114 protein-coding genes, 1 tRNA gene, 1 other RNA gene and 2 pseudogenes (2 of these 118 running past the window's edge) are annotated in these 111969 nt (G+C 62.5%); 38 read left to right on the top strand and 80 right to left on the bottom strand.

Annotated features, from left to right (window positions below; genetic code table 11):
* The 12 genes from LXM96_RS05650 to LXM96_RS05595 all read right to left on the bottom strand — a co-directional run.
* A protein-coding gene (locus LXM96_RS05650) for a hypothetical protein (protein ID WP_239997414.1) crosses the window boundary here: on the bottom strand, positions 1-801 show its beginning. 1338 nt of this gene lie to the left of the window's left edge; 801 of the gene's 2139 nt are visible here — the first part of the coding sequence; the start codon lies at positions 799-801; its stop codon lies beyond the left edge, outside the window.
* A 3-nt stretch (positions 802-804) separates the two neighbouring features.
* Positions 805-1458 carry a hypothetical protein gene (locus LXM96_RS05645; RefSeq protein WP_239997413.1) on the bottom strand — a complete coding sequence of 218 codons (654 nt, stop codon included), beginning with the start codon at positions 1456-1458 and terminating at the stop codon, positions 805-807.
* Between the two features lie 82 nt (positions 1459-1540).
* Positions 1541-1819, bottom strand: coding sequence for a hypothetical protein (locus tag LXM96_RS05640; RefSeq protein WP_239997412.1), 279 nt, complete (start codon positions 1817-1819; stop codon positions 1541-1543).
* A 69-nt stretch (positions 1820-1888) separates the two neighbouring features.
* Complete coding sequence (locus tag LXM96_RS05635) at positions 1889-2824, bottom strand: phage capsid protein (protein ID WP_239997411.1); 936 nt, start codon at positions 2822-2824, stop codon at positions 1889-1891.
* Positions 2825-2979: 155 nt separating this feature from the next.
* Complete coding sequence (locus tag LXM96_RS05630) at positions 2980-3954, bottom strand: hypothetical protein (RefSeq protein ID WP_239997410.1); 975 nt, start codon at positions 3952-3954, stop codon at positions 2980-2982.
* Positions 3955-3973: 19 nt separating this feature from the next.
* On the bottom strand, positions 3974-4342 hold the full coding sequence (locus LXM96_RS05625; RefSeq protein ID WP_239997409.1) for a hypothetical protein: 369 nt from the start codon (positions 4340-4342) through the stop codon (positions 3974-3976).
* The gene (locus LXM96_RS05620; protein WP_239997408.1) at positions 4343-5962 is read right to left on the bottom strand and encodes a portal protein; all 1620 of its coding nucleotides are present in this window, start codon (positions 5960-5962) and stop codon (positions 4343-4345) included.
* Positions 5962-6174, bottom strand: coding sequence for a hypothetical protein (locus LXM96_RS05615; protein WP_239997407.1), 213 nt, complete (start codon positions 6172-6174; stop codon positions 5962-5964). Before LXM96_RS05615 ends, LXM96_RS05620 begins: the two co-directional genes overlap by 1 nt.
* Positions 6175-6552: 378 nt before the next feature.
* Complete coding sequence (locus tag LXM96_RS05610; protein WP_239997406.1) at positions 6553-8022, bottom strand: hypothetical protein; 1470 nt, start codon at positions 8020-8022, stop codon at positions 6553-6555.
* A 496-nt stretch (positions 8023-8518) separates the two neighbouring features.
* Positions 8519-9223 carry a hypothetical protein gene (locus tag LXM96_RS05605; protein ID WP_239997405.1) on the bottom strand — a complete coding sequence of 235 codons (705 nt, stop codon included), beginning with the start codon at positions 9221-9223 and terminating at the stop codon, positions 8519-8521.
* 538 nt (positions 9224-9761) lie between these two features.
* Positions 9762-9935 (bottom strand): hypothetical protein, encoded by a 174-nt coding sequence (locus LXM96_RS05600; protein WP_239997404.1) that lies wholly within the window; start codon positions 9933-9935, stop codon positions 9762-9764.
* 5 nt (positions 9936-9940) lie between these two features.
* Positions 9941-10216: a hypothetical protein gene (locus LXM96_RS05595; protein ID WP_239997403.1), complete on the bottom strand. Its 276-nt coding sequence runs from the start codon at positions 10214-10216 to the stop codon at positions 9941-9943.
* 149 nt (positions 10217-10365) lie between these two features.
* Here LXM96_RS05595 and LXM96_RS05590 point away from each other — a divergent pair, with 149 nt between their 5' ends.
* Positions 10366-11148: a hypothetical protein gene (locus LXM96_RS05590; RefSeq protein WP_239997402.1), complete on the top strand. Its 783-nt coding sequence runs from the start codon at positions 10366-10368 to the stop codon at positions 11146-11148.
* On the opposite strand, the gene LXM96_RS05585 is transcribed toward LXM96_RS05590, so the two are convergent.
* The 7 genes from LXM96_RS05585 to LXM96_RS05555 form a co-directional block, all read right to left on the bottom strand.
* Positions 11075-11365, bottom strand: coding sequence for a hypothetical protein (locus tag LXM96_RS05585; protein WP_239997401.1), 291 nt, complete (start codon positions 11363-11365; stop codon positions 11075-11077). The two genes, LXM96_RS05590 and LXM96_RS05585, sit on opposite strands and share 74 nt — an antisense overlap.
* A 129-nt stretch (positions 11366-11494) precedes the next feature.
* A complete protein-coding gene (locus LXM96_RS05580; protein WP_239997400.1) occupies positions 11495-13429 on the bottom strand; it encodes a hypothetical protein in 1935 nt (644 codons plus the stop codon).
* Between the two features lie 54 nt (positions 13430-13483).
* On the bottom strand, positions 13484-13753 hold the full coding sequence (locus tag LXM96_RS05575; RefSeq protein WP_239997399.1) for a DUF2158 domain-containing protein: 270 nt from the start codon (positions 13751-13753) through the stop codon (positions 13484-13486).
* Positions 13753-14076, bottom strand: a complete 324-nt coding sequence (locus LXM96_RS05570) for a hypothetical protein (RefSeq protein WP_239997398.1) — start codon at positions 14074-14076, stop codon at positions 13753-13755. The genes LXM96_RS05575 and LXM96_RS05570 overlap by 1 nt, the downstream gene beginning before the upstream one ends.
* A gap of 89 nt (positions 14077-14165) precedes the next feature.
* Positions 14166-14558: a hypothetical protein gene (locus tag LXM96_RS05565; RefSeq protein WP_239997397.1), complete on the bottom strand. Its 393-nt coding sequence runs from the start codon at positions 14556-14558 to the stop codon at positions 14166-14168.
* A gap of 3 nt (positions 14559-14561) precedes the next feature.
* Positions 14562-14741, bottom strand: coding sequence for a hypothetical protein (locus LXM96_RS05560; RefSeq protein ID WP_239997396.1), 180 nt, complete (start codon positions 14739-14741; stop codon positions 14562-14564).
* Between the two features lie 46 nt (positions 14742-14787).
* Entirely contained in the window at positions 14788-15063 is a 276-nt protein-coding gene (locus LXM96_RS05555; RefSeq protein WP_239997782.1) for a DUF2312 domain-containing protein, read from the bottom strand.
* Positions 15064-15201: 138 nt separating this feature from the next.
* Between LXM96_RS05555 and LXM96_RS05550 the strand changes: the two genes are divergently transcribed.
* Positions 15202-15642, top strand: coding sequence for a hypothetical protein (locus LXM96_RS05550; protein ID WP_239997395.1), 441 nt, complete (start codon positions 15202-15204; stop codon positions 15640-15642).
* Between the two features lie 107 nt (positions 15643-15749).
* On the opposite strand, the gene LXM96_RS05545 is transcribed toward LXM96_RS05550, so the two are convergent.
* Positions 15750-16862: a DUF7146 domain-containing protein gene (locus LXM96_RS05545; RefSeq protein ID WP_239997394.1), complete on the bottom strand. Its 1113-nt coding sequence runs from the start codon at positions 16860-16862 to the stop codon at positions 15750-15752.
* A gap of 41 nt (positions 16863-16903) precedes the next feature.
* On the opposite strand from LXM96_RS05545, the gene LXM96_RS05540 reads away from it, so the two are divergent.
* A complete protein-coding gene (locus LXM96_RS05540; RefSeq protein WP_239997393.1) occupies positions 16904-17605 on the top strand; it encodes a hypothetical protein in 702 nt (233 codons plus the stop codon).
* An 11-nt stretch (positions 17606-17616) separates the two neighbouring features.
* Here the strand turns inward: LXM96_RS05540 and LXM96_RS05535 are convergent, their stop codons facing one another.
* Genes LXM96_RS05535 through LXM96_RS05510 form a run of 6 tightly spaced genes read right to left on the bottom strand, consistent with a single transcriptional unit; the run spans position 17617 to position 20135 of the window.
* Entirely contained in the window at positions 17617-18168 is a 552-nt protein-coding gene (locus LXM96_RS05535; RefSeq protein ID WP_239997392.1) for a hypothetical protein, read from the bottom strand.
* A 57-nt stretch (positions 18169-18225) separates the two neighbouring features.
* Complete coding sequence (locus LXM96_RS05530) at positions 18226-18543, bottom strand: hypothetical protein (RefSeq protein ID WP_239997391.1); 318 nt, start codon at positions 18541-18543, stop codon at positions 18226-18228.
* Positions 18540-19385, bottom strand: a complete 846-nt coding sequence (locus LXM96_RS05525; RefSeq protein WP_239997390.1) for an HNH endonuclease signature motif containing protein — start codon at positions 19383-19385, stop codon at positions 18540-18542. Before LXM96_RS05525 ends, LXM96_RS05530 begins: the two co-directional genes overlap by 4 nt.
* Positions 19382-19642, bottom strand: a complete 261-nt coding sequence (locus LXM96_RS05520) for a hypothetical protein (protein ID WP_239997389.1) — start codon at positions 19640-19642, stop codon at positions 19382-19384. The genes LXM96_RS05525 and LXM96_RS05520 overlap by 4 nt, the downstream gene beginning before the upstream one ends.
* Positions 19642-19926: a hypothetical protein gene (locus LXM96_RS05515; RefSeq protein ID WP_239997388.1), complete on the bottom strand. Its 285-nt coding sequence runs from the start codon at positions 19924-19926 to the stop codon at positions 19642-19644. The genes LXM96_RS05520 and LXM96_RS05515 overlap by 1 nt, the downstream gene beginning before the upstream one ends.
* Positions 19923-20135, bottom strand: a complete 213-nt coding sequence (locus tag LXM96_RS05510; RefSeq protein WP_239997387.1) for a helix-turn-helix domain-containing protein — start codon at positions 20133-20135, stop codon at positions 19923-19925. Before LXM96_RS05510 ends, LXM96_RS05515 begins: the two co-directional genes overlap by 4 nt.
* Before the next feature lie 71 nt (positions 20136-20206).
* Between LXM96_RS05510 and LXM96_RS05505 the strand changes: the two genes are divergently transcribed.
* The 8 genes from LXM96_RS05505 (at position 20207) to LXM96_RS05470 (ending at position 24875) form a co-directional block, all read left to right on the top strand.
* Entirely contained in the window at positions 20207-20857 is a 651-nt protein-coding gene (locus LXM96_RS05505) for a LexA family transcriptional regulator (RefSeq protein ID WP_239997386.1), read from the top strand.
* 409 nt (positions 20858-21266) lie between these two features.
* The gene (locus LXM96_RS05500) at positions 21267-21566 is read left to right on the top strand and encodes a helix-turn-helix transcriptional regulator (protein WP_239997385.1); all 300 of its coding nucleotides are present in this window, start codon (positions 21267-21269) and stop codon (positions 21564-21566) included.
* Complete coding sequence (locus tag LXM96_RS05495; protein WP_239997384.1) at positions 21563-21835, top strand: hypothetical protein; 273 nt, start codon at positions 21563-21565, stop codon at positions 21833-21835. The genes LXM96_RS05500 and LXM96_RS05495 overlap by 4 nt, the downstream gene beginning before the upstream one ends.
* Positions 21832-22098, top strand: a complete 267-nt coding sequence (locus LXM96_RS05490; protein WP_239997383.1) for a hypothetical protein — start codon at positions 21832-21834, stop codon at positions 22096-22098. The genes LXM96_RS05495 and LXM96_RS05490 overlap by 4 nt, the downstream gene beginning before the upstream one ends.
* On the top strand, positions 22095-22355 hold the full coding sequence (locus LXM96_RS05485) for a hypothetical protein (RefSeq protein WP_239997382.1): 261 nt from the start codon (positions 22095-22097) through the stop codon (positions 22353-22355). The genes LXM96_RS05490 and LXM96_RS05485 overlap by 4 nt, the downstream gene beginning before the upstream one ends.
* Positions 22352-22549, top strand: a complete 198-nt coding sequence (locus tag LXM96_RS05480) for a hypothetical protein (RefSeq protein ID WP_239997381.1) — start codon at positions 22352-22354, stop codon at positions 22547-22549. The genes LXM96_RS05485 and LXM96_RS05480 overlap by 4 nt, the downstream gene beginning before the upstream one ends.
* Positions 22550-22696: 147 nt before the next feature.
* Positions 22697-23977 (top strand): hypothetical protein, encoded by a 1281-nt coding sequence (locus tag LXM96_RS05475; protein ID WP_239997380.1) that lies wholly within the window; start codon positions 22697-22699, stop codon positions 23975-23977.
* Positions 23978-24176: 199 nt separating this feature from the next.
* On the top strand, positions 24177-24875 hold the full coding sequence (locus tag LXM96_RS05470) for a hypothetical protein (protein WP_239997379.1): 699 nt from the start codon (positions 24177-24179) through the stop codon (positions 24873-24875).
* 234 nt (positions 24876-25109) lie between these two features.
* Here the strand turns inward: LXM96_RS05470 and LXM96_RS21840 are convergent, their stop codons facing one another.
* From LXM96_RS21840 to LXM96_RS05425, 10 genes are all read right to left on the bottom strand, one after another.
* Positions 25110-25229, bottom strand: coding sequence for a DUF6471 domain-containing protein (locus LXM96_RS21840; protein ID WP_394801905.1), 120 nt, complete (start codon positions 25227-25229; stop codon positions 25110-25112).
* A 398-nt stretch (positions 25230-25627) separates the two neighbouring features.
* Positions 25628-25703: transfer RNA gene (locus tag LXM96_RS05465), tRNA-Lys, on the bottom strand.
* A gap of 137 nt (positions 25704-25840) precedes the next feature.
* A complete protein-coding gene (locus LXM96_RS05460; protein WP_239997378.1) occupies positions 25841-26755 on the bottom strand; it encodes a PhzF family phenazine biosynthesis protein in 915 nt (304 codons plus the stop codon).
* A 103-nt stretch (positions 26756-26858) separates the two neighbouring features.
* Complete coding sequence (locus LXM96_RS05455) at positions 26859-27965, bottom strand: endonuclease/exonuclease/phosphatase family protein (protein WP_239997377.1); 1107 nt, start codon at positions 27963-27965, stop codon at positions 26859-26861.
* Positions 27966-28011: 46 nt separating this feature from the next.
* Complete coding sequence (locus LXM96_RS05450) at positions 28012-29040, bottom strand: ABC transporter ATP-binding protein (protein WP_239997376.1); 1029 nt, start codon at positions 29038-29040, stop codon at positions 28012-28014.
* A complete protein-coding gene (locus LXM96_RS05445) occupies positions 29028-30722 on the bottom strand; it encodes an ABC transporter permease (protein ID WP_239997375.1) in 1695 nt (564 codons plus the stop codon). The genes LXM96_RS05450 and LXM96_RS05445 overlap by 13 nt, the downstream gene beginning before the upstream one ends.
* A gap of 14 nt (positions 30723-30736) precedes the next feature.
* Positions 30737-31720: an ABC transporter substrate-binding protein gene (locus LXM96_RS05440; RefSeq protein WP_239997374.1), complete on the bottom strand. Its 984-nt coding sequence runs from the start codon at positions 31718-31720 to the stop codon at positions 30737-30739.
* Positions 31721-31840: 120 nt separating this feature from the next.
* Entirely contained in the window at positions 31841-33067 is a 1227-nt protein-coding gene (locus LXM96_RS05435) for an aminotransferase-like domain-containing protein (RefSeq protein WP_239997373.1), read from the bottom strand.
* A gap of 207 nt (positions 33068-33274) precedes the next feature.
* On the bottom strand, positions 33275-34294 hold the full coding sequence (ilvC, locus tag LXM96_RS05430; protein WP_239997372.1) for a ketol-acid reductoisomerase: 1020 nt from the start codon (positions 34292-34294) through the stop codon (positions 33275-33277).
* 42 nt (positions 34295-34336) lie between these two features.
* Complete coding sequence (locus LXM96_RS05425; protein ID WP_239997781.1) at positions 34337-34975, bottom strand: TetR/AcrR family transcriptional regulator; 639 nt, start codon at positions 34973-34975, stop codon at positions 34337-34339.
* Positions 34976-35171: 196 nt separating this feature from the next.
* Here LXM96_RS05425 and LXM96_RS05420 point away from each other — a divergent pair, with 196 nt between their 5' ends.
* Both LXM96_RS05420 and LXM96_RS05415 read left to right on the top strand, forming a co-directional pair.
* Complete coding sequence (locus LXM96_RS05420; protein ID WP_239997371.1) at positions 35172-35546, top strand: DUF4087 domain-containing protein; 375 nt, start codon at positions 35172-35174, stop codon at positions 35544-35546.
* A 129-nt stretch (positions 35547-35675) separates the two neighbouring features.
* Positions 35676-36723, top strand: a pseudogene (locus LXM96_RS05415) (NAD(P)-dependent alcohol dehydrogenase).
* Between the two features lie 57 nt (positions 36724-36780).
* Here the strand turns inward: LXM96_RS05415 and LXM96_RS05410 are convergent.
* Positions 36781-37191, bottom strand: coding sequence for a winged helix-turn-helix transcriptional regulator (locus tag LXM96_RS05410; RefSeq protein ID WP_239997370.1), 411 nt, complete (start codon positions 37189-37191; stop codon positions 36781-36783).
* Between the two features lie 131 nt (positions 37192-37322).
* Here LXM96_RS05410 and LXM96_RS05405 point away from each other — a divergent pair, with 131 nt between their 5' ends.
* A complete protein-coding gene (locus LXM96_RS05405; protein ID WP_239997369.1) occupies positions 37323-38204 on the top strand; it encodes an SDR family oxidoreductase in 882 nt (293 codons plus the stop codon).
* 35 nt (positions 38205-38239) lie between these two features.
* Here LXM96_RS05405 and LXM96_RS05400 read toward each other — a convergent pair whose 3' ends face one another.
* Entirely contained in the window at positions 38240-38704 is a 465-nt protein-coding gene (locus LXM96_RS05400; RefSeq protein WP_239997368.1) for an Lrp/AsnC family transcriptional regulator, read from the bottom strand.
* A 151-nt stretch (positions 38705-38855) separates the two neighbouring features.
* On the opposite strand from LXM96_RS05400, the gene LXM96_RS05395 reads away from it, so the two are divergent.
* A complete protein-coding gene (locus LXM96_RS05395; RefSeq protein WP_239997367.1) occupies positions 38856-39572 on the top strand; it encodes an aspartate/glutamate racemase family protein in 717 nt (238 codons plus the stop codon).
* 55 nt (positions 39573-39627) lie between these two features.
* On the top strand, positions 39628-40578 hold the full coding sequence (locus LXM96_RS05390) for a bifunctional helix-turn-helix transcriptional regulator/GNAT family N-acetyltransferase (RefSeq protein ID WP_394801904.1): 951 nt from the start codon (positions 39628-39630) through the stop codon (positions 40576-40578).
* On the opposite strand, the gene LXM96_RS05385 is transcribed toward LXM96_RS05390, so the two are convergent.
* The 6 genes from LXM96_RS05385 to LXM96_RS05360 all read right to left on the bottom strand — a co-directional run bounded on the left by LXM96_RS05385 (position 40575) and on the right by LXM96_RS05360 (position 44888).
* Entirely contained in the window at positions 40575-41327 is a 753-nt protein-coding gene (locus tag LXM96_RS05385) for a pyridoxine 5'-phosphate synthase (protein WP_239997365.1), read from the bottom strand. The genes LXM96_RS05390 and LXM96_RS05385 overlap by 4 nt on opposite strands.
* A gap of 99 nt (positions 41328-41426) precedes the next feature.
* On the bottom strand, positions 41427-42554 hold the full coding sequence (locus LXM96_RS05380; protein WP_239997364.1) for an ATP-dependent DNA helicase: 1128 nt from the start codon (positions 42552-42554) through the stop codon (positions 41427-41429).
* A gap of 76 nt (positions 42555-42630) precedes the next feature.
* Entirely contained in the window at positions 42631-43002 is a 372-nt protein-coding gene (locus LXM96_RS05375) for a nitrile hydratase accessory protein (RefSeq protein ID WP_239997363.1), read from the bottom strand.
* Positions 42989-43648 carry a nitrile hydratase subunit beta gene (gene nthB, locus LXM96_RS05370; RefSeq protein ID WP_239997362.1) on the bottom strand — a complete coding sequence of 220 codons (660 nt, stop codon included), beginning with the start codon at positions 43646-43648 and terminating at the stop codon, positions 42989-42991. Before nthB ends, LXM96_RS05375 begins: the two co-directional genes overlap by 14 nt.
* The gene (gene nthA, locus LXM96_RS05365; RefSeq protein WP_239997361.1) at positions 43645-44283 is read right to left on the bottom strand and encodes a nitrile hydratase subunit alpha; all 639 of its coding nucleotides are present in this window, start codon (positions 44281-44283) and stop codon (positions 43645-43647) included. The genes nthB and nthA overlap by 4 nt, the downstream gene beginning before the upstream one ends.
* Before the next feature lie 11 nt (positions 44284-44294).
* Positions 44295-44888 (bottom strand): LysE family translocator, encoded by a 594-nt coding sequence (locus LXM96_RS05360; RefSeq protein WP_239997360.1) that lies wholly within the window; start codon positions 44886-44888, stop codon positions 44295-44297.
* Positions 44889-45045: 157 nt separating this feature from the next.
* Here LXM96_RS05360 and LXM96_RS05355 point away from each other — a divergent pair, with 157 nt between their 5' ends.
* Positions 45046-45894 carry an aldo/keto reductase gene (locus LXM96_RS05355; RefSeq protein WP_239997359.1) on the top strand — a complete coding sequence of 283 codons (849 nt, stop codon included), beginning with the start codon at positions 45046-45048 and terminating at the stop codon, positions 45892-45894.
* Here LXM96_RS05355 and ilvN read toward each other — a convergent pair whose 3' ends face one another.
* The gene (gene ilvN / locus LXM96_RS05350) at positions 45895-46467 is read right to left on the bottom strand and encodes an acetolactate synthase small subunit (protein ID WP_239997358.1); all 573 of its coding nucleotides are present in this window, start codon (positions 46465-46467) and stop codon (positions 45895-45897) included. It lies immediately after the preceding gene.
* 42 nt (positions 46468-46509) lie between these two features.
* Positions 46510-48288: an acetolactate synthase 3 large subunit gene (locus LXM96_RS05345; protein WP_262913520.1), complete on the bottom strand. Its 1779-nt coding sequence runs from the start codon at positions 48286-48288 to the stop codon at positions 46510-46512.
* 369 nt (positions 48289-48657) lie between these two features.
* Here LXM96_RS05345 and LXM96_RS05340 point away from each other — a divergent pair, with 369 nt between their 5' ends.
* Positions 48658-50733 carry an ATP-binding protein gene (locus tag LXM96_RS05340; protein WP_239997357.1) on the top strand — a complete coding sequence of 692 codons (2076 nt, stop codon included), beginning with the start codon at positions 48658-48660 and terminating at the stop codon, positions 50731-50733.
* Here LXM96_RS05340 and miaA read toward each other — a convergent pair.
* Positions 50718-51632 carry a tRNA (adenosine(37)-N6)-dimethylallyltransferase MiaA gene (gene miaA, locus LXM96_RS05335; RefSeq protein WP_239997356.1) on the bottom strand — a complete coding sequence of 305 codons (915 nt, stop codon included), beginning with the start codon at positions 51630-51632 and terminating at the stop codon, positions 50718-50720. The genes LXM96_RS05340 and miaA overlap by 16 nt on opposite strands.
* Between miaA and serB the strand changes: the two genes are divergently transcribed.
* Positions 51633-52523 carry a phosphoserine phosphatase SerB gene (gene serB, locus LXM96_RS05330; RefSeq protein ID WP_239997355.1) on the top strand — a complete coding sequence of 297 codons (891 nt, stop codon included), beginning with the start codon at positions 51633-51635 and terminating at the stop codon, positions 52521-52523.
* Complete coding sequence (locus LXM96_RS05325) at positions 52520-53098, top strand: GNAT family N-acetyltransferase (protein WP_239997354.1); 579 nt, start codon at positions 52520-52522, stop codon at positions 53096-53098. The genes serB and LXM96_RS05325 overlap by 4 nt, the downstream gene beginning before the upstream one ends.
* Here LXM96_RS05325 and LXM96_RS05320 read toward each other — a convergent pair whose 3' ends face one another.
* From LXM96_RS05320 to LXM96_RS05300, 5 genes are all read right to left on the bottom strand, one after another.
* Positions 53099-54805: a Do family serine endopeptidase gene (locus tag LXM96_RS05320; protein WP_239997353.1), complete on the bottom strand. Its 1707-nt coding sequence runs from the start codon at positions 54803-54805 to the stop codon at positions 53099-53101.
* A gap of 158 nt (positions 54806-54963) precedes the next feature.
* Complete coding sequence (gene hflC, locus LXM96_RS05315; protein WP_239997349.1) at positions 54964-55980, bottom strand: protease modulator HflC; 1017 nt, start codon at positions 55978-55980, stop codon at positions 54964-54966.
* Entirely contained in the window at positions 55977-57086 is a 1110-nt protein-coding gene (gene hflK / locus LXM96_RS05310; protein ID WP_239997347.1) for an FtsH protease activity modulator HflK, read from the bottom strand. Before hflK ends, hflC begins: the two co-directional genes overlap by 4 nt.
* A gap of 135 nt (positions 57087-57221) precedes the next feature.
* A complete protein-coding gene (locus tag LXM96_RS05305; RefSeq protein ID WP_239997345.1) occupies positions 57222-57752 on the bottom strand; it encodes a dihydrofolate reductase in 531 nt (176 codons plus the stop codon).
* Positions 57749-58543 carry a thymidylate synthase gene (locus LXM96_RS05300; protein ID WP_239997344.1) on the bottom strand — a complete coding sequence of 265 codons (795 nt, stop codon included), beginning with the start codon at positions 58541-58543 and terminating at the stop codon, positions 57749-57751. Before LXM96_RS05300 ends, LXM96_RS05305 begins: the two co-directional genes overlap by 4 nt.
* Positions 58544-58684: 141 nt before the next feature.
* Here LXM96_RS05300 and ssrA point away from each other — a divergent pair.
* From ssrA to LXM96_RS05280, 4 genes are all read left to right on the top strand, one after another.
* Positions 58685-59052: a transfer-messenger RNA gene (gene ssrA / locus LXM96_RS05295) on the top strand.
* Between the two features lie 112 nt (positions 59053-59164).
* Positions 59165-59671, top strand: coding sequence for an SspB family protein (locus LXM96_RS05290; protein ID WP_239997342.1), 507 nt, complete (start codon positions 59165-59167; stop codon positions 59669-59671).
* A 12-nt stretch (positions 59672-59683) separates the two neighbouring features.
* On the top strand, positions 59684-59878 hold the full coding sequence (locus LXM96_RS05285) for a DUF4169 family protein (RefSeq protein WP_239997337.1): 195 nt from the start codon (positions 59684-59686) through the stop codon (positions 59876-59878).
* Positions 59879-59936: 58 nt separating this feature from the next.
* Positions 59937-60170, top strand: a complete 234-nt coding sequence (locus LXM96_RS05280; RefSeq protein WP_239997336.1) for a ribbon-helix-helix domain-containing protein — start codon at positions 59937-59939, stop codon at positions 60168-60170.
* Here LXM96_RS05280 and LXM96_RS05275 read toward each other — a convergent pair.
* Positions 60167-63892 carry an AsmA family protein gene (locus LXM96_RS05275; protein WP_239997335.1) on the bottom strand — a complete coding sequence of 1242 codons (3726 nt, stop codon included), beginning with the start codon at positions 63890-63892 and terminating at the stop codon, positions 60167-60169. The two genes, LXM96_RS05280 and LXM96_RS05275, sit on opposite strands and share 4 nt — an antisense overlap.
* Positions 63893-63947: 55 nt before the next feature.
* Entirely contained in the window at positions 63948-65378 is a 1431-nt protein-coding gene (locus tag LXM96_RS05270; RefSeq protein ID WP_239997333.1) for an FAD-binding oxidoreductase, read from the bottom strand.
* Positions 65379-66204: 826 nt separating this feature from the next.
* Between LXM96_RS05270 and LXM96_RS05265 the strand changes: the two genes are divergently transcribed.
* Entirely contained in the window at positions 66205-67086 is an 882-nt protein-coding gene (locus LXM96_RS05265) for a DUF2243 domain-containing protein (RefSeq protein ID WP_239997332.1), read from the top strand.
* Between the two features lie 195 nt (positions 67087-67281).
* Here the strand turns inward: LXM96_RS05265 and LXM96_RS05260 are convergent, their stop codons facing one another.
* The 3 genes from LXM96_RS05260 to LXM96_RS05250 form a co-directional block, all read right to left on the bottom strand.
* Positions 67282-67806, bottom strand: coding sequence for a nuclear transport factor 2 family protein (locus tag LXM96_RS05260; protein WP_239997330.1), 525 nt, complete (start codon positions 67804-67806; stop codon positions 67282-67284).
* 80 nt (positions 67807-67886) lie between these two features.
* The gene (locus LXM96_RS05255) at positions 67887-71045 is read right to left on the bottom strand and encodes an efflux RND transporter permease subunit (RefSeq protein ID WP_239997329.1); all 3159 of its coding nucleotides are present in this window, start codon (positions 71043-71045) and stop codon (positions 67887-67889) included.
* Positions 71042-72232: an efflux RND transporter periplasmic adaptor subunit gene (locus tag LXM96_RS05250; RefSeq protein WP_239997328.1), complete on the bottom strand. Its 1191-nt coding sequence runs from the start codon at positions 72230-72232 to the stop codon at positions 71042-71044. Before LXM96_RS05250 ends, LXM96_RS05255 begins: the two co-directional genes overlap by 4 nt.
* Before the next feature lie 266 nt (positions 72233-72498).
* Here LXM96_RS05250 and LXM96_RS05245 point away from each other — a divergent pair, with 266 nt between their 5' ends.
* The 3 genes and pseudogenes from LXM96_RS05245 (at position 72499) to LXM96_RS05230 (ending at position 76825) form a co-directional block, all read left to right on the top strand.
* Positions 72499-74985 carry an ATP-dependent helicase gene (locus tag LXM96_RS05245; RefSeq protein WP_239997327.1) on the top strand — a complete coding sequence of 829 codons (2487 nt, stop codon included), beginning with the start codon at positions 72499-72501 and terminating at the stop codon, positions 74983-74985.
* Between the two features lie 1158 nt (positions 74986-76143).
* Positions 76144-76407: a type II toxin-antitoxin system Phd/YefM family antitoxin gene (locus LXM96_RS05235; RefSeq protein WP_239997326.1), complete on the top strand. Its 264-nt coding sequence runs from the start codon at positions 76144-76146 to the stop codon at positions 76405-76407.
* A pseudogene (locus LXM96_RS05230) lies at positions 76404-76825 on the top strand (PIN domain-containing protein). Before LXM96_RS05235 ends, LXM96_RS05230 begins: the two are co-directional and overlap by 4 nt.
* A 22-nt stretch (positions 76826-76847) precedes the next feature.
* On the opposite strand, the gene LXM96_RS05225 reads toward LXM96_RS05230, so the two are convergent.
* A complete protein-coding gene (locus LXM96_RS05225; protein WP_239997325.1) occupies positions 76848-77264 on the bottom strand; it encodes a winged helix-turn-helix transcriptional regulator in 417 nt (138 codons plus the stop codon).
* Positions 77265-77368: 104 nt separating this feature from the next.
* Here LXM96_RS05225 and LXM96_RS05220 point away from each other — a divergent pair, with 104 nt between their 5' ends.
* From LXM96_RS05220 to LXM96_RS05210, 3 genes are all read left to right on the top strand, one after another.
* Entirely contained in the window at positions 77369-78127 is a 759-nt protein-coding gene (locus tag LXM96_RS05220) for an SDR family oxidoreductase (protein ID WP_239997324.1), read from the top strand.
* Between the two features lie 98 nt (positions 78128-78225).
* Positions 78226-79227 (top strand): zinc-dependent alcohol dehydrogenase family protein, encoded by a 1002-nt coding sequence (locus tag LXM96_RS05215; protein WP_239997323.1) that lies wholly within the window; start codon positions 78226-78228, stop codon positions 79225-79227.
* A 67-nt stretch (positions 79228-79294) separates the two neighbouring features.
* Positions 79295-80440 carry an amidohydrolase gene (locus tag LXM96_RS05210; RefSeq protein ID WP_239997322.1) on the top strand — a complete coding sequence of 382 codons (1146 nt, stop codon included), beginning with the start codon at positions 79295-79297 and terminating at the stop codon, positions 80438-80440.
* On the opposite strand, the gene LXM96_RS05205 is transcribed toward LXM96_RS05210, so the two are convergent.
* The 3 genes from LXM96_RS05205 to LXM96_RS05195 form a co-directional block, all read right to left on the bottom strand.
* A complete protein-coding gene (locus tag LXM96_RS05205; RefSeq protein ID WP_239997321.1) occupies positions 80437-81771 on the bottom strand; it encodes a DUF2778 domain-containing protein in 1335 nt (444 codons plus the stop codon). The genes LXM96_RS05210 and LXM96_RS05205 overlap by 4 nt on opposite strands.
* A 274-nt stretch (positions 81772-82045) precedes the next feature.
* Positions 82046-83269 carry a YeeE/YedE family protein gene (locus tag LXM96_RS05200; RefSeq protein WP_239997319.1) on the bottom strand — a complete coding sequence of 408 codons (1224 nt, stop codon included), beginning with the start codon at positions 83267-83269 and terminating at the stop codon, positions 82046-82048.
* 158 nt (positions 83270-83427) lie between these two features.
* A complete protein-coding gene (locus tag LXM96_RS05195) occupies positions 83428-84834 on the bottom strand; it encodes a DUF2254 domain-containing protein (RefSeq protein WP_262913518.1) in 1407 nt (468 codons plus the stop codon).
* Between the two features lie 208 nt (positions 84835-85042).
* Between LXM96_RS05195 and pncA the strand changes: the two genes are divergently transcribed.
* The 3 genes from pncA (at position 85043) to LXM96_RS05180 (ending at position 86813) form a co-directional block, all read left to right on the top strand.
* A complete protein-coding gene (gene pncA, locus LXM96_RS05190; RefSeq protein WP_239997317.1) occupies positions 85043-85669 on the top strand; it encodes a bifunctional nicotinamidase/pyrazinamidase in 627 nt (208 codons plus the stop codon).
* Positions 85670-85776: 107 nt separating this feature from the next.
* Entirely contained in the window at positions 85777-86499 is a 723-nt protein-coding gene (locus LXM96_RS05185) for an AzlC family ABC transporter permease (protein WP_239997316.1), read from the top strand.
* Positions 86499-86813 carry an AzlD family protein gene (locus LXM96_RS05180; protein ID WP_239997779.1) on the top strand — a complete coding sequence of 105 codons (315 nt, stop codon included), beginning with the start codon at positions 86499-86501 and terminating at the stop codon, positions 86811-86813. Before LXM96_RS05185 ends, LXM96_RS05180 begins: the two co-directional genes overlap by 1 nt.
* A 6-nt stretch (positions 86814-86819) precedes the next feature.
* Here LXM96_RS05180 and LXM96_RS05175 read toward each other — a convergent pair whose 3' ends face one another.
* Positions 86820-88649, bottom strand: a complete 1830-nt coding sequence (locus tag LXM96_RS05175) for an aminopeptidase P family protein (RefSeq protein WP_239997315.1) — start codon at positions 88647-88649, stop codon at positions 86820-86822.
* Positions 88650-88903: 254 nt separating this feature from the next.
* On the opposite strand from LXM96_RS05175, the gene LXM96_RS05170 reads away from it, so the two are divergent.
* Positions 88904-89077 carry a hypothetical protein gene (locus LXM96_RS05170; protein WP_239997314.1) on the top strand — a complete coding sequence of 58 codons (174 nt, stop codon included), beginning with the start codon at positions 88904-88906 and terminating at the stop codon, positions 89075-89077.
* Between the two features lie 216 nt (positions 89078-89293).
* Here the strand turns inward: LXM96_RS05170 and LXM96_RS05165 are convergent, their stop codons facing one another.
* From LXM96_RS05165 to LXM96_RS05155, 3 genes are all read right to left on the bottom strand, one after another.
* Positions 89294-90172 carry a 50S ribosomal protein L11 methyltransferase gene (locus LXM96_RS05165; protein ID WP_239997313.1) on the bottom strand — a complete coding sequence of 293 codons (879 nt, stop codon included), beginning with the start codon at positions 90170-90172 and terminating at the stop codon, positions 89294-89296.
* 76 nt (positions 90173-90248) lie between these two features.
* Positions 90249-90848, bottom strand: a complete 600-nt coding sequence (locus tag LXM96_RS05160) for an SCO family protein (RefSeq protein ID WP_239997312.1) — start codon at positions 90846-90848, stop codon at positions 90249-90251.
* A gap of 131 nt (positions 90849-90979) precedes the next feature.
* The gene (locus tag LXM96_RS05155) at positions 90980-91138 is read right to left on the bottom strand and encodes a hypothetical protein (RefSeq protein ID WP_239997311.1); all 159 of its coding nucleotides are present in this window, start codon (positions 91136-91138) and stop codon (positions 90980-90982) included.
* A gap of 264 nt (positions 91139-91402) precedes the next feature.
* Between LXM96_RS05155 and LXM96_RS05150 the strand changes: the two genes are divergently transcribed.
* Complete coding sequence (locus LXM96_RS05150) at positions 91403-91870, top strand: chemotaxis protein CheW (RefSeq protein WP_239997310.1); 468 nt, start codon at positions 91403-91405, stop codon at positions 91868-91870.
* A 147-nt stretch (positions 91871-92017) separates the two neighbouring features.
* A complete protein-coding gene (locus LXM96_RS05145) occupies positions 92018-93676 on the top strand; it encodes an FAD-binding dehydrogenase (protein ID WP_239997309.1) in 1659 nt (552 codons plus the stop codon).
* 4 nt (positions 93677-93680) lie between these two features.
* Here LXM96_RS05145 and LXM96_RS05140 read toward each other — a convergent pair whose 3' ends face one another.
* From LXM96_RS05140 to ligA, 3 genes are all read right to left on the bottom strand, one after another.
* Positions 93681-94172 (bottom strand): CreA family protein, encoded by a 492-nt coding sequence (locus tag LXM96_RS05140; RefSeq protein WP_394801890.1) that lies wholly within the window; start codon positions 94170-94172, stop codon positions 93681-93683.
* A gap of 78 nt (positions 94173-94250) precedes the next feature.
* On the bottom strand, positions 94251-94841 hold the full coding sequence (locus tag LXM96_RS05135) for a 3'-5' exonuclease (protein WP_239997308.1): 591 nt from the start codon (positions 94839-94841) through the stop codon (positions 94251-94253).
* A 63-nt stretch (positions 94842-94904) separates the two neighbouring features.
* Positions 94905-97070 (bottom strand): NAD-dependent DNA ligase LigA, encoded by a 2166-nt coding sequence (gene ligA / locus LXM96_RS05130; protein ID WP_239997307.1) that lies wholly within the window; start codon positions 97068-97070, stop codon positions 94905-94907.
* Between the two features lie 133 nt (positions 97071-97203).
* On the opposite strand from ligA, the gene LXM96_RS05125 reads away from it, so the two are divergent.
* A complete protein-coding gene (locus tag LXM96_RS05125; protein ID WP_239997306.1) occupies positions 97204-98073 on the top strand; it encodes an MBL fold metallo-hydrolase in 870 nt (289 codons plus the stop codon).
* 13 nt (positions 98074-98086) lie between these two features.
* Here LXM96_RS05125 and recN read toward each other — a convergent pair whose 3' ends face one another.
* From recN to murD, 12 genes are all read right to left on the bottom strand, one after another.
* Positions 98087-99760 (bottom strand): DNA repair protein RecN, encoded by a 1674-nt coding sequence (gene recN / locus LXM96_RS05120; protein WP_239997305.1) that lies wholly within the window; start codon positions 99758-99760, stop codon positions 98087-98089.
* 3 nt (positions 99761-99763) lie between these two features.
* On the bottom strand, positions 99764-100624 hold the full coding sequence (locus LXM96_RS05115) for an outer membrane protein assembly factor BamD (protein WP_239997304.1): 861 nt from the start codon (positions 100622-100624) through the stop codon (positions 99764-99766).
* Between the two features lie 207 nt (positions 100625-100831).
* Positions 100832-101785 (bottom strand): UDP-3-O-acyl-N-acetylglucosamine deacetylase, encoded by a 954-nt coding sequence (gene lpxC, locus LXM96_RS05110; protein WP_239997303.1) that lies wholly within the window; start codon positions 101783-101785, stop codon positions 100832-100834.
* Between the two features lie 246 nt (positions 101786-102031).
* Positions 102032-103789: a cell division protein FtsZ gene (gene ftsZ / locus LXM96_RS05105; RefSeq protein ID WP_239997302.1), complete on the bottom strand. Its 1758-nt coding sequence runs from the start codon at positions 103787-103789 to the stop codon at positions 102032-102034.
* Positions 103790-103872: 83 nt separating this feature from the next.
* Positions 103873-105201 (bottom strand): cell division protein FtsA, encoded by a 1329-nt coding sequence (ftsA, locus tag LXM96_RS05100; protein ID WP_239997301.1) that lies wholly within the window; start codon positions 105199-105201, stop codon positions 103873-103875.
* A complete protein-coding gene (locus tag LXM96_RS05095) occupies positions 105198-106130 on the bottom strand; it encodes a cell division protein FtsQ/DivIB (RefSeq protein ID WP_317208195.1) in 933 nt (310 codons plus the stop codon). Before LXM96_RS05095 ends, ftsA begins: the two co-directional genes overlap by 4 nt.
* On the bottom strand, positions 106118-107044 hold the full coding sequence (locus LXM96_RS05090) for a D-alanine--D-alanine ligase (protein ID WP_239997300.1): 927 nt from the start codon (positions 107042-107044) through the stop codon (positions 106118-106120). Before LXM96_RS05090 ends, LXM96_RS05095 begins: the two co-directional genes overlap by 13 nt.
* A gap of 250 nt (positions 107045-107294) precedes the next feature.
* Positions 107295-108269, bottom strand: coding sequence for a UDP-N-acetylmuramate dehydrogenase (murB, locus tag LXM96_RS05085; RefSeq protein WP_239997299.1), 975 nt, complete (start codon positions 108267-108269; stop codon positions 107295-107297).
* Between the two features lie 2 nt (positions 108270-108271).
* The gene (gene murC, locus LXM96_RS05080; protein WP_239997298.1) at positions 108272-109681 is read right to left on the bottom strand and encodes a UDP-N-acetylmuramate--L-alanine ligase; all 1410 of its coding nucleotides are present in this window, start codon (positions 109679-109681) and stop codon (positions 108272-108274) included.
* Complete coding sequence (murG, locus tag LXM96_RS05075; protein WP_239997297.1) at positions 109678-110802, bottom strand: undecaprenyldiphospho-muramoylpentapeptide beta-N-acetylglucosaminyltransferase; 1125 nt, start codon at positions 110800-110802, stop codon at positions 109678-109680. Before murG ends, murC begins: the two co-directional genes overlap by 4 nt.
* 4 nt (positions 110803-110806) lie before the next feature.
* Positions 110807-111961 carry a putative lipid II flippase FtsW gene (ftsW, locus tag LXM96_RS05070; protein ID WP_239997296.1) on the bottom strand — a complete coding sequence of 385 codons (1155 nt, stop codon included), beginning with the start codon at positions 111959-111961 and terminating at the stop codon, positions 110807-110809.
* Positions 111962-111963: 2 nt separating this feature from the next.
* On the bottom strand, positions 111964-111969 hold the 3' portion of the coding sequence (gene murD, locus LXM96_RS05065; protein WP_239997295.1) for a UDP-N-acetylmuramoyl-L-alanine--D-glutamate ligase. 1401 nt of this gene lie beyond the right edge of the window; the window shows 6 of its 1407 coding nt (coding positions 1402-1407); the start codon falls outside the window, past its right edge; its stop codon occupies positions 111964-111966.

The following is a 111969-nucleotide window of genomic DNA, read 5'->3' as shown; positions in this document are numbered from 1 at the left end:
CCCAAAGGTCACCTGCAGCGTGCGATAATGCTGCGTCGTACCGGCCGTGATATTGGTAATGGTCAATCCGGACGACATGCCGGGCAGTTCACGGGCGTGCCCCTGCAGGGTCGCTGCAAACTCTTCCCATGCCGCGACCCCCGCCAGGCCGATAAGGTCATCGGGTTTGGCGGGATTGCCACCACTGTCGAGAAGGGTTGCACTGGCGCTGACGTTACCGTCGATCGTCACATTCATCACGAACGAGGGCGTATTTGCGCTGGTTCTGATGTAGATGTGCCAGCGGTCGTTGGTTTTCGGGTAGACCCCGCCGAGGTCCAGCTTCGGCAGGTCCCCGTAGGGCCATGCGGAAATGGTCCAGATCGTGTCATCGCTGCCGTCCCGGAGCAGGCGTATGCCTCCCCAGATGTCGGGGTGGAAAATGCCGAACGTGTTGGCCTCGCCGTAAAACTCGAGTTCCGGCACCCTCGCCGCGCTGATCTGCGCAAGCAGGCCGCCGGTCAAGGTGGCGACCTTTACACGATCGTTTCGCCAGATCTCGGCACGCCCTTCCGTGAGGATGACAGTGTAGGATCTGGCCTTGCTGACCTGGAGCACCCCCTTCTTGCAAGCACCCGCCACGCCCGGCGCGACATAGGCGGATCCCGGCAACAGCTGGAAACCGGACTGCGGGATCGGCTCGACGCCGCGCATGACCAGCGCACCGGAATAATACTGCTTCAGGTTCACCTTGCCGGCGAGGCTGCGGGCGAGCTGCCCCGCATTCACGCTGCTCTTGAGCTGTCCGGAAACCCGCGTCATCGTCTAAAGGCTCCCGTACCAGGGCGACGACAGCGGACCGGCGCCGGAGATCCGTGCGTCGGTCAGCGGATCCTCGTTGGCGATGCCGAGCCCTTTTGGCTGCGAAGCGCTGTCCTGTGCCATCAGCCGGCCGAACAGCCCTCCGGTCCCTTCCCGAGACGCGGTCCCGAAGGCCTGCACCAGCATCTCGTCCTGCATCGACGTGTCCTGCCAGACCGGTACGGCCAGATAGGCGCCAAGGGCGATCCGGAACGCGCTGCGGAACTGCGGCGGCCAGATGTCGGGATCGACCGCGACCTTGACCAGCGACCAGGTCTGCGCTTCGTCGCAGAAGAGCTTGCCCTCCTCGATCGAGAAATCGCGCAGCGGCCGCCGCGATCGCGGCTCGCTCATATTGAGAATGGGATTGCCGATCCGGTTCCCCGGAAGATCAAAGCCGTAGCGGTAGCCGTTTTCCGGCTGCTCGGCATTCCGCGTGTTCTTGTAGGTCTTGAGAGAAAAGCTCCAGTCGTGCATGCCGAAGACCTGGTCGACGACCGCCGGCCAGGTGGCGGCGATGGTTTCGGCAAGATCGCTGTCGTCGTCGGTGGAAAACATCGGGCCGGCGCCGATCGCAGTCAAAGCCTGGTTGATGATCGTCGCCTTGTCGATCGACATGCTGCCCGTCCCGCTGACAAAGAAAAACCGTGGCCTGCAGATTACGGGCCACGGTAGAGCGTTGACTGCGAAGCAGCTGCGATCAGCTGGCGGCCGCGTCGCCGTCATAGGCAACAGTTACGTTGCCGGTGCTGGGGACCGCGGTGAACCGGAACGAGATACGGTCGATTGTGCCGTCGACGTCGATGATGGCGTCGACGCAGTCGCCAACCTTCACGGTGTCGCGGGCATCGTTGAAGTAGCCGGCCGCGACCACTTCAGCTGCGGTGTCGTTGGTGGCATAATTGTACCAGGAAACCTGACGATTATTCGGCAGGGTTACGGTGTTGTAGCGCTTGAGCGCCCGGATTTCCAAAGCCATGACGGCCTCCAGTGTTTCGGTGAAGACGAGGATCAGGCGGAGGCCGCCGGATCCGGCTTCGGTTGACGGTCAGGCGATACGATCGACCGTCTTGATCGCCAGCTTGCGAACGCGCTTGACGCCTTCCGGCAGGATGCCGACCGCCGCACCGGACAGCTGCACCTTGCAAATGTTTGGCGTGCCCTCATGGTCTGGCAGGGGGTCGATCGTCATGTTCTCCTGGTCCCACTCGATTTCGCAGCCAACCGCGCTCTGCGTCCAGGCAAACGTATCGAGGTATCCGGAGCCGGTAAAACCAGGCGTACCAGCAACATAGGCGCCGGTGCCGTAGACGAAGTGCTCGTCGGGAATGCCAAGGATATGAACGTTGCGGAACGTCTTCTTGCTGATCCGGCCGTTGGTGGCGAACGGCAGCTCCTTGTTGCCCTGGTAGTCCGCGCTCGCGAATTCCTTGTACATCAGGAGCTGCGAGAACCAGACGTGCGGGATGGCCCAGTAAGCCTCCTCATCCGCGCCGGCACCCGCCATAGCGTCCGAGACGTGGATCGCATCGATGATGTCCACACGCTCCGTGCCGTCGCCGAACGTTTCAACCGTGTTCGGCGTGTCGGTCAGCGGGGAAGTAGCCCCGGCAAAGGCGTTGAGAGCGTCGAGCTTCATCTTGTCGCGCTTACGACGGACTGCCTTTGCCATCTCATCGGCAAGTGCCGCCTGCAGGCTCGGGCCCATCTTCCTGACATCCTGCTGGCGGAAGGTTGTCGCCGCCTCGAAGTCGTCGGTCAGCAGCGTGACCATGTCGAGGTTGATGTCGGAGAGCTTGACCTTCTGGATTGCTCCGGAAAGCTTGTACATTTCGATCCGGCCGCCAACGACCGGAAACTTGACGGTGCCAGCACCGCCCTCGCCGCGCATCATCGTGCCGTCAAGGTGACCCCCCCGCGAGCTGTAGCGCGTGCGGACCTGGTCACGGATCTTTTCGGTAAACCAATTGGGAATTCCAGGCATATGAGCCCCCTGTTGAGTGATGGACGAAATCACCGTGAGGGCCGATTAGCCGGAACTGCAGCAGGTCCTGTGAAGGATAGCCACTGCGTCGTCCAGGTCGCTCCCGTCCGGTAGCACGTCGAAGATGCCACCGGGCGGAAGCCGTTCAGTGCGGATCAATTATCAGGGATCAGGCGAGCATAGTCAGCCTGCAGCGCATCGTAACTCTTCTGGTCGAACTTCGGATTGCCCCAGGTGTTTTCCGGGAGCGCCGCACGCCGCGCCAGCTCCTTGCGCGGATCGTTGCCGCCAGCCGCCGGACCCTCCATGCGCGGCCCGCCTGTCCCGGACCCGCCGCCGGTCGAGCTGCGCAGCCATTCAAAGAACCGATGCCCCTTGGCGCTGTCGCCCAGCATGGCCTTGGCGAACTCGGCATCATCCTTCGAAAGACCGCCGCCTTCCGCACCGCGCGCGACCATGGCGTCAAGGAAGGCGTAATTGTCGTTCATGCGCTTTTCAACGGCCTGCTGCTGCTCGGCCGGCGTCAGGTGCTTCGCAGCCTCCGGCACCAGCGCCTCGCGCTCTGCCTTCTCGTCGACAACCGGCTCGAGGAGACCCATCTCGGAGGAAACCGACATGAACTCCTGCACCAACGCCTGATACTGCGGGACGGAGATTTTCATCTCCAGCGCCTTGTCTGACACGCGGCTAAACAGCGGGTCCTTGGTTAGTGTCTCTAGGTGGGGCTTGACGGTCTCGGAGATCTCTCCCTTGAACTCCGCATAAGCGTCCGGGTTGTCCGGCACACCGTTGTTCGTGTCACGCTCGCGATAGCCTTTCAAAGCGGCAGCGAGCTTGTCCATGGTCTCGTTCTGATCCTTGCCGAGCAGGTGCTCCGGCAGGCCTTCCGGTTTGTAGAAATCTCCGGCGGGCGGGTTGCCTGCGCCCGCCGGAGGAGCCCCAGCCGATGGAGGCGACTGGGGTCCTGCGCCAGCGGGAGGATTGCCGGCTGCAGGAGGCTCCGCACCGGCGGGAGGAGCTGCCGGCGCGGGAGGGGCGGCGCCGCCGGCAGGAGGCGCAGCGCCACCAGGCGCGCCGCCACCGCCACCGTCCGCGGCGTTGAAGACGATACGGAAGAGTAGATTTTTCATGACCAGCTCCATTCTGGGTTCAGGTTTTCTGCCGCGCTTCCCTGACCTGTTTCTCGCCGTGCGCGATCGCGGCAAGCACCGCCTCGGCGAAACCGTTGATGCCCTGACGCACCGCTGCAGCCAGAGCCGTCTGCTCTATTGTTTCACCCGTGACCCGCATCGGCTGGCGGATGGAAACATCCATCATCCATTCAAACATCGCCCGCCCTTCCGGCGTGTTTGCGAGGCCCCACATGAATTTGGCAACCTCGTCGCCCGGCTGTAGCGGCCGGTCCTGCAGAACAGGCTTGAACATTTCCTCGAGCGCGTCCCAGCCACCGCCAGCCGCCCCCTTTTCGAGCAAGTCGAAGGGCTGCGCCGCACGCGCCGGAATGAAAGGACCTGACATTTAGGCGGCCCTCCGCATGTCGGCGACAGAAAGATCCTTGATCGCGCCCGGCGCCTGCTTCGCCATCTCCGCCATCATCGCCGCCTGCATCTGCTGCTGACGTGCGGCCTCGATGTCCGCCACGATCTTCTTGCGATCCTCGCCCGCCGGGATGAGGTCCTTCTCGATCTGGAACCCGTCGCCGATCTTGTCGAGCACCTTGTCGCGGTCGAGATAGGCCGGCGCCATTTCCGGCCCGGCAAAGGCCTGGACGAAGTCCCAATAATTGGCGATCGCCGCGATCCTGTCGGCATTGAGCGCCGCCTGCATCGGCGATCGCACTTTCACCGAAACGAGCAGATCGTCGATCTGGCGCATCTGTGGCAACATGCCGAATTCGAACAGGATCTCGGCCGCGCGCGGCACGACGATCGGCATGATCTCGTTTACAAGTCGGCCGAAGGCGCCGATGTGAATGTTCGCCCGCTGCTGCAGCCGCGCTGCCATCTCGCCAGCGGACCGCGGCGTGCCCTCGTAATCCGGCAGCCGCGTGTCGAACATGGCGTTCTTGATCTGGCCCTGCAGGTCGCCGATCAGCATCTGCGCAACATTCATGTTGCCGGTGGCCGGATCCAGCCGCTGCACGTCGGGCCCGAGCATTCCGCCGGTAGATTGCATCGACCAGAACTCGCCCGGCGCCAGGCGCACCGTGTTCGGGTTGAACGTGCCGCCGGCGCGATAGCCCCAGATGCCGAGCATCGAGATCGCGGCGCTCTTGAGCGCCAGCTCCTGGGCCTTGTTGACCGTCTTGATCGTCGGCAGTGCCGTCAGCACCACGCCGCGTCCATAAGCTTCGCCCGGTACACGGTAGTAGCGCGGCACGGCGATCGGCTGCGTCCGGTACCGTTCATGGGAAATAAGGGAAACGTCGTTCTGCAGCCTAACCCCGAAATGCCAACCACCGCCCTCGACCGCGTCCTTCCACCAGGTCTGGTGCACGACGACGGGCTCCGATGGTCTCGCCCTGGCCTTTTCCTTGAAGTCGTCGGTGTAGCGGCCATTCGGCCAGGCTTCGACCACCTGCCCTGCCTGCAGCTCCTGTTTCCAGTCAACGAGGTTGACACGGCCATAGCCGTCGACGTCGATCGCCAGCTGGTCGAATGGCAGGCAGCAGAACATGATCGGATTGTTCGGCGTGCCTTTGACCGGCAACAGCGCTCCTGTCCCGACCGCCAGATCCACGCACATTTCGTGGATGGCCGTGTCCCAGTCGCCGGCCAGGAAGAAGGGATGTATCAGGCTCGACGTGCGCGACAGCTCGCGATCGAAGGCCTTTCGCTGCTCCGCATCGAGCACCATGGCCGCAATCGGCCCGGTTTCCATCTCGAATGTCGATTGACCGGCGGGAAAGAGGTCGCGTTGCAGGTTGCCGGCGAAGTACATCGCAGACATTGGCGCGGTCATGTCGAAGAGCTTGTCGGGCTGACGTGGCCGGCCGTTGATGCCGCCGGACGGTCGACGCATCGGAACCGCGTAATCATACGCTTCCTGGTAGATCGTCGACCATCCGGAACGGGCGCCCCAGGTGTCGTCGACCCGTCGTTTCAGCCTGGTGACGTCGACGTTGAAATTGCCCTCCATCAGGCGAGCACCGCGCTTGCCGTGTCCGGCCCATCCTCAAACAGCCGCCGTCCCCGCGGCGCTCGCCGCGTCGCGCCGATCGCCTGCGTGTTGCGGTTCGCTTCCGCGAGCTGGCGATCGTTCGCCACCTGCTGCAGCTGGCGGCTCTTCTCCGCTTCCTTCTTCGCGCCGTTGTCCCCGCCGCCGAAAAGCCCCGAAACGATCTTTCCCATCTGCTTCCCCTTTGAAGGTCCAGAGGCCGCCACCGTCAGGCCGGAAGCCGCAGAGGAGCGCCATGCGCTCGCCAGATCGGTTGCCGGGTGTGACGCGGGAGACCACCACGACGCCATTCTGGGCGAGAGCTGTCAGCGTTGACTGCGCAAAGCGGGTGAGCGGCAGCATGTGCGGCCGCGCGGCCGGCAGGATCGAAAGGCAGAATTCCCGCGACCCGTCGGCCTGCGGCACTAGGTAGGAGACAGCCAGCAGCCGGTCGCCGTCGAAAAACGAGATCGTTTCCCCGTTCGACCGCATCCAGATGGCCGCCTTACGCGCAAGCGCGACCGCGCCCGCGCACGTGAGGCAGTCCGACCAGTCCGCCGGCGTTTTGTACGTCAGACGTTCCATACGTCGAAGTTCGCCCTTCCGCCCTGCTGCTGGATCCGCCGGGCCTCGCGCTGATCCTGCAGGCTGGTGACGTTGCCGGGCATCGTCGACCGGGCGCCGGCGCTGATCACCTCGGCCAGGCCGCGATATCCCAGCACGCGGTACTGCTCGGCATCATGAGGGTGAGAATATTCGTTCTTCACCACGGCGAGCTTGTCGGTGCCGCTGGCGCTTGCCTGCTTCGTCAGCTTGTAGTGCGCCGCAAATCCGCCGATGATCTTCTTGCAGTTCGGGCTGATTAGGTATCGTGGCGTATGGCCGTCGATCATGCCGGTGAGCCCCCAGCGGACCGCATCATGCCGGATTGCCGGTTCGTTAGATCCCGGCGGGTTAATCGGCATTCGCAGGATCTTCTGGACCGTGAACATGAAATTCAGCTCGCCCGTCTCGCTGTCCCCGCCCATGAACGCCGCGGGATCGAGCCAGATCCCGAGGATCGGCAATCCCGGAAACTGCTGCATCAGCAACTCGACCAGCATCGTGCCAAACCGGGTTGGCCCGGTACCGGGCTCCGTCACCAGTTCCGCCAGCAGGCGGTCCTGTCCGTTCGGCTGCGGCTGCCCGATCGTCGCGGCCGGCGAGCCGCCGGCGTCCATGCCGATCGTCAGCGGCAGGCCGGGCGACGGTTTCAGGATCTCGTCGGCGACGTGGATCCGCTGGTTGAATTCGGGATAGACCGGCTTGCCGTCCTGCGAATAACCCGGCAGCCCGTGCACCATGCGCCGCACCAGGTGCTCCGGCTGCGTCTTGGCCTCCAGCTCATAGGACGAGCGCGGCTTGCCGACACGGTTTTCAGCCCTTGGATCCAGCCCGCCCGGCTGCATGAAGAACTTGTAGGCGGGATTTTTCTTGTCGGCGTGCTCGCCGTAGCCGCATTGCACCAGGAGCGGATGATCGACGTCGGGCGGGTTCATGTCGCCCCAGAACACGCGCGGCAGGACAATCTCGCCTTCTGCCACCGAAAGGCCCATCAGCTCCATCGCCTTTCGACCATCCTTGGAAACGCGATCCAGCTCCGCCGGCGCGATTTCCTTGACCGGCGGATATCGGCCGGTTCGCTGGAACAGCAGGCCTGGCACGCGCTCGTCGAGCAAATCCACCTCGTTGCCCGACGCGGCCGAAAGCTCGTAGCCCTTGATGTAGGCTTCGACATTGTGGTCGCCGATCGCGCCCGTCTCGAGCTGGTAATCCACCTTGATCTTGTCGGGCCCCCGCATAGCTTCCCACTGCAGGCGGTGCTTGATCGGCCGGTCCTGGCCGCCCTCGTAGCTCATCGTCCAGGGATGATCCGCCGGGAACAGCTCGTGCCAGCTGGCGAGGAAGGTTCGGGCGAAGTCGCGATAGGTGTCGCGCACCACTGCGATCTTGAACCTCACCCACCCGTCGCGGCAGACCGGCATGTAGGAGGCCGCCAGCATCGGCCCCTTGACGCAGCTCGCGACCGTCTTCCCCGAACCCGCTGGGCCCATGATGATGTCGATCGGCCCCCGCGACTGAATGAACGCAGCCCCAACCGGACCTGGCGGAATATATCTCTGCAGGCTAATTCCCATGACCCTGAAACCCTTCGCGAACCCGGAGCCCGCGCGCCCGCGCCCACTCCGCCAAGGAGCGAGATTAGTTCGCGCGGCCAGATGTTCAGTCGGGCAAGGCCGAATAGGCCGTGTGTGTGAGCCACGACCCCCAGTAGGGGGTGGGCGCGCGCGATTTTCAAACCGCCTGCCGGCCTTGCTCGCGCCCGCCCGCGTGAGGCACCCGCCCATAGGGTGACACGCCAGCCGTTTTCGCCCGCGCGCGAGGCTCCAGCCAGAATGCCGCGCTAATCTTTGATCAGCGGAGAGGCTAGGGATTTCAGCGGGTTACGCGCCGTGCGACTTGTCGCGCCGATGTCGCACGGCTAACGCCTTGGTTTCCTTATGTCGGCTTGTCGTGCTTCGTCAGGTCCATCACGGCGCCATCGTCCGGCCGCTGCGTCTGCATCTCCCCGATCATCATGACGCCAAGCACGCGCCGATCGACCTTCAGTTCCTGCGGCCGCTTGCTCTCGAAATAGGGCATCAGCTCGACGTTGGCCTTCAGCATCAGCTCCTGAGCCTTGGTCACCAGTCCGATCACTTGGTCGCGCTTCAAGGTACCACTTTGGACTGCTGCGGCTAGATGCGCCTCCGGACTATGCCCCTCGACGGTCGGCAGCGCCGCCATCTCCAGCGCCAGCTTGACCGGATCCGCGTTCGCCAGGGCGGCGAGGTTCAGGCCCGGATGCCGGAAGCCCATCTTCATGATCATGTCGCGAAACTCTTGGTTCGCCTTGTTCTGGCTGCCCTTAGGCCTCCCGCGCCCGTTGCGCGCGGCAGAGACAGTTTCCGCCACATGGCGCACCGGTCCGGCGAAGAGCGAGAACTGCTCGTCCATCTCGTCGAGCATGAGCGATTGCTGCTCGGCCTCGTCGGCATCGCCCATGAGCTGCTGCGCCAGGTCGGTCATGGCGTCCTGGACGATTGCCCTGGTCGATCCGACCTTCGCCGCGCGCTCCGGATCCGGCTCGATCGACGCGGCGCCGGAATTTTCCGGCGGCGTGTGTGCCTCTGGAAGCCCCTGATTTCGCTCGTCTTCAGCCATGGCCGCTATTTCCCTGTTTGTTTATTCCGGTTACCGCCCGACCGCTCCGCCAACCGCCGCCAACCGTTGCGCCAACCGCACATCTCCAATGAAATCAGGATTTTAATCCTCTCGGTTACCGGGTTACCAATATTTCCCTTACGCATGACACATGCGCGCGCGCGTGAATAACTCTCTTATCTCGGTAACCCGGTAACCGCCGCAACATCCCTTTGAATTCCTTGATTGATCCCGGTTACCGCTCCGGCAACCGACTGGTAACCGATGGTAACCACCCGCACCCGCCGGGCGGACTGATCCGCCTCGCCGCCATCCTGCGCACGGATCGCCCCGCGTTAAGTGCCCGCGCCAAATTTCCGCTGGCATCGCGTGGCCGGGCGGCCTCTTGGCTTTCTTGTGGTGTCGCGTGGCTCCGCTCGGCTGGCTCGACGCGGCGCGGGCTCCACTTTTCTTCCCTCCGGGGCGGGGGAAGAGGGTTAACTGCGACAGCCATCAGCGCGGGGGAAATGGCGTGATCAGGACAGGGCGAGGGAGTGGGTCAGCGCATGACCACCGCGTACAGAATGAGGAAATAGACTGTTGCCGAAAACATTGTCAGGGCCGTGCGGAGACGCGGCCGGCTGTCAAACCAGATGTAGCCGGCACAGATGGTCAAAGCGAACCAGGTGGTGGTGAGGACGGCGACGCTGCTGATGAGGGTGAGTTCTGCCACCTGCCCTACTGCCGCTCCAGATCTTCGATCTTGCTCTCGGCGTCGTCGAGACGAGACTTCAGGGTCTCGACCTCGCCTTCTAGCTCGCTGATCTTCTCCGCCTGATCGTTGATCATTTCGGCGTGCCCGTTGATGATCTCGACGCTCTCATTGTGCAGGCAGACGAGGTAGTCCAGCTCGTTCTGGACCTTGTCGGCGAATTCAAAGGCAAAGCTGTTGCGAATGCAGGCCTCGGCCGGCACGGCAGCAAGCAAGAACGCTATGACGATCGGCAGGCGCATGGTTTCCCCTCTTCCGGCAGTCCCCAACGCTATCAACCAAGCACGGGAAAGTGAAGAATAGGGATGGAATGGCTTAAGCTTGATCGCCGCGCTTGTTGCGGTCATACCTTACGCGGAAGCGTATCCTTAGGGCTCGGATGAGTAGCATCATGTCCATAAACAAATTGATCGGCCCGGTCTTCACTAGCGCGGCTCAGATCACTGCCGCAGCGATCGTACTCGGCTTCTTTTGTGGCTCAACGAGCCTTATTGGGCGGTGGCTAGTACTGCCCGGTCTGATCGGCCCATTCGAACTGGCCGACGTGATATCACATGCCCTAATCGTCGCGCCGGTCGCTTTCGTTGCCGTCGTCATGACCATCATTCAGCTACGTAACATCGACAACGTGGGGCGCTTCAGCGATGCAAAGCTTACACTTTTCGCTGCGGCTGCGACGGCAGTGATTGCCATTCTGGCCGAAACCGGGGGGATCATTCCCGGATCGCAGGAGAACAAACGTCCTGTTTTTCAATTCATAGCTGCTAGTTACATGCTGCTCGCAATCGTAATCGCCATCGTCCTGTTTCAGGCTCACCGGCTGTCCTTTGCCGGCATCTACCTTTTGATCGGTGGAACCTACTTTTTAGGCATCCTTGGAATGTCGGCCTTAGCAACTTTTCTCGACGCGACGACACCCGACGAAGCTTACCCACTAAAGGGATTACTCTGTGTCGAGGATCATTGCGCACCTGGGCGAATTGTCGTCGGCTTTAGTCGCTTCTCCGTCATTCGCTGGGATGGAAGTTCAGAGCTGGTGACGATCCCCTCGGCTAGGATTAAGTCGTTCTCGACGAGCTCGGTCACGTCCCATACCATACCTAGTGCAGCATCCGCCGGCGCTTCTCCCGACGCGCCTCAGCCTCCGCCCACTCCTCTGCCGCCTGCTCCTTGAACTGCAGCTGCTCGACGAGGCCGGGGCAGACCGCCCTCACCTTCTCCACCTGGCGCTCATAGCTCATGCCGCGATCAACGGCGCAGCGATCGGTGCCGAGCTGCCCGTCGTCGCAGCCGGGGAAGTGCCACTTGCCGGCCGCATCCTGCAGCCCATGCGCCGCCACGTAGAGCGGGCAGAACTGGATGTCCTTGTGCGGGCACTTGGGGGCCATCATGTTCTCCAGCGCCAGGGGCCGTACTTCCACGATCGGCCGCGGATCCGCATCCGCCGCTGCAGCTGCTCCAGCCGCCTCTGTGATATGCCGTGAAAAGTGCCGCCAGCGCCTGCGCCGCCGCTCCGCCCATCACTCACCCACCCATTTGTCATAGCCGGCCAGGTCCACCAGCGTCACCGTCTTGGCCGTGCGATTGATCTTCACCGTCTTCTGCGTCTTGGTCAGGTTGCGCCGCACGATCGTGTCAGGCCCCAGCCGCAGCGCCTGTGTCCAGCCGCCATGCGCAAACTCGCTGTCGCCGAACAGCCGGTTCAGGCTGTCGTCGTTGTGCGGCACCGCCAGCGCATAGCCGGTGCAGGGGTTGCTGGTATCGTTCGCCGGCAGGTCGCGGATCCCGAGGCCAAGCAGCGCCAGGCGGGCGCGGGCGTCCTCGACCAGCATGTCGGTGCGGTCCTTGTTTTCCAGCGCCTCGATCACGCCGCCCACCGTCAGCCGCTCGCCGCTGCGGTAGGCCTCCAGCTTGGCGCCCATGATCCGTTCGATCACGTCCTGCCACTTCGGCACCTGGTCGGCACGCTCGGCAGCGGTGGCCGCCTGCAGGCTCTCGATCAACATGGCGCGATCGAGCCGGCCGTTGATGTCGGCATGCATGCCGGCATCGATCATCCCGGCTTCGCCGACCAGAAGCTCGGCGCAGGCCAGCAGCGTGCCATAGGTGTCGATCGCGCGGCTGTCGAACTTCAGCGCCTTGTCGGACAGGATCTCGCGCCACTTCGGCAGGATCACGTTTTCAAAATCCTGGAACCCGTCCATCACCTGGCGCAGCAGTTGCCGCCCCCAAAAATCCTGCACCACGGGCGTCTGGCCGTGGTCGGTGAACGGGTTGAGCTGCAGGATCGCCATGCGCGTCTTGTCCTGCTGCTCCAGGCGCGGCGGCAGGATTGCGGAAAAGAAGAAGGCCGAGTTCAGCTGAAACTCGCTCGCGGATCCGTCGGAGCCGCCGCGATACCCCTTGTCGCCGGAATAGGCCTGGCGCGCGATCTCGATGATCGCGGTTTCCTTCGTCGAATTGGCCTTGCGCTCGAATTCGTCGACGGCGATCGGCCGGCTGTCGTGGCCGATCGTCTGGTAGATGCCGGCGGCCGTGGTATTGGAGGTGGCAAACATCACCGAGCCGAACAGCGCACGCACATAGCGCTGCAGCGCGGATTTGCCGGTGCCGGGTCCGCCGGTGACGAAGGTGATCGGCCGGTGCGACAGCGCGCCGCCGAGATAGGCCGCGCCCACCCAGCCGAGCTTGAGGATCGGGTCGAGGTAAGGCCGTTCCCAGTTCCAGGTCTGGAAATCCTGCAGGATCTGGTGCGCCGGGCTGTCGTAGCCGCCGATCGGCTTTTGCCAAGGGCGCAGCGTGTCGTTGTCCTGGGCGTAGAAATAGCCGTCGTTCTCGCCCGTCTTCATCCGCAGCAGGCGCCAGTCGGTCGCCTTGCCGGTTTCGCGGTCTACCTTGGTCACCTCGACGGTGTAAAGGTTCTTTCCCGAATGCCAGACGAACTGGTCGCCGGCCTTCCAGCCGCCGCGGCCGCGCACGTTCTCCGAAGGGTCGAAGGTCCCGCGCCGGCCGGCCTCGGCAATGATCGCCTCGACGGCCTTGTCGCGCGCCACGCGGTCGACCTTCGGCGGAATGACCGTTCCGGTTTCCTTGTCTTCCTTGGCCTTGGTGAAGGCCGGCCAGGCCCATTTGAGATAGTTGACGTAGGGCGAAAACAGCTTGACCAGCGTTGGATGGTCCCAGCGCGAAACCTCGTAAAGGAAGCCGGTGGCGGAGATCACATAGACCGTCTCGCCTTTGAGCCCGAGCACCGTGATCGGGCAATCCGGCGGCATGGCGTCATGGGGAAAGCCCGGCCATTGCCCGGCCTTGATGCCGTTGCGCGCATTGTTGGCGTCCGGATCCGTCAGGTCGCGGCGTTCCTCGACCTCCTCGAGGCTGTCCAGGACAACGGCGCGAATGGCGGTGGATCCGCCCGGTTTGTTTGTTTTTCTAGGAGCCATGTCCGCCCGCATTCAATGGAGATTTCACCCGCCGCACCGTCCCCGGGCGCGGCGGGCATGGGTAAACTAGAAAGGGATATCTCCGCCGAGATCCCGTTTGCCGGTATCTGGCTTCAGAACGGCGGTCGGCAGCGTCTCCCGCTTCAGTTCGCACCAGCTGCTGTCTTTACAGAACACCAGTTCAACCAGACCGCCCTTCTCGCTGCAGGTGTCGATCATGCGCATGACGGTCATAGGAAAGCCGCCAGATTTGAGGGTGACGATGTCGCCCGGCGCGAATGGAGCGGGCGCCGGGTTGGTCGAGGCGGGTGCCCTGGTCTTTCCGCGTGTCGCCATCAGCCTTTCCCCCATGTCGCCATGGGAGCGTCGACCAGCTCCATCGTCGTCTCGTCGATCGGCACCGGCCGGCGCTTCTCCGCCGGCGCGTTCTCCCTGGCGACCCGCTCCCGCTCGCGCGCGACGAAGCGGTCGAGGCCGAGCAGGACGGTGGAGAAGGCGTTGAAGGCGATCCGCTCCGGTTCCGAGATCTCGGCCGCCTTGCGGTGCTTCTTGATGACAAGCTGCTGCGCCAGCACCTCCGGCGTCGCCCGATCGCCGATCTGCCGGACAAAGGCCGCCATGTCGTCATAGACGGCATCGGTGGTCTGCTCGTCGAGCATGTCGGTCCCGCACAGGAAGGCGCCGAGGTAGCCGGCATGGGTCAGGGCTGCCTCATAGGCACCGACCGCGCCGCAGATCGCGACGCGCTCTAGTGTCCATTCCTCTTCTGCACCCTCTCCGGGATCTTCGTCGCTTGGCGGATTTCCGTCAGGATCTTTTGGTTGAACCTCAGCAGCTCCGGAGGCTCCGCCGGCAGAGGCTCCAGCATCGCCGGCAGCAGGCCCTTTGCCATCCTCTGCGCCGGCGTCAGGATCTGCGCCACCGCCGTCAGGTTTTTCGCCGGCACCGCCATCTGCAGGTCCTGCTGCGGCATCTGCGCCGCCAGCGTCGCCAGCGTCTCCAGCGCCAACCGCGTTTTCGGGTTTTCCGGCATCGCCGGCGTCACCGTCAGTGCCGGCAGCGCCTGCTTCGGCGCCAGCTTTACCGGCACCGGCTTCAGGTCCTTCCCCCTGGGAAACACGACCTTGTACAGCTTTGCCATCGGTCACGCTCCCCAGCCGAGCGCCCGCATCCGCGCCCAGATCGCCAGCTTGCGGCTCGCCGCCGGCGGAAGATGCCGCAGGATCTCCGCCTGGTACCGGTTCAGCAGTTTCCGGTACCGGTTGTTTCTGTTGTTCCGCCGCCTTGCCAGCCGCCGGCTTTTTTGCTGCTCGATTTTGCGCACTGCTCTTTTTCCTTGCCATCTGCTCATCCTTTCCTGATTGAGCGCCCTACACGTCTTCCCCGAGCGCGTGCATGTACGTTTCGAAGATCAGATCTTCCTCTTTGCGCTGCTGGGGATCCTTGCGCCGGGCCGCGACGACGCGCTTGAGCGCCTTCTTGTCGTAGCCCAAGCTTTTGGCCTCGCCGTAGACGTCGGCCTTGTCGTCCTTGATCGCGTTCTCCTCCTCCTCGAGGCGCTCGATGCGCTCGACGAAGGCCCTGAGCGGCGCCGCGTTGACCGCCGACCCTTCCACGCGCGCCGGGCCTTCCTTGGAGACGGACATGGGATCGAATTCAGTCATCGGCCTCAACCTCCCTCGGTTGAGGTGATAGGGTCTGATGGTCGGTCATGAGTTCTCTCCCAAACGAAGTGACCGGCCGAAAACTTCTGCTAGAGTCGGTTTAGCGATGCTGGAGGGGCCATGACGAAACTTAATCACGAACGCGACGTATTCCGTCTGCAGAACAGTAGCGGTGGCGAGCCGCATTGGTCGGGATTTGAGGCTCCGACAAAGCCCGCTCGAAAGCGAAAAAACACGTCGCCAAGCCCAAAAATGATGGCAGAGCGGCTTGGCTATATGCGGCATTGTCTCTTGGCACTCGAAACCGGAGAGGGGTTTCCGCCCGTGCCTAACAAACTCAAGCCAGCAATCATGGTGAGCAAAAGGTTCGATAAGCGCCACCTTGTGCTTGCTTGGATCGGCCGTCAGGACGACTGGCGGGAAGTCCAAAGTGAGGTTAGGTTGCGGCTTGCTAAAAACAGACTGAAAAAGCTTGCGAAGGCGCAGAGACGCGCGAACGCTTTGGAGGATGAAGGTGGTCCTAAAGCCCGGCTTCAGGAAGTTGGCGTGAAGCCCACGTAGAACGTGTCGCCGGACGCGAACTGGCCGAAGGGTACCGGTTTCGTTAGCGCCGAACGTCGAGGCTGCCACCGCGGACGGAACTATGTTCCGATGACGTATCGCCATCACTAACCCTCCTGTCTCATGTCGTTGAAATCATTCCCCCAAAGGCTGTCGATCGCCGTCCAGGGCTTGCCGCTGCGCTCCATCGCCTCGCAGACGGCGGCGAACTGCTTTTCCGTCGTCTTGTGCTTGAAGTGGTCGCGCAGAAGGATGATCGACGAGACGCACGGCAGGTCGATCGGCGCATGCAGCATGTTGGCGAGGCTCCCGGCCGCCCAGGCGCGCGCCTCCGGCGTCTCGATCGCGACGGAAGCCGTCGTTTCGATGCCTTCGCCCATGATCAGCGGGTGCGCCTGGCGCGCCGTTTCCGGCGGCTCCCCTTCCGGGCCGTGGGAGATCCGGATCACCGCGCCGGCGCTCGGCCCGAACATGATCTTTGCGTTCTCCGTACCCGCATCCACCGGCAGCTTGCGCGGGCCCAGCGGGTCGAGGAATGTCATGTGCACGGCCGCCACCTGCCCCGTTGCGACCCGCATGGCGGACAGCACGGCCGGAAATTTCGGCCCGTCCTGCACCTTGATGCGCCGGCCGTTCTCGTGGCGGTATTGGGCGCGGGCCCAGAATTCCTGTTCGGCTGTGAAGCGGAACGTCTGCAGGTCCCGGTTGGGAATGTTTTCCAGCGGAATGCCGCGCGCGGCGAAATAGCGCCGGGCATAGGCCTCGGCCGTGGATCCGGCGCCATCCTGAAGGCCAGAATTCCAGATCCGCTCCGCCTGGCGCATGCGCTTCAGCTGGTCGGCCTGCGCCTGCTGCTCGGCATCGCGCCGCGCCTCCGCCGCGCGATCGGCCATGCGCCGGCGCTGCTCCGGCGACATCGAGCGCAGCCCGAGGAAATCGCGCGACCAGGACATCGCGCCCTTGAAGTCGCTGCCCGTCAGATATTCGACGAGCTTGATCACGTCGCCCTTTTCGCCGGTGCGCCAGTCCTTCCAGGCGCCGATGTCGCGCGTCAGCGCCACCTTGAATTCCGGGGTCTGGCGGTGGTCGCCGGTCACCGGGTTGTGCGCCACCCACAACCGCCCCTGCCGCCGGCCGTCCGGCAACAGCCGCTGGCACAGGCTCTCGACCCTGTCCTTCAGCCCCTGCTTGATCTCCGGGAGGTCGTTGTGCGGGCTCATGAGCGCCCACCTTGCCGACTCGGCATCAAAGCGCTTACGTCTTGGGCTACAGCTTCATGAGTGCAGCGAGAAAGATAGATATGTTTGGCAAAGACACGGGTTACTGGATGGGCTGGATCACCGCATTCACTGTAGCCGCGTTGACCGCTGCGTGTCTTGCCATCGGGATGTTTCTGCAGGGGTCGCTCTGCACAGGCGCAGAGGGAGAACACTGTCTTAGAGAATGGACCTCGGCTCTTGCGGGATGGGGTGCTATCGCGGCAGGCGTTCCGAGCATCCTGTTCCTGGCTCGACAGCTGGCAACCTCTGAGCGAGCTCACGAAGTGTTGGCCCAGAGAGAGATCCGGCGACGGCGGGCGCTCTTCGCGCGCGCTGGACGAACGGCAAGGGAACTCGCTGAGCTGTCCGCTACCTACATGGAGATCCTCGATGATTACGATGGCAGCAGCGATGAAGAGTGGCGAGCGGGGTTTGTAATAGACAGCATAGACAAGCTCAGCAACATTCTCGATCTTCCCGTCTTCGATGCATTTGAAGATGAGGTTGTGGCAGACGACACAGAAGATGTTTTGTTTGCTCGAAGATATGCATCGATTAACCGGCAATATCTCAGCCAGTTTCTGGCGGGAAAATACCCCCTCACTCACGAAGAGATCGACAAGCTGAACCGAACGGCATGCAGCGAGATGGCGGCCTACGCACAGCGAGTGATCCGCCTCGTTGAAAAATCCGGTCTGACCTGAAGATCCAGCAATCATCCCTCGAATGCTCCCTCGACGGCCGCGAGGATCCGCGAGATCTCTGGATCGCTGTCGCGCACTTCCTCCAGGTCCTGCAGCGCCTTGCAGACATTCGCCTTGCTCATGGAGGCGGCGCGGGCGATCTCGGCCTGGGCGATGTTGAGATATTGGCTGGCGATGTAGAGCGCGATGCGGCGTAGCCGGGCCGCCCGCAGCCATTGCGGATCCGCTGTCGCGCGCCGGCCGGGATCCGCATCCAGGATGAAGCGCGGCGTGACGCCGGCGGCATGCGCCACAAAGGCGATGCAGATCCGGTAATGCGCCGCCGCCCGGCTCTGCCAGGGCGTGCGCCCGTCCGTGTCCTTCTCCCGCTCGTTTAGCTTCTGGATCCGCTTCAGCTCTGCGATCGCCAGTTGCAGGCGCTTGCCCATGGTGGCGGTGAAATTGCGCCGGCCGCGTCGCACCTTCTGCAGGTGGCGCGCATCGACCCCGGCCGCGCGCAGCACGTCGCCTTCGTTCAGGCCCGCCGCCTTGATCGCTTCTTCTATGTCGGCAATGCAGTTCATTTTCAGCCTTGGCAGAAAGGCCGAACACAATACAAATCGGCATGTTGGATCGTCCGGTTAAAGCTCAGTCGGATCGGGCGGCGCCGGCGGAACGTCCGGCATGGCCAGCCGTCGCATGTTGTCGATCGCCGTCGTCAGCAGGTCGTATTGATCCTGCTCCCAGAAGCCGTCCGCGTTGCGCACCGCAGACATGGAGATCCGCACCGCGTCGAGATAATCGTCACCGCCCCGGAAGCCGGCGATCTGGAGCCAGTTGCGGATGGTGAAGTCATACTTGCGCAGGATCGCGAACGGGCACCGGAGCAGCCAGTCGATCCGCTCCGGATCCGTCCGGCACGCGGCAAGCTGCTCGATGATCGGGAGGAGCGTGTTCATGCCTCTGCCCTCCTGGCTTTCGCGTTGCGGGCAGCATGCTTCAATCTCGCGACCGCCATGATCGTCGGCTTCACTTCCGGCTCCGCCTGGTCGTATCCCATGCCAAAGCGGCCGTTCAGGTGCGGCAGGATCTCGCGCGGCACGGGCTGCCAGTTGGATGGGTCGCAGTTGGCCTTGTCGCCATCCAGGCACTTGAGGACCTGGCCCTCCGGAACGGGACCGTTGGCCTTCTCCCAGAGCCAGCGATGCTTGTGCACCGGCCGCGTCTTCTGGTCCGGCTTCCACGGGTTGGGCTCGTCGACGAGCATCACGATGTAGCCGCTCTGCTGGTCGAGCCATTCATGCCCGGGGCCGGCAGCATTGTGCGGAACCTGCCCCTTCTTGAACTGCGTCTTTCTCGCGTTCGGATGCCGGCCGCCCGTCCCTGGCGGGCACCGCTTGCCCTTGTTCGGCGATGGACGGCCCTTTTCAAAGCGGCCGCTACGTCCGGTTCGCCACCCTTCCCGCTTGCGCATGGAATGCAGCTTCGCCTCCGTCATGTCGGTGCGGCCGAACGTCTCGTTGAACTGCTTCGCGTATTGATCGGTCGGCAGCGTGCAGTTTTCCCGCAGCCACTGGATCTCGGCTTCGCTGAACAGCCTGCGGCGCCCCTTGTAGCGGCCGGCCTCCCGACCGACCTTCCATCCCTTGCGCTTGCGCAGCCCGTGCAGGTGCGCCAGCAGGACGTCCGGCCGCCGGAATTTCTTCTGAAACGCGCTGTGATAATCGCTGATGATCATCTCGCGGTTCTGCTCGAGCCACGTCATCTCGGCGTCGCTGTAGATGATGCGCGCGCGTCTCATTCCGAAGGCTTCCCTTCTGGCGCCGTCCGGTGCTCGATCATCGGCAGATACTTGCCGACGAACGCGCCGTGCTCTGCCACGAGTTTCGCGGCCTTGAGCGCGAGATCCGCGTTCTGGACGATCTGCTGGCTGACCGAGACGACCGCCTCCGTCCGCTTGACTTCGTTCTCGATCTGCTCCGGTGTCAGATCCTCGTCGCTCAGCCGCTCCAGCTGCGCGAAGAGATGGTTGTTGAGATCCATGAGCTTGTTTTTCATCAGAGCAATCTCCCCTGTCCTTCCGGTTCCGCCACCACGGGCGGCCGCAGCTCGCCCCGTTCCTTCAGCCCGCGCAGATAGTCGAGCGTCAGCGCCGAAACGCCGGGCACGATCTCGACGAAGGCGCTGCTGTTGTGCGTGTAGAAGGCCTCGACCTTGACGCCGGGCCAGCCGTCGTCGGCCACCAGACCGTTGAGCGTGTCGACCATGACCTGGTGGTTGCGGCGGTTCTCCGCCGGATCCCGGGCGATGTCGCAGCCGTAGGCAATCCGCTCCAGCCTCATGCCGCACCGCCGATCTTCAGAAGCTGCTCCTGGCGTTCCTTGATCAGCTCCTCGAGCGCGGTCTCGAGCTTCTTCAGCGTCGTTTCGCTCAGCGCGCGGCGGCCGCTCTTGCGCGCCGTGTATGTGGTCTCGTGGACTGCGGCGCGCTCGCAAAGATCCTTCTGCAGGATGCCTGCCGCGGCGCGCCGGGCCTCGATCTGTGGGAACATTGCAAATCACCTTGCCAACTGATTTGCTTAATGGGATAAGCGAAATTGCTTATTTGGCAAGGTGCTTTTTTGTGACTGCGTTAGCACTTCCACACATTAATTACTCGCGCATGGCCCTTGATCAGCGCGAAACAAAGGAATGGCTCCGTGCAATTGCGCGGCACTTGAACCTGTCGCCGTCCCAGCTCGCGCTGAATTCCGGCATGGCGGCGTCTACGTTAACCCGCTATCTCAACGACAATTCCAACAGCGTCGGCATTACGCAGTCCTCGCTGGAGAAGGTCGCGCGTTATTCAGGATTTCGCCCTAACCAGCTGCCCGGCGGATCCCGCCCGGGCGTTGCCGAGCCCGACGCCATCCCGTTTCGCCACGACAACCGCGAATGGCCCGAATGGGTGAGGACCGCCGTCGAGGCGGCGCGCGGCGGACGCAACGGGGTCGAGGCCTGGGTGATGAAGGGCGCGGCCCTTGATGGCCTGGGCGTCATGCCGGACGATATCCTGCTGATCGACCAGAACGCCCGCCCCAAGAGCGGAGACGTTGTTCTGGCGCAGATTGTCGATTATTCCGCCGGCACGGCAGAAACCGTCATGCGGCTTTACCAGGCGCCCTTCCTCATCACCCACAGCATGCGCCTCGGCCCGGGCCGCCCCGAGCATGTCGACGAGGACCGCGTGTCGATCGCCGGCGTTTCCGTCGGCTCCATCCGCATTCAGCACTAGCCGTCGCATTCAGATCATCCGCACTGATTTTTGACCCGGGTCACGACTGTGAATTTTGACCCGGCTCAAGGATTTCTGCGGCACTGAATTTTGACCCGGGTCGGCGTCTTGAATTTTGACCCGGGTCAAATCCTTGGTGCTCACGTCCAATCCTTGGCAGGACATTCGCCAATCCTTTGACCCCGGATCCGGATTCAAGGATTTGCGCCGCACCGAGGTCCAGAAATCCTTTGCCCGCCGCGCGCGCCGCCACCGTAAATCCTTAATGAAAGACCCCGCCTAAGCACCCGCAGGGATTGCCTTGCTTAGGCCGCATTTGCGTCTCTGCAAAATGCGCTTGCTCAAATAAGCATTTTCGCTTACCGTTCAGCAGTGATGCAAATCACCTTCACACGGGAGAACGCGAAACATGATCCCTCAGCATGAACCTCAGCCATGGATGACGGCGAAGGAAGTTGCCGACCTCCTCGGCTACACCCCGCAAACCTTCTCGCGCTACAAGCGCCGGCTGATCGCCGAGGAAGCCCTGCCGCGTCCGGTCCCGGGCGGCCGCTTCAACCGCGCCGCGGTCCTGCGCTGGCACGAGACCTATGCCGATCGCAAGGCAAAGGCCGAAGCCGAAGCACTCGGCCGCACCGTCGCCTCACTGCGCATCGGCCAGGCTCGCTCCCGCCTCGAGGAGAAATATCTTCCGAGGAACGCGGCATGATCAGGTTTCATTTTGAAGATCGCGGCCAGGACTTCCTCTGGTGGGATGTCGAGGACAACGGCCAGGGCATCGGCAAGGTCGTTGACGCCGGCCCCTTCCAGCAGTCGCTGTGGGCGAACGGCAAGCACTACGTCAATTTGCTAGAACCCCACGGCGTCGGCGACCGTCTGGCAACGACGGACAATCTGGCGCTCTCGATGGAGACTGGCCTCTGCCGCCGCCTGAACTACCCGATCGAGCGGGTCGAGGAACGGAGGAACGCGGCATGACCACACCGATCACCGAAAACCCCGCCGTCACCAATCCGCACAAGCACCTGTCGAAGGCGGAGCGCGACGCCCTGGTATCGATCGATTTCTACCGCCGCCAGAAGGCAATCGGCCACAGCTACCAGATCGGCCCGAAGCGCTTCAACCAGCACACGGTCTACTCGATCGAGCGCAAGGGCCTGATCAAGCCGAGCCCGACCGGCTACACGCCCACCGTGGGCGGCGAGATGGCGATCGCGCGGCTGAAGGGTCCCGGCCAATGAGCGTGCTTGCCACCATCGAGCAGCTGCAGCGCATGGCCTCCGTCGAGGACCAGCTGCTGCAGCGGTTGATCCGCAACCTGGAGGACTATGCCGCCGTCCAGGCGGACCTCGACCGCATGATGCAGGCGCAGGCGCGCATCCGCGCCGAGCGCAGCGCCCTGCTGGTCGAAGCGGCCGGCATGGTCACTCCAGGGGCGGAAGCCGAGATCGTGCCCCTGTCGCGCTTCCGCCGCCCCAGCCTGAGGATCGTGCAATGAGCGGCCTGTCGGTGCTGATCCTGACGCAGATTTCCTTTGCCGCCGGCGTGGTCTGCACGCTCGGCTGGCAGGCACTCTGGCGTCGCACCAGGCGCCGCGTGCGGGAAGAGGCGCAAACGCAGAACGGCGCCGGCGAGGACGAGCTGTTCCTGCAGGAGCTTTTCGGTCGGCGCAAGCGCACCGACCACGACTGACCTCCCCGGCGGCCGAACAGTTCCCCCCGGCCGCCGCATCCGGAAGCACCCGATGGAGAGGGGGCGATCCGGATCTTGCCCGGCGGTCTTTGTTTCGCGTGGCCGCCGGGCCTCTTTGTTTCTAGAGTAAGACAAAAGGTTGCCGCCATGTCGCAGAGCAGGACCCCGCCTCCCAAGATCAAATACGTCGCCTGGCGAGACGGCCGGCCGCGCTTCGCCCCGTCGAAGACGCTGCGCGAGCAGGGCCACCAGGGCGCGGATCTGCGCCACGAGGACGGCCGCTGGATGAGCGCCGGCGAGGCGCTGGAATGGTCGCTCCAGTTTCAGCGCAACCTGCGCCAGCAGGCCGGCAAGGCAAAGCCCAGGAAAAGGACGCCTGCGGCCGCGATCGCCGTCCCGCTGGCGCCCGCCTATCCGCTCGGCAAGCTCTTCCAGGAGTGGCTGCACCCGGCCGACAATCCCGGCATCCAGGATCTGGCGCCAAAGACGGTCACCGAATACCGCAAGAAGGAGAACACCGTCCGCACCTACCTGCCGGACGCATGGGAAGCGGAGGCCGAGGCTTTTACCAAGCCGATCGCGGTCGGCATGTACGACGAGCTGCGCAAGCACACGGGGCTCAGCCAGGCCGTCGGCACCATGCGCGTGCTCGGCATCGCCTTCCAGTGGGCGATCCGCAAGGGCCGCGTCAATCCGGAGAAGCCGAACCCCTTCCACAATCTCGGCATGAAGACGCCGGCGCCGCGCATCCGCGTCGGCTCCAAGGAGGAGATCGCGCAGATGGTCGCGGTTGCCGATCGGCTCGGCCGGCCGGAAATCGGCGACATGATCGTGCTCGGCGTCTGGAACGGCCAGCGCCAGGCCGACCGCCTGAACTACGAGATCGCCAAACGGGAGCGCGGCCGCATCACGCTGCGCCAGCGCAAGACCAAGGCGATCGTTTCCATGCCGGAAGCGCCGGCCGTGCGCCAGCGCCTCGCAGCGTCCGAGGAGCGGCGAAAACAGGCGGAGGTGATCTCCCCCTATGTCATCCTCGACGAGCGCCGCTGGGTGCCGCTCCTGTCGTTTCATTACGCCCATGTCTTCGCCGAGATCCGCGAGGCCGCCGCCCGCGGATTGCCGGCAACGGACGAGCATCCCGAGATCAAGCCCATGCCGAGCCTGATCGGCAAGCCGGATCCGCACAACCCGGGCGCCGACGACGGCGCGCTTCTGGCGCTGCGCGATCAGGACCTGCGCGATACCGCCGTCACCTGGCTGGCGAATTCCGGCTGCACCATCCCCGAGATCTGCGCCATCACCGGCCACAGCATGAAGACGGCCCACGACATCCTGAAGCACTATCTGGCGATGAACCCGGAGCTGGCTGACAGCGCCATCGCCAAGATGATCGCCTGGTACGACGGCGCAGAGGAGAACGAGCAGTGAGCAAAGACGCGACCTTTCAGATCCTGGACGGATTGCTAGACGCGATTGCCACAGCATAGAGGGAACCACCGACCAGGACCTTTGCGGCCTTATGTAGCAGACGCACCAAGCGTTTCTTCATCCAGACTCACGGAAGGATTGGATGGATGAAAGTAAAACAGACTCCACAACATAGAGGAATCTGGGCATGGTGCGAGGTATGCAGAAAATCATCCTCAACATCGTTGAGCCCTTTATTTCACTTCTCGACCAATTGGGTCTCAAGGAGCCGTTGCGGAAGTGGGCTGGGCGAGCTTGGCTATGGCTTACGGGGGCTGCAATGTCCTCGTTACTAGTAGCTTGGAACACGTACCTATACTTGTGGGGGCTCATTCCTTGGTGGGCCGTGCCGCTATTTGTAATTCTCAACATTGCGTTAGTCGTCGTAGTGTTCCTCGCCTTGACGTGGCTAGGCATCAAGACGGTCAATGCTTGGTTCGATACGCGCAAGCGCGTCACGGCAGAATTGAGGATTAAGGAGTGGGCGGAAAAGATAGAGCGCGACTGCCTGGAAATGGCCGAGTACTATCAGTCGTTAGCTGATGCTAATGACTTATACCAAGTCGTACGCGATGAACGAGGAATGCCGGACCATGATAGTGATAGGGCTCTTCGGAAGAAGATAGCAGATAAATTCTATGTCCGTTTCGCAGGTCGCTTGTTAGCGAATCAAACCCTACTGGAACAACTTGGCATCCAGTTGCCGTGGCATTTTAGACACGCCGCCAATGATCAGCCTCGCACCTTAGTAGTGTTTCACAGCCATGTAGCCTCCCTTCTTAGGCAAGGGTACATAAAAGAGGCGACATCAATAAAGGATCGTGAGGGCTTCGAGCTTATTGAGAGCCTGACTCGCTGACAAGGATACCCCCTGGCGGCCACTTCCTTGGACCAGTGACAGCCTTTACCGGATACGGGGAGTACACCCGGAAGCCGCATTTCTCACAAAATGCGCCAAAGCTGTTTTTTCTCACACCACAAAGAAACTCCTGGCACTGGTATTCGAGTACGTAATCCCATCGAAGCCGCAGAAATGGGAACCCTGGGCCTTCTGTTGGCGGATCCCAAGCGATGCTGTTCACTCTTGAAGACATTAGCGCGTCACGATTGAGGTGGTTTCTATTGCTTCTAGGCACTGCAGGAGAAACGCTGCAGTCAATTTGCCCCTAGAGAGCTTATTCCGCACGTTTACCTCCTTCTCGTCAACGCCTATCGCCGCCTATTTCTCGACTAGCTTGCGCAGGATTGACGCCGTTCCGCTTCAAGCCAGCTTTCAAGGGGTTCGTAGCCTTCGTTCCCAGTCGGTCCTTTCGGTCATGTCTCACCTCTAGCGACACAGCGGCGTTAGTCCCCCCGTCCTGGAGAACCCGTAGCGGCAGGAGATCCTGGAGGAAGCTGCACGTCTCGTTGATCATCGCATCAGCCGGTTTAACAACATTGCGCTGTGGCTCCGCCCGTATCGCGGGGCGATCATCGAGCCGGAGACAGTTGCGGCCGGAACACGATTGCTGGCGTGAGACATTCGTGCGACTTGATCAATGTCGAACGGTCGCACGACAGTCGCAAAACAGTCTCAAGATTAACCCAAAATGCTTGACTTGCAGGGAGTTTTGGTGGGTGATGTAGGGCTCGAACCTACGACCCGCTGATTAAGAGTCAGCTGCTCTACCAACTGAGCTAATCACCCGAAAACCCGTTCGGAACACGTCAGCGCCCGCCGGTGTCAGGGCGTATAAAGGGGTTCGTTCGGCTTGTCCAGCGCTTCCTCTCAAATTTTTCCAGCGGGAGAAAAACGGCTCCCTCTCCCCTCACAGGAGCGAAAAATCAAAGCTCAAGCGTCCCCCGCGCAAGCCGCACGGCCTGCCCGCCAATCCGCGCCTTAGCGATCATTCCCTCCTTCACGTCGACATGCAGGTGAATGTAGGAGGGGCGCCCCATCTCGACGCCCTGCTCCACCAGGATCGGGTGATGGCCGTCCGGCAGGGCGTCAAATTGGTGGATGGCGCCGGCCAGTGCGGCAACTGCCGAGCCGGTTGCCGGATCCTCGGCTATCCCCATATCGGGCGAAAACATGCGCGCATGAAAGCGGGCGTGATGGTTGACGGCGCCCCGGCAGTAGACGAAGGCTGACGCCAGCCCGCCCTCCACGAATGGCGCCACCTTTTCCCAGAGCGTCGCGTCGAACTCCAGCGTTTCGACGCTGGCGAGATTGTGCACGGGGATCATGACGAAGGGTACGCCTGCGGTCCAGATGGACACGCGGTGGTTCTCAAAGCCGATCATGCCAGCATTGATGCTGAGGGCATCCGCCAGCCCCTGCCGGTCGAGAGGAAGGTCAACCGACACCGGTGTCTTCGGCAGGTCGAATTCGGCAAAGCCGGCGCCTTGGCGGCGAAGACGCACGGCACAGCGAACCGGGCCTACCTTCTCCTCCAGAACGCAGACCATGTCGACGTCGTCGTCGCTTCCGTGCTCGAGCTCTGCCAGCGCAACCGCCGTGCCAACCGTCGGATGGCCGGCGAAGGGTAGCTCGCGGGCCGGAGTGAAGATGCGCAACCGTGCAGTGTGCGCAGGTTTGGAAGCGCTCTGTACGAAAACAGTCTCTGAAAGGTTCATTTCCCGCGCTACGGACTGCATGACCTCGTCATCCAGGCCATCACCATCGAAGATCACCGCCAGCGGATTTCCCGCAAGCACGGTATCGGTGAAGACATCATAGATCCCGTAACGCCGCGCCAATGAACCTCTCCAGCATGATCTGAACCGCCCTCAACCTGCACGACGGCGCGGCGGTGTGCAACCGCGGTCGTGGTTTATCCTGAACTCAGGAAACCAAGAAAAGTCATAGACTCAGCTCGACCACGACCGGACAATGGTCGGAGGCTTTGGGACGATCCCAGCCGATGCGCGGATAGCGCTCTACCTCCTGGCGGGGAGGAAAGGGCGTCCGGCAGGGCTGGCCGTTACGGATAATCTCCGGAACCATCTTCGCATTGCGCGCGGCAAGCGCCGGCGACAACCAGATATAATCAAGCTGGCAAAGATGCTGCTCCTGTGGGCCCCTTGAATGGTAGAGCGTCCAGCGGTCCAACTCGTCGCGACGCTGGACGACATTCTCCGCAAACCCCTCGGCGCTGAAGATGTCGAGTGCGCTCTTCCCCTCGCGATGATACGTGAAGTCATGACCCGTGCGGCGCGTGCCGGAGACGACGACCTTTTCCTGGTAATCGTTCATGTCGCCGCAGATGGCGAAGTTCTTTTTGGCAGCCTGGCTTGTCCCGAACCGTCGCTCGATGATCCGGCGCACCGCCCTCGCCTCAGCCATGCGCACCGCCATGGTAGCAAGCCGCCCGTCGCCTCCTTCCCGCACATTTCCCATGGACTTGAAGTGGACCACATAAAGGGTAAGCGGCCGGCCGCCGATCCGTATGTCGAGCTCCAGACAATCCCGCTTGAAGATCTTGTCGTTCCGGTTCACGGACTTGGCGAGGTCCTCGTCGTAAAGATCGAGATCGTAATAGGTCAGCATGGCATGGCTACGGATGTCGACCAGTTCGATTGGCTGCCCGTGACGGGTCTTCTCGCGCATCAGGACAGCAACATCGATCCCGCGCGTATCATTGCCCTCGATCAGGTATTTCTGGATGTAGCCGTTGCCGACCATGCGAAACAGATAGCCGTATTCAAAGGCATGCAGCGCCGGCATGTTGTCGACTTCCTGCAAGCAGAGGATGTCTGCGTCCGCATCGGCAATTGCCAAGGCGGAAAGCTGGCGCGTGTCATCCGTCGAGGCAATCACGCGCGCTTGCTCCATCTGCTGGTAGGCCTCCTTGTCGGCAACGTCGTAGAGGCGCAGCACCCGGTCCTGTCGCAATTGGTTGCGAAAGCCGGAAAAATTGAAGCGGGTGATGAGGTTTTCGATATTGAAGGTGGCGAGGCGGACAGACATGAGCTTTTCCGATTGACGCAGCAGTTATGCCCGCTGGGCGCCTCGTCTACAATCGCCATCCGCTGGCCAGCACGACATGCACCATGTCTGCCGGCCTCACTGCCTGCCGCGAAAAGCTTCGAAGCGACTGCCCGTCCTGCAACTCCAGCCGAAGTGCATACCGCTCCCCTTCAAAGAACGAGGAGATGACGCGGGCGGGAAGGCCCGAGCCATCCAGAATCACATCCTGAGGTCGCACCAGAACATGCGCGGATTTCCAACCCTCGATCGGCTCCAGCAGGGCCTGGCGCAGACGGGGCCAGTCGAGCAGTCGGTCCGATGGAGGTGGCAAACACAGCGAGAGGATTGCCCCCTGCCCCACCAGCCCGCCAACAACGAGACCTTCCGGCCGGGCATAGATTTCCTCGGGCGAGGCTATCTGCAGAAGCCTTCCCTCCGACATCACCGCAACGTCGGTGGCCAGTGCCATCGCCTCGCTCTGGTCGTGGGTCACATAGATCATCGTCGCGCCGGACCGGGCGTGGAAGTCGCGAAACGTCTCTTCCATCTCCTGGCGCAGGTGGCGGTCGAGATTAGCCAGTGGCTCATCGAGCAGCACCACGTCCGGCTCCGTCACCAGGCATCGGGCCAGCGCCACCCGCTGCCGCTGCCCGCCCGAAAGCTCGGCAGGACGTCGGTCGGCATAGGTATCAAGCCGCACTGCCGAAAGCGCCTCGCGCACCTTCTGCCGTGCCTTCTCCTTTGCCACCTTGCGCACCTTCAGCGGATAACCGACGTTCTCCGCCACCGTCATATGCGGCCACAGCGCATAGGACTGAAAAACCATCGCCATGTTGCGGCGCTCCGGCGGCACCATGGTGGCTCCATCCGCCAGAAGACGCTCGCCGAGAAGGATGGCCCCGTCGCTCGGCTGCTCAAAGCCAGCGATCATCCGTAGCACCGTTGTCTTGCCACAGCCGGAGGGACCCAGCAGCGCTAGGAACCGACCTTCCCGCACGGTCAACGACAGATCCCGCACAGCCGGCGCACCAGAGCCAAACCCCTTGGTGACACTGTTGAGGATCAGCGGCGCCATGGCAGCGCTCCTCCCGGCAGCCGACGCGCCATCAACTCGAGGATCAGCATCAACACGACCACCATGACAACAACGAGTACGGACAACGCCGCAGCCAGATTAAAGCTGCCACTATCGTCGAGATTGTAGATCGCGACGCCGAGCGTCTGCGTCCCGGCCGACCACAGTAGCGCGGAAACAGTCAGTTCATTGCAGGCGATCAGAAAGACCAGAATGATGGACGAACCGGCAGCCGGCGCGATCAGCGGCACCAGAACGTCTCGCATCCGCCTGTAAAAGCCGGCGCCTGAAAGGCGTGCGGCTTCTTCCAGCGAGGGGTCGAGCTGCCGATAAGCGCTGATCACCGGCTTTAGGCTCACCGCCAGAAAGCTGGAAAGGTAGGCGATCAGGATGATCCAGATCGTTCCATAAATCGAGAAGCCGAGGATCGGAAGCGGTGCCGCCAGGAGCAGGATGAAGGCGACAGCAAGCACGATGCCTGGCAATGCATAGGGAATCTCCGCCATGGCGGAGATCGTTGCCGCCGTCCGGCTCTTCGTTCGCACGATGTAGTAGCCGAGGAGCACGGAGATCACCAGCAGTCCGAAGGCGCTGGCAAGTGCCAGTGAAACCGAGTTTGTGAAGGCAGATCGGGTCACCGACTGCCGAAAGATAACTTCCTCATAAGCATGCAGCGTCGCCGTCTCCAGGTTGAGCGAAACGCCGTAAGCGGGAGCCAGCGAACTTGCCAGCAGTGCCAGGAACGGCAGGAAGAGGATGATGAATGTCACCAACCAGAGCAGCATTTCTACCGGTAGCCGAACCGCACCCAGTCGAAAGACGGCCGCCTGACCGGACAACCCGATTGTGCGGTAGTCGCGTCCCCGCAGGACTCGCGCTTCGACCGACAGCCCCGCGACCGCAAGCAGCGTAATCAGCACGGAGATGATGGAAATGTCGGCAAAGGTTGTCGGGCCGAAGCTCGCAAACTTCGAATAGATCAGGGTCGGCAACGTATAGATGGAAGCGGGAATTCCCAAAATGGCCGGGATTCCGAAGTTCCCGACCCCGGACACGAAGGCGATCGCAGCACCTGCGACCAGTCCCGGCATTGCGAGCGGCAGGACGATGTCGAGCAGCAGGCGCAGGGTAGAGGCACCGGAAAGTCGTGCGGCTTCCACTCCCTCCTTCGGCAGTGACAGCAGCCCGGCGCGCATGGCGAGATACACTAATGGCGCATGCTGCACGCCGAACAGGAGAGCAATCCCGCCGACCGAATAGAGTGGCTGCGGACTGCCGAGCGGCGGCGCCATGCCCATGGCCTTGAGGAGGGTGCTGGATGGCCCCGTCAGCCCAATCCAGGACAGCGCCGTCACCTGCGGCGGGATCATCATCGGCAGCATGAACAGAAACCCGAGCGCGCTCCTGCCCCGCACGTCAAACAGCGTCAGCAGCACGGCAAAACTGCCGCCGAGGATGACGGCAGCGATCATGCCCAGGAAGGAGGTCGTGAGTGTGTTGAGAGTGGCACTCCAGAGCGCCGGATCCGCAAGCAGCTGTCCGGCATCTCCCCGCAAGGCGGACACAATACCCGTCCACGCAAGCCTTGCCAGTGGCAGTACGCTCAGAACGAGGACAACGATAACGACAAAAGGAAACAGCCAGCGCGGCTGGCTGTTTCCTGATCGGACGGAAGATCGCATCTGCGGCGGACGGATCAGCCGGCGGTGCCGAAAATGTCGGAGAATGTCTTCAGGTCTTCCTCCGAGGTCTTCAGGGCGTCAGCAGCATCGATCGGCAGCACTTTGATCTGGTCGCGCGCCGGGAAGCCTTTTGGAACGCCGAGTCCGTTGCGGGCGGGAATGTAGCCGAGGCCGAGCTGGACCTTCTGGCCTTCTTCCGAAAGGATGTAGTCGATGAACTTCTTGGCGGCATCAGCATGCTCGGTCGAAGAGAGAATCGCGACCGGCTCGGTAACGGCAGAAACGCCCTCTTCCGGGAAAACGAACTCGACCGGCGCGCCCTTCGCCTTCTCCCGGATCGGCATGTAGTCGACGACCATGCCGTAGGCCTTTTCGCCCGAAGCAACCGACTTCAGCACGGCGCCATTGCCGCCCGAGGCGACGGCGCCGTTGTCTTTCAGCGAGCGGTAGTAATCCCAGCCGAGGCTGTCGACGCCAGCCAGCGTCTGGGCGTGGATGAGCGCTGCACCTGAAGTCAGGGGGCTCGGCATGGCAACGAGGCCCTTTGCTTCCGCTTTGGTGAGATCCTTCCAGCTGGTCGGCTTCATGCCAGCCTGCGTGTTGTACATGATGCCGGTGGTGATCAGCTTGGTGGAGTAGTAGTGGCCGTCCGCATCGTAAAGGGCGGCGTCGAAGTTCTGCGCCTCGGGCGACTTGTAGGCCATCAACTGGCCAGCCTGCTTCATGCGCTCAAGCGTGACGGTATCGGCAATCAGCAGGATATCGGCCACCGGATTGCCCGCCTCGATCTCGGCCATCAGCTTGGCCATGATCTTTGGCGTACCATCGCGAACCCATTCGACCTCCAGACCAGGATTGGCGGCCTTGAACCCGTCGACGGTGGCCTGGGCGTCTTCATTGGGCTGGCTGGTGTAGATCACCAGGTCGGCAGCCTCGACGGCGCCAGCAAGCATTGCTGTTGCGGCGAGAGCGGAAAATGCGGAGACGATCTTGTTCATGGGGATGATCCTTCCTGCTTGGATGCCCCGCTAGATCACAGCCGTCTAACAACTTTATGACAGTGCTGCGCCGCCGGCAATGGCGGGAGGTGCCGGAAAGGGCCCCCTCCCGCAGTTCGATCAGGCTGCCTCGGCAACCGCGTCGCTGATCAGCCTGCCGAGGCGGCTGATGCCCTCTTCAATCATCGCTTCGTTGGCGCAGGAGAAGGACAGCCGCAGCGTGTTGTTGTTGGAGCCGTCGGCATAGAAGGCTTTGCCGGGAACGAAGGCGACTTTCTCCGTCCGGATCGACCGCGCGAGAAGCTCGGCACCGTCCATTCCCTCCGGCAACCGCACCCAAACGAACATTCCGCCCTCGGGCTTCGTCCAACTGGCGCCGGCTGGCATGAATTTCGTCAGTGCAGCCAGCATCGCATTGCGACGCGCGCTGTAGGCCTTCTTGATCTTCGCCACCTGCGCTGGGAAGATCGTCTCAGCAACGGTTGCAACGGCCATCTGGTTGATCGTCGAGGAATGCAGATCTGCCGCCTGTTTCATCAGCACCAGCTTGCGGATCACCGGCATGGCGGCAACCACGAATCCGACTCGCAAGCCTGGGGCGAGCGTTTTAGAGAAGCTTCCGCTGTAGATCGTCCGCGTATTCTCGATCCCGCCATTGCGGGCGATGTCGAGCGCCATGATCGGCGGCACGGGCTCGCCGTCGTAGCGAAGGTTCTGGTAGGCGCCGTCTTCGATGACGGCGATGTCCAGCTCATCGGCGAGATCGAGCAGCTTTTCGCGCGCCGCGCGGTCGACCGTCTCTCCGGTCGGATTGGCGAAGTCGGGCGAGAGATAGGCGAATTTCACCGCGCCACCGGCCTTGGCGGCTGCCTCGCGGTAGCCTTCCGGCGTCCGGTTGCCGCTCAGCGACAGCTGGTCGTAGGTCGGCTCGTAGGCATTGAAGGCCTGCAGCGCACCGAGATAGGTCGGCCAGGTCACGAGCGCCGTATCATTGGGCGAAATGAAGAGCTTGCCGAGATAATCCAGCGCCTGCTGCGAGCCCGAGGTGATGAAGACGTTGTCGACGCCGCATTCAATGCCGATCTTGGCCATCTCGCCCACCAGCCATTCGCGCAGCGGCTTGTAGCCCTCACTGACGGAATACTGCAGCGCGGCGTTCACCTGCGGCCCGGAAAAGATCGACGCATAGGCCTCCTGGAACGCCTCGTGCGGAAAGAGCGCCGGATCGGGAATGCCGCCGGCGAACGAGATGATGTCCGGCTGCTCGAGCAGCTTCAGCAGTTCCCGGATTTCGGACGCACGCATTCTGGTGGAACGGGTGGCAAAGATATGTTCCCAATCGAGCACCGGATGTTTCCTCATCTTTCAATTTTGTTGGCTGAAGCATTACAGAAACTTCGACAGGTCAGCAATACTGACCTATCGAACTTCTTCAGTTTCTTGCCTGCTTCGACTTGTTTCAGACCAGCGAAGGCCGCGTTCCGGGCCGATACAAGAGCAAACGCCGCGTCTTCCAGCAGGAAAACGCGGCGCAACCATGTCTAATGGCAGAAGTTAGTTCACCGTCTTGTCGACCAGCTTGTTCTTGCCGATCCAGGGCATCATGCCGCGCAGCTTGGCGCCGACTTCCTCGATCTGGTGGCTGTCGTTCATGCGCCGGATGCCCTTGAAGCGGGCCCCACCGGCTCGGTACTCCTGCATCCAGTCGGAGGTGAACTTGCCGGTCTGGATGTCGGTGAGCACGCGCTTCATCTCGGCCTTGGTTTCAGCCGTGATGATTCGCGGACCGGAAACATACTCGCCCCACTCCGCTGTATTGGAGATCGAGTAGTTCATGTTGGCGATGCCGCCTTCGTAAATCAGATCGACGATGAGCTTCACTTCGTGGAGGCATTCGAAATAGGCCATCTCCGGCGCATAACCGGCCTCGACCAGCGTCTCGAATCCGGCGCGGATCAGTTCGACGAGGCCACCGCAAAGGACGACTTGCTCGCCGAAGAGATCGGTTTCGCATTCTTCGCGGAAGTTGGTCTCGATGATACCCGAACGACCGCCACCGACGCCGCAGGCGTAGGAAAGCGCGAGCTCAAGAGCATTGCCCGATGCGTTCTGGTGAACCGCGACCAGGCAGGGCACGCCGCCACCCTTCTGGTACTCACCGCGCACCGTATGACCCGGACCCTTTGGCGCGATCATGACGACGTCGACGGACGCCTTCGGCTCGATCAGGCCGAAATGCACATTGAGGCCGTGAGCAAAGGCGATCGCCGCGCCGTCGCGAATGTTGGGCGCGATCTCCGACTTGTAGATGTCGGCCTGCAGTTCGTCCGGCGTTGCCATCATCATCAGGTCAGCCCAGCCCGCTGCTTCGGCAACCGTCATCACCTTGAAGCCGTCTGCTTCGGCCTTCTTTGCCGTCGGCGAACCGCTCTTCAGCGCAATCGCCACGTTCTGTGCACCGGAATCCTTCAGGTTCAGCGCATGCGCGCGACCTTGGGATCCGTAGCCGATAATGGCGACCTTCTTCGACTTGATGAGGTTGAGATCGGCATCGCGATCGTAATAGACGCGCATCGTATATATCCTTCCCTATGCGTGTTCGTTGTTGATGGTGCTTTATCGTCCCGAGGAGAAGCGCACCGCCTCCCCCGATTCCTGGCGCGTGCCGTGAAGCGTCAGAAAGGCATTGACCGCCCTCCGCGCCTGGCGCGCATTGTCCTTGAGCCCCGGCTCGCCGAGCAGCATGCGCACATGCAGGTCGGACACGATCAAGCCGTAGAGCGTGTGATAGGCGGCGTCCGCATCGTCAAAACGGAGTAGCCCTGCTCGTTTGCCGGCATCAATCAAGGCCATTGCTCTGCGGTCGATTTGCCGGCGGCCATGCTCTAGAAGCAGTTTTCCGAACTTGGAACCATCCCGCCCCGACTGGCCGACCGCCAACCGGTTGAGCGCCAGCGAAATGTCGCCGGAAAGGACTTCCAGGAGGTCACGCGCAAACGTCTCGAGATGTTCCCGCAGGTTCTCCGGCGTTAGCTTTTCCTTGCCGCGCTCATAGGTTCGAACCTTGCTTGCCTGATGAGCGATCATAGCTGCGAGCAGCCCGTCGCGGTCGCCGAACCACTTGTAGAGGCTTTCCTTCGAGCAGTTGGCCGCCCGAGCCAGTCCCGACGTCGTCAGCGCCCTGTCGCCGCCCTCTACCAGCAAACGCAACGCCTGCTCCAGAACCTCGTTCTGGCGCGGCGTAAATTCCGGCATCTGGCCCGCATCGCCAATCAAAATAGTCGCTCCCTTGCAGGTACCGTACGGTACGGTTCTTGAATGTCTTATGCGGAAGTCCGTGTTGTGCGTCAAGCGGAATTATGCGTCATTACAGCCTATGGGTCGTCCCGCTTCGGCGCTTCGCGGCGGTCACGATGCACGCCCACAGTCAAGCAATCTGGAACCGTAAACCATGCCCCTGCCTTCAGCCCTGATCAGTGTTACGATCACAGCATGCCTTGCTCTACCCGCTTTGGCCGTCGCGGCCGAAACGCGCTGTGGGTGGCTCGACAACCCGACGCCGAGAAACTGGTGGCTTCAGGACAAGGATAAGAGCTGGACAATCATGACGCAGGATCCCGACCGGCCGGACGGACCAGAAGGCATGGAGCTCATCCCCGATCTGTCCCAAGGCGAATTTATCGCGATCAACGGGTATTACGGTTACGCCTGTGCCTGCATGTCTGTGGAAACGGACGGCGATGAGAGGATCACGAGAATCCTGTCGGTCCGCCAGCTCAAGATCGCACAGTGCCGTAAAGACGCCGCCCTTGAGGCGCGGGACTGACGGCGACATCCTGCGTCACCCACATCTGGAGAATCGTGCAAGAAGCTCGAAGGATCGGTCTAACGCTTCTTGCCGTCTCGCTGCATAACCCAATCTTGTGATTTCCTCATCTCAAGATTGGAGCTGCCCATGGCACTTGCACGAGGCTATGCCGCCACCGACGCGTCTAAACCCCTTGCCCCCTTCACCTTCGAACGCCGCGAGCCGAATGCCGACGACGTAGCCATCTCCATTCACTATTGCGGCGTCTGCCATTCCGACATCCACACCGTTCGCAACGAGTGGAAGAACGCCGTCTACCCAATCGTGCCCGGCCACGAGATCGTCGGCGTCGTCACAGCAGTGGGCTCGGACGTCACCAAGTTCAAAGTGGGCGATAAGGTCGGCGTTGGCTGCTTTGTCGATTCTTGTGTCGGCTGCGCCAGGCGGGACCTCGACAACGAGCAGTACATGCCGGGCCTGGTGCAGACCTACAACAGCGTCGAGCGCGACGGGAAGACCTGCCACCCAGGGTGGGTATTCCGACCATATCGTCGTCAAGGAAGGCTACGTCCTGTCGATCCCTGACAACCTGCCGCTCGACGCAACCGCGCCGCTGCTTTGCGCAGGCATCACGCTTTACTCGCCGCTTCGCCACTGGAACGCCGGCCCGGGCAAAAAGGTCGCAATCCTCGGCATGGGCGGTCTCGGCCACATGGGCGTCAAGCTCGCACATGCCATGGGCGCGGAAGTTACCGTCCTCAGCCACTCGCTGTCGAAGAAGGAAGACGGCCTGAAGCTCGGTGCCGATCACTATTATGCGACGAGCGACGCGGAGACCTTTAGCAAACTCGCCGGAAGCTTCGACCTGGTCATCTGCACCGTCGGCGTCGCCATTGACTGGAACGCCTATCTCGCGTTGTTGAAGGTCGACGGTTCGATGGTCGTCGTAGGTGCGCCAGAGGATGCGGTTCCCGTTCACGCCTTTTCGCTGATCCCCGGCCGCCGCAGCCTGTCGGGCTCGATGATTGGCTCGATCAAGGAAACCCAGGAAATGCTGGATTTCTGCGGAACGCACGGGATCGTGTCGGAGATCGAGCTGATCGACATCCAGAACATCAACGAAGCCTACGAGCGCGTGCTGAAGAGCGACGTGCGCTACCGCTTCGTCATCGACATGGCCTCGCTGGCCGCCTGATCCGGCATCCCGGTGACACCTTCCAGAGGGCGGCAGCATCTGCCGCCCTCTTTCGATTCAGGCTAGACCCGCGTCGTCGAAGGAGCGCCTCGCCGCGCGAACCGCATCATGGTTCTCCGCCGCCCACTCCAGCACTTTGGAAAGCGGCCCAAAAAGCGAGCGTCCGAGCGGTGCCATCCGGTATTCAACGCTCGGCGGCTTGGTCGGAAACACTTCCCGCTCGATATAGCCATCCCGTTGCAGGTCTCGCAGCGTCTGCGTCAGCATGCGCTGCGAGATATCTGGCACGAGCCGCCGGAGTTCGCCGAACCGATGCGGCTTGGCTGCCAAGGCCTCCAGAAGCAGCGTCGCCCACTTTCCCGAGATCCGGTTCATCACATCGCGCACGGGGCAGTTGCCCGCATCCCAGGTGCTGCGATCGCAGTCAGCGGTCGCTGCCTTTGCGGCTGAGCGGACGGCTTGGTCCATGGCAGGTGGTTCCCTCAACGTAACGATCTCCCCGAAAACTGCCTCCTTTACAGCCGAAGATCAATTCCCTTTATAGTGCTGGTCTATTTTTGAGACTAACATCGTCACCGACCCCTGAATGGAGCCCACGCATGACCCGTCTGTTCGTTACCGGCGCCAGCGGCCATCTTGGCCGAGCCACTCTCCGACACCTGCTGGAGACACAGAAGATCGCGCCGTCCGACATTGTCGCCGGCAGCCGGGATCCGTCAAAACTGACAGAATTCTCGGAGCTAGGCGTCGAGACCCGCAAGGCCGATTTCGACGACAGGGAGGGTCTGGTAATGGCCTTCACCGGCATCGACCGCCTCCTTATCGTCTCGACGGACGAACTGGCGACACCCGGAAAACGCCTAGAGCAGCATCGCAACGCAGTCGAGGCTGCGGTTGCAGCGGGCGTCGACCACGTCGTCTATACCTCCATGCCGAACCCCGACCGCTCGCTGGTGACCTTTGCTCCGGATCATCTCGGCACCGAGCAGGCCATCAAGGCGAGCGGCCTCCCCTACACGATCCTGCGCAACGCCTGGTATGCGGACAACCATCTGATGGCCATGCCGCACAACCTGCAGGCCGGCAGCTGGTACACGGCCATGGGCGACGGACGGATGTCCAACATCTCCCGGGACGACTGCGCTCGCGCCGCCGCCGCAGCCCTTGCGAAGCCACCTGAAGGCAATGCCACGCTCACCCTGACCGGTCCGGAAAGTCATTCCGCCGCCGAGATCGCCGCAATCGTCTCTGCGGTTGCCGGCAAGCCGCTGCAGGTCGTTCCTGCCTCGGATGACCAGCTTGCCAGCGGTCTGAAGGCCGCGGGTCTGCCAGACTTCGTGATCGCGATGCTGGTCTCTGCCGACGCCAACATCCGCGCCGGCAACTTCGACCTCGTCACCAACGACTTCGAGACCCTGACCGGCGTCAAGCCGCAGTCGCTACGGGCGTTCTTCGAAGACCACCGCGCAGCACTTGCCTGATCTCCTCGGCGGGCGCCTTCGTGGCGCCCGCATCCTCACACCGCGTAGTCCACCGGCAGCGTCTGGCCGCTCTTCAGCACCTCCATGGAGATGAAGGCGGAGACATCGAAAAGCTCGATGCGCTTGACGAGGCGGCGATAGACGACGTCGTAGTGCTCGACCCGCGGCAGCACCACCTTCAGGATATAGTCGTAGCTGCCGGTCAGCCGGTGCGCCTCGACGATCTCGCCGATGTCGCTGATCGCGCGCCGGAAGCTCTCGATCCAGTCGTCGGAATGATGCGCCGTCTTGATCAGCGCAAAGACCGTCGTCGGCACGCCGATGCGCTCCCGGTCGAGAACGGCGATGCGCCGCTGGATATACCCCGCCTCCTCCAGTCGCTGGATCCGCCGCGAGCAGGCCGAGGCGGATAGCGACACCTGCTCGGCCACCTCCGCCACCGGCATGGCACTATCCTTCTGCAGCAGTTCGAGGATTCGGCGATCACGCTCGTCCAGCATTGGCATTCTCCTGTTGCACGCATTCCATGTGCACCAGTGACCGCGATCACGCAATATGCGTGCATCAAAGCGATAAACTGCCACTCATATCGCACGCCAGTTTCGCCGCACGCGCCTTATCATCCTGCCGATCACCAGAGGGAGACGACAGATGAAGACGATTGGCCTGATCGGCGGCATGAGCTTTGAGAGCACGGCGGTCTACTACCGCATGATCAACGAGATGGTGCGCGAGCGCATTGGCGGCCTCGCCTCCGCCGACGTTCTCCTGCACTCCGTCAATTTTGCCGAGATCGTCGCCCTCCAGAAGGCCGGCCGCTGGGATCTCGCCGCAGCAGCGCTGACCCAAAGCGCCCGCCGCCTGCAGGACGCCGGTGCCGATTGCGTGCTGATCTGCACCAACACCATGCATCTGGTGGCGCCCGAGGTGGCCAGCGGGATCGACGTGCCGCTGATCCACATCATCGACGAAACCGCAAAGGCTCTCGGCACAAGGGGCCTGAAGCGCCCTCTCCTGCTCGCCACCCGCTACACGATGGAACACGGCTTTTACGCCGAACGCATGCGCGACGCGGACATCGAGGTGATGGTGCCCGAGGCGGACGAGCGCGGCGCCATGCACGACATCATCTTCGACGAACTCTGCGCCGGCGTTGTTCGGCCCGGTTCCCGCGAGCGCGCCATCGCCATGATCGAAACCGCCAAGCGCCAGGGCGCCGACAGCATCATCCTCGGCTGCACCGAGATCTGCCTGCTGCTGGATCCGCGAGACCTGCCACTGCCGGGCATAGACTCCACCGCCGTCCATGCCTGCGCTGCAATCCAATTCGCTCTGGCAGAGACCGCCGCAGACCGCGCCGCCGCATGATACTTGACTCCGTCAACATATTATTGGATGGAGTCTCTGAATGGAGGCTCCATCCATGCTCGACGACACGACGGCGGACATTATCCGCGCCTTCAACCGCTTCTACACCAATAAGCTTGGCTTGCTCGACAAGGGCTATCTTGAGACGCCCTACACGCTGACGGAAGGACGCATCCTTTACGAGATGGGTGCCCGGCAGTCGGTCTCGGCCAGTGAACTCAACCGCGATCTCGGGCTCGATCCCGCCTACCTCAGCCGGATCGTGAAGAAGTTCCGCGAGGCCGGCTTCATCGACAGCATACCCGATCCGTCCGACAAACGCAGCCAGATCCTGCGTGTCACCGCAAAGGGACAGGAGGTCTGCGACATGCTGGGGCAGCGCTCCCGCCAGCAGATCGCCGGTGACCTTGCCGGCGTCAGCGAGGGCGGCCGCGGCCGGCTGATCGAGGCCATGCGCACGATCCGCTCCATCCTCGACCCTTCATCGCAACCGGCAGGCCCCGCGCCCGTGATCCTGCGCCCCTACCGGATCGGCGACATGGGCTGGCTCATCGAAAGCCAGGCGACGGCCTACGCCCGCGAATATGGGCTGAACGAGAAGTTCGAGGCATTGATCGCACAGGTCGCCAGCCAGTTCATCGCTGACTTCAACCCGCAGCGCGAACGAAGCTGGATCGCCGAGCAGGGCGGCAAGCGGGTGGGCTCGGTGCTGGTTACCGATGGCGGCGGAGGCACCGCAAAGCTTCGCCTGCTCTATCTCGATCCACAGGTGCGCGGTCTTGGCCTCGGCCGCACGCTGGTGGAGGAATGCATCCGCTTCGCGATCTCTGCCGGCTATGCCCGGCTCTCGCTCTGGACAAACGACATGCTGACGGCAGCCATCCGCATCTACGAAACCGCCGGCTTTAAACTTGTCTCCGAGGAAAGACACGCCATGTTCGGGCCAGCATGCGTCGGCCAGACCTGGGAACTGGATCTCGCCGAGGCGAAGCTTTCGGCCCTCTAGTCCATCTGCCCACAGGCGCGGCGGAAGCGTCGCACGGTTTCCGCCATACCGAACTCCAGCGCATCCGCCGTTAGCCCGTGGCCGATGGAGACCTCGGCAAGGTCTGGGATCCGCTTGACCAGAAGCGGCAGGTTGGCGACCGTCAGATCGTGCCCAGCATTGACGCTCATCCCTTCGGCGCGAGCTGCATCAGCCGTCCTTCCGAGCTTTTCCACGATCTCTTCCGCCCGTTCCGGCGCGTCGTAGCAGCCACCGTAAGGGCCTGTATAGAGCTCGATCCGGTCGGCGCCGGTTGCTTTCGCCAGCTTCACCGCCTCGGCATCGCCGTCACCGTCGGCGAACAGCGAGACGCGCATGCCACCCGCCTTCAGTCGCGCCACGATTGGCTTCAGCATCTCACCCTGAGCACGGAAGTCGAACCCGTGGTCGGAGGTCGCCTGGCTCGGATCGTCCGGCACAAGCGTTACCTGCTCAGGCTGCGTCCGTTCACACAGCGCCAGGAAATCCTCGCTCGGATAGCCCTCGATGTTGAACTCGGCCTGCGGAAATTCGTCGTCGATCAACGCCCGGATGACCGGCAAGTCGGAAAAGCGGATATGCCGCTGATCCGGCCGCGGATGCACGGTCAGCCCGCTCGCGCCCGCCTGCAGTGCTATCCGCCCCAGGTGCTCTAGGCTCGGCCAAGGAAGGTCTCGCCGATTTCGCAGCATGGCGATGGCGTTGATATTGACGGAAAGCTGAGTCGGCATTGGTCACGGTCCGCATGAGAGGTTCGTAGATCATTACGTCAGGCCGGCGCCGCAGGCCAATCGCTTTCGCTCATCCGGCCATTGAAACTTTTGATGCCGTTACTTGACGATGGTGATCGTCTCGGCCGCCCGGGTGATTGCCGTATAAAGCCACCGCTCGCGGGTATCGCGAAACGCCCAGCTCTCGTCGAACAGCACGACGTTGTTCCACTGCGAGCCCTGCGCCTTGTGCACGGTCAGCGCATAGCCGTAGTCAAACTCGTCGTAGCGCTTGCGCGTCGACCACGGAATCTCGCCTTCGACATTCTCAAAGGACGCCTTGAGCAGCTTGATCTTGGCCGCGCCGCGATCCATGTCGTCGTCCTCCGGGCGGATCATCAGGTTGATGCCTGGCTTTACCGTCTCCTTGGAAGAGCTCATCACCTGCCAGAGAGAGCCGTTGAGCAGGCCCTTCACCTGATCGTTGCGCAGGCAAACCAGCTTGTCGCCTGACTGCGGATATTCCGTGGTGAAACCCTTCAGCTCGCGAAGCCGCTGATTGTAGCGCTTGCGGGTCTTATTGGTGCCGACCAGAACCTGGTCGGCCTCCAGAACCAGCGCCTGGTTCACCTCGTTGCGCGAGATCACCTGGGCGGTGCCGTAATCGCCATACATGATCTCCTTGCCCTCGCGCACGTTCATCGCAAGCTGGATGATCGGGTTGTCGCGGGCCTGCCGGTGGATGTCGGTCAGCAGGTAGTCTGGCTCCTGCTCGGTAAAGTAGCCGCCACCGGAAACCGGTGGCAACTGGCCCGGATCGCCCAGCACGAGGATCGGCGTCCCGAAGCTCATCAAGTCCCGGCCCAGCTGTTCATCCACCATCGAGCACTCGTCGATGACGATCAGCGGCGCTTTGGCGAGCGGGCTCTGCCGGTTGATCGAGAACATCGGCGCAACAGAAGTTTTGCCCGTCTCCTCGTCGGAGACCTCTTCCTCGCCACGCGGTCTATAGATCAGCGAATGGATCGTCTTGGCATTTCTTGCCCCCCGCGAACGCAGCACCTGCGCAGCTTTGCCGGTGAAGGCGGCAAACAGCACTTCGCCGTCGACATTTTCGGCAAAATGCTTGGCAAGCGTCGTCTTGCCGGTGCCGGCATAGCCGAACAGCCGGAAGACCGGGCTCCGGCCCTCTTTCAGCCAGCGCGAAACCGCCTTGAGAGCCTCGTCCTGTTGTGGTGCGAATTGCATGGCAGCGACATGGCAGGATTCTGCATCCCACCGCAACCGAAAAGAACGAAAGAGGATCAAGACCGCTAGCCTGCGGTCAGCGCTGCGGATCGTTGCGCAACTCGATCGGTTGTCCGTGCGGAGTCGCTTTGGCCGCCCGCTGCCAGCTCCGCTGCAGGCCGAGGACCTGCTCGCCATCGGCAATGCCCTTGGCGCCAAGCAGAGCCGAAAGCGCCTCGACCCAGCAGTCGAAATAGTCGCTGCCGTCTTCGGCGCGCCCCGGCCGGTGCACCTCGGTCGAAAGCGCCTCGGCCCATTCCGTCCAGGAGAAGACGCCCCGCTCGTGGAGATGCACCGTCATCGCAAAAGCTTCCGCCGTCCACGGCTCGGGAAACACCGGATCTCCTTCCGGAGACTTTGGCAATCCCGGTGATTTGAGCAGAGTCGATCCGGTCTCACATACGCTCAAGGTAGCTCTCCCACGCATCGATCGAGACCGTCAGTGTCGGATCGGCGCCCTCGCCCCAGATCTCACCCGCATCGAACACGACGGTGTAGACCCATTGCGGGTTCTCTCCGCGGCCGTGAGCATTGTCGTCGGCGAAGACGAACGAGCCTTGCACCGCCTCGACAACACCGGCCTTGGCTCGCGCATAGCGCGGCAGCCGCGTGTGGGTCGCCGGATGGAAGTTCTTCGTCCGGACACGGTCGCTTACAGCGAACTTCGGCTCAGTCTCGACCGACCGGTCGCACGGCCCGCCGCGCGCCAGCACGCCCGCCACCATATCGGCCGTCAGCACCCGCTTCGGCGCCGCCGGCGCATGCAGCATCCGGCCGGCCTCAATTTCATCTGCACCCGCAAATCCATGCCGCTCCAGCAACACCTCCAGCGCCCGGATCCAGATTTCGTAATAGCTCGCTGAAAGGTAGCTGGCCGGCGGGATGTTCTCCCGCGCATGCCGGCTCTCGTCGATATTCCAGGCCCCGAACGCACCGCACGAAAGCGTCAGGCCGAGCGCCCGCTTCTCCCAATCTGCGTGAAAATAGGGCTCATCCCGCTCCGGGGCGACCGGCCCGAATCCCATCTGCCCGCCCAGATCATGCGGGCCGTTCATCGTGCAGCCTCCGGCGCCAGGGCCAGCCCCGTGCCGATCATGGAATCGCGCGTCACGAGATCGGCAAGGTCGGCTTCGCTCATCCCCTCCGTCCCGGACGGTCGCTGTGGAACCACCAGATACCGAAGCTCTGCGGTCGAATCCCACACGCGGATCTTCGTATCCTGCGGCAACACCACGCCAAACTCGTCAAGCACGCCGCGTGGATCGATGACTGCCCGCGAACGATAAGCCGGCGCCTTGTACCAGACGGGCGGCAGGCCAAGCACCGACCAGGGATAGCAGGAGCAGAGCGTGCAGACGACGAGGTTGTGGGTCTCGTTCGTATTGAAGACCGCGCGCATGTGCTCGCCCTGCCGACCGGTGAAGCCGAGGCTTGCGATCGCCGCCGTCGCATCCCGCTGCAGCCATTCGGCGTAAACCGGATCGGTCCAGGCCTTGGCAACCACCTGCGCGCCGTTACGCGGCCCAACTTTCGTTTCATAGGTTTCGACAATGGCATTGATGGCGGCGGGATCAACCAGGCCTTTCTCCGTCAGCACCGTTTCCAGCGCCCGAACCCGCGCCTCCATGTCCGAATAGCGGTTGTCGTGGTGATGGTGATGGTCGTCGTGGTGGTGGTGATGATCGTTCATCCGCATTTCCCTCACTTCAGCATCGGCCAAAGGCTGATGACGAGCAACACGGCCATGGTTATGTTGAACCACTTCAGCCGCACCGGCACCGACAGCCACTCGCGGAGCGCCGAGCCGAACCCGGCCCAGGTGGAAACACTCGGCAGATTGACCAGCGCAAAGGCGAACCCGACAATGAGCACGGTCGCCGTATAGGCAGCAGGATTGGTATAGGTGGCCATCGCGGTTACCGCCATCACCCACGCCTTCGGGTTCACCCATTGAAACGCCGCTGCGCCAATGAAGCTCATCGGTCGGGCGCCGGCCTTCCCTTCCGAAAGGCTGCGCGAGGTGCCGATCTTCCAGGCGATCCAGACGAGATAGGCGCCGCCGGCAAATTTCAGCAACGTGTAGACGAGCGGCACACTCTGCATCAGCGCACCGAGGCCGAAGCCGACGCCGATCAGCAGTGACAGGAATCCCCCTCCGATGCCGAGCATGTGCGGTATGGTGCGGCGGAAACCGAAGTTTACGCCGGATGCGAACAGCATCATGTTGTTGGGTCCGGGCGTGATCGATGTCGTGAACGCAAACAGGACCAGGGCCAGAAATGTCTCCAGCGGCATGAATTCTCCAGGCGCCAATGCGTTGAACGGTATACCGGCCATCTCGTTTGCTCGGATCGCCTTCTAACGGTTTAGGCCCGATTGCTGGTCCCATCAAGCAGGCTTGGCAGCAAGGCGGTACGCCTTATCTATGCTTTATCACCAGGAGCGACCAAACATGATCCACGACACCCTCCCGTCCGTCACCCTCACGTCCGGCGCGACTGTCCGGGCGCTCGGGCTCGGCACCTGGCACATGGGCGAGGATCCTGCGCAAGCGGCCCAGGAAGTCGCGGCGCTGCAGGCGGGCATCGACCTTGGTTTGACGCTGATCGATACTGCCGAGATGTATGCCGAAGGCGGCGCCGAGGAGATCGTCGGCGAGGCAATTGCGGGCCGCCGCGACGACGTCTTCCTCGTCAGCAAGGTCTATCCGTGGAATGCCAGCCGCGAAGGGGCCATCGCCGCCTGCGATAGGAGCCTTGAGCGGCTGCGCACCGACCGCCTCGACCTCTACCTGCTCCACTGGCGGGGTGAACATCCGCTTGCAGAAACCATTGCTGCCTTCGAGGAGCTCCGCCACCAGGGAAGGATCGGCGGCTGGGGCGTTTCCAATTTCGACCTCGACGACATGCAGGAACTGATGGATGTACCGGGCGGCGAGAACTGCGCCGCCAATCAGGTGCTCTACAACCTCTCGCGGCGCGGCGTCGAATACGATCTCCTGCCCTGGTGCCAGGAGCGGGGCATCGCTGTCATGGCCTATTCACCCATCGAGCAGGGCCGGCTGATCCGCAGCGAGGTGCTGGCACGCATTGCGAAGGCCTATCAGGCGACCCCGGCGCAGGTGGCGCTCGCGTTCCTGCTGGAGCGGGACGGCGTCATTGCCATCCCGAAATCCGCCAACACCAACCGCGTCGCGGAAAATCGCGAGGCGGCACAACTGGAGCTGACGGAGGAAGATCTGCAGGCGCTCGACGCTGCCTTCCCACCACCGGCGAAGAAGATGCCGCTCGCCATGCTCTGATCACATGCCTTGCGGCCCACGGTTCATGGCCGCAATCCCGGTGCGGCAGATCTCGATCAGGCCGAGCGGCTTCAGAATCGCCACGAACTGGTCGATCTTGGAGGACTTGCCCGTCATCTCGAGGATGAAGTGCTCCACGGTGGCATCCACCACCTTCGCTTGGAAAGCGTCGGCGAGACGAAGGGTTTCGGCACGGTGTTCGCCCGATCCCACCACCTTGATCAGTGCCACCTCCCGCTCGATGGGCCGCTCCTGACCCAGATCCTTCGCCCGCACGGTCAGGTCCACCACCCGGTGCACCGGCACGATGCGCTCGAGCTGCGCCTTGATCTGCTCGAGAACCGCCGGCGTCCCCCGCGTCACGATAGTGATGCGCGACAAATGCGCCTCATGCTCCGTTTCCGAAACGGTCAGGCTTTCGATGTTGTAGCCGCGGCCGGAAAACAGACCGATGACGCGGGCCAGCACGCCGGGCTCGTTGCTGACGAGAACAGAGAGCGTGTGGTTCTCCGCCTTTGCCGTCTCGGGCGCGATGAAATAAGCCGAGCCTGTCGGAAGTTGATGTGCGTTCATGTTCTTGCGTCCATTCTTTGAGAAACTGCTTGAGATAACATCTCAGACAAGTTGCCGTCCCTTCGCGTCAATGGCATTGGCAACCACATCGTCGGTTGCTTCGTCCGGCAGCAACATCTCGTTATGGGCTTTGCCGGACGGGATCATCGGGAAGCAGTTGGCAAGGTTGGCGACGCGGCAGTCGAAGATCACCGGCTTCTTGACTGCGATCATTTCCTCGATCTTTTCGTCGAGCTCCTTCGGATCGTCGCAATACATGCCGACGGCGCCGTAGGCTTCCGCCAGCTTGACGAAGTCCGGCATGGCCTCCGTATAGGAATTCGACAAACGGTTGCCGTGCAGCAACTGCTGCCACTGGCGCACCATGCCCATATACTGGTTGTTCAGGATGAAGATCTTGACCGGCAAATTATACTGGATGGCGCAGGACATTTCCTGGATACACATCTGGATGGAGGCGTCGCCGGCAATGTCGATGACAAGCGCGTCGGGATGCGCAACCTGGACCCCGATCGCCGCCGGCAAGCCGTAGCCCATGGTCCCCAGACCACCGGAGGTCATCCACCGGTTTGGCTCTTCGAAACCGAAGAACTGCGCCGCCCACATCTGGTGCTGGCCAACTTCCGTGGTGACATAGGTTTCCCGTCCCTTAGAGAGTTCGTAGAGACGCTGGATCGCATGCTGCGGCATGATCACGTCGTTGGAGGGCTTGAAGGCAAACGAGTTGCGCCCGCGCCAGCGATCGATGCTCTCGTGCCACTCCTGCGTCTGGCTCTTCTCGGGCTTCTTCGGCAGTGCCCGCCACAGACGCACCATGTCTTCAAGCACGCGGCCGACGTCGCCGAGGATCGGCACGTCGACGCGAACATTCTTGTTGATCGAAGACGGGTCGATGTCGACGTGGATCTTGCGCGAGTTCGGCGAAAACGCGTTCAGCCGTCCCGTGATCCGGTCGTCGAAGCGCGCGCCGATGCAGACCATGACGTCGCAGTCATGCATCGCCATGTTCGCCTCGTAGGAACCGTGCATGCCGAGCATGCCCAGCCAGTTCTTGCCGGAGGCTGGATAGGACCCAAGCCCCATCAGCGTCGACGTGATCGGGAAGTTCGTCAGCTCAACCAGCTCGCGTAGCAGTCGGGAAGCTGCCGGTCCGGAATTGACGACGCCGCCCCCGGTATAGAGAACCGGCCGCTTCGCGCTCGCCATTAGCTCCACCGCCGCTTGGATGGCGTTGAGATCGCCCTGCACCTTCGGCGTGTAGCTCTTGTTGACGGGTGCTGCGCCGGGCGGCGTGTAGGTGCCCGTGGCGAACTGGACGTCCTTCGGGATGTCGACGACAACCGGCCCCGGCCGGCCGCTTTGCGCAATTCGGAAAGCCTCGTGGATGACTGCTGCCAGTTCGTTGACGTCCTTGACCAGCCAATTGTGCTTTGTGCAAGGCCGGGTGATGCCGACGGTATCGCATTCCTGGAAAGCATCGGAGCCGATCAGCGTCGTCGGCACCTGACCGGACAGACAAACCAGCGGGACGGAATCCATCAGCGCATCCTGCAGCGGCGTCACAGCGTTTGTGGCGCCCGGACCGGACGTGACCAGCATGACGCCAACCTTTCCGGTGGAGCGGGCATAGCCTTCCGCTGCGTGGCCGGCACCCTGTTCGTGGCGAACAAGAATGTGCTGGATATCCTCCTGCTGAAAGATCTCGTCATAGATGGGCAGGACGGCACCGCCGGGATAGCCGAAAATGTGCTCTACGCCATTGTCCTTCAGCGCTCTCAGAACGATTTCCGCGCCGGTCATCTGATTGTTGCTATCCGTCATGTCCTGGTCCATTCGCTGCTGCTGTCTGCTTTGGATGTGTATGCTGTGTTTCGGGCATAAAAAAAGGCCCCTTGAGGAGCCTGTGTTCGCGCATGGGTGGCTAACGCCGGATGGTCACCCCATCCTGCCCATGCGCCTTCCCACCACGATAAGTCCGTTTGAAATTCTCATGGGACGAAGTGTTAGACAGATTGTTGCGCGTCGTCAACGCGAACGGGACCAGAAATTGCGATAGCTCGTCTTTCTGCCCCCTCACCTAAGGCTGGTGTGAGCCTACACCACTTGTTAAGCGCGCTCTATTAGCTTGCCCAAATGTCTGATGCGGCGGGGTGGCTGGACCATACCGTCACCCTATGAATGGGAGACGTCTTGCTGAACAACGATTTGCACCGTTCCGTTTCTGCTGGCGAACACGACCGCCGAGACTCCCACCGGGCTGGCAACCGAATGCTTGGCCGTGTCGTGGCCTGCAACGGCTCGCGCGCTACCATCGCAGCCATTGCCGAACTCGGGGAAACGGACCTCACTGAACTGTGGTCGGTCGGGCGCCTCATCTCCATCAATGTCGGCCGCAACCGCGTAGTCGCGCTCGCCTACTCCATGAACACCGACAAACACACGTGGGGAGAGCGTGAAAACAACGAGTTTCGGATCGAGGCTGAGCTCTTGGGCGAAGTCCGGGTCGGTGACGACGGCCGTGAAGAATTTTCCGGCGGGATTTCGCGCTATCCCTACCTCGGAGCCGTCGCCCACCGGATCCGCGCCTCCGATCTGCTGCGCATCTATGACACCGGCAAGAATGACACCTGCGTCATCGGCAAGCTTACCCAAGATGAGACGATCGACGCAACGATCCACATCCCGTCCATGCTGTCGAAGCATTTCGCAATCGTTGGCTCCACCGGCGTCGGCAAATCGACGGCCGTCTCACTGCTGCTCCACAAGGCAATCGAGGCGGACCCGAAGCTCAGGGTGCTGATTCTTGATCCGCACAACGAATTTGCGGCCGCGTTTCCGGAACATGCGGTCGTCATCGATACCGATACATTGGACCTTCCCTTCTGGCTGATGAAGCTGGAAGAATTCGCCGAGGTTCTCTACCGCGGACGTCCGTCGATACCGGAAGAACTGGATATCCTCCGCGACCTCATTCCTGAAGCGAAGCGATCCTTTCGGGGCGGCGATTCGAGCCTCATGCGCCGCAGCACCGAAAAGAGCTCCATCACCGCCGACACCCCGGTTCCCTACAGGATGGCCGACCTCCTGGCGTTGATCGACGAACGCATCGGCCGCCTCGAAGGCCGCGGCGAAAAGCCCGTGTTGCGAACGCTGAAGATGCGCGTGATGTCAGCAATCAATGATCCACGCTATCACTTCATGTTCTCCAACAATACGATTCAAGATACGATCATGGAGACGATCGCGCACATCTTCCGCATTCCCGGCGGGGACAGGCCGATCTCTACTTTCCAACTGGCTGGCATCCCCTCCGAGGTGGTCAATTCGGTTGCATCGATTCTATGCCGCATGGCGTTCGAACTGGCGCTGTGGAGCAATGGCGCGATCCACATGCTGGTTGTCTGCGAAGAAGCGCACCGCTACGTCCCCGCGGACGCAGAACGCGGCTTCTTCCCGACCCGGCAGGCAATTGCCCGCATCGCCAAGGAAGGCCGCAAATACGGCGTGTCGCTCGGGGTCATCACTCAGCGTCCGGGTGAACTCGACCAGACTATCCTGTCGCAGTGTTCCACCCTCTTTGCCATGCGGCTCGCAAACGACCGGGACCAGGAAATCATCCGTTCGGCCATCCCGAACTCCTCGATCTCCACGACGAGCTTCCTGTCCTCGATCGGCAACGGCGAAGCGATTGCCTTCGGCGAGGCGATCTCGGTCCCGATGCGGATGCGCTTTGCCCGCGTCGAGCAGAAATATCTGCCAAAAGCTCATGGTGTCGCCAACAAGGGGGACGAGGACACCCCTGATACTGTCGACCTGCGGACCGTTGTGGCGCGCATGCGCTCGATCAACGGCCCGGACATCGCGACGTTCAAGCAGGGCTTCGATCAAGGCACCTACGACGAGTGCGAGGATGTGGGAGAGGATGCTGCACCGGATCAGCCGAGTATTCCGACGGAGACAGAGCTTGACCGCTGGGCGAGCGACGTCAATGCGGGCCACCACAGTCGCGCCTCTTCCCCTGGTCCCGCACGGCCGGAGCCATACCGCCCGGATATGCTTCCGCGCCCACGAGTATCTGAGGCGCCACGGCCATCACTCTACGAGCGCCCCTCCGGCCTTTCACCGGAGGAGAACCTAGACCGCTCCTCGTCCGGCTACCGCCCGTTGGGCGGCGAAAGCCTTCGCTCCACGACGCTACGCCGCGAAGGCTCCTTGCGAGAGAGCCTTCTGAAGAAGCCGCTCAGCAGCCTCTACGACAGGGAGTGAGGATCGGCAGGATCTATCCTCCTCCAGCTTTCGTCCATCTGGTTGCGAAACCAAGTCATCTGGCGCTTGGCGTACTGCCGCGTGAGAGCGGAGGCCCGCTCCACGACCTCCTGCGGCGTAATCCGACCAGCAAGCATCTCAGCGATCTGCGCAACCCCGATCGCCTTCATCGCAGGGAGGTCCGGATCGGGATCAAGAGCAAGCAAAGTCTGCACTTCCGCCACGGCACCGTTGTCGAACATCTGCTCAAAACGCTGATCAATCCGTCGTCGCAACACCTCCCGTTCCGGCAGCACGACGATCTTCCGCGCCCGCTGCGGGTTGACGATCACCGGGCCGGCTTTCCCCTGGAAGTCGGAAAGCGAGCGGCCGGTTTCCTCCAGCACCTCTAGCGCCCGTACGATCCGTTGGCCATCACCAGGTTCCAGTGCTTTTGCCATCGGGGCATCCCGTGCGGCGAGGTCCCGATACAAGGACTCAGCACCCTCCTCTTTCAGCCTCAGCCGAACGCGGCAGCGGATCTCCTGCGAGATCTCCGGCATGTCGGATAGACCACCCGTCAGCGCCTTGAAGTAAAGTCCCGTGCCTCCAACAAGGACCGGAAGCCGCCCCTCCGCCTTCAGGCGTGGGAGAAGCGCCGCCACGTCTCGCAGCCAGGCACCGGTCGAATGAACGGTCGTCGCTGGCACCGTCCCGTAAAGGTAGTGCGGGATGCCTTCCATCTCTTCCTCTGCCGGGCGTGCCGTCAGCACCCTCAGGGTCTCGTAGACCTGCATGCTGTCGGCGTTCACCACGACGCCATCCATCTCTGCGGCCAGCTGAAGGGCGAGCGCCGACTTGCCGCTGGCAGTCGGGCCCGTTATCAGGATCGCGTCGCAGTCTCTTGCAAGGTCGCTCATATGGCTCTCGTTGCCACGCTCATCGCCCATCCGTCAAATCCCGTCCTCGTGCCCTCCCTCGGAGAACGCGCCGCAGAGGTCGTGCAGGCGGCAGGGCTCTACTGGCTGGCCGACGGCATTGCCTGCGACATCGTCCTGCGCGATGGGACAGACGCGGCCGCCGCCGAGGCCAAGCTACAGGCGGTTGTCGCGAGCCAGCCGATCGATCTCGTGATGCAGGAGGCGGAAACCCGCCGCAAGCGCTTCCTGATCGCCGACATGGATTCCACCATGATCGGCCAGGAATGCATCGACGAGTTGGCTGATGTGGTGGGGCTGAAGGCTAAGGTCGCCGCCATCACGGCGCGTGCGATGAACGGTGAGATCGCCTTCGAACCGGCGCTGCGCGAGCGCGTGGCACTTCTGAAAGGTCTGCCGCTGTCCGTCGTCGACGACGTCATCGCCAAACGCATCACGCTCACCTCCGGCGGCCCGGAACTGATCGCGACCATGAAGGCTAGGGGCTGCTATACCGCGCTCGTCTCCGGCGGCTTCACCGTCTTCACCGATCCGATCGCCGCCCGCCTCGGCTTCGACGAGAACCGCGCCAACCTCCTGCTCGCGGACGACGGCATCCTCACCGGTGAAGTCGCCGAACCAATCCTTGGCAAGCAGGCGAAGATCGACGCGGTGAATGACATCTCTACCCGCCTCGGCATCTCCACGGATGATGTCATCGCCGTTGGCGACGGCGCAAACGACCTGGGAATGCTGAACCTCGCCGGCTCCGGCGTCGCCCTGCACGCCAAGCCGACGGTTGCCGCACAGGCGCGCATGCGCCTCGACCACAGCGACCTCACCGCCCTCCTCTATATCCAGGGCTACCGCAAGACGGACTTCGTCATGCCATGACGCTGACCGACAAACCATGGATTATCCTCGAGACCGAACGACTTCTGGTCCGCAGCTGGATCGAGAGCGACCGCGACCTCTTTCGCGAGATCAACGCGGACAGCAAGGTCATGGAGTTCTTCACCTTCCGCCGCAGCCACGACGAAGCTGATGCGCTGCTCGAAAGGATCAACGGCTCCATCCAGGCGACTGGCCTCGGCTTCTACGCCCTTGAGGTAAAGGACACCGGCGAGCCCATCGGCTTCTGCGGCCTCTCGCTGGCCAACATGCCCGAAATCTTTCCCACCGAGACGGTAGAGATCGGCTGGCGGCTTGCCACCCGCTTCTGGGGACATGGTTATGTGACGGAAGCCGGCCGCGCACTGCTCGATCTGGCTTTCCGTGAGAAGGCTGTCCCCGCCGTCCTCGCCTTCGCAGTAGAAGCAAATCGCCGGTCGACGGCAGTGATGGAGCGGATCGGCATGCGCCGGTGCCGCGACATGGACTTCAGCCATCCGCGGGTGCCGGATACCCATCCGCACCTGAAGCGCCACGTCGTCTATGCCGCCGTGGCGGACGGTGTCTCTACCACCTGATCATTCCACCGGCACTGCAACGAATCGCAAAGCGCCGGTCGGGTCCGCGACCATCAGATGGGCGTTGCGCCGCCCTTCGGATTTTAGCGCATCCACACGCTCGCTCACCGCCGCTGGTCCGTCGACAAAGTCCTGGCCCACTTCGACGATGACGTCGCCGGGCTTCAAGCCCTTCTCGGCCGCGTTCGATCCCTCCGCGACGGCCGTAATCACAACGCCCTCAACGCTTTCCGCAATACCGAAGGCCTGGCGCTGATCCTCGTCGAGCGCCGCAATCGTCATGCCAAGGATTTCCGCCGGCCCCTGCTCGACGCTATCCTGCTGTTCAGTCCCCTCGTCTTCCGTCGCTTGGCCATCATTGGGCTCGACAGACTCCTCATCCGTCTGCGCCAATTCGTCGGTACTGTCCTCCAGCCGCCCGAGCGTCACCTTCACGGTCTGCTCCTCACCATCGCGCAGGACGACGACGTCGACCTCCTTGCCGACAGCGCTCTCGGCCACGATGCGCGGCAGGTCGCGCATCTCGCCCACGGCCTGACCATCGAACCGCAGGATTACGTCGCCGGCCTTGATCTCGCCGTTGGTTATCGGTCCGCCCTCGACCACGCCCGAAACCAGCGCACCGCGCGCGCGGTCAAGTCCGAGGCTCTCAACCACCTCGTCCGTCACGGGTTGGATGCGCACGCCAAGCCAGCCGCGACGGGTCTCACCGAATTCGATCAGTTGATTGACGATGTTTTCTGCAAGCTCGGTCGGAACTGCAAATCCGATGCCGATGGAGCCGCCGGACGGCGAGATGATCGCCGTGTTGATGCCTATGACCTCGCCATGCATGTTGAACAGCGGCCCCCCCGAATTGCCCTTGTTGATGGCTGCATCCGTCTGGATGAAGTTGTCGTATGGACCGGCATTGATGTTGCGGCCGCGCGCCGAAATGATGCCCAAGGTCACAGAGCCGCCGAGGCCGAAGGGATTGCCGATAGCCATCACCCAGTCGCCGATCCGCATCTGCCGCGAATCGCCGAAGCGAACCGCCGCGAGCGGCGCCTTAGGCTCCACCTTGAGCACAGACAGGTCAGTCTTGGGGTCAGTTCCGACCAATTCAGCCTTCAGTTTGCTGCCATTGGGGAAGACAACCTCAATATCGTCGGCGTCCTCGATCACATGGTTGTTGGTCACCACATAGCCTGAGGGGTCGATAACGAAGCCGGAGCCAAGCGAATTTACCCGCTGGTTGCCGCCCTCACCTCCGTCACCGTCGAAGAAGTCGTCGAAGAATTCCTCGAAGGGAGCGCCATCAGGCGTCTGCGGCGCCTGCGGGCCGGCGCCTTGGTTTGCCACGCTTTGAGAGGTGGATATGTTGACGACGGCGTCGAGCAGCCCTTGAGCAAGGTCTGCAACCGAGCCCGGACCAGAGCTGGCCGCCGAGCCAGGCGATGGCTGGATTTCGACCGTGGGACTGGCGGTCGGCGGCGCGGGCAACATCTCCTCTGGAGCAAGGCGAGGATTGGCAGCGGGTGATCCCTCCTCGGGAGAGACCGATGGCGCGCCCGTCCCCGGCGATGATTCGGTGGAAGGACCTGCAGGTGCCTCAGGCGACAAGCCAGCCGGCGGCCCCTGGGTCTGCGCCGACGCGTCCGCAGTCAAGGCTACGATGGCAATGATCGCTGCCGCGCGCGTGAACGACGTTGAAACCGTATAAGCCATGTGGCCTCCCCTTCTATCTGCCTCCCTGCGGGCGGCCGCTTCGGACTCTTGCCGCAACATAGGGCGGAATGAAGACCGTAGAAACTGACGCTGTCGTGAGGGGCTGCCCGCAGGCTGCAGCAAGATGAAAAAAGGCGGCCGAAGCCGCCTCTTCCGTATCAGCCCCCTGTACCTGGTGCCGGCACGATACCGGACTGACTTGGCGGCACTGCAGGATCACCAGGGGTTGCAGCCGGATCGGCCGGGGCGCCTGCACCACCCGTCACATCGGGCCGCGCGGTGTCGGCGGCAATTGCCGCTTCCGGGCTGTTCAGGAACTTGAAGAACGCCGAGTCGGGGGACATGACCAAGGTCGTTCCTGTATCGACCAGCGAGGCCACATAAGCGCGCATCGACCTGTAGAAGTCGAAGAATTCCGGATCGCGACCGAAGGCTTCCCCGAAGATCTGAGTGCGCTCGGCATCGCCTTCACCGCGGATGATCTCCGCATCCCGCTGCGCCGCCGATACGAATTCGACAACCTGGCGGTCGGCGATCGCGCGCCGCGTCTGGCCTTGTTCGTTACCCCGCGCACGGATCAGTTCCGCCTCAGCAAGACGTTCCGCCTTCATTCGCTCGTAGGTCTGCTGCGATACCTCCTGCGTCAGATCGGTGCGACGGATACGGACGTCACGCACCGTTAGCCCAAGACTTTCCGCAGCCACCCGAAGTTGAGAATGAACCTCCTGCATCATCTGCGAGCGCTCGTCAGAGAGTGCTGCGTCGAAATTCCGCAGACCATAAACGCGCCGTAGGGCGGCATCGAGTCGAGTCCGAAGCCGCGCTTCGGCCGCCTCGCGGTCACCCGAGACGGTTTCGCGGAACAGACGTGGATCGCTGATCGCATAGACGACGAAAGCATCGACTTCATAGAACGCGCCACCTCGCACCTGGACGCGGATGTCGTCCAGGTCAAAGCGCAGTGCCCGATCCTCAACATATTGAACGCGGTCGGCATCCATGAAAGCGAAGGGAAGCTTGAAATACAAGCCAGGCTCCGTCTTCACATCCTGGATTTCACCGAATCGAACGACGATGGCCTGTTCTCGCTCGTTCACCACGAAAACGGAGGAGTACACCAGGAAGAAAACCAGGGCGATGGCGATGAGGATCGCCGGGAGACGGTTCGAACTCATTGGTTGCCTCCCTGCTGCTGCTGGCCTGCTGTACGGTTGATTTCATTGAGAGGGAGGTAGGGGACGACACCCTGCTGCTCCTCGATGATGATCTTGTTGGAGTTTTTCAGCACGGCTTCCATGGTTTCCAGGAATATCCGCTGCCGCGTCACTTCAGGCGCAGTGGCATACTCGTTGTAGATGGAAATGAAGCGCTGAGCCTCACCCTGTGCCTCATTCACGACGCGATCCTTGTAGGCAGCCGCCTCTTCGCGGATCTGCGCAGCCTGTCCGCGAGCCTGACCTAGCCGCTGATTGGCATATTGATTGGCCTCCTCGACGAAGCGATCTTCGTCCTGCTCGGCGCGTTGCACCTCTTCGAAGGCGTCCGCAACCTCGCGCGGCGGCGCAGCGTCTTCGATCGGAACCGCGTTGATCGAGATGCCTGCCCCATAGGTGTCCATGGTCCCTTGAATGATCGCACGGACCTCCGTGGAGATGTCCTCACGGTTGTTGCGGAAGATGTCTTCCGCGGGACGGCGTCCGACGACTTCGCGCATGGCGCTCTCCGCGACCTGCTGAAGCGTTCCCGCCGGATTCTCGAGGTTGAAGAGGTAGTTCTTCGGATCGCTGACGGTAAATAGGACCGAAAACTGGACGTTGACGATATTCTGGTCGCCAGACAGCATGAGGCCGGCGCTCGACTGCGTGCTTCCTGCAGCACCGATGTTCTGCTGCTGTTCGGTGACCTTTACGATCTCGACGGTTTCGAACGGCCAGAAATGGAAGTGCAGGCCCGGCATGGCAACCTCTTCCTTGGGTTTGCCAAAACGGAGCTCAACGCCACGTTCATCTGGCTGCACGGTATAGACCGACTGGATCGCCAGAAACGCCACGACCACCAGGGCGATGATGACCACCACGCCGCCGTTGAAACCACCAGGGACAACGCCGCGAAGACGGTCTTGGCTCCGCCTTATAATATCCTCTAGATCTGGCGGCCCACCGTTTCCACCACCACCGCGTGGACGGTTGGGGCCACCGCCACCGCCGCCCCAAGGGCCCTGATTGTTACCGCCGCCGCCGCCCCATGGACCGCCGCCGCCATTCTGATTGCTCCAGGGCATCAAAACCTCTTTGCTTGTCGCTCCCACCGCACGGGAGCAGCAATGCTCCCCGCCTGTCAGTCCCCGTTATAGGGACCCGAAGAGGCGCTTTCAACGATGCCTCAATAACTTCCGGGTATTTGATAACGAAATGTTTCAGTTTGTCGCGGGCCGGCGGACGTAAACCGCGAAGCGGGTCGAGAAACTGTCCCTTTCGCCCTGCGGGTAGGCGGTCTCCTCGCGCTTCGCGAACACGGCCGGATCGATGGCGGGAAAGGTCGTGTCTCCATCACCGATGATCGTTCCAACATGGGTGACATAGAGGATGTCTGCCGAGTCCAGTGCCTGCCGATAAATCTCTCCGCCGCCGATCACGCTGACTTCAGAAGCGTTGGTCTCAGCCGCGATCTTCTGCGCCATCGCAAGGGCCTCCTCCACCGATCGCGCCGTTTGTGCGCCATCGACCGCGAAGTCGGGGTTGCGGGTCACCACCACATGCGGTCGCCCTGGAAGCGGTCTACCCCCGAAGGATTCCAGTGTCTTGCGGCCAACGACGATCGGCTTACCGATCGTCAGCGCCTTGAACCGCTTGAGGTCTGTCGACAGGCGCCACGGCATCCCGCCGTCCCGACCGATGACGCCATTCTCCGATACTGCGACGACAATGGAAACAGGGATGCGGCTCATACGGCGATCGGTGCCTTGATGCTGGGGTCAGCCTCATAACCTTCCAGAGTAAAATCCTCGAAGCGGAAGGAAAGGAGATCGTCGATGTCAGGATTGATCCGCATCATCGGCAGGCGCTTCGGCGTCCGTGTCAGTTGCAGCTTCGCCTGTTCAAAATGATCCGCATAGAGATGAGCGTCACCCAGGGTGTGAATGAAGTCCCCGGGCTTCAGCCCCGTCACCTGCGCCACCATCATGGTCAGCAGTGCATAGGAGGCAATGTTGAAGGGCACGCCAAGGAAGATGTCGGCCGAGCGCTGGTAGAGCTGGCACGAAAGCCTGCCGTCCGCAACATAGAACTGGAACAGGCAGTGGCACGGCGGCAGCGCCATCTCATCCACCTCCGCCGGGTTCCACGCGGAAACGATATGCCGGCGCGAGTTGGGGTTGTTGCGGATGCTCTCCACGACATTCACGATCTGGTCGATCCGGCGACCGTCGGGCGACGGCCAAGATCGCCATTGCGCTCCGTACACAGGGCCAAGGTCGCCGTTCTCGTCGGCCCATTCGTCCCAGATCGAAACGCCATTGTCCTTGAGATAGGCGATGTTGGTGTCGCCTCGCAAAAACCAGAGGAGTTCATGAATGATGGAGCGCAGATGCAGCTTCTTGGTGGTCAGCACCGGAAAGCCCTGCGCCAGATCATAGCGCATCTGATAGCCGAAGATCGAACGCGTACCCGTGCCGGTCCTGTCACCACGGTCGGTGCCGTGTTCGAGAACGTGTTGGAGAAGATCGAGATATTGCTTCATACTGCAGCCGCCGATTCCTGGATTGCCGCACCTTACCGTCTGCGTTCGTTCGCACCAATGCCACCCCATCTCCTATCTACAGGTATATGAAGACGCTGGCGCAGCCGGGGACAACATTCCGATCCGGTAATCGAGCGTCCTCCCCTTTTCAGAAAGCTATGGAAAGCCTATATGGGGTGTGCCGGACTTCGGTCCGGCTATGGCGATAAATGGGCGATGTAATAAACCTATTGGACCCGGGGGCGGTACCCGGCGCCTCCACCAAAAACCGGTCGGTCGAACAGACCGGCTTTTGATGGGGGCGAAATAGGATCGACAAGGGTGTAAAGATCGTACTTTTGCTCGGCATGATACCGCCGTTATCGGGTCACAAGTGTAGTTGCAAATGACAACAACGCTAAGGGTTATGCTCTCGCTGCCTAATGGCGGTGCGGGAAATCCGAACCAAGTCCTCTAGGTTAGCCCCTTGAGGCGGGGTCCGAAGGCACCTGGCAACAGAAGCCTTCACCTTCTCCCTTCCGACGAATTTATGTACAATGGCACCGACGCGACCGCTTTTCGGCAAGTCGTCGCCGTGGCATAAGCAGGTTTCGTTACTTGATGAAATGAGAGAAGAACCGAATGGGGCAGGATCACATCCGCTACGATATCTTGGCACAGGACGCGCTACGCGGCGTCATCCGCAAAGTACTGGCGGAGGTTGCAGCGACCGGCCGTCTGCCCGGTGACCACCATTTCTTCATTACCTTCCTCACGGGCGCTCCCGGAGTACGAATCTCGCAACACCTGAAAGCCAAGTATCCGGAGCAGATGACAATCGTCGTCCAGCACCAGTTTTGGGATCTCAAGGTTTCAGACACTCAGTTCGAGATCGGTCTGTCTTTTTCCGACACTCCGGAGCGGCTGGTGGTCCCGTTCAACGCGATCCGTGGGTTCTACGATCCGGCAGTGAACTTCGAGCTGGAATTCGAGGTACCGCTGGCGGAGGAGGACGAACAGACAGACGCGGAAATCACAGCAATCCCGGTCGAATCCGCCACGCGCGCTGAAGCTGGCGACCAGGCCGGCGACGAGGAAAAGAAGCAGGCATCGGTCGTTTCCCTCGACTCCTTCCGCAAGAAGCAGTAGCGGCGGCAGGTGATGAGCGGCGATGTGATCAACCTGCGCCAGTTTCGCAAGTCGAAGCAGCGCGTTGAAAAGGAAAGGCAGGCGGAACAGAACCGCCTGTCCTTCGGGCGAACCAAGACCGAAAAATCGCTGACAAAGACACTCAACGACAAGGCGGAGCGGGCTCTGGATCAGGGCCGACTGGAGACACCGGTTGATCGGGAGTGACACCTGGCACCGCAGGCCGCACGCTTGAATGGCAGCTTCGTTTCAGAGGGAGGTGCTGTTGATACGCAAGCATTCTGCCACGCTTCATGGTCATCGCACCAGCTTTTCACTCGAGGACGAATTCTGGGATGAGTTGAAGCGCATCGCCGGCGACCGCCAGATCAGCATCGCCGGACTGATCGCGGAAGTCGACGATGGCCGCGCCTCCGACAGCAATCTCTCATCGGCACTTCGGGTCTATGTTCTGCGCTCTTTGAGGGGTGGGCAGAGCCGGAGTGACAACGCCGCCTAGGGCTGCACGCCCGGCAAGTTCTGGATGCTGGGAGTCGTCAGCGGCGGCAGATCCTGGCGAAAGACGTCCTGCGTCGGCGGCACGCTGAGTTCGAGCGCTCTCTGCTGCTCCTCACGCCGGCGCTGCTCTTCGGCCGCCCGTGCGGCGGCAGCCGCCCTCTCCTGCTCGGCCCGCGCTGCAGCCTCGGCCTGGCGCCGTGCCTCTTCTTCCCGCCGGGCCTGTTCCTCTGCCTCGGCGCGCAAGCGCGCCGCCTCCCGCTCGGCGGCCTGATAGCGATAGAGCGCCACCTCCCGGCGCAGCCGCTGCTTTTCCAACACGCTCGCCTGCAGCGCCTCCACACGGCGACGCTCACGCTCGAAGGCCCGCAGCGAAAGGAAGTTGGTCAGCGGCGCAACGGTCATTTGAACTGCCGGATCGGACACATTGCCCGAATAGGTGAGGCGCACCGCCGGCTCCCCGCCAGCAAGCCCCTCGTCTCCCGGAGCGTAGATCACGGCAAGCTCCCCGCGCAGCACGCCGTCCAGGAGATCAATTCGGACTTCGCCGGCCAACCCCGTCTCGCCGGCTGCGGCGGCGACATTCTGTGCCCTCACCTCGCCCTCGGTAATGGTGAAGGGCACCGTGACGGAGCCGAGCCTTGCCTCTCCGGTGCGGACGAACTGCTCGACGACCGGCCGTACCTTCTCTTCCGTCAACTCACCCTCGATTTGATCGACCTGTGCCAGCACTGCCGGCAGTGCGGAGGGCTCGATCCCCTGGACAACAAGATCCGAGAGCTGCAGCTCGCCCGAGCCATTGAGCGACGCCATCAGCTGCGCCGGCGATTGCGCCGTCGCCTCGGCGGAGATCGTCGCATTCACGCGGCCGGTGGCAACGGGAGCATCACCCGCCTGCCAGACCACGGAAGCGAGATCCGCATTCTCGACGGCGAGGCGCGTCTGAAACATACCAGTGCCCTCGCCGTTCGACATTGCCAGCCGGCCTGATATCCGCCCGCCCTTCCAGGACCCGGTGGCATCGTCAATCGAAATGCCGCCGTTGCGATGGGCGATGGTACCCGTGAAGTCCGTCACATCGCCGACAGCGCCCGGCCGGAACGTATTCGCCTGAACCTGCAGCCGGGCTTCCGCTGTTCCGAAGATCGGCAGGGAGAATGGCTTGTCCGACAAGGCGCCGGTTGTCGGATCGGCAAGCGTGCCATAGGCAGCCTCGCCGAGCCAGGCGAGGTCCAGCGTGTCCAGCGACAGATCACCAACCAATGTTGTCACGCTGGTTGTGCGATCGATGACAAGTGCGTCGCTGGCGACTGTGTTCCCCCCAACCTCCCCCGCCAACTCGCCGACGCGAACCGCCTCCGGCGTGATTGCCAGATTCGCGGCCAGTTCCACCGGCAGTCCGGTGCCGAACTGCGGCAATCCAAAGCCCGTCATCAGCAGATAGGGCTCAAGATCTTGCGAGCGAAGTATCACCCTGCCCGCGCCAGTGGCAAAATTCTCCGCTGCCAGGTCGAACGAGCCGTTCAGATCAAGATGCGTCGTGTTTGTGTCATAGCCAAGGGCAACTGTCGCCGGAGCGTCGTCTTCCTGGCGAACATCGAGCGACAGCCGCCCGGAGCCATCCTCGCCGAGGGGCAGCGGTTCCAGCCCGGCCTGACCGAGCAGAACGGAAGCCTGCTCGTTCTGAAGCTGCATCGAGAGCGAAAAGTCAGTGCCGGCCGTCACGTCGAACAGCGTCGGCATGGCAAGCTCGGCCGACACAGCGCTGCCATTGCTGGTGCCGGTTATCTGTGCGGCCGCCCCGGCTATGTCGCCACCGACGGTGATGTCGGCCGAAAGCTCCGTATCCGAATACCAGCGCGCGCTTTCCGCCAAGCGGTCGATAAGCGGGTGTCTCGAAAGCTGATTGCGCAACATCGCCAGGAACGGCGCAGGATCAGGTGCGCGGAACGTCGCCGATCCGGTGCCTTCATAGGCCAACAGGGAGCCGGAGAGATTGCCGCTGGCGGTGATGGCCGCTCCGGCCACGTCGCCGACCGACAACCGCTCGAGCGACAGCTCCCCCTCTGAGAGGGTGAACACCGTATCCACATCATCGGCGGCAATCCCGAAGGCGGTGAACCGTTCTGCCTTCAAGCTGGCAGCGACCTTGTGATCGAGGACGTCCGCGCCCGCATCGTTGCCGGTGATCAAAGAGGCGAGCGCCCGCATGGCATCAAGATCGATCTCGTTGCCGGCAAGATCGAGCGTCAGCGACGGCGTCGCTTCGATGGGTGCATGTCGTTCGACACGCCCCCGCAGCGTTGCCGGACCGATCGCGAGCTCCAGATCGTCAAAGCGCTGTAGTTCGGGAGTGAGATTGACACGCGCCGAAAATCCAGCGCTGCGCAGCTGCCGGATTGCCGGATCAACCGAGCCCGACAGCCAATCTGCAAGGCCCGATGGCTGATTGGAGGCAAGGAGCATGTCGCCAACGAAGGAGATGCGATCCTCCAGCGCCAGTGCGCCCTTCGCCTCAACCTGGGTCCGCCCCGGCAGCGTCGCGGCAAAGTTCTCGACGGTCCAGCCGGCGCCCGCAGGGCGCACATCGATCTGGATGTCTCGCACTGTGGTGTCGTTTGCCACGACCGCGGGCAGGCGGAAGCTGGCCCGTCCCGGCACCTGCGGGATCGGGATCTGTGTGGCGATGTCGACGAACGCCTGGATGCGTCGTTGCGCGGATGCTGCCGCGTCGCGGCCGGTCTTTGCCCGCTCGCCCTTGCCCAACCGGTTGACGTCGATCTGCTGACCGTCCGCCGTCAGCAGGAATTCCGGCTGCTCGCCGGTGTCCAGCGTCGCCTCGCCGGTGACGACGTAGGGATCGTTCAGCGGCCCCACCTCTAGACGGTATTCCGGCACGCGAATGCGCTCGTTCGTAAGCTCAAAATTGCCTCTCAACCGCGGTCTCGGTGGAGGCGCTTCTGTTGGTTCCGTCTCGTCCTCCTCCTGCAGGAAATCGAGCGCGAAACGACCGTCATAGGCAGGCCGGTCTTCTGAAAGAGCAAGATCGCCATCGAGCGTCAACGCGATGGGTGCTGCGTCCGGCAAGAGCCGCAGCCTGAGCGGCACGCTTTGCTCCGTCCGGTCCGCCTCACCCGTCGAGAGCGTGAACGATGCTTCTTCCCCGTCAAGCGATGCGTAGCCTTCGCCGCGCCACGGACCTGCCAGCGATCCGGCCGAAAGGTCAGCGTTCAGACCCTCCAACTGGCGCGTCTGGCCGCTCTGCTCGTCGATCAGCTCGATCGAGCCGCCGGTGATGTGCACATCCTCAATCACCACGGTGCGCAGCGGTATGTCGGCTCGGCTGCCGCGCATCCAGTCCAGCGTCCCGTCTTCCAGGATGCGGACCCGCGCCTTCGGCTGGTCGATGCGCATGTCGAAGATGCGCGCCTCCCCCGACAGGAAAGGCGCAAGCTCCATGTCCATGGAAAACTGCTCGGCCGACAACTGCGGCTGGCCATCCTGGTCCTGACCGACGCGCACGTCGTGCAACGTCACCGAAGGAAACGGCAGGATGCGAGCCTCGACCTCGCCATGGACCGTCACCTTTTTGCCGAGGATGCGGCTTGCCCGCTGCTCGAACTCCACTCGGAAGTCGCTCCAGTCGACGATGAACGGCGCCAGCAGTGCGGCAAACAATGCCACAACCAGAAGTCCGCCGACGGTCAATAGGATGCGCCCGAGCAAAGCTTAAGCTCCCTGTGTATGCGAAAAGACTAGTTCCATCCGAGGCATAGGCGAGTCAAGCATCGACCATGCTCGGGGCCGGCGCAAAGATTTTGCCCGGGTTGAAGATGTTCTGCGGATCGAGGCTTTTCTTGATTGTCCGCATGAGGTCAACCGCGCCGCCGAGCTCCTGTTCCAGGAAGCTCAGCTTGCCCTGGCCGATACCGTGCTCGCCGGTGCAGGTGCCGCCCATTGCGAGCGCCCGGGCATTCAACCGCCCGACAAAAGCTTCGGCACGAGCGACGTCGGCTGGGTCCGTGTCATCGAACAGGATCAGCACGTGGAAATTGCCGTCCCCCGCATGCCCGACGATCGGCGCCAGGAAACCATGCTCCTCGACATCCGCCTGGGTCTCGACCATGCAGTCAGCGAGCCGCGAGATCGGCACGCAGACATCGGTCGACAGACCGTTGAGCTGCGGCGCCAGCGCCCGCGACGCCCAATAGGCATCGTGTCGCGCTTTCCAGAGGCGGCTGCGCTCCTTAGCATTGGCCGTGAAGCTGAAGCTGTCGCCGCCACATTCCCGTGCGATCTCCGAGAACTGCTCTGCCTGCAGCGCCACCGTCTGCTCCGTCCCGTGGAATTCGACAAAGAGCGTCGGTTTTTCCGCATAGGAGAGGCCGGAATAGGCGTTGCAGGCGCGCATCTGCATCTGGTCGAGAAGCTCGATGCGGGCAACCGGGACCCCCATCTGGACCGTCATGATCACCGCATCGCAGGCAGCCTTCACTGTCGGGAAGGCGCAGACGCCACCGCCGATCTTCTCCGGGATCCCCTGCAGGCGAAGCGTCACCGAAGTGATGACGCCGAGCGTGCCTTCCGAGCCGACAAAGAGGCGTGTCAGGTCGTAGCCGGCCGAGGACTTGCGGGCGCGCTGGGCGGTGCGGATCTCTTCGCCGTCGGCGGTGACGACGGTAAGGGCCAGGACGTTGTCCTTCATCGTGCCGTAGCGCACAGCGTTGGTACCCGATGCTCGCGTCGCCGCCATGCCCCCGATCGAGGCATTGGCGCCGGGATCGATTGGGAAGAAAAGGCCCGTGTCGCGCAGTTCCGTGTTGAGCTGTTCGCGGGTGACCCCCGGCTCGACAACGACGTCGAGATCTTCGGCGTTGATCGCAAGGATCCGGTTCATGCGGGAAAAGTCGATCGATATCCCACCGTTTGGCGCATTGACCTGACCCTCGAGCGAGGAGCCGGTCCCGAAGGGGATGACAGGCACGCGCTGGGTGCCGCAGGCGCGGACGATTGCCTTCACGTCCTCCGCACTCTCGACGAAGACCACGCCATCCGGCAGCTGCGCCGGCAGGTAGGTCGTGGTGTGCGCATGCTGCTCGCGGAAGGACTGGCCCGTCTGGAAGCGTTCGCCGAACTGCTGCTTCAGAAGCCCGAGAACCGTCGCGATCCCCTCCTCGTTCCTCACCCCCGGCCGAACATCCTTCACCGCCATCGCATCGTCTCCGCACGCCCTTTTGCTCAATGGGTTAGGCGACACGGGGGTGTTTGTCCAGAACGGCGCAGGTTCAGGGTACGAATGCGCGCCAGATACTTTGGGGTTCGCATTTCTCCGGAGGACAGACCTGCCGAGGGTGACGATCACGGAGTCTCCCTTGGCGATCTTGAAATTTCAAACTGGACGGGGCGCTGAAAGCTGCCTCGTAAAGTGATTTATGTGGCACCTCTCAGCGCCACGTTCGGCTGTTTGTGCCAGCGACCTGGGTCCCTCTGCAAAGGTCTGATGAAAACGCGTTTGACTGCCGGTTTCCCGGGTTCCGAAGCTTGTCGCCTCGGCATCTCGTCGGACTTGAAGGTCCGGCGACACCATCCTCTTCGCCCCCCTGTGTGCCGCACAGGCACGCCCGGCGCGCCGTTCGGGCATCAGAAGCAGGTGGCCGGTCCGAAACCATCCCGCTTCCCCCATGTCGCCGGAGGGGGACCGATTTCCGCGGACCCCGATGATGAGGACTTACGTCGTTTCCTCACCACCAGCGCCGGCCCCCCTCGCCAGGACGCCTCCTGGTGTATCCGCGGCGGGACGGGGGAAGTGTAAGCACGGGTTTGGAGGAGGTGAATCTGGATGGGGTTCAGTGGCTGATATCTTGAGGATCGGTTGCAGTTTCCACCTGTAAATGCACGTCTTGAAGGCAGCTTGGTGCCGAGAAAGGACATCCATTGAGCCTTGGAAAGTCGCAGGAGCTTCGTTCGACAATTCCTGCTGCTCGAGATCGTCTGCGGTCAGAGCTGAATGTTAGGATCATAACCGGAGCGACCTCATCATGAGGCTCGTGACGACCTTCGCGGGCAAACTCCGGAACATTAGTTTCCCCCAAAAATTAGTCAGTGAAGAATTCGAGAGGAAGGCCATGATCGCCGCGACAGTGACACAAAGAGACGGCCAATTTTCTGGCAGATTTGAATGGGCGGGCTACGCTCTTGGCTTCGGCATTGGCGGCTTCTTCGATGGCATACTCCTGCATCAGGTTTTGCAGTGGCATCACCTGCTAAGCGGCGTTGAGCAAGCACGGCAGGATATTCGCGTTCTCATCCTTTGGGACGGCATCTTTCACGTGTTGATGTACGTCATCGCCGGAATTGGCCTTTGGCTGCTTTGGCGAACGCGGAATGAGTTTCCCGCTGCGGGCGCGGATCGTCGCCTTTTTACGAATGCCCTGATTGGCTTTGGCGTCTGGCATATCCTCGACAGCATTTTGTCGCATTGGATGCTTGGCATTCACCGTATCCGGATGGACGTGGACAATCCGCTGTTCTGGGACTTGCTTTGGTTCGCCGTTCTCGGACTCGGCCCCTTGGCTATCGGCTTGATGATGCGCCGTGGCTCATCCAGCGGCAGCGACCGCGTGATGAGTTCACCCCTCGCTCTTGTCTTGGCTGCCCTCATCGCAGGCCCGATTTCTGCTCTCCCTCCCGCCGATCAAACACAAGTGGTGGTGCTTTTCCGGCAAGATCTTACCGAGCAGCAAGCCGTCGCCGCCATCTTGGCGGTCGATGGCAGAATGATCGGTTCCGATGCATCAGGGCAGATTTGGGCTGTCGATATGGCCTCTGGCGGACATCCCTCAGAACTTTATCGCTACGGGGCGTTACTGGTGAGCAATTCCCTGCTGCCCCTCGGGTGTTTTAATTGGACCCGAGCATAGCTCCGCGATGACGTACAACACTCAAGACGAAGCGGGCCTAAGAAGACCCGCTTGCTCGACTTCGCGACAGAAAATCCCCGCCGCCCTCGCCCTTCGACGAAATGCTGCATGCCGTCGCTGCAGTCGTTCGCCGCTTCGATCGCCATGCTTACGCGGATTGCTCCTCACCCCGAGAGTGAGGGCTGAGCGGATGCCTCAGCTGTAGCCGCCGTCGGCGCGCTGCTCGGCGGCCTCGCGCTGGGCTTCCACCATTTCGTCGGGACCAGTCTCGCCGCCCTGACCTTGAGAGCCGTTGGACGCAGCGTTGCCGTTCCTTTTAGAGCCTGTCCCAGCGCCATTGCCGCTACGGGTATGGGCGTTCGGGATGTGGCGGGTGTCGAAATAGGTGCGGAACGCGGTGATCTTGCCATCGGCCTGCTCCAGAACACTGACGCCGTCGTAGTGGAAGGACTGACCGTCGATCGAGCCTTCGCTGTGCCATTCGAGGAAGGCGACGCCATCCGCATCGCGGACGCTCCTGAAATCGGAGCGGATGTCGTCGAAGGCGTCGCGATACTGCGACCAGAATTCGCTTGCCGCACGCGTGCCACCATTCTCTCGGTGGATCAGCGGATTAGCCACCTCCGCATCCTCGGAGAACAGGGAGGCCATGGCGTTCACGTCGCGGTCACCTTCCAGGCGGCGAAGGGCGTCGATGAATTGGTCCGTCAGCTGTGACATGAAGAACTCCTGTTGGTTCACTTGTCGCCAACCGACAGGGGCAGACTATGTTCCGCAGATGTGATAGCCGGCCGATCAATTCATTCCGCGGCAAGCAGCGGCCGTTCGCCGTCTTCGTTCGCCTGCGCCCGCGTCGCCGTCGCCAGCTCCTGGTGTAGGCGCCGCTCCTCATGGACATGCGGCTTGGCGAAGCGGGCAATCAAGAGATAGGCGACCGGCGTGATCAGAAGCGTGACGGCCGTCGCAAGCCCGAGGCCGCCGACGATGACCCAGCCGAGCGCAATACGCGCTTCCGCCCCCGCACCCTGAGCCAGGATCAGCGGAACGCCGCCGATGACGGTGGCGATCATCGTCATCATCACGGGACGCAGACGGATGCTGCAGGCCTGCTCGATGGCCTCGCGCACACCCGCGCCGCGATCACGCAGCTGGTTGGCGAACTCGACGATCAGGATGCCGTTCTTGGCCATGACCCCGACGAGGAGGACGAGACCGATCTGGCTGTAGACGTTGAGGCTGGAGCCCGTCAGCACCAGCGCGAAAACGGCGCAGGCAAGGCCGAGCGGGACGGTGGACATGATGATCAGCGAGGACAGCACGCTTTCGAACTGCGCGGCGAGCACGAGGAAGATGATGGCAATGGCAAAGCCGAAGGTCATCAGCATGCCGGAGGCATTTTCCTCCAGCGTTGCGGCTTCGGCAAGCGGCATCAGGCGGGAGCCCGGCGGCAAGAGCGGCTCGGCCATTTCCTCCACCGCCTCCACGGCGTCGCCCAAGGTCACCCCCTGGCGCAGGTTCCCGGAGAAAGACACCGCCGCCAACTGCTGCTCGCGATTGAGTTCCGGAGCGACTGCTCCCTCTTGCAGGGTGGCGATCGTCGATAGCGGTACGATCTTGCCGTCGCCGGCCTTGAGAAAGACGTTTTCCAGATCGGTCGGATCATCGACCGGCTGGGTGTTGGATGTCAGCTTCACCGGAAGCGCTTCTCCCTCGACGAAGACGTCGACGATCGAACGGCCTTCAAGCAGGGACTGCAATGCCGCCGACAGCCCGGTGACGTCGATACCGAGATCGGACGCCCGCTCGCGGTCGATCGCAACAGAAAGCTGCGCCTGGGTGGGCTCGTTGGAAAGGCGCGGCGTTTCAAACAGACCGCTGTCTTCCATCTTGTAGACCAGCTGAATGGCAGCTTGTGTCAGTTGCGCATGGTCGCTGCCGACCATCGCCATCTGCAGGCCGTTGCCGGCGCCGCGGATGCGCAGGCTGTTGGGCTGGATGGCAAAGCCCCGCAGCGCAGGCACCTTCTGGGCCGCCGCATTGACGTCTTGGGCAATCTCGTTCTGGCTGCGCTCGCGCTCCCCCCAGGGAGCAAGGGTCAGAACCATGAAGCCGCTGTTCGTGTTGCTGCCGAAGCCGGAGATGGAGAAGACGTTCTCGATCTCTCCTGACTCACGCAGAGGCTGCAGGTTTTCCTCGACCCGCTGCAACTGGTCGCGGGTATAGTCGAGGCTGACGCCTTCCGGCGCAGACAGACGCAGCATCACCAGCGAACGATCCTCCTGCGGCGTCAGCTCGCTGCGCACCAAGCCAAACGCGCCGTAGGCGGCGGCTGAGATGATAGCCGCAACGACGATCACCAAGAGGGGCGCGTCCAGGCACCGGCGCAGCACGCCGGCATAAAGGCCGGCGAACTTGCCGCCGACCCAGCCGAGCGCGCCGCGATTGCTGTCCTTGATCGGCTTCGACAGCATGCGCGAGGCGAGCATCGGGCAGAGTGTCAGCGCAGTGATGGAGGAAAGTGCCACGGCAAAGGCCAGCACGAAACCAAACTCACGGAACAGCCCGCCCATCTGGCCGGGCAGGAAGGAGAGCGGAATGAAGACGGCCGCAAGGGTTGCGGTTGTGGCCAGCACGGCGAAGAAGACCTCCTGCGTACCCAGCACGGCGGCGGCCCGCGGCCCCATGCCCTCCGAGCGGCGGCGCACGATGTTCTCCAGGACCACGATCGCATCGTCGACGACGAGGCCCGTCGCCAGCACGATCGCAAGCAGCGTCAGGATGTTGATCGAGAAGCCGACGAGATAGATCGCAACCAAGGTGCCGATCAGCGCAACCGGCATGGTGAGCGCCGGGATCAGCGTCGCACGCCAGTCGCGCAGGAAGAGGAAGATGACGATCAGCACGACGCTGGCCGACAGCGCCAGCGCGATTTCCACCTCGTGCAGCGCGCCCTCGATGAACACCGCGTCGTCACTGGTCACGGAAATGCGCGTTCCCTGCGGCAGGTTTTGCTGCAGCTCGGCAACCGCAGCATGAACGCCCTCGGAGATGCTAAGCGTGTTGGACTGGGCCTGGCGGATGATGCCGAGGCCGACGCCCTGCACGCCATTGGCGCGCAGCACGGTGGAGCCGTCGTCAGGACCGAGCGTCACGGTCGCGACATCGCGCAGGCGGATATTTTCCTTGATCAGAACGTTCTCGAACTCTTCCGGCGTCGTCAGGTTCGCGGTGGCGCGTACCACGATGTTCTGACGGTTACTTTCCAGCGACCCGGCCGGCACGTCCAGCGCGGCAGTGGAGAGCGCCGTCGAGATGTCACCGACCGTCAGTCCGCGACCGGCCAGTGCCGCCTGATTGATGTCGACGCGGAAGATTTTCTCCTGATCGCCGTAGAGCTCGACATCAGCGACGCCGTCGACGGAAGCGAGCCGATCGGTCACCTCGTTGTCAACCAGAAGCGTCAGATCTTCCATCGACAGCGTGCTGGAGGTAACGGCGATGCGCATAATCGCCTGGGAATCGGAGTCGGCCTTGACGATCCGCGGCTCGTCGGCATCGTCCGGGAGTTGGTTGGTGATGCGGCCGAGTGCATCGCGCACGTCGTTGGCGGCCACCGCAAGGTCTGCTGTATCGGAGAATTCCAGCGTGACACGGCTGGAGCCGAATTGTGATTCCGACGAGATGGATTTCAGCCCGCTGACGCGCGCCACCACGCCTTCGATGACCTGCGTCAGTTCCTGGTCGATCGTCTGCGGCGAGGCGCCGTCGTAAGATGTGCGTACGGTAATGACCGGCTGGTCGACGTCGGGGAGTTCGCGCACCTCCACGCCAAATAGCGCGGCAAGGCCAGCGACGACGAGGAGCGTGTTGAGAACGGCGGCGAGGATCGGGCGCCGGACGAAGAGCGCGGTAAAGCTCTGGCCGGCGGTCTCGGCCTTCTGCGTCTCGTCGTTCGTCATTGGCTGGCAACCTCCGCCTTGTCCGGCTGGCCGGCAAGCTGCACGGGAGCGCCTTCACGGACGCGCTGCAGCCCCTCAATCACCACGGCATCGCCCGTAGTTAGATCGGCATCAACAAGAACCACATCCGGATTGCGCTGGATGATCCTGACCCGCGTCTTGACCGACTTGCCGTCGACCACCTGCCAGACATAGGAGCCTTCCGCGTCCCATTGCACGGCGAGCGGATCGACGGCGGGATAGGTGTCGCCGGCAAAGCGCATGCCGACGTTGAAGGCCATGCCGGCACGCAGCACATCGTCCGGGTTCTCGATGCGGGCGCGGACGCGCAGCGTGCGGCTCGCGGGATCGACGCGGTTGTCGATCGCCTGGACGACGCCGGTGAAGGCCTCGCCCGGGCGAGCGATGGAGGTCGCTTCCACTGGATGATCGACGGAGATCGCGGTGGCGAAGCGTTCCGGCGCCCAGAAATCGACGAGCAGCGAGGAGCGGTCGTCGATGGTGACGATGGCGGTCTGGGTAGTGACGTTGTCGCCGACATTGACCGGCACGATGCCCGCCACGCCGTTGATCGGCGAGAGGATCTCGCGGCGCTTCAGGTTGAGCTCCGCGGTGGCGAGCTCCAGCTTTGCGGTTTCCTGCGCGATCTGCGCGTCGAGGACATCAAGACGTGAGACGGAACGGAGATTGCTGAGCGAATCGGAACGTTCGGTGGCGCTGCGCAGCGCCACCTCGGCCCGGTCGCGTGCAATCACCTGCTCGTCGTCATCGAGCCGCGCCAGCACATCGCCCTTGGCAACTTTCTCGCCGGCCTCGACCAGTATCTCCTCGATCGTACCGGCAGCCTGCGGCATGACGACGACGGACTGGATGGCCTCGCCGCTGCCGATCGCCGAAAGCCGGTCGTTGACCGTGCCGGTGGCGACATCTTCGGTGACGACCGTCGTTGCCCGTCCGCCGCCGGGGCCCCTGCCCTGCCCGCCACCTTGTCCGCCACCCTGGCCACGTCCAGCCCCCGCCCCTTCAGACGCACCATCGGCCGCTTGCGGGGAAAGTGCGGCAACGATCGGCTGCGGCACGCCCATCTTGGCAAGCGTCTCACCGGCGCCCGGCACCAGGAAGACCCACAGACAGAGGGCGACGGCAACGACGACGAGGCTGAGCAGCAGCTGCTTCCAAAGGCGCATGAAGGTCTCCGGCAGGAGGAAAAGATAAAAATGAACCGGCTATATGTTTACGCCGGACTATACACGCAATTCGCGATCCACATCCTTACGGATTTGTAACCTCCCGGTATTTCACGCAAATGTCAGCATTGCGGCGTGCGCATGCAGAGGACATTGCGGCTGCGAACGGGCGGTCATCTTCATTTCGCCACGCCCGGTTGGGACCACAGGAATGAAAGCAGAACATCTTTTCTGGCCTTTCAGGTCCGAATCACTACATTGGCCGCATGAGTAACGTATTTGACGACATTCCGTTCTTCGACGAAGAGCCGGAACAGCGCCGTCCTTCCAAGCCAGCCGCCCCGCCGGCGCCCGAAGGCCTCGGCATCGCCGCCCGCGCCATGGCTGCGCGCGACCAGAACCGTGCCGCACCCGATTACCTGTCCGGCCTCAACCCGGAGCAGCGGGAAGCCGTCGAGACGGTCGACGGGCCGGTTCTGGTGCTGGCTGGCGCCGGCACCGGCAAGACGCGCGTGCTGACCACCCGCATCGCCCATATCCTTGCGACCGGCCGTGCCTTTCCGAGCCAGATCCTTGCCGTCACCTTCACCAACAAGGCGGCGCGCGAGATGAAGGAGCGCATCGGCGTTCTCGTCGGCGGCGCCGTGGAAGGCATGCCTTGGCTCGGCACCTTCCACTCGATTGGCGTGAAGCTCCTGCGCCGCCATGCCGAGCTTGCAGGGCTTCGCTCCGATTTCACCATTCTCGACACCGACGACGTGATCCGGCTGATCAAGCAGCTGATCCAGGCGGAGGGGCTGGACGACAAGCGCTGGCCGGCCCGGCAGTTCGCCGGCATGATCGACAACTGGAAGAACAAGGGCCTGACGCCCAAGGATATTCCCGAAGGCGATGCGCGTGCCTTCGCCAATGGGAAGGGCCGTGAGCTTTATCGCGCCTACCAGGACCGGCTGAAGACGCTGAATGCCTGCGATTTCGGCGACCTGCTGCTCCATCCGATCGCGATCTTCCGCGACCACCCGGATATCCTGAAAGAGTATCACGGCAAGTTCCGCTACATCCTGGTGGACGAGTACCAGGACACCAACACCGCCCAGTACATGTGGCTGCGGCTCTTGGCTCAGCGGCCGAAGGGCGTGCCGCAGAACGTCTGCTGCGTGGGCGACGACGACCAGTCGATCTACGGCTGGCGCGGCGCCGAGGTGGACAACATTCTGCGCTTCGAGAAGGACTTCCTGGGCGCCAAGGTTATCAAGCTGGAGCGCAACTACCGCTCCACCGAGCACATCCTGGGGGCAGCTGGCCACCTGATCGCCCACAACGAGGGGCGGCTCGGCAAGACGCTCTTTACCGACCGTAGCGACCCGGACGACGAGAAGGTGCAGGTGCATGCCGCCTGGGATTCCGAAGAGGAAGCCCGTGCCGTCGGCGAGGAGATCGAGCGGCTGCAGCGCGGCGACGCTGATGGCAGGAAGCACGCGCTGAACGACATGGCGATCCTGGTGCGCGCCTCTTTCCAGATGCGCGAGTTCGAAGACCGCTTCGTCACGCTCGGCCTCAATTACCGGGTCATCGGCGGCCCGCGCTTCTACGAGCGGCTCGAGATCCGCGATGCCATGGCCTATTTCCGCCTCGTCTGCCAGCCGGCCGACGACCTTGCCTTCGAGCGAATCGTCAATACGCCCAAGCGCGGCCTTGGCGACACCACGGTGCGCACGCTGCACGACTATGCCCGCGCCCGCGATGTGCCGATGCTGGCCGCCGCAAGCGAGATTATCGAAACGGACGAGTTGAAGCCGAAGGCGCGCAAGGCGCTGTTCGACGTGATCCAAAGCTTCAGGAACTGGCAGGAACGGCTTGAGAAGACTCCACATATCGAGCTTGCCGAACAGATCCTCGAAGAGTCCGGCTACACCGACATGTGGAAGAACGACAAGTCGGCGGAAGCTCCGGGGCGGCTGGAAAACCTCAAGGAACTGATCCGCTCGATGGAGACCTTCGAGTCGATGCGCGGCTTCCTCGAGCACGTCTCGCTCGTGATGGACGCCGAGCAGAACGAGGACCTCGACGCCGTCTCGATCATGACGCTGCACTCCGCCAAGGGGCTGGAATTCGACACCGTCTTCCTGCCCGGCTGGGAGGAAGGTCTCTTTCCGCACCAGCGGGCGCTCGACGAGGGCGGCCGCTCTGGGCTGGAGGAGGAACGCCGCCTCGCCTATGTCGGCATCACCCGCGCCAAGCGGCGCTGCCACATCTGGTTCGTCTCCAACCGGCGCATCCACGGGCTGTGGCAGTCCACCATGCCCTCGCGCTTCCTCGACGAACTGCCGGCGCACCACGTCGATGTCGCGGCGTCGGACAGCAATTATGGCGGCTATGGCGGGCGCGGCGGCTACGGCCAGTCGCGCTTCGACAAGGCCGACCCCTTCGCCAACACCTATTCCACCCCCGGCTGGAAGCGCGCCCAGGCCAACCAGACGAATGCCACCCGCGACAACTGGGGCACCCGCTCCGGCCATGCGGTGGAACGCATCGGCTACGGCGAAAGCGGTCCGCGCGGCCGCACTATCGAGGGCGAACTGGTGGCCAAATCCGTTGCCGAAACGCCCTCGCAATTTACCGTCGGCGACCGCGTCTTCCACATCAAGTTCGGCAACGGCAACATTGCCGCGATCGAAGGCAACAAGCTGACGATCGATTTCGACAAGGCCGGGCAGAAGCGGGTGTTGGAGGGGTTTGTGGAGCGGGTGTGAGGTAGGCTTATGCGATGAACGTGAGGTCGAGCGTCAACATCAGTTGCTTTTAGAGACTGAAGTTGGACGAACACTGCTCGGCGCTACGGGGATCTGCTGTGACTTGATCCGACAGGCGAACCTATCGCTGATAAGCCCAAAGCCTGATCTCATGATCGTTTCATTGGTAGGCACACGCCTGTCGAACTCGATAGCTGCTACTATCAAACTACTTTCTGCGGGATACTTCAGTGCCTCGTCGGCACAGCTTCGTGACGCCGCGGAAGTTGCGCGCCTTCTGCTATATTTTTCCGTGAACACCTCAGCGATCCAAGATTGGTATAATGCAAAAGGAAGAGCCCGCTACAAGCAGTTCAACTTTGGCAGACTTCGAAGCGAATTGGAAAGATGCGGTATTACTGACAGGCATTGGGAAGTGCGTTTCAATTTCCATGCGGAGTTCGGCACTCACGTCAGTGGCATTGGGAGCGCTGCACTTTCAGCTAATAATGTGCTCCACACGGGTCCCCATGTCGATGCGAATAAGTTTTGCGCGCTGATGATCGAGGCAGCCAATGATGCATGTCAGGCGACCCGCAACTTCGTCCAGTGCATGCAGGCTGTACAGGAAAATGGGCTTGAGACAAATGTTTCCGACCGGCTAATGATGGACATGCGCGAGCGAAGGTCACTAGATTGTACGTCGAGCTCAGCCAGCCGGACTTTCATCATATCTAGCCACCTGTTTTCCCAGAAACAGCAACGCGAGCGGCGGGAGGGACGGCACCCCAGACACCTGATTAGCGCCTCGTTGATACCCGCTTCTTCGCCTTATCGAAAAGCGCGGATGCAGATCGCTCTCCGACGCCTCTCACCAAGCCCTTGTCGACCATGCGTTGCATTAGAGGCATTCTTGTACGACCGCTCCTGATCGCGTCGGATCAGATCCCGCAGGTGGTCGCTCACGTTGGGATCCCGCCCGGACCGGGCCTGCTCCTCGGCCAAATCCTTCATCCGGTCTGAGAGAGATGCGTTCGTCGTCGCCATAGATGCCGCCTTTCCGGTCGAGAATGATGGCGACGTTTGTTACTCATCGCAACCACAACGCTCTCTGTTCTTGCCGAACTTCGAACACCCCGTGTATAGTCATTATAGTCAACCTAGACATCAGGTGGGGCAATGCCGTTAAAACGTGAAGATGCGACCTGGACTGTGGCCAATGCCAAGGCGAAGCTTTCCGAGGTGATCCAGCAGGCTCAAAGCACCCCGCAGACGATCACCCGCAATGGCAAGCCAAGCGTTGTCGTGGTGTCCGCCGAAGAATGGGAACGCAAGACCGCGCGCCGCGGCTCGCTGGCGCAGTTCCTGATGGACTCACCCTTGCGGGGCGCTGATCTGGACCTTGAACGTCAGCATGACGACGTACGTGACATATCATTGTGAGGTTCCTGCTCGACACCAACGTGCTCTCCGAAGTGACGCGGCCGAGCCCGGCAATGCACGTTCTGGAATGGATCGACGCCCTTGATGAAGACGCAACCTTCATCAGCGTCATTTCACTTGCGGAGACCAACGCGGCGTTGCCCTTCTGGATGCGGGCCGGCGGCGGGACGCATTGTCTAGGTGGCTTGCCGAGGATCTGCCGCAGCGCTTCGGCAGCCGGGTCATTCCGGTAGATCAGACGGTCGCGCTGGCCTGGGGTGACCTCATGGCCACGGCCAAGCGGAGCGGCCGCGGCTTGTCTTCGATGGACGGCCTTATTGCGGCCACCGCTACTGCCCATGACCTGGCACTTGCCACCCGCAACATCAAGGACTTCGATGGCTTGAGCATAAAGCTCCTGGATCCTTGGACGACGTGACTTACCGGTTGCAGTAATCCACCTACCGCCCTTCCCGCTCGCGAAACGCTGCCCGCGCCTTCTCGATCGTCGCGTGGTGCTTTTCCGCCCATATCCACACCCCGCAGAAGGCTTCGCCGAGGCTGTGGCCGAGGTCGGTCAGGGTGTAGTCCACATGCGGCGGGATGACGGGGTGGACGGTGCGGGAAACGAGGCCATCGCGTTCCATGTCGCGCAGGGTCTTGGTCAGCATCTTCTGGCTGATGCCGCCGACATGGCGGCCGACTTCGGTGAAGCGGAGCGTTCCGTGCTCTTCCAGCGTTTCGAGGATCAGCATGGTCCACTTGTCGGCCACCTGTCCGATGATGCCGCGCACCAGTTCCTCGATCGCCGGATCGATCTCCTCCGGGATTTCGCGGGTGGCGTGAGAACTTTCTTTTGCAGAGGCGCCTTGTGACACAGACACTCTCCTTTTGGTGCGTATAGAACTTTCGGGTGCCTTCTTTCTAAGGGAAAGCACGCGCCATATCTTCCCGTTACGCAACCACGAACGGAGACAGACGCATGAAGACGACAGGCAACACCATCCTCATCACCGGCGGCAATTCCGGCATCGGGCGGGCGCTGGCGGAAGCCTTCCACGCCCGCGGCAACAAGGTGATCATCACCGGGCGGCGCCGGGAAACGCTGGACGAGGTCTCCGCCGCCAATCCCGGCATGGTCGCGATGACGCTCGACATCGGTGATGCAGACGGCATCAAGGCCTTCGCCGAGCGGCTCGTCTCCGAGCACCCGGACCTCAATGCCGTGATCAACAATGCCGGCATCATGAAGCGCGAGGACCTGACGGCAGCGCCCGACTACCTGCAGACGGCGGAAGAAACGATCGCCACCAACCTGCTCGGGCCGATCCGCCTGACCGCAGCCCTCCTGCCGCATCTCTTGAAGCAGCAGGATGCAACGATCCTCACGGTCTCCTCCGGCCTCGCCTTCGTGCCCATGGCGGCGACCCCCACCTATTCGGCGACCAAGGCGGCGATCCATTCCTATTCCATGGGCCTGCGCCGGCAGCTCAGGGATACGGGTGTCGAGGTGATCGAGATCGTGCCGCCCTACGTGCAGACGACGCTGATGGGGGAACGCCAGGCCAACGACCCGACCGCCATGCCGCTCGCCGACTTCATCAACGAGGTGATAGACATCCTGACCAACCAGCCGGATGCGCAGGAAGTGGTGGTCGAGCGGTGCAAGCCGCTGCGTTATGCTGCCGAGACCGGCAACATGGGCAAGATGTTCGAGATCGTCAGCGGCCTCGATCACTGATCCTTCAGAGCAGGCAAGCGGCGAGTACTCCTTCCCCCTTGCCCGCTCTCCCTCTGCCGCTAGGTGAGGCCCCTTAGCTGCTAGCCGAGGAGTTCCCTATGAAAGCCATCGTCACCGCGCCGGGCGGACTGGACGCCCTGAAGCTTGTCGACCTGCCGGACCCCGGCAAGCCCGGCCCGGGCGAGATCCGTGTCGCGCTGCACGGCAGTTCGATCAACTTCCACGACTATGCCGTGGCGAGCGGCAGGATGCCGAGCGACGGCCGCGTGCTGATGGCCGATGGCGCGGGCGTCGTGGAAGAGGTCGGCGAAGGAGTGAGCGAGTTCTCTCCCGGCGACCATGTCGTCTCCTGCTTCTTTCCCGACTGGCAGGACGGGCCGCCGATCTCCGGCGACTTCTCCCGCGTCCCTGGCGACGGCATCGACGGCTTTGCCTGCGAGCATGCAGTTCGCCCTACGACCGCCTTCACCCATGCGCCAAAGGGCTTCTCCCATGTGGAGGCAGCGACGATCACCACTGCGGGGCTTACAGCCTGGCGGGCGCTGGTGGAACTCGGCAAGCTGAAGGCGGGCGACACGGTGCTGGCCCTCGGCACCGGCGGCGTCTCCATCTTCGCGCTGCAGATCGCACGCGCCATGGGTGCCCGCGTCGCTATCACCTCCTCCTCCGACGAGAAGCTGGAGCGGGCCAAGGAATTGGGCGCCGAGTTTACGTTGAACTACAAGACGCATCCGGATTGGGGCACGCAGGTGATGAACTGGACCGGCGGCCGCGGCGTCGACCATGTGGTCGAGGTGGGCGGTCCGGGCACGCTCGCGCAGTCGATCCAGGCGGTGGCGCTTGGCGGCCGCATCACGCTGATCGGTGTCCTGACGGGACGCAGCGGCGAAGTGCCGACTGCGATGCTGATGGGCAAGCAGGTGATCCTGACCGGCATCATCGTCGGCAATCGGCGCCACCAGAAGGATTTCGTCCGCGCCCTCGATACCGGCCTCTTCAAGCCGGTGATCGACCGCGTCTTCCCCCTGGAAGAGCTGGCGGATGCCTTCCGCTACGAGGAAAGCGGCTCGCACTTTGGCAAGATCGGCATCGATTGGTAGCGGGTCTGCCGCTTGCCCTCCGTCGCGCGTCCCGTTACCTCTTGGTCGCCGGGAAACGGAGGGGCGCATGTATCTCACCAACCACGATGTCGTCGAGCTGACCGCTTGGCGGCGCAAGCTGCACGCCATGCCGGAGATTTCCGGCGAGGAAGTGGCCACCGCGGCAGAGGTTCAGGCCTTTCTGGCGGCAACGGCACCAGACAAGGTGATCTCGAGTCTCGGGGGCACCGGCGTCGCGGCCGTGTTCGAAGGTGAGGAACAAGGCCCGACGGTGCTCTTCCGCTGCGAACTCGACGCGCTGCCGATCGAGGAAATCTCCGACCTGCCGCACCGCTCCCGCCTGCTAGGCAAGGGCCATATGTGCGGCCATGACGGCCATACCGCGACCATCGCGGCGCTGGCGCGCGGCTTCGCCAGGGAGCGGCCGAAGAGCGGGCGTGTCGTTCTGCTCTTCCAGCCGGCGGAGGAAACAGGAGCCGGCGCGGCAGCGGTAATTGCCGACGAGTGCTTCGCCGACATCCGGCCGGACTATGCGTTTGCGCTCCACAACCTACCGGGGCTTCCGCTCGGCCATGTCTGGCTGAAGGACGGGATCGCGAACTGCGCCTCGCGCGGCATCAAGATCGCGCTGACCGGCAAAACGGCGCATGCCTCTGCCCCCGAGACCGGCACTTCTCCGATGCGGGCCATCGCGTCGCTCATGCCGGCGCTGACGGACCTTTCCCGCGGCACGGTCGCCGGGGGCGACCTGGTTCTCGCGACCGTCGGCCATGTGCATCTGGGCGAACCCGCCTTCGGCATCGCCCCTGCCTATGCCGAGCTCTGGGTGACACTGCGGACGACGACGAACGACCAGATGCAGGCCTTGGTAGACGATGCCGAACGGCTGGCAAGAGAGGCGGCGGAGAAGGACGGGCTGTCGCTCGAGACGAGCTATCACGAGATCTTCAACCACTGCGACAATGATCCGCAGGCAGTAACGATCCTGAGGGCGGCTCTCGACGCGGAAGGGATTTCGCATGAGCCCGGCGAAGCGCTTCGGGCATCGGAGGATTTTGGTCTGTTCGGTGCCGTATCCAGGTCCGCGATGTTCTATCTGGGTGCGGGCGAGAAGCACCCTGCCCTGCACAATCCGGATTACGACTACCCTGACGACCTGATCCCGCTCGGCGCCCGCGTCTTCATGCGGGCGGCGCGAGACCTGCTGGGCTAGGCGCCCTTGCCGCCAAACAGCTTCACCAGCAGGTTGTTGCTCTTGCTTGGAAGGCGGCCGTTATATTCCGGCACGATGACCATGTGGGTGATCTCGCCGCGGCGGAAGGCGGCCAGGAACTTGTCGTAGTGCTTGAAGGCGACGCAGCCGTGCGAATCGCCTGGTCGCGAACGCAGAAGGTAGGTGTGTGCCAACAGGCCGGTCCGGTTCTGTGGATGCTTTCCGTCCACCGAGGTCAGGCGGATGGCGGCAACGCCGTGGAACGGCTTTTCCCGCATCGAAAGCTTGTAGGTCCCCGGCGGCGTGGGGCCCTTCATCTTCACATGGGTGTATTTCGGATTGTCGCGCATTTTGCCAATGCCGGAATGGGCTTCCAGCTTTGTGCCGTTGGGCATATGCACGACACCGTTGGTGATGTCGTAGATCGCGACCTTCTTCGTACCTGGATCGGGGAGCGGCGTCACCTTGGGCACCGACGTCATCGGATTTTCGGGCTTCGCATAGGCAAGCACGGTGGAAGCCGGCTCCTCCGCCTCCTCGGCTGCAGGGCGACCCGGCTTCGTTGGCTCGACAGCCGCCAGGGCCTCCAGCGCCTTGACCGCCGTCTCCGGGCGTGAGGCCGGCAGCGGCCCTTGCATCGGGAGCGTATCATCCATCAGCGCCGCAAGCTCCGTTGTCCGCCCTGCCTCTTCCGCCTCAATTGCAGCGGTTTCGACAGCGCTTTCGTCGGAAAGTAGCCCCTCCTCGGTCACATCGGAAGGGATGGAGGCGGTGATGATGGAGGCTTCTGGCTTTGCAATGCGCGGCGCAAGCGCCACGGTCTGGTTCATCGCTTCGCCGAGCAACTGCTTGAGAACCTCTGCCTCTGGGCGCAGGTCCGCCAACGCCTGGAACTTTTCCTCCTCCGCCGCGGATGCAAATGCCGCGCCGAGATTGTTCATGACCGCATCGTTTGCCGGACGCTGCGACAGCACCGCTGCGAGTTGCGCCCCCTCGAGCCGGCTCGCCTTCGGAGCCGCCGGCTGGCGATAAAGACGCTCGAACTTGCTGATCTTCAGGTAAACAGCCGCTGCCTCGTCAGCCTCGGCGATTTCCGGCTCGACGGCAGGCTTCAACGACAGCGCAAGTGTAAACTCCGGCTTCTCCGGCGCGGAGAAAGACGGCGCAAAGCTGCTCACGGTGGTGGTCGCCGCGAAGACCCAGAGCCCGCCAAGAGCAGCGGTCGCGAGGACCATCTTTCCCGCAAATGCCAGGCGCGACGGACGTCTTGGAAGACGGGCCTGCTTGGTGGGCGTTGATGCAGTGTCGAACGTGTCGATCTTTAGCGCCATGATACTCGTTACCCAGTCACTCTGCCAAAGTCGCCGATGCGACCATGTCCAGCTTCGTTGAACGGCGGGCCTGAGCCCCGGTGCCGTTCGGCGATTGGATTAGAGAATGACGAAATATGGTAACCAATATCTTTACGCCCCGCCCCTGAATCGATGCTTTGCCTCTAGAAGGCAAACCTGCCGGAAGTTTAGCGGAAATGCGGCGGCGAGGTGGCGAGGGGCAGAAAAGCGGCCTTCCCGCACCACATGAGCGGTGCGGGAAGCGGTGACAGGATCAGCCGTCGACGCGGCGGACGGCACTGCGCTCCAGGAAGAACCAGGGGCGCAGCTTGACGCCGAGCACATTGCCGGCGAAAGCCGCTACCGCCCAGAGATAGCCGTGCAGGCTGCCCGAGGCGATGCCGGAGAAATAGGCGCCGATATTACAGCCATAGGCGATGCGGGCACCGTAGCCCAAGAGCAGCCCGCCGACCACGGCGGCAAGGATGGAGCGCAGCGGGATGTTGAGATTGGGCGCAAACTTTCCGGCAAGCGCTGCCGCCAGCATGGCGCCGGCGATGATGCCGAAATCGATGATCGAGGTGACGTCGGCAAAGACGCTTTCTGACAAGGCCTTGGCATTCCCCGGCGCCTGCCAATAGGCCCAGGCGGAGGGATCGATGCCGCTCAACTGCGCTCCCTTGGCGCCCCAGAGCGCGAAGGCCGACGTGATGCCCCACGGGCGGCCGGCAAGCGCCAGCGTGGCGAAATTCAGAAGCGCCAGCGCAATTGCACCGGCTACCAGCGGCCAGGGACCGCGCAGGTAGCGGGCAAAGCCTTCGCGCGGAGCGGCCGGGACCTGTTCAAGGCTGCCGTGGCGACGCTTCTCGACCCTGACCGTCAGCCAGGCGATTGCCGCGAAGATCGCCAGCGAGATCGCAATCCCGGTCACGGGGCCGAGGCTGGTCAGCGACATCGGCGGCAGCGCCGGCAGGCTCGTCCACCAGTCGAAGTTGATGGTCGCAAGCAGTGAGCCGACGATGAAGAAGAACAGCGTCACCAGCATACGTGCATTTCCGCCGCCGGCGGTGAATAGCGTGCCGGAAGCGCAGCCCCCGCCAAGCTGCATGCCGATACCGAACATGAAGGCGCCGACGATCACGCCGGTACCGGCGGGCGACACGAAGCCGCTCACCTCGTGGCCGAATAGCGTGCCCGAGGCAAGGAATGGAAAGAACAGGAGGACAGTGAGCGCCAGCAGGATCATCTGCACGCGCAAGCCCCTGCCCCTGCCTTCGGAAATGAAGATCCGCCAGGCGGAGGTGAAGCCGAAGGCAGCATGATAGAGCGAGATGCCGAGCGCGCCGCCGATAAGGAAAAGCGCGCCATGGACCGGACCATAAACAGCGCCGAGCGCCAATGTGCCGGCAATAAGCGCGATGAGTGCGGCAAGGCCTGGGACGCCGAGCGGCAGCAGACTGCCGGCGCGCGGCTGAAGAGATGAGGATGCAACGGACATGGGATACTCCGATCGTTTGATCGGGATATGGGGCAGCCGGCCGCAGCCTTCGAGGAACGGTGTTCTATAGGATGAGCAGCCTGTGGAAATTCCGTTGCAGCAGGTCGCTTCGCAGATCGAGGTTTGTCCCGCCGCTTTCGTCACGGCAGTCTTGCGCTTCAACTGCGTTGTGCCGAGGGAGCACGTTTGGCTCGCCGGCGAGCGGCATCGATGGCTGTTCTCGCCTCCGCCGCACGTGCTAAGATTGCCTGCCGGTCGAACTCGTCGATGCCGTTAGCGGCGTCCAGAGCTGCATCAAGCTGCCCCTCAAGAGCATCGCACTGTTCCGGAAGCCTGACATGGTCTGCGATGCGAAGAATAGCCTCGACAAGATGCAGGATCACGAACGGCTTGCCGGCGGCGTTCTGCCGGATCTGGTTGAAGGCAGCCCCTATAACGCTGGCATAGGTTGAACTGGGAATGACGATGCGAAGGCGTCCATCTGCGCCTGTAACCAAAGATTCCGGCAGTGCCCGCTTCATGAGATGCGCCAGGCCGGCAGAAAGCTGCGCCAGCACCGCCGCCGCCGTATAGGGATCGTTGACGCCGGGCGACAAGGCTCTCACCGCCATCTCCACCAGATGACGGATGGCGAACTCTGGATCCTGAGTGGCGGTTCGCCGGGAGCCGATGACGATCATCCTGCAGATGCGCTCCTGAAGCTCGGGCGTGCAGTTTTGGCCCGGGCAGACGCTGATACCGCCCCCGTCAGAGATGACGTAGTCGCCCGATCGGAAAGCGAATGCGATAAGAACATCGGCACCCTCGGCGAGATCCTTTAGCCCGTCCAGGTCGATGCTCTGGACAAAGCCGTCCGCACGCGGACCGAAGGAGATCGCCTCTCGCTCGAAATCCTCTGGCAGCGCTGCAGCCGTCTGGTGGTTACGATCCTCCGGCAGGTCATCCAGTTCCCCAACCATGGCGGTGACCTCCATGCCGAGCCGCTTGATCAGCGTTTCCGAGACGATTGAGCGCGCAAGGAAATGGATGAACGACACCAAAACAAGAACGCTTATCAGCACCAGCAGAAGTCCAAGACTGACGCTCGGGAACGCCTGCTTGGCGTCCTCGATGGTCGATCCCACCGATCCAAGTTCGATCAGGCAGTACACGGACGTCATGATGAACGTTCCCAGCACGAACTGCGTGTGTGGGCTCGACATGAAGCTGCGGATCAGACGCGGGCCGAACTGGCTGGCCGCCAGCGACAGCACGACCATGGTGATCGAGAAAACTAAGCTGGTCATCGTGATCATGGAGGACAACAATGTGGAGAGCACGTCCCGCGCCCCGTTGGGCGTGCTGACGAAAACAAACACCGGCATTTCGGCCGGATCCACCTCGGCCAACCGGAGGTCGCCCCATGTGGCCGCCATCGCCAAGACGCCCGCTGCGGCCGCCATCAAACTTGGGACCAACCAGAAACTTGTCCTGAGTTTCTCCCAGGTGACTCGGACGGCCGGGTCACCTCCGCCGAGATGTCGCTTACCATTCACCGCTGCGGATAACTCAACCAACGAAGTCATCTGACGACTGTCGCTGCAACGGCAGCGTCCTGGGAAGGTTCCGCCGCTGCTTGCAGCAACTCAGCCCAAACCAGCACAGGCTCCCGCGGCCATAACCTCGCTGAACGAAGGCTCCAGGCCGACGTTGCAGCCTTCCGGCCTGTGAAGGGTTGTCCACCGACCTCCCCTCGGTGTTTAATCGGCGAAAGAAGCGAAGGGAGGACGGCTCATGAAAGCCCTGCTGCTGGTCGATATCCAGAACGGCTTTTGCCCCGGCGGTAACCTGCCGGTGCCGGAGGGTGACAAGGTGGTGCCCGTGGCAAACCGGCTGATCGAGGAAGGCGGCTATGACGTAATCGTCGCCTCTCAGGACTGGCACCCGGCGGACCACGGAAGCTTCGCGTCCCAGCATCCCGGAAAGAAACCCTTCGAGATAGGCGAGCTTTGCGGCCAGCCGCAGATGCTCTGGCCGGATCACTGCGTGCAGGGAACCGCCGATGCCGAATTCCATCCGGATCTCGACATCGATGCGGTCGACTACATCCAGCAGAAGGGCGAGAACCCGGCGATCGACAGCTATTCCGCCTTTCGCGACAACGACAAGGCGGCGATCACCGGCCTCGCGGGCTACCTTCGGGCGCAGCAGATCAAGGAACTCGACATCTGCGGCCTGGCGACCGACTACTGCGTCAGGTTCTCCGCCCTCGATGCCCTGGAGATGCTGCCCGGCGTGCAGATCTGCTTCATCGAGGATGCCAGCCGCGGCATCGATCCCAAGGGCGTGAAGGCGGCGATCGAGGAGATGCGGGAAAAGGGCATCGGCATCGTCAAGAGCCGGCAGATCCTCAAGGACTGAAGGCACGGCCGGTCGCGATGCTTCAGCGAAATCGATCCATCCATCAGCGCAATTGAATTGTGCCCTTCGCTGCACGCCCGTAAGGCTTGCGCGCAAGAAGGATTTCCATGAACCGCAGCGATTTCAAACAAGGCCTGAAGGGCGGTGCCATCATTGCCCTGTCGTCGGCACCTTTCGGGGTTCTCTTCGGGGCGGTGGCCATCGACAATGGCCTGAGCTTCCTCGAGACGCTGCTGATGAGCGCCACGGTCTACGCCGGGGCAAGCCAGCTGGTGGGCATCGAACTCTTCGGCCAGCGCGTCGAACCGTGGCTGGTGGTGCTCTCGGTTTTTGCCGTGAATTTCCGGCACATCCTCTACTCCGCTGCATTGGCAAAGTTCATTCGGCACTACTCCCCGCTGCAGAAGTTCTTCGCATTTTTCCTGCTCGTCGATCCTCAGTTCGCCGAGGGCGTCCGGCGCGGAGAGAGCGGCCAGGGCGTCTCCTTCTCGTGGTACCTCGGATTCGGTGTGATCGTTTACATCAGCTGGAACATTGCCACCGTGATGGGCGCCTGGTTCGGCAAGATGATCGGTGATCCCGCCTCGATCGGCATCGACGTCCTTCTGCCTGTCTACTTCCTCGGCATGGTGCTGGCGTTTCGTAAGCGTATGGGCTTTGCACCCATCGTTGCAGCAAGCGCGATTGGCTCGATCGCTGCCTACCACTTCGTCGGATCGCCCTGGCATGTCAGCCTCGGTGCCGCGGTCGGCATCCTCGTGGCCGTACTTCTGCCGCTTCAGCCGAAAGATGAGCCCGATGCAGTTGCAGTCGAGGCGGAGCCTCGATGATGGCGGCCTCCCTCGATACCGGGACGCTGCTGCTGATCCTCGCCGCAGCCGTTGCCACCTACATCACGCGCATCGGCGGCTATATCCTCATCACCCGGATGAAGAGCATTCCGCCAAGGATGGAAGCGGCGCTCAACGCTGTGCCAGCGGCTGTCTTAACCACACTGGTAGCGCCGGCCTTCTTCAACGGCGCATGGGACGTCAAGATCGCCATGCTCGTCGCACTTGCCGTGGCACTGCGCTTTCCCGGCCTGATCATGCTGGCAGCCGGCTGGGCGGCAGTGATGATCTGCCGCCACCTGCTCGGGCTCTGAGCAGTCTCAGCTAACTGGCTCAGTTGCCTTCACGAGCCAGTCGCGCACAGCCGCATCCTCGATCAGCGGCATCAGCTTCTCGCGCGTTTCGACGTGATAGCCGTTAAGCCAGTCGCGCTCCTCCGCCGTCAGAAGATCCACAACCACCAGGCGGCGGTCGATCGGGCACCAGGTGAGTGTCTCGAAGGACAGCATCGGCATGTCGCCGCCCTCGATCTCTGTCGCATCCTTCACGAAGATCAGGTTCTCGATGCGGATGCCGTAGTGGCCGGGGCGATAGTAGCCAGGCTCGTTGGAGAGCATCATGCCCGGCAGGAGCTCCTGCGTCGATAGCCGCGAGATGCGCTGCGGCCCTTCGTGGACGGAAAGATAGGAGCCAACGCCGTGGCCGGTGCCGTGGGCAAAGTCACCGCCAGCTTTCCAGAGCGCGATGCGCGCCAGCGGATCGAGATCGCAGCCGCGCGTGCCCTTCGGGAAGCGGGCCGTGCTGATGGCGATCATGCCCTTGAGCACGAGCGTGAAGAAGCGCTTGCGGTCTTCCGGCACCTCGCCGATGGCCACCGTGCGGGTGATGTCGGTCGTGCCGTTGATGTATTGGGCGCCCGAATCGATGAGGAAGAGCTCACCTTCGTTCAGCCGCCGGTCGCTTTCCGTCGTCACCCGGTAGTGCATGATAGCGGCATGCTCGCCCGCACCGGAAATGGTGTCGAAGGAGATGTCCTTGAGCGGGTTCTGCATGCGCTCGCCAACGCGCACACGGGCGTTTTCCAGCGCATGGACGCTGCTGATTTCTGTGACGCTGCCGGAGGGCTGCTGGTCGAGCCAGTAGAGGAACTCCACCACCGCCGCCCCATCCTGGAGATGGGCCTTTGCCGAGCCCTGCAGCTCGATCGCATTCTTGCAGGCGCGCGGCAGCTTGGCCGGATCGCCCGCCTCGACGACACGCCCGCCGACCGCTTCAATAGCAATGCTCAGCGCCAGCGGCGCAAGATCTGCGTCGAGCATGACAGGTCCACGTCTCGCCACGTCCTCAAGGCGCGCCAGAAATGCATCCGGCGAAAGTTGCTCTGCGAGTTGCGCCAGATAAGCGCGCGTCTCGATGCCGGTTTTGCGCTCGTCGAGGAAAAGCTGCGGCTTGCCGTCCGCCGGGATGATCGCACGTGCCAGCGGATGCGGCGTATGCGGCACGTCGGCGCCGCGAATATTGAAGATCCAAGCGACTGAGGACGGGTCCGTGATTACCGTAGCCGCGGCGCCCTTCTCCTTCACCTGCGCCGCGACCTCGGCGATCTTCTCGGCTGCAAGTTTCCCCGCATGCTCCTGCTTCTGGATCATAACCGCGCCCATCGGCTCTGCCGGACGATCCGACCAGATGGCGTCGAGCGGGTTGGCTGCAAGGAAGACGAGGGAGCCACCGATCTCCTCCAGCGCCTTTTGCAGGCGCCGCACTTCGGCCGCCGTGTGCAGCCACGGATCGATGCCGAGCCGGAAACCCTTGCTGCCGTTGCGCGAGAGCCAGCGATGGGGTGGCTCGTTGACCAAGTCCCCTCCGGTGACGACGCTGCGATCCACCTGCTCCTGAAGCTGGGTCGTATAGCGTCCGTCGACGAAGACGATCGCCTGGGACCGCATCACAAGGGCGATGCCCGCCGATCCGGTAAAGCCGGTGAGCCAGGCGAGACGCTCCGCCAATGCCGGGACATATTCCCCCTGATACTCGTCCGCACGGGGCACGAGAAAGCCGTCGATACTGAGATCGTCGAATTGAGCGCGCAGCGCCGAAAGACGCTCGCCAGCGAATTGCGGGGATGACTTGGTGTCGAACGACTGAAACATGCAACTGATCCGGATGGTGATGAAATGGGAAGGAGCCGGACATTAGCGTATTCACCGATCATCTCGCCAGAGGGCGGTTGATCTGCACCGTGATTGTGCATCTGCTAACGGCGACCGTTCAGTTGGTGAGCGGCCTATGCACCTGACGCATAACACCGTTGAGTTAAGCCCTCTGACTAAGCGTTATCGGTGAAGCTATATTCCAATCATCGAACGGGACGGCAAACGGTTCCCGCGATGAAAGGATCAAGACAATGGCTACCTCATTCTTCCGCTCTGCCTTCGAACGCGTCGTTGCAGCACGTGAACGTCAGGCCAGCCGTTACGTTAACGGCGTTCTGATGAACCTGGACGACCGGACCCTCCGGGGCATGGGCACCTCCCGCGAAGAGCTGCGCCGCAAGGGCGGCTTCAACTCCGGTTTCTGATCATCGACCCTGGGCAGGTTCTCCTCCCTCCTCCGCCCCGGGCGACAGAATCCGAAGTCTCCGCTTGAGCCTCTCCTCCCAAGGTTCGCGGATCAGATCAGGGCGACCTGATCTCAAGGCGGTACCTCCCGGTGCCGCCTTTTTCTTTGTCTGTTGCTTGCATCAGGTGCTGCAGCCGTGCATCTCGCGCAGTGCTGCAGTGCGAAATGATGTTTCTCAGCCGTGCTGGAGATGGATGGTGACCCACCCGTTACGCCACAGCGTTCGCACGTGGCGAAGCTTCACGCCGTTGTAAGCGGCCAAGACCTTCCAGCGCTGTTCAGCGAGAATGCCCGAGAGGATGACCGAACCGCCAGGAGCCAGATTTGCGGCAAGCTGCGGCGCCATCTTCATCAATGGGCGGGCCAGAATGTTCGCTATGATCAGGTCGAACGGGCCATCCTCAGCAAAGGCCGGCGAATGGAAACCCGGAGCAGTGACGAACCGCAACCCCGACACGATCCCGTTGCGCCGACCATTCTCTCTTGCCACGGCGACGGCAACCGGGTCGATGTCGGTGGCGAGGATCGGGATGTGGCGGATTTTCCGCAGCCCGATGGCGAGGACTCCGCTGCCTGTCCCAAGATCGAGCGCGTTGCGAATCGGCCTGGCGCGCACAACGGCATCGATCATCTCGAGGCAACCCGCGGTGGTGCCGTGATGGCCGGTGCCGAACGCCTGTCCGGCGTCGATCTCGATCGCGACGTCGTTCACCTGCGCCTTGTCGCGGTCATGCGATCCATGCACCAGAAACCGCCCGGCACGGACAGGCTTCAATCCCTCCAGCGATCTGGCGATCCAGTCGTCGTCAGGAATTGCCTCTCGCTCGATGACCGCTTCTGGATAGCTCTGCGCCAGACCTTCGGAGATCCGCTTGTGAAGCTCCTCCTCCTCGTCCGCCATCATGTAGACTGAGACTTCCCAGAGGTCGCGCTTCTCGTCCACTTCGGTGGTGCCAAGCGCATAATCTTCCTCTCCGAAGAGCTGCGACAGGATGTCGAGGATGCGCTCTGCATCTTTCTCGTTCGTGCTGACGTAAAGGCGGATCTCGCTCAAGGCTGGTTCTTTCGGACGATTGCGGATGCAGGGACCGATGCCACAACGGACGAAAGCCTTCAACCAGCAAGCGCCCTCAGCTCTTGATCAGGTTCTCGAGCTTCTGCACCGCAGTCTCCGGGTTCTCGCCGTAGGAGATGGTGCCGGCGAAGCGTCCGCCTTCGTCCAGCAGGAAGATGGAGGCGGTATGGTCCATCGTATAGTCGCCGGTTGGGTCTTTCTCGTCGAGCGGCACTTTCTTGAAGAAGACCTTGAAGCCCTTGGCCATCTCGGTCACCTTTTCCGGCGGGCCGGAGATGCCTGTGATACGATCGGTGACATTGGCAATGTACTGGCCGAGCAGTTCCGGCGAATCACGTTCTGGATCGACGGTCACGAAGTAGCCGGCGAGCTTGGTGCCGTCCGGATCGACCTGGTGCATCCAGCCGTTCAACTCGTAGAGCGTCGTGGGGCAAACCTCGGGACAATGGGTAAAACCAAAGAAAACCGCCGTCGGCTTCTGCCGGAAAGCATCCTGCGTGATCGGCTGGCCGTCCTGCGCCACGAGCTGGAACGGCACGCCGAAGGGTTCTTCAGCAATCTGCTCCTGGGTCTGTGTAACCTGAAAGCTCAGCCATGCAAGGACGCCGCCAAGCAGGACGACCGCTGCCCACAGAATGATGCGAATGGTTCTCATGCTTTTCTCTCTTCCCGGCGCCGCAGAAAGTGTACCACTGCGGTCTGGATAGGCCACAGCCTTCCGTCGGGCAACAGAAACCGGTCATGCTTTCGGGTTTGCGCTGATTTGTCTCAAGCAGAGGGAGGGCTTCACAGGCAACCCGGCAGCCCCGCCTGGCCAAGCGTCAGTATCATGGATGAGCTGTGGATGATCCATCCGTAGAAGGCAGCCGCCGAAAGCCCGGTAAGTGCAAGCGCACTGAAGACCAAGAGCGGCAGGCGGTGACCGGATAAGAAGGTCTGTTCCATGCCTGACATACTACAGCCAAAGGCAAGACAGGGAAAGGCTCGAGGGCATTAGCGGAAGCTTAATATGTGCAGGGCATTCTTCCGGTGCGAAGGTGGACTGCGCGATGCGCCGGCCTCAATGGATGCCGAACCGTATAAGTCCATGTCGACATGACGTCAGCGAGGCCCACTCGTCTCCGCATCGATACTCCGAAATTCACGGCAGCCTGAATGGCGGCACCGACGGCATAGACCGCGGGCCCATTGGCAGGTGGGGGAAAAGACATGAGCAACGCCATCAAGCAATCGGGAGCCTATCTCGAAATCGTCTCCTTCCATCTCGGAGACCAGGAATTCTGCATCGACATCATGGCGATCCGCGAAATTCGCGGCTGGGCGCCTGTCACGCCGATGCCACACACCCCACCCTACGTGCTTGGCCTCATCAACCTGCGCGGCGCGGTGATCCCCGTCATTGACATGGCCTGCCGCCTCGGCATGAAGATGACGGAGCCTTCCGAGCGTTCGGCGATCATTGTCACCGACATCGCCGGCAAGCTGGTGGGCCTGCTGGTCGAGCAGGTATCGGACATGATGACCATCCGCTCGGAAGACCTGCAGCCGGCGCCGGAGATCATTCCGGAACAGCAGCGCGCCTTCTGCCGCGGAATCGTGGCGCTGGAAAAGACGATGGTCTGCTTCCTCAACCTCGATACCGTGATTGCCGACGAGTTGACGCGCGAAGCGGCCTGATCCGGCCGTCACCAAGGACGTCACCTTTAAGGAGCCCGCCCCGCGGGCTCTTTCCGTTTCAGTTGCCCGCGCCTTGTTGACTTCCGATCCGCGCCGGTGGCTCTATTTGCAGTTACGGCGCCAGGAGACGCGCCGGCGGGAGGACAAATGAGCCAAACGACCGACGTCATCATCGTGGGAGCCGGACTGTCTGGCTTGGTTGCGGCAACCGAATTGGCCGCTGCCGGCAAGAGTGTCATTATCGTTGACCAGGAGCCCGAGCAGAACCTTGGGGCTCAGGCCTTCTGGTCGCTCGGCGGCCTCTTCCTCATCGATTCGCCCGAGCAGCGGCGCATGCGGATCCGCGACAGTTTTGAGCTCGCGCGCCAGGACTGGTTCGGTTCCGCTGGGTTCGATCGGCCGGAAGACTATTGGCCGCGAGCGTGGGCGGAGGCCTATCTGGCTTTTGCCGCTGGCGAAAAGCGTGATTGGTTGCGCGCGATGGGCCACCGCTTCTTTCCTGTCGTTGGCTGGGCAGAGCGCGGCGGCTGGTCCGCCACATCCCACGGAAATTCCGTGCCGCGCTTCCACATAACCTGGGGCACCGGCCCCGGCGTGGTCGAGCCTTTCGAGAAACGCGCGCGCGAGGCCGAGCAAAGGGGCAGGATCCGCTTTCTTTGGCGGCATCGGGTCGATCGGCTGATCATTAACAATGGCGCTGTCACAGGCATTGCCGGTTCGGTACTGGAACCTAGCACAACGCCGCGCGGGGCGGAAAGCTCCCGTTCGATCATCGGTGAGTTCGAACTTAGCGCTCAGGCTGTGATCGTCGCTTCCGGCGGGATCGGCGGCGACCAAGACCTTGTCCGGAAGAATTGGCCGGCTCGCCTAGGCCCCGCACCGAAGTTCATGGTTTCCGGCGTGCCGAAGCATGTCGACGGACGGATGCTTGCCATCACCGAAGCGGCCGGTGGACGCATCATCAACCGCGATCGCATGTGGCACTACACCGAAGGCCTGCGGAACTGGAATCCGGTGTGGGAAAACCATGGCATCCGCATTCTGCCCGGCCCCTCCTCCCTCTGGTTCGACGCGACGGGAAAACGCCTGTCCGCTCCCTTCTTTCCCGGCTACGATACACTCGGCACGCTGCAGCACATCCTGTCCACCGGCCATGACTACTCCTGGTTCATCCTGAACCAATCGATCATCCGCAAGGAGTTTGCCCTTTCCGGTTCCGAGCAAAATCCGGATCTGACAGGTCGTGACTGGGGGCTGACCGCGCGCAGGGGCATCGGGCGACGCGCGACGGCACCCGTGGAAGCCTTCAAGGAGAAGGGCGAGGATTTCGTGGTCGCCAGAAGCCTGGAGGAACTGGTGCGCGGCATGAACCGTATCGCGGAGAACGACCTGCTTAAGCTCGACGAGATCGAGCGCGAGATCCTGGCGCGTGACGGCCAGATGGCGAACCCCTACGCGAAGGATGCGCAGGTCATGGGCATCCACAACGCACGGCGGTCGCTGGGCGACAAGCTGATCCGTACCGCAAGGCCGCACCGCATCCTCGATCCCGCTCACGGCCCACTGATCGCCGTGAGGCTCAACATCCTCACCAGGAAGACCCTCGGCGGCCTCGAGACAGATCTTTCAGCGCGGGTTCTCGGCAACGACGGCCAACCGGTGCCGGGCCTCTACGCCGTGGGCGAAGCGGCGGGCTTCGGCGGCGGAGGCATGCATGGCTACCGCGCGCTCGAAGGCACCTTCCTCGGCGGCTGCCTGTTTTCCGGCCGCGTCGCAGGACGCGCCGCCGCAGCAACACTCGCCTGAGGGATCAGGGCTTTCCCTTGGTCCAGGTGACCTCTTCGCCGTAGAGGGGAACTGTCGAGATTGCCATCTTCGCCGAACCTTCCACGATCTGCCGCGAATGTGCGAGGTAGACGAGCGTATCGTTTGCCTTGTCGTAGATCCGTTTGACGAGCAAGTCCTTCCAGATCAGCGAGCGCCCCTGGCGGAAGACTTCCTCGCCATCCTTCGTCAGATCGATGTCACCAATCTCGATCGGCCCCGTCTGGCGGCAGGCGATCGAGCTGTTGGACGGATCCTCGAACCAGTTGCCCTGCTTCAGCCGGTCGATGATGGAGCGATCGAAATAGGTGACGTGGCAGGTGACGCCCTTCACCTCAGGATCGGCGACCGCCTCCACAATGATATCGTTGCCGATCCAGTCGACTCCCACTTCACCGACCACCTCGGCCATGGAGGGTGCAGCGAGGAGGCCGCAGGACAGGGCGGCAGCGGACACAAGAAGGGCAAGGCGTTTCATCAGCAACATACTCCGGTAAACCATCTGTGATCACAGATAAGCGCGCAGGGGCAGGTTGCAAGCAGCGTCAGTCGACTTCTACTTCAGTCGGCAGGTACAGGGGGCGTAGCCGCCGGCAAACAGGCGGCCGACCTTCATGTTGATCATCGCCGGGATCTCCCGCACATGAGCGACGCCCAGCGACCTGCCGATGGCGATGGCCGCACGTGCACAGACGGCGGCGTCCTCTGCGGCATTGTGGTGCATGAAGCTTAGTCCAAGATGAGCCGCCAGCGCATTCAGCCGATGGGAACCGAGATGCGGCCAGACCTTCTGCGCCATCTTGACGCTGCAGAGGTAGGAAAGCTCCGGATAGCCGAGCCGGTAGAGATCGAGGCAGGCGCGCCAGACGCTGAAGTCGAAGGCGGCATTGTGGGCGATCATGGTGGCGTCGCGGAATTCATCCGCGAACTCGTCCATGACCTCCGGAAACTCGGGAGCAGCCTCGACGTGTTCCGGACGGATGCCGTGGATCGCAATGTTGAAGGAGGAGAACCGCATGTCATGCGGCCGGATCAGCCGCTCCTCCACCCGCACCACCTCGCCATCCTCGATCCAGGCAAGCCCGACGGAGCAGGCACTGCCGCGGGTTTCGTTGGCGGTTTCGAAGTCGATGGCGATGGTTTTCAAGATTGGCCCTAGCTCTGCTGCCGCAGCTTTAGCCCAAACGCTCCTGATTCGGCAAAACTCGGTTTACCCGCCAAGGAATGCCAGCCATTCGTCCTCGTCCATCACCTGAACGCCGAGCTCCCTCGCCTTGTCGAGCTTGGAGCCGGCGCCGGGGCCGGCGACGACGTAGTCCGTCTTCTTGGAGACGGAACCGGCGACCTTCGCGCCGAGGCTTTCGGCGCGCGCCTTGGCTTCCTCGCGCGTGAACTTCTCCAGACTGCCGGTGAAGACGACGGTCTTGCCCGAGACGGGGCTGCCGCTCGTCGATACCTGCTCGGCGGCCTGCGGCGTCACCTCCTCCAGAAGCCGGCCGATGACTTCAAGATTGCGCGGCTCCTTGAAAAACTCAACAATGGCGCGGGCCACCACCTCGCCGATGCCCTCAATGTTGTTGAGGTCGGACCACGCGTCGCCGGCAAACGAAGCCGCCTCCGTCATAGCGGACTGGAAGGCGTCGTAGGTGCCGTAGTGGCGGGCCAGCAGCTTCGCGGTCGTCTCGCCCACATGGCGGATGCCGAGGGCATAGATGAAGCGGGCAAGTGCGATCGAGCGGCGCTCGTCGATAGCGTCGAACAGCTTGCGCACGCTGACCCGGCCGAACCCTTCGATGTTTTCAAGCTTCGTCAGCGGCGAGGCTTCCTGCCGCTTCTTCAGGGTGAAGATGTCGGGGGCCGTCTTGATCGTCAGTGCCGGATCATCGGCCTCGAAGAAGAAGTCGATCTGCTTGGACCCCAGCCCCTCGATGTCGAAGGCATTGCGGGACACGAAATGCTTGAGATGCTCGACGGCCTGTGCGCGGCAGACGAAGCCGCCGGTGCAGCGGGTCACCGAGTCGAGCTTGCCCGTCTTCTCGTTTCTTTCCCGCACGGCGTGGCTGCCGCAGACGGGGCACTTCTTCGGAGACTCGTAAGGCACTGAGTCTGCCGGGCGCTTCTCCATCACCACGTCCAGGACCTGCGGAATGACATCGCCTGCCCGCTGCACGATGATGGTGTCGCCGATGCGGATGTCGTGCTCGTCTTCGCGGATCCGCTCGCCGGAATTGCCGATGCCCTTGATGTAGTCTTCGTTGTGCAGCGTCGCGTTGGTGACGACGACGCCGCCGACGGTGACCGGTGTCAGCCGCGCCACGGGGGTGAGCGCACCCGTGCGGCCGACCTGGATGTCGATCTTCTCCACCCGGGTGAAGGCCTGTTCGGCAGGAAACTTGTGGGCCGTTGCCCAGCGCGGCGAACGGGAGCGGAAGCCAAGCCGCTGCTGCAGGTCGAGCCGGTCGACCTTGTAGACGACGCCGTCGATCTCGTAATCGAGATCCGGGCGCTTCAGACCGATCTCCCTGTAGTGCTCGATGATGTCCTCGACGGAGTTCAGCCGCTTCATCAGCGGATTGACCGGGAAGCCCCAGGCCTTGAACGTCTGCACCATCTCGTACTGCGTCTTCGGCAGGTCGTTCGGTTCGGAAATCTCGCCCCAGGCATAGGCGAAGAACCGCAGCCTGCGGCTTGCCGTCACCTTCGGGTCGAGCTGGCGCAGCGAGCCGGCGGCCGTGTTGCGTGGGTTGACGTAGGTCCGCTTGCCTTCGGACGCCATCTTCTCGTTGAGCGCCAGAAAGTCGCTCTTCGTCATATAGACTTCGCCGCGCACCTCCACGACTGCAGGAACACCTTTCGGCAGCGTGTTCGGGATCTCGTCGATGGTCAGGATGTTGGCGGTGACATTTTCGCCGGTCGTGCCGTCGCCGCGCGTGGCGGCATTGGCGAGCCTGCCGTTCTCATAGCGGATCGACATGGAGAGCCCGTCGATCTTCGGCTCTGCCGTAAAGGCGATCGAGCCATCCGGCAAACGCCCAAGGAAACGGTAGACGGAGTTGATGAAGTCGCGCACGTCTTCGTCGGAGAAGGTGTTGTCGAGCGAAAGCATCGGCCGCGAATGCGTGATCGGCGCAAATGTCGGCAGCGGTGCTGCCCCCACCTTGAGCGACGGGCTGTCGGCGCGGCGCAACTGCGGAAAGCGGGCCTCGATCGCGTCGTTGCGGCGCTTCAGGGCGTCGTATTCGGCGTCGGAAACCTCCGGGGCATCGTGGCCGTGGTAGAGCTCGTCGTGGCGCGCAATCTCGGAGGCGAGAAAGGCGAGCTCGGCAGCGGCCTCGTTCTCGGTCAGCGTCTCAACAGGTGTCTTGTCGGCGGCCATGCTTCGTCTCGCTCCACGGTCTTGTTCATCCGTTTTAGCGCAGATTCCCGGAAAGCAAACAAGCGGTTGGCAAAGAACGCCTTGTCAGTGCGAAGACAGCGCGGGTAGATAGCCGCAAGCTGAGGAGCGCACCATGGCGATCGACATTTCGACGCTTCGCATCATCGAACCCCATCCGGGCATCTTCGCCTATTACGACGGGCGTGTGCTGGGGAAGCGGCTCTATTCCGACAAGCCGAACTGGCTGGACGATGGCGCCTATGAGCTTGGCTCGGCGTGCTATGCCATTGTCGATGGCAAAGAAGCGCTCGTCTATGACACGCACATGTCGCTTGAACATGCGCGGTTCGTTCGCGATCATCTGGAAGGCCTTGGCGTCACCACGATCCGTGCCGTTCTCAGCCACTGGCATGCCGATCACGTTGCCGGCAACGCCGTCTTCCAGGACTGCGAAATCATTGCCCTTTCCTTGACGGCGAGAACTCTCGAAGAGAAGCGCACATCTCTCGCGACCCGTGAGCCGCCGATCGATCCGCTCGTCATGCCGACGCGTACCTTCGAGAGCACCCTCGCCCTGACGGTCGGCAGGCGCCGCGTCGAACTGCACCATTTCAACATCCACAGCGCCGACGGCAACGTGCTCTGGCTTCCCGATGACGGCCTGCTGCTGGCAGGCGATACGCTAGAGGACACGGTCAGCTATGTTTCGGAGCCGGAGAATATCCCCGTCCACATCCGGGAGCTTCAGCGCATGCGCGAGTGGCCGATCCGGCGGATCCTGCCCAACCATGGCTCCGCCGAGAGAATAGCCGCGGGTGGCTACTCCATCGACTTCATCGATGCAAACCGGCGCTATCTCGAAACGCTCACTGGCACAGGTCCCGTGCCCGCATCTTTGAAGGAACTGGTGGCGGAGGAGGTCGCGGCCGGGACAATCGAATATTTTGCGCCCTATGAGGCAGTTCATCGGCGCAATCTGGAGGCGATGCAGGCCCTTCGATAAGAGACAGGCTAGATCAGCTCGCCCCGGCCAGCAGCTTCTTTGCCGCCGCACGTGCCTCGTCGGTGACGGAGGCGCCAGCCAGCATGCGCGCAATCTCTTCCGCGCGATGTTCGGGCGCCATGGTGGCGACGCGCGTGGCAATCTTTTCTGATCCGTCGCCAGCCGGTCCCTTGGAAATGAGAAGATGCGTCGCCGCACGCGCTGCCACCTGCGGCGCATGGGTGACGGACAGCACCTGTACCTTTTCCGACAACCGCTTCAGCCGCTGGCCGATGGCATCTGCCACGGCACCGCCAACCCCGGTGTCGATTTCGTCGAAGACGAGTGTCGGTGCGGAGCCGCGGTCGGCAAGAGCCACCTTCAGCGCCAGCAGGAACCGCGAAAGTTCACCACCCGAGGCGACCTTCATGATCGGCCCGGGCCGCGTGCCGGGGTTGGTCTGGACATGGAATTCGACGGTATCGATGCCTTCGGCTGTCGCCGCTTCCGGGTCGCTGGTGACCTCCACCATGAAGCGCGCGCGCTCCAGCTTCAGCGCAGGCAGTTCCGCCATTACCGCCTCCGCGAGCGCTTCGGCGCCATGGCGACGTTTTTCCGAGAGCGACAATGCCGTGGCGTCGAACTCCGCCTTGGCTACCGCCGCCTGCGTCTCCAACTGACCGAGCTTTTCTTCGCCCGCGTCCAGATCCGCGAGATCGGCGACCATCTTCTCGGCCAGTGCCGGAAGATCGGCGACCGCAACGGAATATTTGCGCCCTGCGGCGCGAAGGGCAAAGAGGCGTTCCTCGACGCGTTCCAGCTCCCGCGGGTCGAACTCCGTCTTCCGCAGCGCGGCCTCTACCTCCATCTGGGCGTTGGAGAGGCTGTTGAGGGCGGCATCGAGAAGTTCGACCGTCTCTTCCAGCAGTCCGGGCGCCTCGTGGCTCTTGCGCTCGAGACGCCGCACCATCGAGGCGATCAGCGGCACCGGAGAGGCATTGCCGTTGAGGAAATCGGAGGCTTCGGAAATGTCACCGGCGATCCGCTCCGCCTTCTGCATCTGCGAGCGCTGCTCGGCGAGCTCTTCTTCCTCGCCGTCGCGGGGGCTCAAGGTTTCCAGCTCCTCGACGGAGGCGCGGATGTAATCGGCCTCGCGCGCCGCGGCCTCCACCTTGGCCCGATGCGCCTTGAAGGCACGTTCGGCATCCTTCCAGACACGGTAGAGGCCGGATACCTTCTGGCTCTCATCCGCCAATCCGGCGAAGGCATCGAGCAGCGTGCGGTGGGTATTGGTGTCGGTGAGAGCGCGGTCGTCGTGCTGGCCGTGGATCTCCACCAGGACCTGCCCCGCCTGACGCATCAGCTGAACGCTGACGGGCTGATCGTTGATGGAGGCACGGGTGCGGCCATCCGCCGACTGGATGCGGCGAAAGATCAGGTCGCCATCGTCGTCGATGCCGTTTTCGCGCAGAAGCAGCCGGGCGGGATGCTGGCCGGAAACGTCAAAGACGGCCGTCACCTGCCCCTTGTCCTCGCCATGCCGCACGAGCCCGCCATCGCCGCGCCCGCCTAGAGCGAGCGATAGACTGTCGAGAAGGATGGACTTGCCCGCCCCGGTCTCGCCCGTCAGCACCGACAGGCCGGACTCGAAATCGAGATCCAGCCGCTCGATCAGGACGATATCGCGGATCGAAAGCTGGACGAGCATTGCTTAGGCGCCGATGAGCTTGGCCCCGGCGCGCGAAATCCAGGAGCCACGGTTCTCACGCGGCTCGACGCCGCCCGTCTGCAGCAGCTTGTAGGAATCCGCATACCACTGGCTGTCCGGATAGTTGCGGCCAAGAACCGCGGCAGCGGTTTGTGCCTCCTCGACGATACCCATTGCAAAATATGTCTCCACGAGACGGGCTAGCGCTTCCTCCACCTGATTGGTGTTGGAGTACTGCTCTACCACGACACGGAAGCGCTTGACCGCGGCGAGATATTCCTTGCGCTCGAGATAATAGCGGCCGACCTGCATCTCCTTGCCCGCCAGCTGATCGCGCGCAAAACGGATCTTAGCCTGGGCATCCTCAACGTACTCCGAATCAGGGTAGTCGTTGACCACCCGCGACATGGCCTCAATCGTCTGCGCCGCAGCCTTTTGATCCTGTGTCACGTCCGCGATCTTCCGGGAATGGGATAGACCGACCAAATACTGGACGTAGGCTGAGTCTTCCGAGTTCGGATATTGCTTCAGGTAGCGGTTCCCGGTGCTGATCGCCTCATCGTTCCGCCCGAGTCGGTACTTGCTGAAGGTGCTCATGACCAGCGCCTTGCGGCCCCATTCCGTGAAAGGGTGCTGGCGGTCAATGGCATCGAACTTGCGCGACGCTTCGGCAATGCTTCCCGCCTTCATATTGGCGAGCCCCTGGGCGTACAATGTCTCTGGTGGCTCGCTCTCGAAGCCGAGCTTCGTGATGTCGATATCTTTGTCAGACTGGCAGCCGCTCAAAGCCGCACCCGCGAGCGCCACCGACACCAGGGCAATTCTGGCCGCTCTTTTCATCACCACAGACGTCGCATAAGCCATTCGCAAGTTCCTGATCATCCCGCGCACAATTGCCGCTGCTCAAGCTGGCGTTCTAGCCATACAAGCAGCCCGAGGGCAACGCAATGCGGAGGTATTAACGCAATTTTATGGCACAACCTTCCAACCCGATGGGCACGGCCAGCGAACCGTTCCATGAAAAGAAAAGCCGCCCACAAGGGGCGGCGAGTTGGACTGGAGGTAATAACGTCAAGCAAACTCGACCGCAAGCTCAGGAACCTTCACCGGAACGAACTCGCCTGCCCGAACCCGATGGCTGCGCATCGGCGCCTCCACGATCTCATAAGCCGTCGGATCACTGAGCAGCGCCTTGAGCGCATTGGCGTTCATCTTATGGCCACCGCGATAGGAACGGTAGCAACCAATAAACTGAGCACCGGCGAGAGCAAGATCGCCAACGGCATCAAGCGCCTTGTGGCGGACGAATTCGTCCTTGTAACGCAGGCCTCCGACATTAACGACCGTGTCGTCGTCGGAGATCACCACCGAATTTTCCAGCGAGGAGCCCAGCGCGTAACCGGCGGCCCAAAGCTGCTCGACGTCACGCATGAAGCCGAAGGTACGAGCCCGCGACAGCTCATCCTTGAAGCCTGCTGCACTTAGGTCGCCCTTCCAGCTCTGACGGCCGATCAACGGAGTGGAGAAGTCGATCTCGATCTCGAACCGCGTTCCCGCGAATGGACGAAACTCCGACCAAGACGCACCCGAATCGATACGGACCGGCTTGATCACACGAATATAGCGTCGCTTCACCCCAAGGTTGACAAAGCCAACCTGCTCAATGGCGTCAACAAAGGCGGAGGAGCTGCCGTCCATGATCGGCATCTCACCTGCATCAACTTCGACAACGACGTTATCGATGCCAAGCGCATAGAGCGCGGCCATGACGTGCTCGATCGTCGCGATCCAGGTCGAGGGGGATTTGCCGAGGATGGTGCACAAGTCTGTCGGCCCGACCTGCGATGATACCGCCCGATAGTCGACAGAGCTGCCATCAGGGAAGATACGGCTGAATACGACGCCGGTGCCTGCCTCCGCAGGCTGAAAAGTCAATGTGACAGGCATTCCCGAATGCACGCCAATTCCCGTCAGAGTGACAGGAGCTGCAATGCTGGTCTGAAATCCGAGAAGTCCGATCGTCATTATATTCTGCCTTGTTCAATCCCCACCCGTGGGCGGGGAAGCATGTCCGGGTGACAGTCATTTGACGGCCGCACCGTATGGTTTACGTTCTTTTACGCATGCCTCGGGAACAAACCAAATCAATGTTTCTTTCGGATTGTTACGGTCTTAAGTGCTTGTTCTCCAATCCTCTAACCCCTCGTGCCCAGCAACGGGAAAGGGCCCGGTCTGTGCCGGGCCCGCGTTTCCAGATGCTGTCAACCAGGATCAGTTGTGCTGCCGGCGCAGGAAGGCCGGGATTTCCAGTTGATCGTCCTCATGAGCTGCACCCGCCTGCGGGTTCACTCGGCCATGGTCGTCGAGCTGGCCCCGCCGCGGTGCATAGAGGCTTGCCTCGGCCGAGAGCGGACGGCGCTGCTGAGGAGCGGCAACGGGCGCTGGCGCGGCCATTTCGGCCGGACCCTGTTCTTCATCGTCGCGACGACCGAGTGAGTTTGTGATCCGCTTCAGGAGACCCATCGGACCGCGCTCTTCCTGCACGTGCTGGACCTGATGAGTCCGGTGGTCCATCTCGGCCTTGACGACCGGCGGGAAGTCCTCGACGCGCGGCATGCGGACCGGCTCGACCGTCTCGCGCATGACCGGAGCCGGTGCTTCCGGCTGAGGCATGCGCGGGGCAGCGGCTTGCATCATCGGGGCAGGCTGAGCCTGCATCTGTGGTGCAGCAGCAGCGCGCAGAACCGGAGCTTCTGCCGGGGCAACGGCTGCAAAAATGCGGCTCTGCGGGCGGAACTCAGGCTCGGCCTGCTGAGCAACCGGCTGTGGTGCGACAGGCTGCGGTGCGGCCGGACGGGGAGCTTCGGCGATTGCGAGTTCGCGTTCCATCTCGGCTTCCGCCTGACGGATCGTATCCGCGATCGGATCGGCCTTCGGTGCCTGCATGACCGGAGCAGGCTGCACTGCGGCCGGAGCCGGAGCAACGGCCGCCGAAGGACGGATGACGGGACGTGCTGGAGCAGCGACCTGAGTCTCGAAGCCGCGGACGTCGCCGTGGTGGGCGCTGCGATCAATGCCGGTGGCGACAACAGAGACGCGGATGAGACCTTCCAGAGCTTCGTCGAAGGTGGCGCCGAGGATGATGTTGGCGTCCGGATCGACTTCCTCGCGGATGCGGGTTGCTGCTTCGTCGACTTCGAAGAGGGTCAGGTCGCGACCGCCGGTGATGGAGATCAGCAGGCCCTGTGCGCCCTTCATCGAGGTTTCGTCGAGCAGCGGGTTGGCGATCGCCGCTTCGGCGGCCTGCATGGCGCGGCCTGGGCCGGATGCTTCGCCGGTGCCCATCATCGCGCGGCCCATCTCGCGCATTACCGAGCGAACGTCGGCAAAGTCGAGGTTGATCAGGCCTTCCTTGACCATGAGGTCCGTGATGCATGCAACGCCGGAATAAAGCACCTGGTCGGCCATCGCGAAGGCGTCGGCGAAGGTGGTCTTGTCGTTGGCGATGCGGAAGAGGTTCTGGTTCGGGATGACGATCAGCGTGTCGACCGACTTCTGCAGCTCCTGGATGCCGGACTCGGCAAGGCGCATGCGGCGCTGGCCTTCGAAGTGGAATGGCTTGGTCACGACGCCCACGGTGAGGATACCCTTATTGCGGGCCGCCTGGGCAACGACCGGCGCCGCGCCCGTGCCGGTGCCGCCACCCATGCCGGCGGTGACGAAGCACATATGCGTGCCATTCAGGTGGTCGACGATCTCGTCGAGGCACTCTTCGGCAGCGGCGCGGCCGACTTCGGGCTGCGAGCCGGCGCCGAGGCCTTCCGTTACCTGGGCGCCCATCTGAATGATCCGCTCGGCCTTGGTCATCGTCAGCGCCTGGGCGTCCGTATTGGCGACGACGAAATCAACGCCTTCCAGACCGGCGGAGATCATGTTGTTGACGGCGTTGCCGCCACCGCCACCGACGCCGAAGACGGTAATCCGTGGCTTCAGCTCGGTGATATCGGGCTTTTGCAGTTTGATAGTCATTGTACCCGTTCCTTCTCACTTTGGCCGCATCGCCGCCGGCCTGTTCATTGCCTAGTTACGAGCCCTACCCGTTTGGGATTGGGTTAGAAACTTTCCTTCAGCCACTGCCCAACACGGGACAATCTGCCATTTCCGCTGCCGAGCGCGGCAATAAGCCCACCCTGCGACGCATGTGTTTCCATGTCCGCGACCTGCGGATAGATCATCAGTCCGACGGCCGTCGAAAACGCTGGCCCCTTGGCCGCCACCGGCAGGCCAGAGATGCCCATCGGGCGGCCGATCCGGACATTGCGCGCGAGAATCCGACGCGCAGTCTCGGGAAGGCCGGTCAACTGGCTTGCGCCACCCGTCAGCACCACGCGCTTGCCTACCACCGGGCTGAACCCCGACGCCTGAATGCGGTCGCGGATCAATTCCAGCGTTTCCTCGATCCGAGCCCGGACGACCCGCGTCACCAGGGTGCGAGGCACCTGAGTCGGCAGATCCCGGTCATCTTCGCCAATCGGCGGAATGGATATCAGTTCGCGCTCGTCCGCGCCGTTCGGCAGTGCGGAGCCGTGGACGACCTTCAGCCGCTCGGCGTCCTCAATACCGGTCGAAAGACCGCGTGCCAGATCTGTCGTGACATGATGGCCACCCAGGCCAATGGCGTCGGTATGGACGAGCCTCCCTTCGGCGAAGACCGAGATCGTGGTGGTGCCGCCGCCCATGTCGATGGCGGCACAACCAAGCTCCACTTCGTCATCGACAAGAGCCGCAAGACCGCTTGCGTAAGGCGTGGCAACGATGCCTTCGACCGAAAGATGGGCACGATTGACGCAGAGCTCGAGGTTCTTGAGCATCGTCCGTTCAGAGGTGACCACATGCATGTCAACTCCCAGGACGTCGCCGAACATGCCAAGCGGATCGCGGACGCCGCGTTCACCGTCCAGGGAATAGCCGGTTGCAAGCGAATGAAGGATAGCCCGATCCTGCCGCTGCGACTGCTGGCTCGCAGAGATCAGCACCTTGCGAAGGTCCGCCCCTTCCACTTCCTGCCCGCCGAGATCGATCGTCGCAGTGTATATGTCGCTTGCGAGGCGACCGGCCGAAATGTTGACGATGAGGCTATCCACCGTAAGGCCCGCCATGCGTTCGGCGGCGTCAACAGCAAGCCGCACGACACTTTCCGCAGCATCGAGATCTGCGATGACGCCGGACTTTACGCCGCGTGACCGCTGGTGCCCGATGCCGACGATCTCGATGTTATGCGTGCGACCGGGCAGGACGAGGCTTTCCTGGCGCGGGGTCAAGCGGCCGATCATGCACACGACCTTGGTCGATCCGATGTCGAGCACCGAGACCACGTGACTGCGCTTGGAAGACAATGGCTTCAGACGCGGCAGGAAGTCAGACGAACCGAAAAGGCTCATGACGCAACTCCCGCTTTCTTCAGAGCCTTCGTCCGCGCTTCGAGCGCTTCCTTGCGGCGATCCAGCGCCCCGCCCGTCAACTGCACCGTGGTACGGTCTGAGAGGCGAAGATCAACGGCCGCGATGTCGCGATCCAGAACGCCCTGCTGAGCTTCAAAACGTGAGAGAACTGCAAGCGCCTTGCCGATGTTCTCCTCCGGGAGCTTGACAACCACCCCGGTATCCAGATGCAGATCCCACCGACGGCCGGCAACGCGAACGTAGGCACGAATGCGGCTCTTAAGCTCCGGCCAGCCAGCAAGCTCCTGCTCAAAGGAAGCCGCGGCCGTTTCCGCGTCGCGACCGACGAAAAGCGGAAGCGTGGCAAACTTGCTGTCGCGCAAAGGCGCAATGATCTTGCCGTTTCGCTCGATCAGCGACAGCTCTTCGCCGTGCTGCCAGATACCGAAAGCCTGGCGCTCCTTGAGCATGACCTCAATCGTCTTGGGATAAACCTTGCGCACTTCTGCCGACTCCACCCAGGGGAGCTCTGCAAGCTTCTTGCGCGCGGCCTCGATATCGAGCGCCACAACGGAGGTAGCTCCATCGAGGCCAAGGAGTTGCAGGATGTCGATCTCCGAGGTCTGCTCGTTACCCGACACCCGCACGTCTTCGATTGCAAAACCGGCGGACGCTGTAACCGACTGCGCAACTACTTCCGTGTGCCCACCAACCGACATGCCATAGAGGCCGACGGCGCCAAGAAAAGCAAAAACGGAGGCCGTTCCCACATGCCGCGGAACGTGGACGCGTCCGGCGGCGAGACTGACGGTAAAGCGGACTGCACGGCGAAGCGGGCGCGGCAGAACCCGACGCTCCTCAACACCCGTACCGGATGCCGCACGCCACCGGGCCGACCGGCCGGAGATTTTTGCGCTCAACGCAGACACGATGCATCCTCCACCATCCAACGAACGAGCTCACCAAAGGAATATCCGGCGTGAGCCGCCATCTCGGGCACCAGGGAGGTCGGCGTCATTCCAGGCTGAGTGTTGACTTCGAGCCAGATGACCTCACCGCTTTCGGAGAAGCGATCGTCGTAGCGGAAGTCGGAACGACTCACGCCGCGGCAGCCCATCGCCTGGTGCGCCTTCAGCGCGTAGGATTGAATCTTTTGGTAAACATCCGGTGAAATTTGCGCCGGAATGACATGCCGCGAGCCGCCTTCGGCGTATTTTGCATCGTAATCGTAGAAGGTATCGCCGGCGGGCACGACTTCCGTAACACCAAGCGCTTCGCCGCCCATCACGCCGCAGGTCAGCTCGCGGCCGTAGACATACCGCTCGACCATGACCTCATCGCCGTAGCGCCACTCGCCCGAGGCAAGGATCTGCGGCGGATGCGACTGATCCTGCTTGACGATGACGACGCCGAAGGATGAACCCTCGCGGACCGGCTTCACGACATAGGGCGGCTCGATCGGATGCTCATTGCCGATATCAAAGCGGCTCATCACCCGGGCCTCGGCGACCGGAATTCCGGCAGCCTGGGCAACATGCTTCGCCTGCTCCTTATCCATGGACAGGGCCGAGGCAAGAACGCCGGAGTGGGTATAGGGGATCTGCAGGTATTCGAGGATGCCCTGGATGGTACCGTCCTCGCCGTAGGGGCCGTGTAGCGCATTGAAGGCGACGTCGGGCCTCAACTCGGCAAGCATGGCAGCAACATCGCGGGAAACGTCGACGCGGGTGACGCGGTAGCCTTCTGACTCAAGAGCGTCGGCACAAGCCTTTCCAGAAGACAGGCTTACGGGCCGTTCGGAGGAAATCCCCCCCATCAGAACAGCCACATGCTTGCCACTCATCGCCAACCTCCGGAAAAAGAACGCATCCCTGCCACACTTCGCTTGCGCCAGACTGACCGGGTTGATTCCGCTTCTCCCGACGCAGGACCCATCCTGGCGCCATATGGTTAATGAACCGTTTACTTTCGTTAATCGGGCCGGGATTATGTAAGAAATTCAAACGTCCAGCGGGCTTCGTCGCGGCTGAATCAAAGCAATAAAAAAGGCCGCCAACCCGTTGGGATGACGGCCTTTTCCTTTCAGGCAGTGACTACTCCGTGGCCACCCCATGGAAGGGTCGAACCTCCCGGCCCGGCATGAATATGCCGAGTCGCTTGATCTCCCACTGGAGCTTGATTCCTGAGCTTTCGAAGACTCGCTGGCGTACCATCTCGCCGAGATATTCGAGGTCGTAGCCGCTGGCATGGCCGGTGTTGATCATGAAGTTGCAGTGAAGCGACGACATCTGAGCGCCGCCGCAGACGAGCCCGCGGCATCCTGCTTCGTCGATCAGCTTCCAGGCGGAATGACCTGCCGGGTTCTTGAACGTCGAGCCGCCGGTCTTCTCCTTGACCGGCTGGACCGTTTCCCGATGCTGACGCACGGCATCCATCTCCTGCCGGATTCTTGCCCGATCGTCGGCATAGCCTTCGAAGATCGCGTGGGTGAAGATCAGGTCGGCAGGCGCGCTGGAATGGCGATAGCTGTAGCCCATGTCGGCCTTGCTCAAGACGTGCCGGTTGCCGCTGCGGTCGACGGCATGCACCTCGACGACGCGGTCGACGGTTTCGGTCCCATTGGCGCCGGCGTTCATGCGAAGGGCGCCGCCGATGGAACCGGGGATGCCGTAGTAGAAGGCGAATCCGCCGATGCCATTGTCCATCGCCATCGCCGCAACATGCTTGTCGGGACAGATGGCACCCGCCTGGATGCGGTTCTCGCCGACGAGATCGACCTGACCGAAACCCTTGGCAGAAAGCCGCAGGACGACGCCGGGAATGCCGCCATCGCGCACCAGAAGATTGGAGCCGACGCCAACCACCGTCAGCGGCACGTCTTCCGGCAGAATCCTAAGGAAAGTGGCCAGATCATCGACATCGTGGGGCTGGAACATCAGCTCCGCAAGCCCGCCGGCCTGGAACCAGGTGACCCGGTCCATCGGGGCGTCGGGCGTCAGCCGGCCGCGTATGTCCTTGACGCCCTCACCCAGCGACGCCAGCAATCTTTCCCCGTTCACCTGTTTCATGCCTACTGTCCCGAAATGCTTTCCAGTTCCCGTGGCAGCGCCGCTGCCCACTGGGTGATATTGCCAGCCCCCAGAAGAACCACAAAATCGCCCGGCTTCGCAATGCCGGCGACGATCGGTGCCAGATCGGACTGCGCAGCGATATTGCGCGCATCACGGTGGCCGCCAGCGCGGATTTGGGCGACGAGAGCCTCGGAGTTTGCCCCCTCGATCGGCTCTTCGCCGGCCGCATAGACCGGCGCCAGGAGAATGCTGTCGGCATCGTTGAAGCAGGTGGCGAAGTCGTTGAACAGGCTGGAAAGCCGGCTATAACGGTGCGGCTGGTGAACCGCGATGATGCGCCCGGTGCACGCCTCGCGCGCGGCCCTGAGCACAGCCTTGATCTCCACCGGATGGTGACCGTAATCGTCGAAGACGGAGACGCCGTTCCAGGTTCCGGTGAGCGTGAAGCGCCGTTTGACGCCACCGAAGGCGGCGAGCCCCTTGCGAATGTCTTCTTCCGAGATTCCGAGCCGGTTGGCGACGGCGATCGCAGCCGTGGCATTGGAGATGTTGTGGCGACCGGGCATCGGCAGCGCCAGGTCGTTGAACGTGAAGACGCGACCGGTGCGCCGGCGGCGGATCTCGACGTCGAAAATCGCCTTAGTGCCTTCCATGCGGATGTTGGAGAAGCGTGCATCTGCCTGCGGGTTTTCACCATAGGTGACGATCTTGCGATCCTCGATCTTGCCGACGAGCGCCTGCACTTCCGGATGGTCGATGCAGAGCACGCCGAATCCGTAGAACGGCACGTTCTCGACGAACTGGCGAAACGCCGCGCGAACCGCGTCGAAGCTGCCATAGTGATCGAGATGCTCCGGATCGATATTGGTGACCACCGCAACGTCGGCCGGCAGTTTCAGGAAGGTGCCATCCGATTCGTCGGCCTCAACAACCATCCACTTGCCCTCGCCCATGCGCGCATTGGTGCCGTAGGCGTTGATGATACCGCCGTTGATGACGGTCGGGTCGAGGCCGCCTGCGTCCAGCAGCGTCGCGACCATGGATGTAGTCGTCGTCTTGCCGTGTGTGCCGCCGATGGCGATCGCATTGCGGAAGCGCATCAGTTCGGCAAGCATCTCGGCGCGTCGTACGATGGGGAGCGAACGTTCACGCGCCGCGATCAGCTCCGGATTGTCCTTCTTGATAGCGGTCGAGACGACCACCACTTCCGCATCTCCAAGATTTTCGGCGGTGTGCCCGACGAACACCGGAATGCCCTTGTCGCGCAGACGCTGAACATTGGCGCCGTCCGCCTGGTCTGAGCCCTGCACCCGATGTCCGAGATTGTGCAGCACCTCGGCGATGCCGCTCATGCCGATCCCGCCGATGCCGATGAAATGGACGAGCCCGATGGCCTTCGGCATCTTCATGGATGCTCTCCTTTGTATTGCTGTACTGTCCGATGGGCGGAGATAGAGACAACCAGGTCTGCGAGCAAGCCTGCAGCATCCGGGTGCCCGGCCTGCTTGGCCGCTTCAGCCATCGCCTGCAAGCGTTCCGGCTCGTTCATTGCAGCAGAGATCAACTGCGCCAGGCGCTCCGCAGATAGTTCCGACTGAGGAACCACCTCCGCCCCGCCCTTTGCCACGAGCGCCGCAGCGTTGGCGGCCTGGTCGTGATCGAGCGCATGGGGATAGGGCACGAGGATCGCCGGGCGGCCGATGACAGCAAGCTCCGAGACCGTCGAGGCGCCGGAGCGGCAGATCACCAGATGCGCATCCGCCAGCCGCTCGGCCATGTCGCCGAAGAAGGGCGAAACCTCTGCCGGGATTTCCAGTGCACGATAGGCTTCGGTCACCGAGACGGCATCGTCCGACCGCGCCTGCTGCGTGACGTTCAGCCTTGAACGTTCTGCCGGATCAAGCAGGGCGAGCGCTGCAGGAATGGCCTTCGAAAAGAACTGCGCACCCTGGCTGCCGCCGAACACGAGAAGCCGGAACTCCTGGCTTGCCGTCGAGGGGCGATACACCGTCTTGGCTGCCTCGAGCACCGCCGGCCGGACCGGATTGCCGCTTCTGACCGTCTTCTGACCATGGGGACCTGTGCCCTCCGGCAGGAAACCGCCGGCGATTGCCTTGACGCGCGACGCGAGCGCCTTGTTGGCCCGCCCCATGACAGCATTCTGTTCGTGGATGACGGACGGCACGCCCATTGAGGTGGCCGCAAGAAGCGGCGGTACTGTGGGATAGCCGCCGAAGCCGACGACAGCGATTGGTTTCAAACGACTGATGAGGCGGCGCGCGGCGCGCAGGCCACTCCACAGCGTCCAGCCGGTGCGCAGGAGCGCGATGGGGTTTTTGGACGCGAAGGTCGCGGACGGCACGACATGGATCTCGTCGGCCGGAAAGCTGCCGGCGAAGCGTTCGGCGCGCCCATCGGTGACAAGGTGGACGGAGTAGCCGCGGTTACGCAGCTCGTGGCCCAGCGCTTCCGCCGGAAACAGATGACCGCCGGTTCCGCCGGCGGCAAGCAGGATGATGCCTTTGCTCATGATGCTACTCCGCCGGAACGCCGGACGCGACTCGGAACAGGCTCCGCTCCTGCGCGCGCTTCTCCGGACGATGGCGAGTAAGTGCCAGGATGAAGCCGGCAGTAACGGCAATCGCGATCATCGAGGAGCCACCATAGGAAATCAGCGGCAGCGTCATTCCCTTGGCAGGCAGCAGCTCCAAATTGACCCCGATATTGATCATCGACTGGATGCCGATCTGCAGCACCAGACCCGCGACCGCAAACCGGGTAAAATCGTTGCGCTCCTTGAAGGCGTGGTTGAGGCCGCGCAGGACGATGAAGGCGAAGATCATCACGAGCAGCATGCAGAAGAGAATGCCGAACTCTTCCGCAGCGACTGAAAAGATGAAGTCCGTGTGGCTGTCCGGGATGATGCGCTTGACGATCCCTTCGCCCGGACCCTGGCCGAACCAGTCACCGCGGATAATCGCCTCGCGTGCAGTGTCAACCTGGAAGGTATCGCCTTCCCCAGTCAGGAAGCGGTCGATGCGCCCCGCCACGTGCGGAAGCATGTAATAGGCAGCCGCAAAGCCGCCGACACCCACAGCTCCCAGCAGCATGATCCAGAGCCACGGCATCCCAGCCATGAAGAACATGCCTCCCCAAACCGCGGCTGTGAGGATTGTCTGACCGAGATCTGGTTGTGCCACAAGCAGAGCACCGACGATGGCAAACAGGATGATGGCGAAGAGATTGCCGGGGATTTCGGGCTGGCGCGCGTGCTCTGCAAACAGCCAGGCGCATACGACGACGAACGCGGGCTTCATGAATTCCGATGGCTGAATCGAGAAGCTACCGATCGAGATCCAGCGCCGCGACCCCTTGACCTCGACACCGAAAAACAGGGCCATCACCATCATCAACATGGATAAGGCCAGCAGGATGACGGCGACGCGCCTCACCTGCCGTGGCGTCAGGAACGACAGGCCGATCATCACCATCAACGAGGGTATGATGAACACCGCATGTCGCTCTACAAAGTGGAAACTGTCCAGTCCCAGTCGCTCGGCAACCGGCGGCGAAGCGGCAAAGGACAGCATAAAGCCGATCCCCATCAAAAGGACGAAGGTCGCGAGGAAGAAGCGGTCGATGGTCCAGAACCAGTCCGCCAGCGGCCCACGGTCAGCGCGACTTACCATCGTCAGTT

Origin of the sequence: Rhizobium halophilum (assembly GCF_021648825.1) — a bacterium.
In the GTDB taxonomy this organism is placed as follows: Bacteria; Pseudomonadota; Alphaproteobacteria; order Rhizobiales; family Rhizobiaceae; genus Neorhizobium; species Neorhizobium halophilum.
The sequence above is the reverse complement of the archived record's forward strand: the minus strand, read 5'-3'. Positions and strand labels throughout refer to the sequence as shown.

Excerpts from the sequence above, each read along its gene's own strand:
- LXM96_RS05645 (WP_239997413.1), bottom strand. The coding sequence starts at position 1,458 with ATGTCGATCGACAAGGCGACGATCATCAACCAGGCTTTGACTGCGATC.
- LXM96_RS05640 (WP_239997412.1), bottom strand. The coding sequence starts at position 1,819 with ATGGCTTTGGAAATCCGGGCGCTCAAGCGCTACAACACCGTAACCCTG.
- LXM96_RS05635 (WP_239997411.1), bottom strand. The coding sequence starts at position 2,824 with ATGCCTGGAATTCCCAATTGGTTTACCGAAAAGATCCGTGACCAGGTC.
- LXM96_RS05630 (WP_239997410.1), bottom strand. The coding sequence starts at position 3,954 with ATGAAAAATCTACTCTTCCGTATCGTCTTCAACGCCGCGGACGGTGGC.
- LXM96_RS05625 (WP_239997409.1), bottom strand. The coding sequence starts at position 4,342 with ATGTCAGGTCCTTTCATTCCGGCGCGTGCGGCGCAGCCCTTCGACTTG.
- LXM96_RS05620 (WP_239997408.1), bottom strand. The coding sequence starts at position 5,962 with ATGGAGGGCAATTTCAACGTCGACGTCACCAGGCTGAAACGACGGGTC.
- LXM96_RS05615 (WP_239997407.1), bottom strand. The coding sequence starts at position 6,174 with ATGGGAAAGATCGTTTCGGGGCTTTTCGGCGGCGGGGACAACGGCGCG.
- LXM96_RS05610 (WP_239997406.1), bottom strand. The coding sequence starts at position 8,022 with ATGCTGGCGGCCTCCTACATGCCGGTCTGCCGCGACGGGTGGGTGAGG.
- LXM96_RS05605 (WP_239997405.1), bottom strand. The coding sequence starts at position 9,223 with ATGGCTGAAGACGAGCGAAATCAGGGGCTTCCAGAGGCACACACGCCG.
- LXM96_RS05595 (WP_239997403.1), bottom strand. The coding sequence starts at position 10,216 with ATGCGCCTGCCGATCGTCATAGCGTTCTTGCTTGCTGCCGTGCCGGCC.
- LXM96_RS05590 (WP_239997402.1), top strand. The coding sequence starts at position 10,366 with ATGTCCATAAACAAATTGATCGGCCCGGTCTTCACTAGCGCGGCTCAG.
- LXM96_RS05585 (WP_239997401.1), bottom strand. The coding sequence starts at position 11,365 with ATGATGGCCCCCAAGTGCCCGCACAAGGACATCCAGTTCTGCCCGCTC.
- LXM96_RS05580 (WP_239997400.1), bottom strand. The coding sequence starts at position 13,429 with ATGCGGGCGGACATGGCTCCTAGAAAAACAAACAAACCGGGCGGATCC.
- LXM96_RS05575 (WP_239997399.1), bottom strand. The coding sequence starts at position 13,753 with ATGGCGACACGCGGAAAGACCAGGGCACCCGCCTCGACCAACCCGGCG.
- LXM96_RS05570 (WP_239997398.1), bottom strand. The coding sequence starts at position 14,076 with ATGCTCGACGAGCAGACCACCGATGCCGTCTATGACGACATGGCGGCC.
- LXM96_RS05565 (WP_239997397.1), bottom strand. The coding sequence starts at position 14,558 with ATGGCAAAGCTGTACAAGGTCGTGTTTCCCAGGGGGAAGGACCTGAAG.
- LXM96_RS05555 (WP_239997782.1), bottom strand. The coding sequence starts at position 15,063 with ATGTCCGTCTCCAAGGAAGGCCCGGCGCGCGTGGAAGGGTCGGCGGTC.
- LXM96_RS05550 (WP_239997395.1), top strand. The coding sequence starts at position 15,202 with ATGACGAAACTTAATCACGAACGCGACGTATTCCGTCTGCAGAACAGT.
- LXM96_RS05545 (WP_239997394.1), bottom strand. The coding sequence starts at position 16,862 with ATGAGCCCGCACAACGACCTCCCGGAGATCAAGCAGGGGCTGAAGGAC.
- LXM96_RS05535 (WP_239997392.1), bottom strand. The coding sequence starts at position 18,168 with ATGAACTGCATTGCCGACATAGAAGAAGCGATCAAGGCGGCGGGCCTG.
- LXM96_RS05530 (WP_239997391.1), bottom strand. The coding sequence starts at position 18,543 with ATGAACACGCTCCTCCCGATCATCGAGCAGCTTGCCGCGTGCCGGACG.
- LXM96_RS05525 (WP_239997390.1), bottom strand. The coding sequence starts at position 19,385 with ATGAGACGCGCGCGCATCATCTACAGCGACGCCGAGATGACGTGGCTC.
- LXM96_RS05520 (WP_239997389.1), bottom strand. The coding sequence starts at position 19,642 with ATGAAAAACAAGCTCATGGATCTCAACAACCATCTCTTCGCGCAGCTG.
- LXM96_RS05515 (WP_239997388.1), bottom strand. The coding sequence starts at position 19,926 with ATGAGGCTGGAGCGGATTGCCTACGGCTGCGACATCGCCCGGGATCCG.
- LXM96_RS05510 (WP_239997387.1), bottom strand. The coding sequence starts at position 20,135 with ATGTTCCCACAGATCGAGGCCCGGCGCGCCGCGGCAGGCATCCTGCAG.
- LXM96_RS05500 (WP_239997385.1), top strand. The coding sequence starts at position 21,267 with ATGATCCCTCAGCATGAACCTCAGCCATGGATGACGGCGAAGGAAGTT.
- LXM96_RS05495 (WP_239997384.1), top strand. The coding sequence starts at position 21,563 with ATGATCAGGTTTCATTTTGAAGATCGCGGCCAGGACTTCCTCTGGTGG.
- LXM96_RS05490 (WP_239997383.1), top strand. The coding sequence starts at position 21,832 with ATGACCACACCGATCACCGAAAACCCCGCCGTCACCAATCCGCACAAG.
- LXM96_RS05485 (WP_239997382.1), top strand. The coding sequence starts at position 22,095 with ATGAGCGTGCTTGCCACCATCGAGCAGCTGCAGCGCATGGCCTCCGTC.
- LXM96_RS05480 (WP_239997381.1), top strand. The coding sequence starts at position 22,352 with ATGAGCGGCCTGTCGGTGCTGATCCTGACGCAGATTTCCTTTGCCGCC.
- LXM96_RS05475 (WP_239997380.1), top strand. The coding sequence starts at position 22,697 with ATGTCGCAGAGCAGGACCCCGCCTCCCAAGATCAAATACGTCGCCTGG.
- LXM96_RS05470 (WP_239997379.1), top strand. The coding sequence starts at position 24,177 with ATGCAGAAAATCATCCTCAACATCGTTGAGCCCTTTATTTCACTTCTC.
- LXM96_RS05455 (WP_239997377.1), bottom strand. The coding sequence starts at position 27,965 with ATGTCTGTCCGCCTCGCCACCTTCAATATCGAAAACCTCATCACCCGC.
- LXM96_RS05450 (WP_239997376.1), bottom strand. The coding sequence starts at position 29,040 with ATGGCGCCGCTGATCCTCAACAGTGTCACCAAGGGGTTTGGCTCTGGT.
- LXM96_RS05445 (WP_239997375.1), bottom strand. The coding sequence starts at position 30,722 with ATGCGATCTTCCGTCCGATCAGGAAACAGCCAGCCGCGCTGGCTGTTT.
- LXM96_RS05440 (WP_239997374.1), bottom strand. The coding sequence starts at position 31,720 with ATGAACAAGATCGTCTCCGCATTTTCCGCTCTCGCCGCAACAGCAATG.
- ilvC (WP_239997372.1), bottom strand. The coding sequence starts at position 34,294 with ATGCGCGTCTATTACGATCGCGATGCCGATCTCAACCTCATCAAGTCG.
- LXM96_RS05425 (WP_239997781.1), bottom strand. The coding sequence starts at position 34,975 with ATGCCGGAATTTACGCCGCGCCAGAACGAGGTTCTGGAGCAGGCGTTG.
- LXM96_RS05420 (WP_239997371.1), top strand. The coding sequence starts at position 35,172 with ATGCCCCTGCCTTCAGCCCTGATCAGTGTTACGATCACAGCATGCCTT.
- LXM96_RS05410 (WP_239997370.1), bottom strand. The coding sequence starts at position 37,191 with ATGGACCAAGCCGTCCGCTCAGCCGCAAAGGCAGCGACCGCTGACTGC.
- LXM96_RS05405 (WP_239997369.1), top strand. The coding sequence starts at position 37,323 with ATGACCCGTCTGTTCGTTACCGGCGCCAGCGGCCATCTTGGCCGAGCC.
- LXM96_RS05400 (WP_239997368.1), bottom strand. The coding sequence starts at position 38,704 with ATGCTGGACGAGCGTGATCGCCGAATCCTCGAACTGCTGCAGAAGGAT.
- LXM96_RS05395 (WP_239997367.1), top strand. The coding sequence starts at position 38,856 with ATGAAGACGATTGGCCTGATCGGCGGCATGAGCTTTGAGAGCACGGCG.
- LXM96_RS05390 (WP_394801904.1), top strand. The coding sequence starts at position 39,628 with ATGCTCGACGACACGACGGCGGACATTATCCGCGCCTTCAACCGCTTC.
- LXM96_RS05385 (WP_239997365.1), bottom strand. The coding sequence starts at position 41,327 with ATGCCGACTCAGCTTTCCGTCAATATCAACGCCATCGCCATGCTGCGA.
- LXM96_RS05380 (WP_239997364.1), bottom strand. The coding sequence starts at position 42,554 with ATGCAATTCGCACCACAACAGGACGAGGCTCTCAAGGCGGTTTCGCGC.
- nthB (WP_239997362.1), bottom strand. The coding sequence starts at position 43,648 with ATGAACGGCCCGCATGATCTGGGCGGGCAGATGGGATTCGGGCCGGTC.
- nthA (WP_239997361.1), bottom strand. The coding sequence starts at position 44,283 with ATGAACGATCATCACCACCACCACGACGACCATCACCATCACCACGAC.
- LXM96_RS05360 (WP_239997360.1), bottom strand. The coding sequence starts at position 44,888 with ATGCCGCTGGAGACATTTCTGGCCCTGGTCCTGTTTGCGTTCACGACA.
- LXM96_RS05355 (WP_239997359.1), top strand. The coding sequence starts at position 45,046 with ATGATCCACGACACCCTCCCGTCCGTCACCCTCACGTCCGGCGCGACT.
- ilvN (WP_239997358.1), bottom strand. The coding sequence starts at position 46,467 with ATGAACGCACATCAACTTCCGACAGGCTCGGCTTATTTCATCGCGCCC.
- LXM96_RS05345 (WP_262913520.1), bottom strand. The coding sequence starts at position 48,288 with ATGACGGATAGCAACAATCAGATGACCGGCGCGGAAATCGTTCTGAGA.
- miaA (WP_239997356.1), bottom strand. The coding sequence starts at position 51,632 with ATGAGCGACCTTGCAAGAGACTGCGACGCGATCCTGATAACGGGCCCG.
- serB (WP_239997355.1), top strand. The coding sequence starts at position 51,633 with ATGGCTCTCGTTGCCACGCTCATCGCCCATCCGTCAAATCCCGTCCTC.
- LXM96_RS05325 (WP_239997354.1), top strand. The coding sequence starts at position 52,520 with ATGACGCTGACCGACAAACCATGGATTATCCTCGAGACCGAACGACTT.
- LXM96_RS05320 (WP_239997353.1), bottom strand. The coding sequence starts at position 54,805 with ATGGCTTATACGGTTTCAACGTCGTTCACGCGCGCGGCAGCGATCATT.
- hflC (WP_239997349.1), bottom strand. The coding sequence starts at position 55,980 with ATGAGTTCGAACCGTCTCCCGGCGATCCTCATCGCCATCGCCCTGGTT.
- hflK (WP_239997347.1), bottom strand. The coding sequence starts at position 57,086 with ATGCCCTGGAGCAATCAGAATGGCGGCGGCGGTCCATGGGGCGGCGGC.
- LXM96_RS05305 (WP_239997345.1), bottom strand. The coding sequence starts at position 57,752 with ATGAGCCGCATCCCTGTTTCCATTGTCGTCGCAGTATCGGAGAATGGC.
- LXM96_RS05300 (WP_239997344.1), bottom strand. The coding sequence starts at position 58,543 with ATGAAGCAATATCTCGATCTTCTCCAACACGTTCTCGAACACGGCACC.
- LXM96_RS05290 (WP_239997342.1), top strand. The coding sequence starts at position 59,165 with ATGGGGCAGGATCACATCCGCTACGATATCTTGGCACAGGACGCGCTA.
- LXM96_RS05285 (WP_239997337.1), top strand. The coding sequence starts at position 59,684 with ATGAGCGGCGATGTGATCAACCTGCGCCAGTTTCGCAAGTCGAAGCAG.
- LXM96_RS05270 (WP_239997333.1), bottom strand. The coding sequence starts at position 65,378 with ATGGCGGTGAAGGATGTTCGGCCGGGGGTGAGGAACGAGGAGGGGATC.
- LXM96_RS05265 (WP_239997332.1), top strand. The coding sequence starts at position 66,205 with ATGAGGCTCGTGACGACCTTCGCGGGCAAACTCCGGAACATTAGTTTC.
- LXM96_RS05260 (WP_239997330.1), bottom strand. The coding sequence starts at position 67,806 with ATGTCACAGCTGACGGACCAATTCATCGACGCCCTTCGCCGCCTGGAA.
- LXM96_RS05255 (WP_239997329.1), bottom strand. The coding sequence starts at position 71,045 with ATGACGAACGACGAGACGCAGAAGGCCGAGACCGCCGGCCAGAGCTTT.
- LXM96_RS05250 (WP_239997328.1), bottom strand. The coding sequence starts at position 72,232 with ATGCGCCTTTGGAAGCAGCTGCTGCTCAGCCTCGTCGTCGTTGCCGTC.
- LXM96_RS05245 (WP_239997327.1), top strand. The coding sequence starts at position 72,499 with ATGAGTAACGTATTTGACGACATTCCGTTCTTCGACGAAGAGCCGGAA.
- LXM96_RS05235 (WP_239997326.1), top strand. The coding sequence starts at position 76,144 with ATGCCGTTAAAACGTGAAGATGCGACCTGGACTGTGGCCAATGCCAAG.
- LXM96_RS05220 (WP_239997324.1), top strand. The coding sequence starts at position 77,369 with ATGAAGACGACAGGCAACACCATCCTCATCACCGGCGGCAATTCCGGC.
- LXM96_RS05215 (WP_239997323.1), top strand. The coding sequence starts at position 78,226 with ATGAAAGCCATCGTCACCGCGCCGGGCGGACTGGACGCCCTGAAGCTT.
- LXM96_RS05210 (WP_239997322.1), top strand. The coding sequence starts at position 79,295 with ATGTATCTCACCAACCACGATGTCGTCGAGCTGACCGCTTGGCGGCGC.
- LXM96_RS05205 (WP_239997321.1), bottom strand. The coding sequence starts at position 81,771 with ATGGCGCTAAAGATCGACACGTTCGACACTGCATCAACGCCCACCAAG.
- LXM96_RS05200 (WP_239997319.1), bottom strand. The coding sequence starts at position 83,269 with ATGTCCGTTGCATCCTCATCTCTTCAGCCGCGCGCCGGCAGTCTGCTG.
- LXM96_RS05195 (WP_262913518.1), bottom strand. The coding sequence starts at position 84,834 with ATGACTTCGTTGGTTGAGTTATCCGCAGCGGTGAATGGTAAGCGACAT.
- pncA (WP_239997317.1), top strand. The coding sequence starts at position 85,043 with ATGAAAGCCCTGCTGCTGGTCGATATCCAGAACGGCTTTTGCCCCGGC.
- LXM96_RS05185 (WP_239997316.1), top strand. The coding sequence starts at position 85,777 with ATGAACCGCAGCGATTTCAAACAAGGCCTGAAGGGCGGTGCCATCATT.
- LXM96_RS05180 (WP_239997779.1), top strand. The coding sequence starts at position 86,499 with ATGGCGGCCTCCCTCGATACCGGGACGCTGCTGCTGATCCTCGCCGCA.
- LXM96_RS05175 (WP_239997315.1), bottom strand. The coding sequence starts at position 88,649 with ATGTTTCAGTCGTTCGACACCAAGTCATCCCCGCAATTCGCTGGCGAG.
- LXM96_RS05170 (WP_239997314.1), top strand. The coding sequence starts at position 88,904 with ATGGCTACCTCATTCTTCCGCTCTGCCTTCGAACGCGTCGTTGCAGCA.
- LXM96_RS05160 (WP_239997312.1), bottom strand. The coding sequence starts at position 90,848 with ATGAGAACCATTCGCATCATTCTGTGGGCAGCGGTCGTCCTGCTTGGC.
- LXM96_RS05155 (WP_239997311.1), bottom strand. The coding sequence starts at position 91,138 with ATGGAACAGACCTTCTTATCCGGTCACCGCCTGCCGCTCTTGGTCTTC.
- LXM96_RS05150 (WP_239997310.1), top strand. The coding sequence starts at position 91,403 with ATGAGCAACGCCATCAAGCAATCGGGAGCCTATCTCGAAATCGTCTCC.
- LXM96_RS05145 (WP_239997309.1), top strand. The coding sequence starts at position 92,018 with ATGAGCCAAACGACCGACGTCATCATCGTGGGAGCCGGACTGTCTGGC.
- LXM96_RS05140 (WP_394801890.1), bottom strand. The coding sequence starts at position 94,172 with ATGAAACGCCTTGCCCTTCTTGTGTCCGCTGCCGCCCTGTCCTGCGGC.
- ligA (WP_239997307.1), bottom strand. The coding sequence starts at position 97,070 with ATGGCCGCCGACAAGACACCTGTTGAGACGCTGACCGAGAACGAGGCC.
- LXM96_RS05125 (WP_239997306.1), top strand. The coding sequence starts at position 97,204 with ATGGCGATCGACATTTCGACGCTTCGCATCATCGAACCCCATCCGGGC.
- recN (WP_239997305.1), bottom strand. The coding sequence starts at position 99,760 with ATGCTCGTCCAGCTTTCGATCCGCGATATCGTCCTGATCGAGCGGCTG.
- LXM96_RS05115 (WP_239997304.1), bottom strand. The coding sequence starts at position 100,624 with ATGGCTTATGCGACGTCTGTGGTGATGAAAAGAGCGGCCAGAATTGCC.
- lpxC (WP_239997303.1), bottom strand. The coding sequence starts at position 101,785 with ATGACGATCGGACTTCTCGGATTTCAGACCAGCATTGCAGCTCCTGTC.
- ftsZ (WP_239997302.1), bottom strand. The coding sequence starts at position 103,789 with ATGACTATCAAACTGCAAAAGCCCGATATCACCGAGCTGAAGCCACGG.
- ftsA (WP_239997301.1), bottom strand. The coding sequence starts at position 105,201 with ATGAGCCTTTTCGGTTCGTCTGACTTCCTGCCGCGTCTGAAGCCATTG.
- LXM96_RS05090 (WP_239997300.1), bottom strand. The coding sequence starts at position 107,044 with ATGAGTGGCAAGCATGTGGCTGTTCTGATGGGGGGGATTTCCTCCGAA.
- murB (WP_239997299.1), bottom strand. The coding sequence starts at position 108,269 with ATGAAACAGGTGAACGGGGAAAGATTGCTGGCGTCGCTGGGTGAGGGC.
- murC (WP_239997298.1), bottom strand. The coding sequence starts at position 109,681 with ATGAAGATGCCGAAGGCCATCGGGCTCGTCCATTTCATCGGCATCGGC.
- murG (WP_239997297.1), bottom strand. The coding sequence starts at position 110,802 with ATGAGCAAAGGCATCATCCTGCTTGCCGCCGGCGGAACCGGCGGTCAT.
- ftsW (WP_239997296.1), bottom strand. The coding sequence starts at position 111,961 with ATGGTAAGTCGCGCTGACCGTGGGCCGCTGGCGGACTGGTTCTGGACC.